This is a genomic window from Nocardiopsis sp. L17-MgMaSL7 (assembly GCF_003182025.1).
Lineage (GTDB): Bacteria > Actinomycetota > Actinomycetes > Streptosporangiales > Streptosporangiaceae > Nocardiopsis > Nocardiopsis prasina.
In genome coordinates this window covers 229,387-344,173 of record NZ_QGTF01000007.1, presented here as the reverse complement: position 1 = coordinate 344,173, position 114,787 = coordinate 229,387, and the positions used below count along the sequence as shown (strand labels likewise).

At 69.5% G+C, this 114,787-nt stretch carries 113 protein-coding genes, 4 tRNA genes and 2 pseudogenes (1 of these 119 cut by a window edge); 22 read left to right on the top strand and 97 right to left on the bottom strand.

Annotated elements, in window-relative coordinates; genetic code table 11:
• Positions 1-501 precede the first annotated feature (501 nt).
• Positions 502-2,637 carry an acyltransferase family protein gene (locus tag BDW27_RS15210; RefSeq protein ID WP_110049752.1) on the top strand — a complete coding sequence of 712 codons (2,136 nt, stop codon included), beginning with the start codon at positions 502-504 and terminating at the stop codon, positions 2,635-2,637.
• A 3-nt stretch (positions 2,638-2,640) separates the two neighbouring features.
• Here BDW27_RS15210 and BDW27_RS15205 read toward each other — a convergent pair whose 3' ends face one another.
• The 3 genes from BDW27_RS15205 to BDW27_RS15195 form a co-directional block, all read right to left on the bottom strand.
• On the bottom strand, positions 2,641-3,741 hold the full coding sequence (locus BDW27_RS15205) for a DUF6716 putative glycosyltransferase (RefSeq protein WP_110049750.1): 1,101 nt from the start codon (positions 3,739-3,741) through the stop codon (positions 2,641-2,643).
• 135 nt (positions 3,742-3,876) lie between these two features.
• On the bottom strand, positions 3,877-4,641 hold the full coding sequence (locus BDW27_RS15200; protein ID WP_110049749.1) for a crotonase/enoyl-CoA hydratase family protein: 765 nt from the start codon (positions 4,639-4,641) through the stop codon (positions 3,877-3,879).
• 9 nt (positions 4,642-4,650) lie between these two features.
• Positions 4,651-5,424 carry an SDR family NAD(P)-dependent oxidoreductase gene (locus BDW27_RS15195; protein WP_017542972.1) on the bottom strand — a complete coding sequence of 258 codons (774 nt, stop codon included), beginning with the start codon at positions 5,422-5,424 and terminating at the stop codon, positions 4,651-4,653.
• Positions 5,425-5,626: 202 nt separating this feature from the next.
• On the opposite strand from BDW27_RS15195, the pseudogene BDW27_RS15190 reads away from it, so the two are divergent.
• Positions 5,627-6,221: pseudogene (locus BDW27_RS15190) on the top strand (Uma2 family endonuclease).
• Between the two features lie 3 nt (positions 6,222-6,224).
• Here BDW27_RS15190 and BDW27_RS15185 read toward each other — a convergent pair.
• From BDW27_RS15185 to rplM, 4 genes are all read right to left on the bottom strand, one after another.
• Entirely contained in the window at positions 6,225-7,253 is a 1,029-nt protein-coding gene (locus BDW27_RS15185) for an ROK family glucokinase (protein WP_110049747.1), read from the bottom strand.
• Between the two features lie 157 nt (positions 7,254-7,410).
• Positions 7,411-8,748: a phosphoglucosamine mutase gene (glmM, locus tag BDW27_RS15180; protein WP_017542975.1), complete on the bottom strand. Its 1,338-nt coding sequence runs from the start codon at positions 8,746-8,748 to the stop codon at positions 7,411-7,413.
• Positions 8,749-8,911: 163 nt separating this feature from the next.
• Positions 8,912-9,421 carry a 30S ribosomal protein S9 gene (gene rpsI, locus BDW27_RS15175; protein WP_017542976.1) on the bottom strand — a complete coding sequence of 170 codons (510 nt, stop codon included), beginning with the start codon at positions 9,419-9,421 and terminating at the stop codon, positions 8,912-8,914.
• Between the two features lie 37 nt (positions 9,422-9,458).
• Positions 9,459-9,908: a 50S ribosomal protein L13 gene (gene rplM, locus BDW27_RS15170; protein ID WP_017542977.1), complete on the bottom strand. Its 450-nt coding sequence runs from the start codon at positions 9,906-9,908 to the stop codon at positions 9,459-9,461.
• 1,425 nt (positions 9,909-11,333) lie between these two features.
• Between rplM and BDW27_RS15165 the strand changes: the two genes are divergently transcribed.
• On the top strand, positions 11,334-12,269 hold the full coding sequence (locus BDW27_RS15165) for a hypothetical protein (RefSeq protein ID WP_370446512.1): 936 nt from the start codon (positions 11,334-11,336) through the stop codon (positions 12,267-12,269).
• 220 nt (positions 12,270-12,489) lie between these two features.
• On the opposite strand, the gene truA is transcribed toward BDW27_RS15165, so the two are convergent.
• The 41 genes from truA to rplJ all read right to left on the bottom strand — a co-directional run bounded on the left by truA (position 12,490) and on the right by rplJ (position 48,026).
• Positions 12,490-13,335, bottom strand: a complete 846-nt coding sequence (gene truA, locus BDW27_RS15160) for a tRNA pseudouridine(38-40) synthase TruA (protein ID WP_017542979.1) — start codon at positions 13,333-13,335, stop codon at positions 12,490-12,492.
• A gap of 165 nt (positions 13,336-13,500) precedes the next feature.
• A complete protein-coding gene (gene rplQ, locus BDW27_RS15155) occupies positions 13,501-13,965 on the bottom strand; it encodes a 50S ribosomal protein L17 (RefSeq protein WP_017542980.1) in 465 nt (154 codons plus the stop codon).
• Positions 13,966-14,030: 65 nt separating this feature from the next.
• On the bottom strand, positions 14,031-15,053 hold the full coding sequence (locus tag BDW27_RS15150) for a DNA-directed RNA polymerase subunit alpha (RefSeq protein ID WP_017542981.1): 1,023 nt from the start codon (positions 15,051-15,053) through the stop codon (positions 14,031-14,033).
• 181 nt (positions 15,054-15,234) lie between these two features.
• Positions 15,235-15,639, bottom strand: a complete 405-nt coding sequence (gene rpsK, locus BDW27_RS15145; RefSeq protein WP_017542982.1) for a 30S ribosomal protein S11 — start codon at positions 15,637-15,639, stop codon at positions 15,235-15,237.
• 69 nt (positions 15,640-15,708) lie between these two features.
• Positions 15,709-16,089 carry a 30S ribosomal protein S13 gene (gene rpsM / locus BDW27_RS15140; RefSeq protein WP_017542983.1) on the bottom strand — a complete coding sequence of 127 codons (381 nt, stop codon included), beginning with the start codon at positions 16,087-16,089 and terminating at the stop codon, positions 15,709-15,711.
• Between the two features lie 216 nt (positions 16,090-16,305).
• Positions 16,306-16,419, bottom strand: a complete 114-nt coding sequence (gene rpmJ, locus BDW27_RS15135; RefSeq protein ID WP_082206327.1) for a 50S ribosomal protein L36 — start codon at positions 16,417-16,419, stop codon at positions 16,306-16,308.
• Between the two features lie 54 nt (positions 16,420-16,473).
• Positions 16,474-16,695, bottom strand: a complete 222-nt coding sequence (gene infA, locus BDW27_RS15130) for a translation initiation factor IF-1 (protein WP_017578623.1) — start codon at positions 16,693-16,695, stop codon at positions 16,474-16,476.
• 285 nt (positions 16,696-16,980) lie between these two features.
• On the bottom strand, positions 16,981-17,424 hold the full coding sequence (locus BDW27_RS15125) for a DUF1707 domain-containing protein (RefSeq protein WP_110049745.1): 444 nt from the start codon (positions 17,422-17,424) through the stop codon (positions 16,981-16,983).
• An 88-nt stretch (positions 17,425-17,512) separates the two neighbouring features.
• Positions 17,513-18,337 carry a type I methionyl aminopeptidase gene (gene map, locus BDW27_RS15120; RefSeq protein WP_017542987.1) on the bottom strand — a complete coding sequence of 275 codons (825 nt, stop codon included), beginning with the start codon at positions 18,335-18,337 and terminating at the stop codon, positions 17,513-17,515.
• Positions 18,337-18,996, bottom strand: coding sequence for an adenylate kinase (locus BDW27_RS15115; protein ID WP_193374209.1), 660 nt, complete (start codon positions 18,994-18,996; stop codon positions 18,337-18,339). The genes map and BDW27_RS15115 overlap by 1 nt, the downstream gene beginning before the upstream one ends.
• A complete protein-coding gene (gene secY, locus BDW27_RS15110; RefSeq protein WP_017542989.1) occupies positions 18,997-20,310 on the bottom strand; it encodes a preprotein translocase subunit SecY in 1,314 nt (437 codons plus the stop codon).
• A 281-nt stretch (positions 20,311-20,591) separates the two neighbouring features.
• Positions 20,592-21,056, bottom strand: coding sequence for a 50S ribosomal protein L15 (gene rplO, locus BDW27_RS15105; RefSeq protein ID WP_017542990.1), 465 nt, complete (start codon positions 21,054-21,056; stop codon positions 20,592-20,594).
• Entirely contained in the window at positions 21,053-21,238 is a 186-nt protein-coding gene (rpmD, locus tag BDW27_RS15100) for a 50S ribosomal protein L30 (RefSeq protein ID WP_017542991.1), read from the bottom strand. The genes rplO and rpmD overlap by 4 nt, the downstream gene beginning before the upstream one ends.
• Positions 21,239-21,240: 2 nt before the next feature.
• Positions 21,241-21,843 carry a 30S ribosomal protein S5 gene (rpsE, locus tag BDW27_RS15095; RefSeq protein WP_017542992.1) on the bottom strand — a complete coding sequence of 201 codons (603 nt, stop codon included), beginning with the start codon at positions 21,841-21,843 and terminating at the stop codon, positions 21,241-21,243.
• Between the two features lie 51 nt (positions 21,844-21,894).
• Positions 21,895-22,275 carry a 50S ribosomal protein L18 gene (gene rplR, locus BDW27_RS15090; RefSeq protein WP_017542993.1) on the bottom strand — a complete coding sequence of 127 codons (381 nt, stop codon included), beginning with the start codon at positions 22,273-22,275 and terminating at the stop codon, positions 21,895-21,897.
• Between the two features lie 2 nt (positions 22,276-22,277).
• The gene (gene rplF / locus BDW27_RS15085) at positions 22,278-22,814 is read right to left on the bottom strand and encodes a 50S ribosomal protein L6 (RefSeq protein WP_017542994.1); all 537 of its coding nucleotides are present in this window, start codon (positions 22,812-22,814) and stop codon (positions 22,278-22,280) included.
• A gap of 17 nt (positions 22,815-22,831) precedes the next feature.
• On the bottom strand, positions 22,832-23,230 hold the full coding sequence (gene rpsH, locus BDW27_RS15080; protein ID WP_026119486.1) for a 30S ribosomal protein S8: 399 nt from the start codon (positions 23,228-23,230) through the stop codon (positions 22,832-22,834).
• 270 nt (positions 23,231-23,500) lie between these two features.
• Positions 23,501-23,686, bottom strand: a complete 186-nt coding sequence (locus BDW27_RS15075; protein WP_013156124.1) for a type Z 30S ribosomal protein S14 — start codon at positions 23,684-23,686, stop codon at positions 23,501-23,503.
• A gap of 13 nt (positions 23,687-23,699) precedes the next feature.
• On the bottom strand, positions 23,700-24,275 hold the full coding sequence (gene rplE / locus BDW27_RS15070; RefSeq protein ID WP_017542996.1) for a 50S ribosomal protein L5: 576 nt from the start codon (positions 24,273-24,275) through the stop codon (positions 23,700-23,702).
• Positions 24,275-24,580, bottom strand: a complete 306-nt coding sequence (gene rplX / locus BDW27_RS15065; protein WP_017542997.1) for a 50S ribosomal protein L24 — start codon at positions 24,578-24,580, stop codon at positions 24,275-24,277. The genes rplE and rplX overlap by 1 nt, the downstream gene beginning before the upstream one ends.
• Before the next feature lie 3 nt (positions 24,581-24,583).
• A complete protein-coding gene (gene rplN / locus BDW27_RS15060; RefSeq protein ID WP_013156121.1) occupies positions 24,584-24,952 on the bottom strand; it encodes a 50S ribosomal protein L14 in 369 nt (122 codons plus the stop codon).
• 104 nt (positions 24,953-25,056) lie between these two features.
• The gene (gene rpsQ, locus BDW27_RS15055) at positions 25,057-25,329 is read right to left on the bottom strand and encodes a 30S ribosomal protein S17 (protein WP_017542998.1); all 273 of its coding nucleotides are present in this window, start codon (positions 25,327-25,329) and stop codon (positions 25,057-25,059) included.
• Positions 25,326-25,580 carry a 50S ribosomal protein L29 gene (gene rpmC, locus BDW27_RS15050; RefSeq protein ID WP_017542999.1) on the bottom strand — a complete coding sequence of 85 codons (255 nt, stop codon included), beginning with the start codon at positions 25,578-25,580 and terminating at the stop codon, positions 25,326-25,328. The genes rpsQ and rpmC overlap by 4 nt, the downstream gene beginning before the upstream one ends.
• A complete protein-coding gene (gene rplP / locus BDW27_RS15045) occupies positions 25,580-25,996 on the bottom strand; it encodes a 50S ribosomal protein L16 (RefSeq protein WP_026128979.1) in 417 nt (138 codons plus the stop codon). The genes rpmC and rplP overlap by 1 nt, the downstream gene beginning before the upstream one ends.
• 3 nt (positions 25,997-25,999) lie before the next feature.
• Positions 26,000-26,788 carry a 30S ribosomal protein S3 gene (gene rpsC / locus BDW27_RS15040; RefSeq protein WP_017543001.1) on the bottom strand — a complete coding sequence of 263 codons (789 nt, stop codon included), beginning with the start codon at positions 26,786-26,788 and terminating at the stop codon, positions 26,000-26,002.
• A complete protein-coding gene (rplV, locus tag BDW27_RS15035) occupies positions 26,788-27,156 on the bottom strand; it encodes a 50S ribosomal protein L22 (RefSeq protein ID WP_017543002.1) in 369 nt (122 codons plus the stop codon). Before rplV ends, rpsC begins: the two co-directional genes overlap by 1 nt.
• 74 nt (positions 27,157-27,230) lie before the next feature.
• The gene (rpsS, locus tag BDW27_RS15030) at positions 27,231-27,509 is read right to left on the bottom strand and encodes a 30S ribosomal protein S19 (RefSeq protein WP_017543003.1); all 279 of its coding nucleotides are present in this window, start codon (positions 27,507-27,509) and stop codon (positions 27,231-27,233) included.
• Positions 27,510-27,521: 12 nt separating this feature from the next.
• Positions 27,522-28,361 carry a 50S ribosomal protein L2 gene (rplB, locus tag BDW27_RS15025; RefSeq protein ID WP_017543004.1) on the bottom strand — a complete coding sequence of 280 codons (840 nt, stop codon included), beginning with the start codon at positions 28,359-28,361 and terminating at the stop codon, positions 27,522-27,524.
• A gap of 58 nt (positions 28,362-28,419) precedes the next feature.
• On the bottom strand, positions 28,420-28,710 hold the full coding sequence (gene rplW / locus BDW27_RS15020) for a 50S ribosomal protein L23 (RefSeq protein ID WP_017543005.1): 291 nt from the start codon (positions 28,708-28,710) through the stop codon (positions 28,420-28,422).
• Complete coding sequence (gene rplD, locus BDW27_RS15015) at positions 28,707-29,378, bottom strand: 50S ribosomal protein L4 (protein WP_017543006.1); 672 nt, start codon at positions 29,376-29,378, stop codon at positions 28,707-28,709. Before rplD ends, rplW begins: the two co-directional genes overlap by 4 nt.
• A gap of 3 nt (positions 29,379-29,381) precedes the next feature.
• A complete protein-coding gene (gene rplC / locus BDW27_RS15010) occupies positions 29,382-30,032 on the bottom strand; it encodes a 50S ribosomal protein L3 (protein ID WP_017543007.1) in 651 nt (216 codons plus the stop codon).
• 12 nt (positions 30,033-30,044) lie between these two features.
• Complete coding sequence (gene rpsJ, locus BDW27_RS15005; RefSeq protein WP_013156110.1) at positions 30,045-30,353, bottom strand: 30S ribosomal protein S10; 309 nt, start codon at positions 30,351-30,353, stop codon at positions 30,045-30,047.
• Positions 30,354-30,610: 257 nt separating this feature from the next.
• Complete coding sequence (tuf, locus tag BDW27_RS15000) at positions 30,611-31,804, bottom strand: elongation factor Tu (RefSeq protein WP_049569164.1); 1,194 nt, start codon at positions 31,802-31,804, stop codon at positions 30,611-30,613.
• 82 nt (positions 31,805-31,886) lie between these two features.
• On the bottom strand, positions 31,887-33,998 hold the full coding sequence (gene fusA, locus BDW27_RS14995; RefSeq protein WP_110049743.1) for an elongation factor G: 2,112 nt from the start codon (positions 33,996-33,998) through the stop codon (positions 31,887-31,889).
• A 45-nt stretch (positions 33,999-34,043) separates the two neighbouring features.
• Complete coding sequence (gene rpsG, locus BDW27_RS14990; RefSeq protein WP_017543010.1) at positions 34,044-34,514, bottom strand: 30S ribosomal protein S7; 471 nt, start codon at positions 34,512-34,514, stop codon at positions 34,044-34,046.
• Positions 34,515-34,516: 2 nt separating this feature from the next.
• Entirely contained in the window at positions 34,517-34,888 is a 372-nt protein-coding gene (gene rpsL / locus BDW27_RS14985) for a 30S ribosomal protein S12 (protein WP_014912437.1), read from the bottom strand.
• Positions 34,889-35,350: 462 nt separating this feature from the next.
• Entirely contained in the window at positions 35,351-37,114 is a 1,764-nt protein-coding gene (locus BDW27_RS27110) for a hypothetical protein (RefSeq protein WP_146223266.1), read from the bottom strand.
• A 1,696-nt stretch (positions 37,115-38,810) separates the two neighbouring features.
• Entirely contained in the window at positions 38,811-42,689 is a 3,879-nt protein-coding gene (locus tag BDW27_RS14975; protein ID WP_017543014.1) for a DNA-directed RNA polymerase subunit beta', read from the bottom strand.
• Between the two features lie 34 nt (positions 42,690-42,723).
• Positions 42,724-46,191 (bottom strand): DNA-directed RNA polymerase subunit beta, encoded by a 3,468-nt coding sequence (gene rpoB, locus BDW27_RS14970; RefSeq protein ID WP_110049740.1) that lies wholly within the window; start codon positions 46,189-46,191, stop codon positions 42,724-42,726.
• 826 nt (positions 46,192-47,017) lie between these two features.
• Positions 47,018-47,401: a 50S ribosomal protein L7/L12 gene (rplL, locus tag BDW27_RS14965; RefSeq protein WP_110049738.1), complete on the bottom strand. Its 384-nt coding sequence runs from the start codon at positions 47,399-47,401 to the stop codon at positions 47,018-47,020.
• Positions 47,402-47,498: 97 nt separating this feature from the next.
• Positions 47,499-48,026, bottom strand: a complete 528-nt coding sequence (rplJ, locus tag BDW27_RS14960) for a 50S ribosomal protein L10 (protein ID WP_110049736.1) — start codon at positions 48,024-48,026, stop codon at positions 47,499-47,501.
• A gap of 376 nt (positions 48,027-48,402) precedes the next feature.
• Between rplJ and BDW27_RS14955 the strand changes: the two genes are divergently transcribed.
• Both BDW27_RS14955 and BDW27_RS14950 read left to right on the top strand, forming a co-directional pair.
• Complete coding sequence (locus BDW27_RS14955) at positions 48,403-49,161, top strand: hypothetical protein (RefSeq protein WP_110049735.1); 759 nt, start codon at positions 48,403-48,405, stop codon at positions 49,159-49,161.
• 114 nt (positions 49,162-49,275) lie between these two features.
• Positions 49,276-50,124 carry a hypothetical protein gene (locus BDW27_RS14950; protein ID WP_110049733.1) on the top strand — a complete coding sequence of 283 codons (849 nt, stop codon included), beginning with the start codon at positions 49,276-49,278 and terminating at the stop codon, positions 50,122-50,124.
• 109 nt (positions 50,125-50,233) lie between these two features.
• On the opposite strand, the gene rplA is transcribed toward BDW27_RS14950, so the two are convergent.
• From rplA to BDW27_RS14925, 5 genes are all read right to left on the bottom strand, one after another.
• Complete coding sequence (rplA, locus tag BDW27_RS14945) at positions 50,234-50,911, bottom strand: 50S ribosomal protein L1 (RefSeq protein ID WP_049569194.1); 678 nt, start codon at positions 50,909-50,911, stop codon at positions 50,234-50,236.
• An 86-nt stretch (positions 50,912-50,997) separates the two neighbouring features.
• Positions 50,998-51,426: a 50S ribosomal protein L11 gene (gene rplK, locus BDW27_RS14940; protein ID WP_049569197.1), complete on the bottom strand. Its 429-nt coding sequence runs from the start codon at positions 51,424-51,426 to the stop codon at positions 50,998-51,000.
• A 281-nt stretch (positions 51,427-51,707) separates the two neighbouring features.
• Positions 51,708-52,526 carry a transcription termination/antitermination protein NusG gene (gene nusG / locus BDW27_RS14935; protein ID WP_110049731.1) on the bottom strand — a complete coding sequence of 273 codons (819 nt, stop codon included), beginning with the start codon at positions 52,524-52,526 and terminating at the stop codon, positions 51,708-51,710.
• A 227-nt stretch (positions 52,527-52,753) separates the two neighbouring features.
• Positions 52,754-53,008 carry a preprotein translocase subunit SecE gene (gene secE, locus BDW27_RS14930; RefSeq protein WP_017543023.1) on the bottom strand — a complete coding sequence of 85 codons (255 nt, stop codon included), beginning with the start codon at positions 53,006-53,008 and terminating at the stop codon, positions 52,754-52,756.
• 101 nt (positions 53,009-53,109) lie between these two features.
• Positions 53,110-53,182, bottom strand: a tRNA-Trp gene (locus BDW27_RS14925).
• A gap of 178 nt (positions 53,183-53,360) precedes the next feature.
• Here BDW27_RS14925 and BDW27_RS14920 point away from each other — a divergent pair.
• Positions 53,361-54,569, top strand: a complete 1,209-nt coding sequence (locus tag BDW27_RS14920; protein ID WP_110049729.1) for a pyridoxal phosphate-dependent aminotransferase — start codon at positions 53,361-53,363, stop codon at positions 54,567-54,569.
• 119 nt (positions 54,570-54,688) lie between these two features.
• Complete coding sequence (locus BDW27_RS14915; protein ID WP_110049815.1) at positions 54,689-55,738, top strand: adenosine deaminase; 1,050 nt, start codon at positions 54,689-54,691, stop codon at positions 55,736-55,738.
• 29 nt (positions 55,739-55,767) lie between these two features.
• Here BDW27_RS14915 and BDW27_RS14910 read toward each other — a convergent pair whose 3' ends face one another.
• The 17 genes from BDW27_RS14910 to BDW27_RS14830 form a co-directional block, all read right to left on the bottom strand.
• Positions 55,768-56,361, bottom strand: a complete 594-nt coding sequence (locus tag BDW27_RS14910) for a TMEM165/GDT1 family protein (protein WP_017543026.1) — start codon at positions 56,359-56,361, stop codon at positions 55,768-55,770.
• 401 nt (positions 56,362-56,762) lie between these two features.
• The gene (locus tag BDW27_RS14905) at positions 56,763-57,839 is read right to left on the bottom strand and encodes a UDP-N-acetylmuramate dehydrogenase (protein WP_199560660.1); all 1,077 of its coding nucleotides are present in this window, start codon (positions 57,837-57,839) and stop codon (positions 56,763-56,765) included.
• 57 nt (positions 57,840-57,896) lie between these two features.
• Positions 57,897-58,325, bottom strand: coding sequence for a MaoC family dehydratase (locus BDW27_RS14900; protein WP_110049727.1), 429 nt, complete (start codon positions 58,323-58,325; stop codon positions 57,897-57,899).
• 15 nt (positions 58,326-58,340) lie between these two features.
• Positions 58,341-58,784 carry a MaoC family dehydratase N-terminal domain-containing protein gene (locus BDW27_RS14895; RefSeq protein WP_110049725.1) on the bottom strand — a complete coding sequence of 148 codons (444 nt, stop codon included), beginning with the start codon at positions 58,782-58,784 and terminating at the stop codon, positions 58,341-58,343.
• A gap of 158 nt (positions 58,785-58,942) precedes the next feature.
• Positions 58,943-59,107 carry a 50S ribosomal protein L33 gene (gene rpmG, locus BDW27_RS14890; RefSeq protein WP_026117477.1) on the bottom strand — a complete coding sequence of 55 codons (165 nt, stop codon included), beginning with the start codon at positions 59,105-59,107 and terminating at the stop codon, positions 58,943-58,945.
• 101 nt (positions 59,108-59,208) lie between these two features.
• A tRNA-Met gene (locus BDW27_RS14885) sits at positions 59,209-59,284 on the bottom strand.
• Positions 59,285-59,387: 103 nt separating this feature from the next.
• Positions 59,388-59,463: transfer RNA gene (locus tag BDW27_RS14880), tRNA-Thr, on the bottom strand.
• Positions 59,464-59,756: 293 nt separating this feature from the next.
• The gene (locus BDW27_RS14875; RefSeq protein WP_017543031.1) at positions 59,757-61,862 is read right to left on the bottom strand and encodes an AAA family ATPase; all 2,106 of its coding nucleotides are present in this window, start codon (positions 61,860-61,862) and stop codon (positions 59,757-59,759) included.
• A gap of 228 nt (positions 61,863-62,090) precedes the next feature.
• Entirely contained in the window at positions 62,091-66,791 is a 4,701-nt protein-coding gene (locus BDW27_RS14870) for an SbcC/MukB-like Walker B domain-containing protein (protein WP_110049723.1), read from the bottom strand.
• A complete protein-coding gene (locus tag BDW27_RS14865; RefSeq protein ID WP_110049721.1) occupies positions 66,745-68,121 on the bottom strand; it encodes a TIGR02678 family protein in 1,377 nt (458 codons plus the stop codon). The genes BDW27_RS14870 and BDW27_RS14865 overlap by 47 nt, the downstream gene beginning before the upstream one ends.
• Positions 68,121-68,993 carry a DUF2397 family protein gene (locus BDW27_RS14860; protein WP_110049719.1) on the bottom strand — a complete coding sequence of 291 codons (873 nt, stop codon included), beginning with the start codon at positions 68,991-68,993 and terminating at the stop codon, positions 68,121-68,123. The genes BDW27_RS14865 and BDW27_RS14860 overlap by 1 nt, the downstream gene beginning before the upstream one ends.
• Before the next feature lie 174 nt (positions 68,994-69,167).
• Complete coding sequence (locus BDW27_RS14855) at positions 69,168-69,713, bottom strand: hypothetical protein (protein WP_110049717.1); 546 nt, start codon at positions 69,711-69,713, stop codon at positions 69,168-69,170.
• Between the two features lie 139 nt (positions 69,714-69,852).
• The gene (locus tag BDW27_RS14850; protein WP_110049715.1) at positions 69,853-70,161 is read right to left on the bottom strand and encodes a hypothetical protein; all 309 of its coding nucleotides are present in this window, start codon (positions 70,159-70,161) and stop codon (positions 69,853-69,855) included.
• Positions 70,162-70,172: 11 nt separating this feature from the next.
• Positions 70,173-70,427 carry a hypothetical protein gene (locus tag BDW27_RS14845; RefSeq protein ID WP_017543036.1) on the bottom strand — a complete coding sequence of 85 codons (255 nt, stop codon included), beginning with the start codon at positions 70,425-70,427 and terminating at the stop codon, positions 70,173-70,175.
• Between the two features lie 12 nt (positions 70,428-70,439).
• The gene (locus BDW27_RS14840; RefSeq protein WP_017543037.1) at positions 70,440-70,688 is read right to left on the bottom strand and encodes a hypothetical protein; all 249 of its coding nucleotides are present in this window, start codon (positions 70,686-70,688) and stop codon (positions 70,440-70,442) included.
• A 56-nt stretch (positions 70,689-70,744) separates the two neighbouring features.
• Positions 70,745-70,990, bottom strand: a complete 246-nt coding sequence (locus tag BDW27_RS14835) for a hypothetical protein (RefSeq protein ID WP_017543038.1) — start codon at positions 70,988-70,990, stop codon at positions 70,745-70,747.
• A gap of 420 nt (positions 70,991-71,410) precedes the next feature.
• Positions 71,411-71,492 (bottom strand) — tRNA-Tyr (locus tag BDW27_RS14830).
• Positions 71,493-71,714: 222 nt separating this feature from the next.
• Between BDW27_RS14830 and BDW27_RS14825 the strand changes: the two genes are divergently transcribed.
• Entirely contained in the window at positions 71,715-72,212 is a 498-nt protein-coding gene (locus tag BDW27_RS14825) for a YajQ family cyclic di-GMP-binding protein (RefSeq protein WP_110049713.1), read from the top strand.
• Positions 72,213-72,273: 61 nt separating this feature from the next.
• Here BDW27_RS14825 and BDW27_RS14820 read toward each other — a convergent pair whose 3' ends face one another.
• The gene (locus BDW27_RS14820; protein WP_017543040.1) at positions 72,274-73,134 is read right to left on the bottom strand and encodes a M48 family metalloprotease; all 861 of its coding nucleotides are present in this window, start codon (positions 73,132-73,134) and stop codon (positions 72,274-72,276) included.
• Positions 73,135-73,628: 494 nt separating this feature from the next.
• Between BDW27_RS14820 and BDW27_RS14815 the strand changes: the two genes are divergently transcribed.
• The 6 genes from BDW27_RS14815 (at position 73,629) to BDW27_RS14790 (ending at position 78,893) form a co-directional block, all read left to right on the top strand.
• Entirely contained in the window at positions 73,629-75,479 is a 1,851-nt protein-coding gene (locus BDW27_RS14815) for a 2-oxoacid:acceptor oxidoreductase subunit alpha (RefSeq protein WP_110049711.1), read from the top strand.
• A gap of 64 nt (positions 75,480-75,543) precedes the next feature.
• Positions 75,544-76,530 carry a 2-oxoacid:ferredoxin oxidoreductase subunit beta gene (locus BDW27_RS14810; RefSeq protein ID WP_233515772.1) on the top strand — a complete coding sequence of 329 codons (987 nt, stop codon included), beginning with the start codon at positions 75,544-75,546 and terminating at the stop codon, positions 76,528-76,530.
• 107 nt (positions 76,531-76,637) lie between these two features.
• Entirely contained in the window at positions 76,638-77,300 is a 663-nt protein-coding gene (locus tag BDW27_RS14805) for an NAD(P)-binding oxidoreductase (RefSeq protein ID WP_110049707.1), read from the top strand.
• Between the two features lie 231 nt (positions 77,301-77,531).
• Positions 77,532-78,059 (top strand): hypothetical protein, encoded by a 528-nt coding sequence (locus BDW27_RS14800; protein WP_017543044.1) that lies wholly within the window; start codon positions 77,532-77,534, stop codon positions 78,057-78,059.
• Between the two features lie 328 nt (positions 78,060-78,387).
• Positions 78,388-78,600 carry a hypothetical protein gene (locus BDW27_RS14795; RefSeq protein ID WP_110049705.1) on the top strand — a complete coding sequence of 71 codons (213 nt, stop codon included), beginning with the start codon at positions 78,388-78,390 and terminating at the stop codon, positions 78,598-78,600.
• A 77-nt stretch (positions 78,601-78,677) separates the two neighbouring features.
• Positions 78,678-78,893: a hypothetical protein gene (locus tag BDW27_RS14790; RefSeq protein ID WP_110049703.1), complete on the top strand. Its 216-nt coding sequence runs from the start codon at positions 78,678-78,680 to the stop codon at positions 78,891-78,893.
• A gap of 67 nt (positions 78,894-78,960) precedes the next feature.
• Here the strand turns inward: BDW27_RS14790 and BDW27_RS14785 are convergent, their stop codons facing one another.
• The 4 genes from BDW27_RS14785 to BDW27_RS14770 form a co-directional block, all read right to left on the bottom strand.
• On the bottom strand, positions 78,961-79,497 hold the full coding sequence (locus BDW27_RS14785) for a GNAT family N-acetyltransferase (RefSeq protein ID WP_110049701.1): 537 nt from the start codon (positions 79,495-79,497) through the stop codon (positions 78,961-78,963).
• A 192-nt stretch (positions 79,498-79,689) separates the two neighbouring features.
• Positions 79,690-80,058, bottom strand: a complete 369-nt coding sequence (locus tag BDW27_RS14780; RefSeq protein WP_110049699.1) for a VOC family protein — start codon at positions 80,056-80,058, stop codon at positions 79,690-79,692.
• A 174-nt stretch (positions 80,059-80,232) separates the two neighbouring features.
• Complete coding sequence (locus BDW27_RS14775; protein ID WP_026128981.1) at positions 80,233-80,916, bottom strand: response regulator; 684 nt, start codon at positions 80,914-80,916, stop codon at positions 80,233-80,235.
• Positions 80,913-82,574 carry a sensor histidine kinase gene (locus tag BDW27_RS14770; protein WP_110049697.1) on the bottom strand — a complete coding sequence of 554 codons (1,662 nt, stop codon included), beginning with the start codon at positions 82,572-82,574 and terminating at the stop codon, positions 80,913-80,915. The genes BDW27_RS14775 and BDW27_RS14770 overlap by 4 nt, the downstream gene beginning before the upstream one ends.
• A 219-nt stretch (positions 82,575-82,793) precedes the next feature.
• Between BDW27_RS14770 and BDW27_RS14765 the strand changes: the two genes are divergently transcribed.
• The 4 genes from BDW27_RS14765 to BDW27_RS14750 all read left to right on the top strand — a co-directional run bounded on the left by BDW27_RS14765 (position 82,794) and on the right by BDW27_RS14750 (position 86,729).
• Positions 82,794-83,786, top strand: a complete 993-nt coding sequence (locus tag BDW27_RS14765) for a tripartite tricarboxylate transporter substrate binding protein (protein WP_110049695.1) — start codon at positions 82,794-82,796, stop codon at positions 83,784-83,786.
• Positions 83,783-84,415: a tripartite tricarboxylate transporter TctB family protein gene (locus tag BDW27_RS14760; RefSeq protein ID WP_199560658.1), complete on the top strand. Its 633-nt coding sequence runs from the start codon at positions 83,783-83,785 to the stop codon at positions 84,413-84,415. The genes BDW27_RS14765 and BDW27_RS14760 overlap by 4 nt, the downstream gene beginning before the upstream one ends.
• Positions 84,415-85,962: a tripartite tricarboxylate transporter permease gene (locus BDW27_RS14755; protein WP_110049693.1), complete on the top strand. Its 1,548-nt coding sequence runs from the start codon at positions 84,415-84,417 to the stop codon at positions 85,960-85,962. The genes BDW27_RS14760 and BDW27_RS14755 overlap by 1 nt, the downstream gene beginning before the upstream one ends.
• A 218-nt stretch (positions 85,963-86,180) precedes the next feature.
• On the top strand, positions 86,181-86,729 hold the full coding sequence (locus tag BDW27_RS14750) for a hypothetical protein (protein ID WP_017543055.1): 549 nt from the start codon (positions 86,181-86,183) through the stop codon (positions 86,727-86,729).
• A 36-nt stretch (positions 86,730-86,765) separates the two neighbouring features.
• Here BDW27_RS14750 and hppD read toward each other — a convergent pair whose 3' ends face one another.
• From hppD to msrA, 5 genes and pseudogenes are all read right to left on the bottom strand, one after another.
• Positions 86,766-87,812, bottom strand: a complete 1,047-nt coding sequence (hppD, locus tag BDW27_RS14745; protein ID WP_110049691.1) for a 4-hydroxyphenylpyruvate dioxygenase — start codon at positions 87,810-87,812, stop codon at positions 86,766-86,768.
• A gap of 219 nt (positions 87,813-88,031) precedes the next feature.
• A pseudogene (locus tag BDW27_RS14740) lies at positions 88,032-88,439 on the bottom strand (HNH endonuclease); the annotation flags it as partial.
• Positions 88,440-88,523: 84 nt separating this feature from the next.
• The gene (locus BDW27_RS14735; protein WP_199560657.1) at positions 88,524-89,543 is read right to left on the bottom strand and encodes an acyltransferase; all 1,020 of its coding nucleotides are present in this window, start codon (positions 89,541-89,543) and stop codon (positions 88,524-88,526) included.
• Positions 89,544-89,931: 388 nt separating this feature from the next.
• A complete protein-coding gene (locus BDW27_RS28020; RefSeq protein ID WP_255421489.1) occupies positions 89,932-90,237 on the bottom strand; it encodes a hypothetical protein in 306 nt (101 codons plus the stop codon).
• Between the two features lie 188 nt (positions 90,238-90,425).
• Positions 90,426-91,115: a peptide-methionine (S)-S-oxide reductase MsrA gene (msrA, locus tag BDW27_RS14725; protein WP_158543585.1), complete on the bottom strand. Its 690-nt coding sequence runs from the start codon at positions 91,113-91,115 to the stop codon at positions 90,426-90,428.
• Positions 91,116-91,226: 111 nt separating this feature from the next.
• Between msrA and rarD the strand changes: the two genes are divergently transcribed.
• From rarD to BDW27_RS14710, 3 genes are all read left to right on the top strand, one after another.
• Entirely contained in the window at positions 91,227-92,150 is a 924-nt protein-coding gene (rarD, locus tag BDW27_RS14720) for an EamA family transporter RarD (RefSeq protein ID WP_110049685.1), read from the top strand.
• Between the two features lie 118 nt (positions 92,151-92,268).
• Positions 92,269-93,132, top strand: coding sequence for a hypothetical protein (locus BDW27_RS14715; protein ID WP_110049683.1), 864 nt, complete (start codon positions 92,269-92,271; stop codon positions 93,130-93,132).
• A 195-nt stretch (positions 93,133-93,327) separates the two neighbouring features.
• On the top strand, positions 93,328-94,629 hold the full coding sequence (locus BDW27_RS14710; protein WP_110049681.1) for a hypothetical protein: 1,302 nt from the start codon (positions 93,328-93,330) through the stop codon (positions 94,627-94,629).
• Between the two features lie 263 nt (positions 94,630-94,892).
• On the opposite strand, the gene BDW27_RS14705 is transcribed toward BDW27_RS14710, so the two are convergent.
• From BDW27_RS14705 to BDW27_RS14625, 17 genes are all read right to left on the bottom strand, one after another.
• Positions 94,893-95,897: a polyprenyl synthetase family protein gene (locus tag BDW27_RS14705; protein WP_017543065.1), complete on the bottom strand. Its 1,005-nt coding sequence runs from the start codon at positions 95,895-95,897 to the stop codon at positions 94,893-94,895.
• Positions 95,898-96,037: 140 nt separating this feature from the next.
• Positions 96,038-97,699 (bottom strand): NADH-quinone oxidoreductase subunit NuoN, encoded by a 1,662-nt coding sequence (gene nuoN / locus BDW27_RS14700; protein WP_110049679.1) that lies wholly within the window; start codon positions 97,697-97,699, stop codon positions 96,038-96,040.
• Positions 97,696-99,339, bottom strand: a complete 1,644-nt coding sequence (locus BDW27_RS14695; protein ID WP_110049677.1) for an NADH-quinone oxidoreductase subunit M — start codon at positions 99,337-99,339, stop codon at positions 97,696-97,698. Before BDW27_RS14695 ends, nuoN begins: the two co-directional genes overlap by 4 nt.
• The gene (nuoL, locus tag BDW27_RS14690) at positions 99,340-101,286 is read right to left on the bottom strand and encodes an NADH-quinone oxidoreductase subunit L (RefSeq protein WP_110049675.1); all 1,947 of its coding nucleotides are present in this window, start codon (positions 101,284-101,286) and stop codon (positions 99,340-99,342) included. It abuts the gene before it with no gap.
• 14 nt (positions 101,287-101,300) lie between these two features.
• The gene (gene nuoK, locus BDW27_RS14685; RefSeq protein WP_017543069.1) at positions 101,301-101,600 is read right to left on the bottom strand and encodes an NADH-quinone oxidoreductase subunit NuoK; all 300 of its coding nucleotides are present in this window, start codon (positions 101,598-101,600) and stop codon (positions 101,301-101,303) included.
• The gene (locus BDW27_RS14680; RefSeq protein ID WP_199560656.1) at positions 101,588-102,550 is read right to left on the bottom strand and encodes an NADH-quinone oxidoreductase subunit J; all 963 of its coding nucleotides are present in this window, start codon (positions 102,548-102,550) and stop codon (positions 101,588-101,590) included. The genes nuoK and BDW27_RS14680 overlap by 13 nt, the downstream gene beginning before the upstream one ends.
• Positions 102,547-103,095, bottom strand: a complete 549-nt coding sequence (gene nuoI, locus BDW27_RS14675; protein ID WP_017543071.1) for an NADH-quinone oxidoreductase subunit NuoI — start codon at positions 103,093-103,095, stop codon at positions 102,547-102,549. The genes BDW27_RS14680 and nuoI overlap by 4 nt, the downstream gene beginning before the upstream one ends.
• The gene (gene nuoH, locus BDW27_RS14670) at positions 103,088-104,461 is read right to left on the bottom strand and encodes an NADH-quinone oxidoreductase subunit NuoH (protein WP_110049673.1); all 1,374 of its coding nucleotides are present in this window, start codon (positions 104,459-104,461) and stop codon (positions 103,088-103,090) included. Before nuoH ends, nuoI begins: the two co-directional genes overlap by 8 nt.
• On the bottom strand, positions 104,458-106,917 hold the full coding sequence (locus BDW27_RS14665; RefSeq protein WP_110049671.1) for an NADH-quinone oxidoreductase subunit G: 2,460 nt from the start codon (positions 106,915-106,917) through the stop codon (positions 104,458-104,460). The genes nuoH and BDW27_RS14665 overlap by 4 nt, the downstream gene beginning before the upstream one ends.
• Positions 106,914-108,236: an NADH-quinone oxidoreductase subunit NuoF gene (gene nuoF, locus BDW27_RS14660; protein WP_017543074.1), complete on the bottom strand. Its 1,323-nt coding sequence runs from the start codon at positions 108,234-108,236 to the stop codon at positions 106,914-106,916. Before nuoF ends, BDW27_RS14665 begins: the two co-directional genes overlap by 4 nt.
• Entirely contained in the window at positions 108,233-108,973 is a 741-nt protein-coding gene (gene nuoE / locus BDW27_RS14655) for an NADH-quinone oxidoreductase subunit NuoE (protein ID WP_110049669.1), read from the bottom strand. The genes nuoF and nuoE overlap by 4 nt, the downstream gene beginning before the upstream one ends.
• Positions 108,970-110,265 (bottom strand): NADH-quinone oxidoreductase subunit D, encoded by a 1,296-nt coding sequence (locus BDW27_RS14650; RefSeq protein WP_110049667.1) that lies wholly within the window; start codon positions 110,263-110,265, stop codon positions 108,970-108,972. Before BDW27_RS14650 ends, nuoE begins: the two co-directional genes overlap by 4 nt.
• Before the next feature lie 55 nt (positions 110,266-110,320).
• Entirely contained in the window at positions 110,321-111,061 is a 741-nt protein-coding gene (locus BDW27_RS14645) for an NADH-quinone oxidoreductase subunit C (RefSeq protein WP_110049665.1), read from the bottom strand.
• 1 nt (position 111,062) lies between these two features.
• Positions 111,063-111,608, bottom strand: a complete 546-nt coding sequence (locus BDW27_RS14640; RefSeq protein WP_017543078.1) for an NADH-quinone oxidoreductase subunit B family protein — start codon at positions 111,606-111,608, stop codon at positions 111,063-111,065.
• Between the two features lie 64 nt (positions 111,609-111,672).
• Positions 111,673-112,032, bottom strand: coding sequence for an NADH-quinone oxidoreductase subunit A (locus BDW27_RS14635; protein ID WP_017543079.1), 360 nt, complete (start codon positions 112,030-112,032; stop codon positions 111,673-111,675).
• Between the two features lie 158 nt (positions 112,033-112,190).
• On the bottom strand, positions 112,191-113,495 hold the full coding sequence (locus tag BDW27_RS14630; RefSeq protein ID WP_017543080.1) for a geranylgeranyl reductase family protein: 1,305 nt from the start codon (positions 113,493-113,495) through the stop codon (positions 112,191-112,193).
• Positions 113,496-113,914: 419 nt separating this feature from the next.
• Positions 113,915-114,625, bottom strand: a complete 711-nt coding sequence (locus BDW27_RS14625; protein WP_049574996.1) for a demethylmenaquinone methyltransferase — start codon at positions 114,623-114,625, stop codon at positions 113,915-113,917.
• A 161-nt stretch (positions 114,626-114,786) separates the two neighbouring features.
• Here BDW27_RS14625 and BDW27_RS14620 point away from each other — a divergent pair, with 161 nt between their 5' ends.
• Position 114,787, top strand: a 1-nt sliver of a protein-coding gene (locus tag BDW27_RS14620; protein WP_110049664.1) for a delta-60 repeat domain-containing protein. It continues 1,268 nt past the right edge of the window; a 1-nt sliver of its 1,269-nt coding sequence is all that appears in the window; the start codon is cut by the window's right edge — 1 of its three bases falls inside, at position 114,787; its stop codon lies beyond the right edge, outside the window.

The following is a 114,787-nucleotide window of genomic DNA, read 5'->3' as shown; positions in this document are numbered from 1 at the left end:
TGAAATCCTCACAACCGACCACAATCTTCCAGGAGGACGCCGGAAGAAGAGTCGTCGCTATCGCCCGGAAAGAGAATCCGGGGCACTCCACCGGAGACAGAAAGGACTGACCCAGCCGCCCCGAGACGCTGACGGAAGGTGGTCAGAATGCCGCCTGCCGGGGCGGTCCCGCGAACAGGATCCGTGAAGGAGGACACCGCCCTCCCGCTTCACCGGCGTGCGAACACCCGAACGTTGGCAACGGGACCGCCCGGGCCCCCGACATACGCCGCGAATGTGACACGGCGCACACGTTCTTCCTGTTCAGGGATACGCATTCACACAGATTTCATCTCGACTCGACAACAGGGCCCGTCCCTCACACGGGACACACCCCGGTGCTGCTGATACTGGACCGGCAGGGCTTCTCCCTCAGCCCCCACCGCACACCTGGTGCCCGTCGCACGAACCGAACGGCCCGGCTGACCCCTGCCCTCACCTCTTCGAGCCCGAGGCAGGCCCGTGTCCGTTTCCGCCCTGAACCGCGCCCCCGACCCCGTCACGCCCCACGTGACGCCCCGGAACCGCCGCCGACCCGACATCGAGGGGCTGCGCGCCGTCGCCGCCCTGCTGATCGCCGTCTACCACATCTGGTTCGGCACGGTCTCCGGCGGCGTCGACGTCTTCCTGCTGCTCACCGGCTTCCTCATCACGGGGTCGCTGGTCCGGGCGATGGAGCGCGACGGACGCGTCGACCTCGCCGCCTTCTGGACCAAGCTGGTCAAGCGGCTCTTCCCCGCGGGGGCGGTGGTGCTCGGCGCGGTCCTGCTGATGGCCCACGCGTACTTCCCGCGCTCCCAGTGGACCGCCGTCATCGACGACGTGTGGGCGGCGGCGCTCTACTACGGGAACTGGCACCTGGCCCTGGGGTCGGTCGACTACATGGCGGAGAACTCCGCTGCCAGCCCCGTCCAGCACTTCTGGTCCCTGGCCGTGCAGGGGCAGTTCTACCTGCTGTGGCCGGTGCTGATCGGTGTCGCCGGGCTGCTCGCCGTCCGGCTGGGCCGGACGGTCCGCCGGGGCGCCGCCGTGGCGGTGGGCGCGGTGTTCGCGCTCTCCTTCGCCTACTCGCTGTGGATCACCTCGACCGAACCGGTGTGGGCCTACTTCGACACCGGCGCGCGCCTGTGGGAGCTGGCCCTGGGCGGTCTGCTCGCGCTGTTCGTCCACCGGGTGGACCTGCCGGGCTGGGCCCGCGCCGCCGCCGGGTGGGCCGGGCTGGTCGCGCTGGTCCTGTGCGGGTTCGTGATCGGCGACTCCCTGCCCTATCCGGGCTACGCCTCCCTGTGGCCGACTCTCGCGGCGCTGCTCATCATCCTCGCGGGCGCGGGCCGGGCGGAGAACGGACGCCTGTCCGCGAACCGCCTCCTGTGCGCGCGCCCGCTGACCTGGCTGGGCGGACACGCCTACACCCTCTTCCTGTGGCACTGGCCGGTGCTCGTCCTGCACCTGGAGCTGACCGGGCAGGACCGCCCCACCCTCGGCGGCGGCTTCCTCGTACTGGGCGTCTCCTTCGCGGCGGCGCTGGCCACCAGCTGGCTGGTGGACGGCGGCGTGGTGCGGGCCACCCGGCGCCTGCGAACCCCGGTGTGGTCGCTCGCGGCGGGCATCCTGTTCGTCGTGCCCGTCCTGGTGGCGGGCTCCCTGTGGGGGCAGTCGATCGAACGCGACCGGCAGCTGCGCACGGAACTGAGCTCCAACCCGCTCGCCTACCCGGGCGCCGCCGTCCACCTCGACCAGGACCTGGCGCGGAACCTGCCCGCCCTGCCGATCTACCCGGACACGACCACGGTCGCCCGCGACACCATCAACCAGACCCGCGAGTGCAACGCGCTGATCAACCAGCCCGAGGTGGTGTCCTGCGAGTTCGGCGACGTGCGCTCCGACTACACGATCGCCCTGGTGGGCAGCTCCCACGTGCGGCACTGGTTCCAGGCCCTGGAGACCCTCGCCGACCAGCACGGATGGCGGTTGGTGACGATGACCAAGAACGCCTGCCAGTTCAGCGCGCACGAGCAGCGGTACCGCGGGGCGGAGTTCCCCGAGTGCACGCAGTGGAACGACAACGTCATGGCCGCCCTGGAGGACCTGGAGCCGGACACGGTCTTCACCCTGGGCTCACTGACCAGCGTGCGCACCGGGCCCGACGAACACGTCCCCGAGGGCTTCGTCGAGCGCTGGCGCCAGCTCGACGACCGGGGCGTGGACGTCGTCGCGGTCCGCGACACCCCCCGGTTCTCCTTCCGTGTCCCCGACTGCACCGACCGCAACCACCGTTCGGAGTGCTCGGAGCCCAGATCCAACTCCATGGCGGCGCAGGCCCCCTACGAGGAGCTCACCGACGTCCCGCCCAACACCCGGTTCCTGGACATGACCAACTACCTGTGCCAGGACGAGGTCTGCCACGGGGTGATCGGGAACCAGCTGGTGTACTACGACACCAACCACTTCTCCTACTCCTTCTCCCAGTCGCTGGCCATGGTCATGGAGCCCTACTTCCTGGCCGCGGCGGGCCGGGCGCCCGAGGCGGAGCTCACCCTCGCCGAGGCCGCCCTGCCGCTCCAGGAGGCGGCGCAGGAGCAGGGCAACCAGTCCTGAGGCTCAGCCGAGCTCACCCCGGAGCGAGCGCCCGTGCAGGACGCGCAGCCGGTCCACCCAGTCGTCGTCCTCGGACGGGTGGAAGTGGTTCTGCTCGCCCCACTCACGGCTGGGCCGCCGGAAGCGGGTGGCCCGCACGTCGGCCAGGGTGCCGAACAGTCCGCTGTCCTCGAACACCGCGTTGCCCTGCCCCGGACCCACCCCGAAGTCGGTGAGGACCAGGGTCGGCACCCGGTGCGCGAGGGCCTCGACCACCGGGCTCGAACCCACCGCCACCAGGCCGCGCGCCCGGTCCAGTTGGTCGGACAGCCGCCCCGAGCGGAAGACCAGCACGTGGTCCTCGGCCAGGTCGGCCCGGACCAACGAGCGCCAGGACTCCACGAACGGGTGGCGGTTCCCCGGCTCGTGGCCGAGGTGGACCACCACCTCCAGGTCGGGGCGGCTCTCGGCCAGCTCCGTCAGGGCGAGCAGGACGCTCCTGCGCCCCCGCTCGGTGTCCGGAGCCCCGGAGTGGGCCGCGTAGACGACCCGGTCGCGCCGGGTCCCCCGGTCCGCGTTGCCTCGGCCCAGAGGAAGGCTGCCCAGCCCCACCTCGCCGCGGACGCCGAGACGCTCGCCCAAGGCGGAGTACTCGGCGACCTCGCGACGGCTGTGCGCCACGAGCAGGTCGACCCTGGAGCGGTGCAGCCACTCGCCCTCGGCCGCGGGCAGTGACAGCGCGGGCAGCGCGGACACCACCACCGGCCGGTACCGGCGCAGCACGGACCTCAGGGAGCAGGACAGCGTCTCCACGAGCGGACCGGAACAGTTGAGCAGCACCACGCCCGGGCGGTGGCGCCGGACCAGCGAGCGGACCTGGCGCGCCGTGAGCACCGGCACGCGCAGACCGGCCTGGCGGCTGCCCTCGGTCGCGTCGCGGATACGGGCCGGGGAGGGGGTGCGGTCGGTGCGGGCCACCGCGAGCCCGACGGTGGTCCCGGCCCCGGAGAGCCGGTCGAGCATGGCCACGGTGAGTCCGACCCGCTCCGAGGTGTCGGCCACCGCCAGGATCGTGGGCGCCCCGACCCGGGTAGCGGGGCGGCTCCCAGTGGGAATGAGGGTCACGAAGCCTTCTCCTTGGCGTTCGGGATGGAGACCCCAGGCTACACACGGAGAGTGACCACTCCGGAACTCATGGTTCGGGGGACGCGGACGGCGGCCGCCCTCAGGGAACGGCCGCCGTCGCGGTTCCGGTGGGCGCTACTCGCCCTTCCAGACGGGGTCGCGCTTCTCCGCGAAGGCGATCGCCCCCTCCATGGCGTCCTGGCTGACGAACACGGGGCCCGCCAGCTCGTTCTGCCGCTCCCACATCTGGTCCGTGGACCAGTCGTCCGAGGCCTGGATGATCTCCTTGGAGACCCGCAGGGCCAGCGGACCGTTGGGGGTGATCCGGGCGGCCAGGGCTCGGGCGCCCTCCAGGGCGCCGCCGCTCTCGGTGACCTGGTTGACCAGGCCCAGCTCCGCCAAGCGCCCCGCGCCGACGAAGTCACCGGTCAGGGCGAACTCCATCGCGATGTTGCGCGGGATGCGGTGCTGGAGGCGCAGCAGGCCACCGGCTCCCGCGACCAGACCGCGCTTCACCTCGGGGATGCCGAACCTGGCGTCGTCCGCCGCCACGACCAGGTCGCAGGCGAGCACCGCCTCGAACCCGCCCGCCAGGGCGTACCCCTCGACCGCCGCGATCAGCGGCTTCCTCGGGCCGCGTTCGGCGAAGCCGCCGAACCCGCGCCCCTCGACCACGGGGACCTCGCCCTGCATGAAGGCCTTGAGGTCCATTCCGGCGCAGAAGGTGCCCCCGGCGCCGGTGATGATCGCGACGTTGACGTCCTTGCGGGCGTCCACGTCGTCGAGGGCCTCGGCGATGCGCGCCGCGACCGCCGCGTTCACGGCGTTCTTCGCCTTGGGACGGTTGATGGTGATGACGGCGACGCCGTCCTCAGCCGTGTAGAGAACCTCGTCGGACACGGTATCCTCCTACTTCGGGGGCATGCGCAGGGCGCCGTCGATCCGGACGACCTCGCCGTTGACGTAGCTGACCTCCAGCAGGGTCCGGGCGAGCTTGCCGAACTCCTTGGCGGTGCCCAGGCGCTTGGGGAAGGGCACCGGGGCGGCCAGACGCTGCTTGAACTCCTCCGAGCCCGGGCCGTCGCCGTAGATGGGCGTCTCCAGGATGCCGGGGGCGATGGTGTTGACGGTGACGCCGATCGCGGCGAGGTCGCGCGCGGCCGGGAGGGTCATGCCGATCACGCCACCCTTGGAGGAGGAGTAGGCGATCTGGCCGATCTGGCCCTCGATGCCCGCGAGGGAGGCGGTGTTGAGGATGGAGCCGCGCTCGCCGTCCTCGTTGACCGGCTCGGTCTTGGCGATCTCGGCGGCCGACAGCCGGAGCACGTTGAACGTGCCGATGAGGTTGACCTGGATGACCTTCTGGTAGCTGTCCAGGTCGTGGGGGTTGCCGCTGCGGTCCACCGTGCGGGTGGCCCAGCCGATCCCGGCGCAGGAGACCGCGACCCGGAAGGGCTTGCCGGTGTCGACCGCGGCCTGGACGGCGGCCTTGACCTGGTCCTCCTGGGAGACGTCGGTGGAGACGAAGACGCCACCGATCTCCTTGGCGACCGCCTCGCCGCGCTCGGCGTTGAGGTCGGCGACGACGACGGTGGCACCGGCGGAGGCGAGTTCCCTGGCGGTGGCCTCACCGAGGCCACTGGCGCCGCCCGAGACGAGGGCGGAGATTCCGTTGAGATCCATGGCCGCACTCTACAGAGAATGTGACCCGCGCACTAGAACCGGGTTCGGTTAATCGCGGGTAGCACCGTGACCAGCGCCGTTGGAACCCGCAAGAGCGGGTATCAGCAAGGCGTGTTCTTCTGTCGTCACTCAGCGCCACCTTCCTGTCATGCGAGGAACAGCGACACTAGAGTGGCCCCAGGAATCGACCCAGGAGGATTCGATGGCCGAGCCGCTCCCCGACTGGTTCCTCACCCCGCCCGGGGGCTGGACCGCTGATGACATGGACAAACTTCCTCCGGGGGTACCCCGGATGGAACTCATCGACGGAGCGCTCGTCCTGCTTCCCCCAGACCCGCTTTCACTCGCACGTCATGCGCCACCTGGCCAACGCTCTGGAGGAAGCGGCACCGAAGAACGTCGACATCCTTCTGGAGATGACCATGAAGCTGGGCAAGTACCAGCGCCCCGAGCCCGACATCCTCGTCTACGAGTTCGAGGAGGGGAAGGACGACCACCTCGACTGGTACCGGGCCACCCACGTCCCACCCGAGGACGTGCTCATCGCGATCGAGATCGTCTCCCCGGAGTCCCGGGAGCGGGACCGCACCACCAAACCGATGAAGTACGCGGCGGCCGGGATCCCGCACTTCTGGCGGATCGAGCAGGAGGACGAAGGGCCCGCCATCCACGTGTACGAGCTCGACGGAACCGCCGCGCCCCGCTACGTCCCGACCACCATCGCCCGGGAACGGCTCAAGCTGGACGTGCCCTTCCCGATCGACGTCGACGTGCGGGCGCTGGCTCCTCGGCGCTGACGCTCACCACCGGGCCCTGCCCAGGCGCGGCTGTCGGCGACGCCTCCTCCCCCTCGGCAGGGCTTCGCGCGCGAGATCGGCCGCGCCCACCAGCCCCGCCTCGTTGCCCAGGGCGGCGGCGACCACACGGGCCTCCGGCCGGTAGCCGCGACCGGTCAGACTCTTCGCGAACGCGCCGCGCGCCGGGTCCAGCAGCAGCTCCCCCGCCTCGGACACGCCCCCGCCGATCACGAACAGCTCCGGGTCGAAGGCGGCCGCCAGGTTGGCCAGCCCCACGCCGAGCCACCCGCCCGCCTCCTCCATGAGCTCACGGCAGGCGCGGTCCCCCTTCCGGGCCAGCTCGCTCACCAGCGGCCCGGTGATCAGCGCCGGGTCCCCGCCCACCGCCTGCCACAGCACCTCGGCCACCGGGGACTCCGACCTCACCAGCTCACGGGCCTCACGAGTGAGCGCGTTACCGCTCGCGTACTGCTCCCAGCAGCCCCGGTTCCCGCACTCACAGCGGTGCCCGCCCGGCACCACCGTCATGTGACCGAACTCCCCCGCCAACCCGTACCGCCCGCGTCTGAGCTGACCGCCCAGGACGATCGCCCCGCCGATCCCCGTCCCCAGGTTCACCACCACGACGTCGTCCACACCCCGCGCCGCCCCGGCCCGTACCTCGGCCCACGCCGAGGCGTTGGCGTCGTTCTCCACCACCACGGGCAGCCCCAGGCGCACCGACAGCGCGTCCCTGAGCGGCTCCTCACGCCACGACAGGTGAGGAGCGAACAGCACCCGGGAACGGCGCTCGTCGACGAACCCGGCGGCGCCCACGCCGACGGCCCGCACCCGGTACTCCCTGCGCAGCTCGGACACGACGGACACGATCGTGTCCTCCACCACAGTGGGGCTCTTGCTGCGCTCCGGGGTCTCCGTCCGCAGCCGTGCCAGCACCCTCCCGCCCGGAGTGACCACCCCGGCGGCGACCTTCGTACCGCCGATGTCCACACCGACGGTCAGGGAGTGCCCGTACCGTGCGTCCGTCATCATGCCCGCTCCACTCCACCGGCCGGGGACCGCACGGCCCCGGTCATCCGACCCTAGGGACCGGCCCGTCCGGGCCCGCCCCACCACACCGCACACACACGAAAACGCGCACCCGGGCCGTTGTGTGCCCGGATGCGCGCAGGGATCGTGGGAAGAGCCCCTACCCGAGAGCGGTGCGCACCACCCCGGCCAGGCGCTCGGCCACGGCCGCGGCCTGCTCCTGTTCGGGAGCCTCCACCATCACGCGGACCTTCGGCTCGGTCCCGCTCGGCCGGATGAGAACCCGGCCAGTCTCGCCCAGCTCGGCCTCGGCCTTGCGTACGGCGGCGGCCAGTTCCTCGGACTCGGCCGCCTTGGACCTGTCCACGTCCGGGACGTTGATGAGGATCTGCGGCAGACGCGTCATGACCTTGGCCAGCTCCGCCAGGCCCTGCCCGCGGTGTGCCATGGCGGCCAGCAGGTGCAGACCGGTCAGCAGACCGTCGCCGGTGGTGGCGTGGTCCAGCAGGATCACGTGGCCGGACTGCTCCCCGCCCAGCCCGAACCCGCCGCGCTTCATCTCCTCCAGCACGTAGCGGTCACCGACCGCGGTCTCCACCACGGCGACGCCCTCGCGCGCCATCGCCAGTTTCAGACCGAGGTTGGACATGACCGTCACCACGAGGGTGTCCTTCTCCAGGCGCCCGGCCTCCTTGGCCTCCGTGGCCAGGATCGCCAGGATCTGGTCGCCGTCCACCACGTTGCCCTCGGAGTCCACCGCCAGGCAGCGGTCGGCGTCGCCGTCGTTGGCGATACCCGCGTCAGCGCCGTGCAGCCGCACCGCCTCCTGGAGGGACCCCAGGCTGGTGGAACCGCACCCCTGGTTGATGTTGTGCCCGTCCGGCCGGTCACCGATCGCGATGACCTCCGCGCCCGCCCGGCGCAGCGCCTCGGGGGCGACCGTGCTGGCCGCGCCGTGGGCGCAGTCCATGACGACCTTGAGACCGTCCAGGCGGTGCGGCAGGGAGTCCAGGACGTGCTGGGTGTACCGCTCCGCACCGTCGTGGGACTCGGTGACGCGGCCGACCGCGTCACCCACGGCGGGGGTCGAGGGCACGCCGAGCATGCCCTCGATCTCCTCCTCCAGAGAGTCCTCAAGCTTCTGCCCGCCCCGGGCGAAGAACTTGATCCCGTTGTCCGGGGCCGGGTTGTGGCTCGCCGAGAGCATCACGCCGAAGTCGGCGCCCAGGGCACCGGTGAGGTACGCCACGGCCGGGGTGGGCAGCACACCGACCTTGACCACGTCCACGCCAGTGCTCGCCAGACCCGCGACGACCGCGGCCTCCAGGAACTCCCCGGACGCGCGTGGGTCGCGTCCGACCACGGCCAGCGGTCGACGGTCACCGTCGGTCGCGGCCAGGACCCTCGCCGCCGCGATGGACAGTTCCAAGGTGAGCGAAGCGGTCAGGTCTCGTCCCGCGAGACCGCGTACGCCGTCGGTTCCGAACAGCCGAGCCACAGGCGACAGCCCCTTTCGAAAGCGGCACCGGAGAGAGCCGGCGCCGGTGAAGTTCAGCGTGGCGGAGAAAGCCACCGGAAAAACCAAAAGCCCGTACGCCGTCCCCGACAGAGGGACGACGTACGGGCGAAAGCTCAGCCGCGCAGGAGTCGGCGCATGAGCATTAGCGCTTGGAGAACTGCGGAGCCTTGCGCGCCTTCTTGAGACCGGCCTTCTTCCGCTCGACCTCGCGGTCGTCACGGGTGAGGAAGCCGGCCTTCTTCAGGGTCGGACGGTTGTTCTCGGCGTCCAGCGTCGCCAGCGCACGGGCGATGCCGTGACGCAGGGCGCCGGCCTGGCCGCTGGTGCCGCCGCCGTCAAGACGGGCGAAGACGTCGTAGGCGCCGTCGAACCCGAGCGAGACGAACGGGTCCTTGACCGTCTGCTGGTGGACCTTGTCCGGGAAGTAGACATCAAGCGGCTTGCCGTTGATCTTCCACTCGCCCGAACCGGGGGCGATGCGAACGCGGGCGACGGCCTGCTTACGCCGACCGGTACCGGCGCTGGGGCCGGACGCGGTGGGAACGTAGGCGGCGGTCGTCTCGTCCGACTCGCTCGTGTACTCGGAGGGGAACTCCTCCGGGTTCTCGGCGATTTCCTGCTCGACGTCTTCGATGCCGGTGGGCTCGACCACGGTTATCCTCGTGCTTCCTGTAAAAGTCTGCGAACGCCTACGCGGGCTGCTCGATCTTCTTGATTTCGAACGGAACCGGCTGCTGGGCCTGGTGCGGGTGCTCCGCACCGGCGTACACCTTGAGCTTCTTGCCCATCTGACGACCGAGGGAGCCCTTGGGGAGCATGCCCTTGACGGCCTTCTCGATGGCGCGCTCGGGGTTCTTCTCCAGCAGGTCGGCGTACGCGATCGAACGCAGACCACCAGGGTAACCGGAGTGCCGGTAGGCCCGCTTCTGCTCCAGCTTCTTGCCGGTCAGGGCGACCTTCTCGGCGTTCACGACGATGACGAAGTCGCCGGTGTCGATGTGGGGCGCGTAGTAGGGCTTGTGCTTGCCCCGAAGCAGCGTGGCGACCTGGCTCGCCATACGCCCGAGCACGAGATCGGTAGCGTCGACAACGTGCCACTGACGCTGGACATCGTTTGGTTTGGGGCTGTATGTGCGCACGATCGTTCGCCTTCGCTCTTCCAGTCGGCTGCCCCATCCCGAACGGGATGGTGGACTCGTATTAAGGAACACCCCTACGGGTGCGGGGCCGAACAGCCCCCGCGGGTGCGGGGCTGTTACTTGGCCGGATGTCCCATGTCCAATCAGGACGACCCGGTCGTGAGTGCGCAGACGATGGTGCGTGGATCGGCACCCAGCTTCGGGAGTTTGGGGCCCACGGCAACTCAACGCACAACGACGAAATACCCTACCTGTCCACCCTAACGCAGGTCAAAGCGCGCGCAGAGCCGACCGATGGGATACGTCTGGCGGGAAAGCGCCGGGACGGGTTCACATCCGTGACCTCTCCGCCTTTTATTATGCCTGTCGCCGGGAGTGCTTCGTCCTGCCCTCGCCCGCGCGTTGGTTACGCTTGCACCGAAAGGCCGGTATCCGCCCGGTACCACGGGCGGTGCCCCGCACCTTGGAGACGCCCGTCACGATCGCCGAGCGTCCGCCTAACCGGTACGAAAGCCACGAGGCGGACACAGGCCACGGGCCACGGCGAGCCGCGACCCAGTCCCACTCCCAGAGCCTTCGGAGACTCCCATCAGCACCCATCCGAACCCGCCTCAGTACGGCCCAGACGGACGACCTCTCCAGCCGGAGGCAGGCGACGGTCGGGACCTGCTCGGGGCGCCCTCCCAGTCTGACGGCCAGCATTCCACATCCGGACCGCAGTGGCCGCACGGTTCGCCCGCCGCGGGCCCCTCCGGCCCACAGTTCCCGTCGTACGCCGGTCCGAGTGGCCCGCAGGCGCCGCCGCCCGCTCCGGGCCCTCCCCCGCACGGCCAGTTCCCCCAACCCCCGCAGGGCGGCACCGGCCAGCAGGGCGTTCCCGGAGCACACAGCGGCCCCCAACCCCCGCAGCACACCGGACCCAACGGTCCGCAGGCGCCGCCGCACCACGGCGGCCCGCAGCAGGGACGACCCCCGTTCGGAGGCCCGGCCGGACCCACCGGCGGCAACCCCGGAATGGGACATCTCACTCAGAGCGGCCCCAACGTGCCCCCGGGGGCGCCCCAGGGCGGCCCGCAGGGCCCCGGGCGTCCGGTCGCGGGACCGCAGGCGCCGGGCCAGCCCTACCCCGGCCAGCCCCTGCCTCCCGGCGCGCCACACCCCGGGCAGGGTGCCCCGGTGCCCCCGCACGCGCAGGGCCGTCCACCGCAGCCCCCGCCCGGACAGCATCCGGGCCACCACCCGGATCAGCCCGGACCTCGCCCGGGACACCCCGGCACGGGTCCCCAGGTTCCGCCTGGCGCGCCCCAGGCGATGCCCACCGGCGGCCAGCCGTCCATGCGCGGGCCCATCCCGCCCCCGCCGAACTCCCTTCCCCCCGGCGCCCACGGTGCTCCCGGCGGCCCCGGAGGCCCGGGTGCGCCCGGCATGCCGCCGCACGGCGCGCCCTCGGGCGGCAACCGTCCGCCCGCCTACCCCGCGCAGCAGCCCGAGCCGCCCAGGCCCGCCGAGGATCCGGTCTTCCCGGACGACGCCATGGGCGCCACCCAGAACCTGCGCGCGGTTCCCGCCGCCAGCCCCTCCGGCGCCAACCGCCCGCTCTACCGGGACGAGGTGCCCGAGGACGCCGGGGCCGACACCGCCCAGTTCGACGTCCAGAGCGTGCGGGACGACTACGACGAGTACGACGATTACGACGACTACGACGACCGGCCCGCGCGGAAGCGGCCCCGGACCCAGCTCGTCCTCATGGGAGCGGGTTTCGTGGCCCTCCTTGCGATCGCTGGCGGCGGCGCCTTCTACTTCGGCTCCGGCGGCTCCGGCGCCACCCCGGTCTCCGACGAGGGAGCCGACTCCGGGGCCCTCGCCGCGGACGGCCTCTTCCCCGAGGAGATCGAGGTCGAGGGCCAGGGCACGTTCAGCCGGGTCGCCGTCGACGACAGCGACGACTGCGCCGCGGGTACCCACGGCGACTACGGCCAGGTGCTCGCCGACAACGACTGCCGCCAACTGGTGCGCGCCTCGTACCTGAGCGAGGACCAGAACCACGCGGTCACGGTCGGGATCGCCGCCATGCCGAGCGACTCCGAGGCCGAGACCGCTCTGGGAGCCCAGGACCTGGTCGGCGCGGAGTGGTTCGCCGGGCTGCCCGGCGATGAGGGCACCCCCGCCGAACGCCTCGGCTACTCGGGCGGCCACGGCAGCAGCGGACAGTGGGGCCGCTACCTCCTCTTCTCCCTGTCCGCCAACAGCGACGGCAGCGACGAGGGCTCCGAGGACGGCGGCGACGCCACCGAGCTGCGCGACATCGGCGAGGGGTTCATCGAGACCGTGCACGGGGCACTCGCCGACGACCGCGCCTGACGGGGCCCGGACCCGCACACGAAGACGGCGCCACCCTGGTTGTCCACAGACAGTGGACCCCAGAGTGGCGCCGTCCGGCGTTTCCAGCTCTACTTGACGTATCGGGGGGGCTTGGCTCTGCGCCCGCACCCGCATGCCCGGAGACGGCCCCGGAAGCTGCGCAGGGACCCAGCCGGAGCCCTTCGCTCTCCGCCGCAGCGGCATGCCCGGAGACGAGCGTCTACTCCGCGTGCCCCTTGCAGGGCAGCTCGCGCACGCGACGGGTGAGGCTCGCCCTGCCCGCCAGTTCCTCGTCGGCCGGGTAGCGCACCTCCTCCAGGCTCAGCCCCTGCGGACCCACCACGTGCACCGAGGAGTCGCGTACGGCGGCGCCCAGGACCCGGCCCGGCCACTCCACCCCCCGGCGTCCGTCCCCCACCGCCAGGAGCGCCCCCACGAGGGCACGCACCATGTTGTGGCAGAAGGCGTCGGCCTGGATCGTCCCCGCGATCAGGTGCGGTTCCTCCCGCACCCACTCCAGGCGCAACAGCTCACGGATGGTCGTGGCCCCCTCGCGCTTCTTGCAGAAGGCCGCGAAGTCGTGCTCGCCGACCAACAGGGCGGCGGCCTCGTTCATCCGGTCCACGTCCACCGGGTGCCGGTGCCACAGCACATCCCGCCGCCGCAGCGGCTCCACACCGTAGGGGGCGTCGCTGATCCGGTACACGTAGCGGCGGAACAGGGGCGAGAAGCGCGCGTCGAACCCCGGCGGCGCCACCCGGACGGCGTTGACCCGCACGTCCCGCGGCAGCACACCGGCGAGCCTGCGCAGCACCCGCTCCCCCTCGCTCTCCCAGGTCGCGAGCGGCACATCCACCTGCGCCACCTGGCCACGCGCGTGCACACCGGCGTCCGTACGTCCGGCGCACGTCACCGAGGCAGACGGGAGCCTCAGCACCTTCGCCAGCGCGGACTCCAGCTCACCCTGCACGGTGCGCCGGGTCGGCTGGGTCGCCCACCCGGAGAAGTCGGTTCCGTCATAGGCGATGTCCAGTCGCAGCCGGACGGTCGTCTCGTTCTCGTCCATCCCCACCCCGCATCCCTGGCGCGCCCCTCCGGACGCGCCAGGGCCACCGGCACCGCCGAGACGGTCCTGCCGGTGACCCGTGAAAAGAAGAAGTGCCCGACCCCCGCGAGGGTCGGGCACTCGACGAGCCTGGCGCGCGGGCCCTGGGCCCGGCGCACGTCGGCCCTACTTGCTCTCGGAGCTCTCCTCGGTGGCCTCGGGGGCCTCCGTGGCGGTGTCCTCGGCCGTGGCGGTCTCCTCGGCGGGAGCGGCGGCCGGAGCGGCGGGCGCGTTCAGCGCCTCGACCAGCTCGATGATGGCCATCGGGGCGTTGTCGCCCTTACGCGGACCGATCTTGGTGATACGGGTGTAACCACCGGGGCGGTTCTCGAAGCGCGGGCCGATCTCGGTGAAGAGCTCGTGCACCACGGACTTGTCCGTGATCTTGGTCAGCACCTGACGACGGGCGTGCAGGTCGCCGCGCTTGCCGAGCGTGATGAGCTTCTCGGCGTACGGACGCAGGCGCTTGGCCTTGGCCTCCGTGGTGCGGATACGGCCGTGCTGGAACAGCGAGGTGGCGAGGTTCGCCAGGATGTGCCGCTCGTGAGCGGGCCCGGATCCCAGACGGGCGCCCTTAGTAGGCGTGGGCATGGTGTCGTTCTCCTAGTGATGCGGTCCACGGCCGCACTCGGCCGGGGACCTTTGGGCGACGAAGGTTAGTACTGCTCCGTCTCGACGAAGGACTCACCCTCGTCGTCCTCGGAGCCGTAGGAGTCGGCCGCGGTGCTGGGGTCGAATCCGGGCGGGGAGTCCTTCAGGGACAGGCCCATGTCGATGAGCTTCTGCTTGACCTCATCGATGGACTTGGCACCGAAGTTACGGATGTCCAACAGGTCCTGCTCGGAGCGGGCAACCAGCTCACCAACGCTGTGGATGCCCTCACGCTTGAGGCAGTTGTAGGACCGGACCGTGAGGTTGAGGTCCTCGATCGGCAGCGCCAGGTCCGCCGCGAGCGCGGCGTCCGTGGGCGACGGGCCCATGTCGATGCCCTCGGCGTCGACGTTGAGCTCACGCGCCAGACCGAACAGCTCGACCAGGGTCTTGCCCGCGCTGGCCACGGCGTCACGGGGACGGATGGCCGGCTTGGTCTCGATGTCGACGATCAGGCGGTCGAAGTCGGTGCGCTGCTCGACACGGGTGGCCTCGACCTTGTAGGTCACACGCAGCACCGGCGAGTAGATGGAGTCGATCGGGATCCGACCGATCTCCTGGCCCTGCTGCTTGTTCTGCGTCGCCGAGACGTAACCGCGGCCGCGCTCGACCGTCAGCTCCATCTCCAGCTTGCCCTTGCCGTTCAGCGTGGCGATGTGCAGGTCGGGGTTGTGCACCTCGACACCGGCCGGCGGAGCGATGTCCGCGGCGGTCACCACACCGGGGCCCTGCTTGCGCAGGTACATCAGCACCGGCTCGTCGTGCTCGGAGCTGACGACCAGACCCTTGAGGTTGAGGATCATCTCGGTGACGTCCTCCTTGACCCCGGGCACGGTGGTGAACTCGTGCTCGACGCCCTCGATGCGGATGCTGGTGACAGCCGCACCGGGGATGGAGGACAGCAGCGTACGACGGAGAGAGTTACCGATCGTGTAGCCGAAACCCGGCTCCAGCGGCTCGATGACAAACCTCGAACGCAGGTCCGAGACGACTTCCTCGGTGAGCGTGGGACGCTGTGCGATCAACATGGTCCGTGACTTCCCTTCCACATGGCCGCCCGCTATTTGACGGCCACCGGACGGACACCACCGGAGCGGTGATGTCCCCTGTTCGGATTCCTACCCGGTCCGCCCCGCTTACCCACAGGGGGCGGTGGCGGACCGCACCACGAGGTGCCCGCGCGGTAGGAGGCGCGGGCACCGGTGCCAATCAGACGCGGCGGCGCTTCGGCGGGCGGCAGCCGTTGTGCGGAACCGGGGTGACGTCCTGAATGGAGCCCACCTCGAGACCGGTCGCCTGAAGCGAACGGATGGCGGTCTCCCGGCCGGAACCCGGGCCCTTCACGAAGACGTCGACCTTGCGGACACCGTGCTCCTGGGCGCGGCGGGCAGCGGCCTCGGCGGCCATCTGCGCGGCGTAGGGGGTGGACTTACGCGACCCCTTGAAGCCGACCTGACCCGAGCTGGCCCAGGCGATCACCGCACCGGTGGGGTCGGTGATGCTCACGATCGTGTTGTTGAACGTGCTCTTGATGTGAGCGTGCCCGTGGGCAATGTTCTTCTTTTCCTTGCGGCGCACCTTGCGCGCGGCACCCTGACGGCCCTTAGGCGGCATGAGCGAAACTCCCAGAGATCATCGGTCCGTGTGTATCTTCTCGGACGCGGTTGACAGGTCCGAGGCGGACTACTTCTTGCCGGCCTTCTTCTTGCCGGCCACGGTCTTCTTCTTGCCCTTGCGGGTACGGGCGTTGGTCTGCGTGCGCTGACCGCGGACCGGAAGGCCACGACGGTGGCGAATGCCCTGGTAGCTACCGATCTCCATCTTGCGACGGATGTCGGCCTGGACCTCGCGACGCAGGTCACCCTCGACCTGGTAGTTGGCGTCGATCCACTCGCGCAGCTTGACCAGGTCCTCTTCGGACAGCTGGTAGACGCGGGTGTTCCCGTCGACACCGGTGTTCTTCAGGGTTTCGAGGGCGCGGGTACGGCCAACCCCGAAAACGTAAGTGAGAGCGATCTCCACCCGCTTGTCGCGGGGGAGGTCAACGCCGGCAATACGTGCCATGTGGGCGAGACTCCATCCATGCATATGCGGAGGTCTGACCCGTTCCATCCTCTCGTCGCCCAATCGACGAGGCCCCGGCCTCCGACCGGGGGTTCTCCCCCGCGCGTCCTCGACGGCGGGAGATCGGAACAGGTTTTCGTTGTTTCACGTGGCCGGCTGGGGTGGTACCCCACCGGGTCCTCGCTGTGCGGAAGCCGCGACGAGCGAACCGGGGTACTAGCCCTGGCGCTGCTTGTGGCGCGGGTCCGAGCAAATGACCATGATCCGACGGTTACGGCGGATCACGCGGCACTTCGCGCAGATCTTCTTCACGCTCGGCTTGACCTTCATGGTGACTCCGAACTCATCACATCACCAGTCTTGGGCCGTGCGGCCCCTGACGGGCTACTTGTAGCGGTAAACGATGCGCCCGCGCGTGAGGTCGTACGGGCTCAGCTCCACGACGACGCGGTCGTCGGGGAGAATACGGATGTAGTTCATCCGCATCTTGCCGCTGATGTGGGCAAGGACCGTGTGCTTGTTGTCGAGCTCTACCTTGAACATAGCGTTGGGTAGCGACTCGACAACGGAACCCTCGATCTCGATGGCGCCGTCTTTCTTCGCCATGTCCTCCACGCCTCGCTCATCAATTGGTTGATCATGACAACCCGACGCGACCCCAGTGGCCTCGCATGACACGAGAGCCCGGACGACCGGAGAAGTCCTGGTCGTCAGAGCCTGAACACACTGGAAGCTCGGGCCAACTGCGAGAGAGCGTACGTCGAGTGGAATGACGTGGCACAAAGAAGGCAGACTGACCCAACAGCCCGCGTATGGGCAGTGACAGTCTATCCCCTTCGGGCAAGTACTCCTAACCGGAGGGCACAGAACCCTACACGGTCGGCGGGCGTCCTAGTCGTCGCCCTGGCCGCGCTGGGCGGCGAGCACCCCGAAGGTCACGACGGACATCATGATCCCCCACGGGCCGAGGACCCACAGGAACCAAGGGTAGCTGGCCCCGGTCGTGAAGTAGAGGATCATCCAGATGAAGAAGCACAGGAGGTTGACGCCGCCGTAGAGGACCCACGGCACCATCAGCGCGGGGTCGCGCAACCGCAGGGGCGGGGCCGCGGCGTCGGCCAGCGGGGCCAGGCCGACGTCGGCGAGGTCACGCTCGGGCAGGTCCCGGGTCACCACGGCCAGTTCCTCCACGGTCCTGGACCGGTAGGCCTGGCTGAGGCGTTCGGTGAACTCCTCGTGGTCCAACCGGCCCTGCGCGAAGTGCTCCTGGAGGAGCCCCGCCACGCGGTCCCGCTCGGAGTCGGACGTTCGTATCGACGGCACCGGTTCCGACACTGCGTACCTCGCCTCTTCACCCGTGGGTGGTCGCCACCCCCGCCGCCTCCGGCCGTGGGCCGGAGGTAACCGGGGGGTGGGTCCGCCGTCACCAGGTCGGCTGGACGAACCCCATCTGGGTGATTTTATCGCGGTTCGACTCGCGTGCGGTCAGCACCATCGGGCCGTCCGCCGTGATCGCCACGGTGTGCTCGAAGTGGGCGGCGCGACCGCCGTCCCGCGTGACGACCGTCCAGCCGTCGTCCAACTCCACCACGTCGTGCTTGCCGAGCGTGGTCATCGGCTCGATCGCCAGGCACATGCCCTCGACCAGCTTCTGGCCACGGCCCTTCTTGCCGTAGTTGAGCACGTGCGGGTCCATGTGCATCTCGGTGCCGATGCCGTGGCCGCCGTACTCACGCACGTTGCCGTAGCCCCCGTTGGCCGAGATGTGGCCGCCGATCGCGAACCCGATGTCACCCAGGCGCCTGCCCGGGTGCATCTGCGCGATCCCCTGCCACATGGACTCCTCGCACACCTCCATCATCGCGAGGTCCTCGGGCCGGGCCTCCCCGACCGCGATGGTCACCGCGGAGTCGCCGTGCCAACCGTCGAGGATGGCACCGCAGTCGATGGAGATGATGTCGCCGTCCGCCAGGACGCGCTCGGTGCTCGGGATACCGTGCACGACCACCTCGTTCACCGAGGCGCAGATCGAACCGGGGAAGCCGTGGTAGCCCTTGAAGGAAGGGATGGCGCCGGCGTCCCGGATGACCTTCTCGGCCACCGCGTCGAGGTCGAGGGTGGACACCCCGGGCCGCACCGCGGCCCGGAGGGTGTCCAGGGCGCGGGCCACGACCTGGCCCGCCGCCCTCATCTTGGCGATCTGTTCCGGCGTCTTGATCTGCACGCCCGAGTCGGCTCTACGGGACATCAGCGGGCCGACCGCTTCTCCTCGATGGCGGCCTTGGCGCGGGCCGTCACCTCCGCCACGGGACCCGTGGCGGCGATGGTGGCCAGCAGGCCCTCACCGGAGTAGAACTCGACCAGCGGGGCGGTCTGCTCGCGGTAGACCTTCAGGCGGTGCCGGATGGTCTCCTCGCGGTCGTCCTCACGCTGGTAGAGCGCGGCGCCCTCGTTGTCGCACTTGCCCTCGGCCTTCGGGGCGTCGTACTCGACGTGGTACACGCGTCCGCACTCGGGGCAGGAACGACGACCCGAGAGGCGCTTGACGACCTCCTCCTCGTCGACCCGCAGCTCCAGGACGACGTCGAGGTCGGTGCCGAGGTCGCCGAGCATCCCCTTGAGGGTCTCGGCCTGGGGGACGTTGCGGGGGAACCCGTCCAGCAGGAAACCACCCGCCGCGTCGTCCTGGGCCAGCCGGTCCTTGACCATGGCGTTCGTGACCTCGTCGGGGACGAGGTCACCACGGTCCATGAACTCCTTGGCCTTCTTGCCGAGTTCGGTACCACCGCTGACGTTGGCCCGGAAGATGTCACCGGTGGACACCTTCGGGATCGACAGCTCTTCCGCGAGGATCTGGGCCTGGGTGCCCTTACCGGCCCCAGGCGGCCCCACCAATACTGCACGCATTTATCGCAGAAAACCTTCGTAGTTCCTCTGCTGGAGGTGACTCTCGATCTGCTTCACCGTGTCCAGCCCGACACCCACCATGATCAGGATGCTCGTCCCGCCGAAGGGGAAGTTCATGTCGGCACCGGTGGCGCCGAGAGCGACCATGGGCAGGAGAGCGATCACACCCAGGTACAGCGAACCGGGGGTCGTCAGACGAGTCAGGACGTAGTCCAGGTACTCGGCGGTCGGACGCCCCGGACGGATACCCGGGATGAACCCACCGTACTTCTTCATGTTGTCGGCGACTTCAGTGGGGTTGAACGTAATCGCCACGTAGAAGAACGCGAAGCCGACGATCATGACGAAGAAGGTCGCCATGTAGACGGGGTGAGTGCCCGTGAGGAAGTAGGTCTGGAAGAACTGGGCCACCGGATGGGTGGAGTCCTGTCCGATCAGACCGACGACCAGCTGGGGAAGGTACAGAAGGGAGGAGGCGAAGATCACGGGGATGATGCCCGCCTGGTTGACCTTCAGGGGGATGTAGGTCGAGCTGCCGCCGTACATGCGACGACCCACCATACGCTTCGCGTACTGCACCGGGATACGGCGCTGAGCCTGCTCCATGAACACCACGGCGGTGATCAGGGCCAGACCGGCGAGGCAGATGATGATGAAGATCCAGACCGACCGCTCCTCGTACAGACCCATGATCGAGGAGGGGAACATCGCGATGACCTGGGTGAAGATCAGCAGCGACATACCGTTGCCGACACCGCGCTCAGTGATCAGCTCGCCCATCCACATGATGATCGCGGTACCCGCCGTCATCACGAAGACGATCGTCACCATGGTGAGGATGTCCTGGTTGGGCATGTAGACCGACGGGTCGATCGAGTTCTGGAAGAGCGCGCCGGTGCGGGCCATGGCCACGATGGAGGTGGCCTGGAGCACGGCGAGCATGAGGGTCAGATAGCGGGTGTACTGCGTGATCTTGCTCTGTCCGGCCTGACCCTCCTTCTTGAGGGCCTCCAGACGGGGGATCACCACAGTGAGCAGGTTGATGATGATGCTCGCGGTGATGTACGGCATGACCCCGAGCGCGAACACCGCCAGTTGCAGCAGGGCGCCGCCGCTGAACAGGTTCACCAACGCGTAGACGCCGGACTGGTCCTGCGCGGTGATGAAGTCCATCTGGTCCCTGATCGCCGCCGAGTCGATGCCCGGTGCGGGAATCACCGAACCCAGCCGGAAGATCGTCAGGATGAACAGTGTGAACAGCAGTTTATTGCGCAGGTCGGGCGTGCGGAATGCACGAACGAACGCACCTAGCACGTCTCCTCCTGCGCGGCTTCGGCGGCGGAACGGGTTCCAGACATCGCGGCCGATCCTGAATCGTCGTAGAACGTCAGCGCCGGGCCTGTCGCCCGGTGCTCGGAAGTACTCACATTACGTCAAGCGGGGAACTCAAACAGATGGCACTGTAACAGTCATCACCTGACGCGAGGGGTCGGAGCGGGATAACGAACCCACTCCAACACGTGAGGGCGCCCGCCAACAGGACCTTTCTCGGTCCTGCTGGGCGGGCGCCCCCAGTACGCATCGTAGGGAAACCCCTACAGCTCGGTGACAGTGCCACCGGCGGCGGTGATCTTCTCCTTCGCGGAGCCGGAGAACGCGTTGGCGCTCACCTGCACGGCGACGGTGATCTCACCCGTACCCAGCACCTTGACGAGCTGGTTCTTGCGAACCGCACCCTTGGCGACCAGGCCCTCGACGGTGACCTCGCCACCCTCGGGGTAGAGCTCGCTCAGCTTGTCCAGGTTGACGACCTGGTAGGTCGTCTTGAACCGGGCGTTGCTGAAGCCCTTGAGCTTCGGGATCCGGCGGATGAGGGGCATCTGCCCACCCTCGAAGCCGGGACGAACGGTGTTACGAGCCTTGGTGCCCTTGGTACCGCGACCAGCGGTCTTACCCTTGGAAGCCTCGCCGCGACCCTTGCGGATCTTGGCCTTGTTGCTACCCGGGGCGGGACGCAGGTGGTGCAGCTTGAGCAGCTCGTCGGGGTTGTAGTCGCTCATTCTGCGACCTCCTCGACAGTGACGAGGTGCGAGACGATCGTGATCTGCCCGCGAACCTCAGGGCGGTCCTCACGGACGGTGGACTTACCGATCCGACCCAGGCCCAGCGACTGGAGAGCAGCGTGCTGCTTCACCTTGCCGCCGATCTTGGAGCGGGTCTGCGTGATCTTGATCTTGGCCATGATCAGGCTCCTGCCTTCGCCTCAGAGCGAGCGCGCAGCATGGCAGCCGGGGCCACATCCTCGATCGGCAGACCGCGGCGGGCCGCGATCTCCTCGGGCTGGTTGAGACCCTTGAGCGCCGCCACCGTGGCGTGCACGATGTTCAGCGGGTTGGACGAACCGAGCGACTTGCTCAGGACGTCGTGGATGCCAGCGCACTCCAGGACGGCGCGCACGGGACCACCGGCGATAACACCGGTACCCGGGGCGGCCGGACGGAGCAGGACGACGCCAGCGGCTTCCTCGCCCTGGACCCGGTGCACGATGGTGCCCTGGATGCGGGGGACGCGGAAGAAGTTCCTCTTCGCGGCCTCCACGCCCTTGGCGATCGCGGCCGGAACTTCCTTGGCCTTGCCGTAACCAACGCCCACCATGCCGTTGCCGTCACCGACGACGACGAGTGCGGTGAAGGAGAAGCGACGGCCGCCCTTGACGACCTTCGCGACCCGGTTGATGGTCACGACCTTCTCGATGTAGGAGACACCCTTGTCTGCGGCGCCGCCGCGGCGATCGTCACGGCGATCACGCCGCTCGCCACCGGCGCCGCGCCGCGGTGCTGCAGCCATCAGTGATTCCTCTTCTCGTGCTTGTTCTTGGCCAGTACAGAGGTCATGGAACTAGAACTCCAGCCCGCCCTCGCGCGCCGCGTCGGCGAGCTTGGCGATACGACCGGCGTACCGGTTACCACCGCGGTCGAAGACGACCTGGGTGATACCGGCGTCCTTCGCGCGCTGCGCGACGAGCTCACCGACCTTGACGGACTTGTCGGACTTCGTGCCCTCGGCACCCCGCACATCGGTCTCGACGCTGGAGGCGGCGACCAGGGTGTGACCCTTGGAGTCGTCGATCACCTGCGCGACGATGTGCTTGGAGGAGCGGAACACGGCCAGACGCGGACGCTCACTGGTGCCCACGACCTTCTTGCGGACCCGGAACTGCCGGCGCTTGCGCGAGGTGGTGGCCTTCGCGGTGCGCTTACGGCTCACGGTGATGCCCATGCCTACTTACCAGCCTTTCCGGCCTTGCGGCGGATGTGCTCACCCTTGTACCGCACGCCCTTGGCCTTGTACGGGTCAGGCTTGCGCAGACCGCGGATGTTCGCGGCGACCTGGCCCACCAGCTGCTTGTCGATGCCCTCGACGTGGAGGATGGTCGGCTTCTCCACGCGGAAGGTGATGCCCTCCGGGGGCTCGATGACCACCGGGTGGCTGAAGCCCAGCGAGAACTCCAGGTTGGAGCCGCGGGCCTGGACGCGGTAACCCACACCGTGGATCTCCAGCGTCTTGGCGTAGCCCTTGGAGACACCCTCGACGAGGTTGGCGACCAGCGCACGGGTCAGACCGTGCAGCGACCGGTTCTCCGGCTTGTCGTCAGGACGAGCGACCGTGACGATACCGTCCTCGAACGAGACGGTGATCGGCTCGGCGATCGTGTGCTTGAGTTCGCCCTTCGGCCCCTTGACAGTGACGTCTTGCCCGTTAATCGTGACTTCGACGCCCTTGGGGACCGAGAGCGGCAGTCGACCGATTCGCGACATGCTTCAGTCTCTCCCTATTACCAGACGTAAGCGAGGACTTCGCCGCCCACGCCACGCTTCTTGGCCTGCTTGTCAGTCATCAGGCCACCGGACGTCGAAATGATCGCCACACCGAGGCCACCCAGCACGCGCGGAAGGTTCTCCTTCTTCGCGTACACCCGGAGACCGGGCTTGGACACCCGGCGGATTCCCGCGATGGAACGCTCACGGGTGGGGCCGTACTTCAGGTCGAGGACGAGGCTCTGGCCCACGGGGGCCTCCTCGGTCCGCCAGCCCTGAATGAAGCCCTCCTGCTGGAGGATCTCGGCGATGTGCGCCTTGATCTTGGAATACGGCATCGTCACGGTGTCGTGGTACGCCGAGTTCGCGTTACGCAGACGCGTCAGCATGTCTGCGATCGGGTCGGTCATCGTCATGGCCGACTGGCCCTTCCTCACCGCGGTTTCCGAGTGCGGGCTTTCCCAGAGCCTGCCTCCCGTCGGGGTTACCCCCGGAGAGTGCACAAACGGACCTTCGGCGTGGTCGTGGGCACCGCGGTCCCTCCCGGGACTGCCGTGCCCTGTTGAATGGATGTTGCTGCACCGACGACCGCCAGGAGGCGGTCACGGTCACTGCTTCGAGCCACCAGTGAGGCGGCGTTTCGGGGGGCCGACCGCGCTAGTGCGCAGGGTCGGCCCCACCGGAAACTACCAGCTCGACTTGGTGATACCGGGCAGCTCGCCCCGGTGGGCCATCTCGCGGAAGCAGATACGGCACAGGCCGAACTTCCGGAAGACGGCGCGGGGGCGGCCGCACCGAGAGCATCGAGTATACGCACGAACGCCGAACTTCGGCTTCCGCTGCGACTTCGCGATCAGGGACTTCTTAGCCATCTGTGGTAACCCCTCAGGCTTCCTTGAACGGGAAACCGAGCCGCTTGAGCAGGCTGCGGCCTTGTTCGTCGGTGGTCGCCGTCGTGACAACCGTGATGTCCATCCCACGCTGGCGGTCGACCTTGTCCGGGTCGACCTCGTGGAACATGACCTGCTCGGTCAGACCGAACGTGTAGTTGCCGTTCCCGTCGAACTGCTTCGGGGAAAGGCCACGGAAGTCCCTGATCCGGGGCAGGGCCAGGGAGAGCAGCCGGTCGAGGAACTCCCACATCCGGTCGCCGCGCAGCGTGACGCTGGCGCCGATCGGCTGACCCTCGCGCAGCTTGAACTGCGCGATGGAGTTCTTGGCCCGGTTGATCTTCGGCTTCTGGCCGGTGATCGCCGTGATGTCGGCGATCGCGCCCTGGATCAGCTTCGCGTCCCGAGCCGCCTCGCCCACGCCCATGTTGACCACGATCTTCGTGAGACCGGGGATCTGCATGACGTTGGCGATGTCGAACTCGTCCTTGAGGCCCGCAGCGATCTCGTTGCGGTACTTCTCCTTGAGTCGCGGCATCGGAGGCGCGGTGATGTCGTTGGTAACCGTCATCAGATGTCCTTACCGGTGCGACGGGAGACCCGAACCTTGGTTCCGTCTTCCTCGAAGCGGTAGCCGACCCGAGTGGCCTTGCCGTCCACGGCGAGCGCAACATTGCTCACGTGGATGGGGGCCTCCTTGGTGACGACCTCGCCCTGCTGGCCGCCCGCCGGGTTGGCCTTCCTGTGCTTCTTGACCAGGTTGACGCCCTCGACGATGACACGGTCTTCCTTCGGCAGGGCCTTGACGACCTTGCCGGTGGCACCCTTGTCCTTGCCGGCGAGAACGATGACCTCGTCGCCAGATTTGATCTTCATCGCTTAGAGCACCTCCGGCGCCAGCGAAATGATGCGCATGTACTTCTTGTCACGCAGCTCACGGCCGACCGGGCCGAAGATGCGGGTGCCTCGCGGGTCCCCACCGTCCTTGATGAGCACGGCAGCGTTCTCATCGAAGCGGATGTAGGAGCCGTCGGGCCGGCGGCGCTCCTTGACGGTGCGCACGACAACGGCCTTGACGACGTCGCCCTTCTTGACTCCAGCGCCAGGCAGGGCGTCCTTCACCGTGGCGACGATCGTGTCGCCGATCCCGGCGTAGCGCCGACCCGAGCCACCGAGAACACGGATGGTAAGGATCTCCTTGGCACCCGTGTTGTCGGCGACCTTGAGTCGCGACTCCTGCTGAATCACGTCTGCTCCTGATGTGATGCGTGCGGTCCACTGCCGCACGGCTAGGTGGTCTCACCCCTCGCGTCGGCGGCCGACAACGCGTGCCGGCCGCCAACAGGCTGGGGTTACTTAGCCTTCTCCAGGATCTCCACGACGCGCCAACGCTTCGTCGCGGAGAGCGGCCGGGTCTCCATCATGCGGACCCGGTCGCCGACGCCAGCGGAGTTCGCCTCGTCGTGCGCCTTGTACTTGGTCGTCCGTCGGATGACCTTGCCGTACAGGGCGTGCTTGACGCGGTCCTCGACCTCGACAACGACGGTCTTGTCCATCTTGTCGCTGACGACGTAGCCCTCGCGCACCTTGCGGTAGTTGCGCGTCGCGGTCTGGTTCTCACTCATTCGGCTGCTTCCTTCGTCTCCTCAGCCGACTCACCAGACAGCGGGACGATGCCCAGCTCGTGCTCGCGCAGGACCGTGTAGATCCTGGCGATCTCGCGCTTGACAGTGCGCAGACGGCTGTGGTTGTCGAGCTGGCCGGTGGCGGCCTGGAAGCGGAGGTTGAAGAGCTCTTCCTTGGCTTCCTTGAGCTTCGTGACCAGGTCCTCGACGGACTGGTCGCGCAGCTCGTGGGCAGTCACGGACTTCGCCACTACTCCCACACCTCCCGCTTAACAAACTTGCACTTCATCGGGAGCTTGTGCATCGCACGGCGCAGGGCCTCCTTGGCCACGGCCTCGGGCACGCCCGACAGCTCGAACATCACGCGACCCGGCTTGACCGGCGCGACCCACCACTCGGGCGAACCCTTACCGGAGCCCATGCGGACCTCGGCGGGCTTCTTCGTCAGCGGACGGTCCGGGAAGATGTTGATCCACACCTTGCCGCCACGCTTGATGTGACGCGTCATGGCGATACGAGCGGACTCGATCTGACGGTTCGTCACGTAAGCCGACTCCAGGGCCTGGATGCCGAACTCACCGAAGGTGATCGTCGTCCCGCCCTTGGCCTTGCCGCGAAGGTCCGGGTGGTGCTGCTTCCGGTACTTCACCTTGCGAGGAATAAGCATCGGTCAGCTCCCCTCGGTCTTCGGGGCCTCGGCCGAAGCACCAGCCTTGGCGTCAGTGTTCGGGGCGCCAGCGGCACCGCCACGACGGCGACGCTGCGGACGCTCGCGGCGCTGACCGCCACCGGCGGTGCGCTGCGCCGCCTGAGCGGCCTCGCGCTCGGCGCGGGTCACAGGGGCGTCGCCCTTGTAGATCCACACCTTGACGCCGATGCGACCGAACGTCGTACGGGCCTCGAAGAAGCCGTAGTCGATGTCGGCGCGCAGCGTGTGCAGCGGGACGCGACCCTCGCGGTAGAACTCCGAGCGGGACATCTCAGCCCCACCCAGGCGGCCACCGCACTGGATACGAATGCCCTTGGCGCCACTCTTCATGGCGCTCTGCATGGCCTTGCGCATCGCGCGGCGGAAAGCCACGCGGCTGCTCAGCTGCTCAGCGACGCCCTGGGCGACGAGCTGCGCGTCGATCTCGGGGTTCTTGACCTCGAAGACGTTCAGCTGCACCTGCTTGCCGGTGAGCTTCTCAAGGTCCGTACGGATCCGGTCGGCCTCGACGCCGCGGCGGCCGATGACGATGCCCGGCCGGGCGGTGTAGACGTCCACGCGGACACGGTCACGGGTGCGCTCGATCTCCACCTTGGAGATGCCCGCGCGCTCCATGCCACGGGTCAGCATCCGACGGATCGCGACGTCTTCCTTGACGTAGTCCTTGTAGGACTTGTCGGCGTACCAGCGGCTCTTGAAGTCGGTGGTGATGCCGAGGCGGAACCCGTGCGGGTTTACCTTCTGCCCCACTATCGGGTCCTTTCCTTGGTCTTGGACGAGGCGCCCGCGCCCTCAGCGACGACCACGGTGATGTGGCTCGTGCGCTTGGTGACTCGGAAAGCCCGGCCGAAGCCTCGGGGACGAATGCGCTTCAGGGTCGGACCCTCGTCCACCCAGACGCGCTCGACCACCAGGGACTCACGGTCCAGCTTGTCGTTGTGCTCAGCGTTGGCGATGGCGCTTGCCAGCACCTTGCCAACGGGCTCGCTCGCCGACTGGGGCGCGAACCGGAGCACCGCCTGTGCCTCGTCAGCGGGCAACCCGCGAATAAGGTCCGCCACCCGGCGAGCCTTTCGGGGCGTAACGCGGACGAACCGCGCCTGTGCCCTCGTTCCCATCGCTTTTCCCTCGCTCACGGAAATTCCTTCCCCACTCACCGTGGAGAAAATGGTTCTTACAACTGCTGCAACCGCTAGCGGCGGCTGCGGCGGTCGTCCTTGACGTGGCTACGGAAAGTACGCGTGGGAGCGAACTCACCGAGCTTGTGGCCGACCATCGACTCCGACACGAACACCGGAACGTGCTTGCGGCCGTCGTGGACGGCGATCGTGTGACCGATCATCTCCGGGACGATCATGGATCGCCGGGACCACGTCTTGATGACGTTCTTGGTCCCCTTCTCGTTCTGAACTTCCACCTTCTTGATGAGGTGGTCGTCGACGAAGGGACCCTTCTTAAGGCTACGTGGCATCAGACGTGCTCCTTACCGCTTCTTCTTACCGCTACGCCGACGCCGCACGATCAGCTTGTCGCTGGCCTTGTTCTTGGCCCTGGTCCGGCCTTCCTTCTTGCCCCAGGGGCTGACCGGGTGACGACCACCGGAGGTCTTGCCCTCACCACCACCGTGCGGGTGGTCGACCGGGTTCATGACCACACCGCGGACGGTCGGGCGCTTGCCCTTCCACCGCGAGCGGCCGGCCTTGCCCCAGTTGATGTTGGACTGCTCGGCGTTGCCGACCTGACCAACCGTGGCGCGGCAGGAGATCTCGACCATGCGCATCTCGCCGGAGGGCATACGCAGCGTGGCGTAACGGCCCTCCTTGGCGAGGAGCTGGATCTGCGACCCCGCGGAACGACCCAGCTTGGCACCGCCACCGGGCTTCAGCTCGACCGCGTGCACGAACGTACCCGTGGGGATGTTGCGCAGCGGGAGGCAGTTGCCCGGCTTGATGTCGGACTGGGGGCCGTTCTCGATCTTGTCGCCCTGCTTGAGGCCGGCGGGCGCCAGAATGTAGCGCTTCTCACCGTCCACGTAGTGGAGCAGAGCGATCCGAGCGGTGCGGTTGGGGTCGTACTCGATGTGAGCGACCTTGGCCGGCACGCCGTCCTTGTCGTGACGACGGAAGTCGATCACGCGGTAGGCGCGCTTGTGGCCACCACCCTGGTGACGAGCGGTGATCCGGCCGTGGCCGTTACGACCGCCCTTGGAGTGAAGCGGACGGACCAGGGACTTCTCCGGCTCCGAACGCGTGATCTCGACGAAGTCGCTCACGCTGGAGCCGCGACGACCCGGCGTCGTCGGCTTGTACTTACGAATGCCCATCTTCTTCGCGCATTCCTTTACGTGTTGCTTGACATGTAGCGGTCAGACCCGGGAAAGGTCAGACACCGAAGATGTCGATCCGCTGGCCGTCGGCCACGCTGACGATCGCGCGCTTGGTGTCGGGACGCTTCCCGAAACCGAAACGGGTCCGCTTGCGCTTACCCTTCCGGTTGATCGTGTTCACGTTCGTGACCTTCACTTCGAAGATCTTCTCGATCGCGATCTTGATCTGGGTCTTGTTGGCGTCCGGGCGAACGATGAACGTGTACTTGTTCTCGTCCATGAGCCCGTAGCTCTTCTCGGAGATCACCGGCTCGACGATGATGTCCCGGTGGTCGGCGATCCTCACTGGTCGTCCTCCTCGGACTCAGCGGCCTTCGAGGCACCGGCCGCGTGGGCCAGGAACTCGGCGTAGCCCGCCTCAGTGAAGACCACGTCGTCCGCGTAGAGGACGTCGTAGGTGTTCACCTGGTCCGCGTCGAGGATGTGGACCTCTTCGAGGTTGCGCAGGGCGCGCCGGTTGTGCTCGTCCTCGCGGGCCAGGACGACGAGAACCTTGTCGGACTCGGTGACCTGGCGCAGCGCCTTCAGAGCGGTCTGCGTGAACTTGTTCTCCGCGCCCTCACCGACGAACTCGGTGACGACGTGGATACGGCCGTGGTTGGCCCGGTCCGAGAGGGCACCGCGCAGGGCGGCGGCCTTCATCTTCTTCGGGGTCCGCTGGCTGTAGTCACGCGGCTGGGGACCGTGAACGGTGCCACCACCGGTGTACTGCGGGGCGCGGATCGAGCCCTGACGGGCGCGACCGGTTCCCTTCTGGCGGTAGGGCTTCTTGCCACCGCCGCGGACCTCGCCGCGGGTCTTGGTGGCGTGGGTGCCCTGCCGACCGGCAGCCAGCTGGCCGTTCACGACCTGGTGGATCAGCGGAATGCTGACCTGCTGGGCGAAGACGGACTCGGGGAGCTCGACGCTGCCCTTGGAGCCGCCCTCAGGGTTCTTGACCTCGATCTGGGCCATGGCTTACTTGTCCCCCTTCACAGCGGTGCGGACGAGCACCAGACCGCCGTTGGGACCCGGGACAGCACCCTTGACCAGGATGAGGCCCTTCTCCGCGTCCACTGAGTGAACGGTCAGGTTCTGGACGGTCTTGCGCACGTTGCCCATGCGCCCGGCCATCCGCATGCCCTTGAAAACGCGGCCGGGAGTGGCGCAGCCGCCGATGGAGCCGGGAGAGCGGTGCTTACGCTGGGTGCCGTGCGAGGCGGAGAGACCACGGAAACCGTGGCGCTTCATCACACCGGCGAAACCCTTGCCCTTGCTCTTGCCCGTGACGTCGACCTTCTGGCCGATCTCGAACGCCGCGGCGTCGACCTCCTGGCCGAGCGTGTACTCGGAGGCGTCGGTCGTACGCACCTCGACGTAGTGACGGCGCGGGGTCAGGTCGTTCGCACGCAGGTAGTCGCCCAGGGGCTTGTTGACCTTGCGCGGGTTGATCTGCCCGTAGCCGAGCTGGATGGCGGAGTAGCCATCGGTGTCGGGGGTCCGGATGCGGCTCACGACGCACGGACCGGCCTTCAGGACGGTCACGGGCACCATCTTGCCCGCGTCGTCGAAGACCTGGGTCATGCCGAGCTTTTCGCCCAGAACTCCCTTGATCTGCTTGGTGGCCATGTCTGTGCGTCCTTAAAGCTTGATCTCGATGTCAACGCCAGCCGGGAGGTCGAGTCGCATGAGCGAGTCGACCGTCTTCGGCGTGGGGTCGATGATGTCGATCAGCCGCTTGTGGGTGCGCATCTCGAAGTGCTCGCGCGAGTCCTTGTACTTGTGCGGCGATCGGATGACGCAGTAAACGTTCTTCTCCGTCGGCAGCGGCACCGGGCCCGCGACCTGTGCGCCAGTTCGCGTCACAGTCTCAACGATCTTGCGCGCCGAGCTGTCGATGACCTCGTGGTCATAGGCCTTTAGCCGAATGCGGATCTTCTGTCCCGCCATGTGGCCTGTTCGTCCTTCGCTTCAGTGTCCGTAACGGTGAGCTGTCCGGTCACAGACGCCCAGGCCCGTCGGCGAATCCGCCGGCGTGTTGGCCGTGAGCCCCTATTCCCTTGAGAAACCGCAACAGGGCTTGCCCCTGCGGTGCGTCACCGTCACAGAGCCCGATGACGTCTTGTCAGTGTGGCGGGCGGGCCGCCGTGAAGCGGCCCACCCACCACGTTGGGGCGGCTCCGGAAGGGGCCACCCCAACGTGTGTGCTACTTGAGGATCTTCGTGACGCGACCCGCGCCCACGGTCCGGCCACCCTCACGGATGGCGAACTTGAGGCCCTCTTCCATCGCGACCGGCTGGATCAGGTTGACGGTCATCTCGGTGTTGTCACCGGGCATGACCATCTCCGTGCCCTCCGGCAGCGTCACGACGCCGGTGACGTCAGTGGTGCGGAAGTAGAACTGCGGGCGGTAGTTGTTGAAGAACGGCGTGTGGCGGCCACCCTCGTCCTTGGACAGGATGACAACCTGGCCCTCGAACTCGGTGTGCGGGGTGGTCGTGCCGGGCTTGATCACGACCTGGCCGCGCTCGACGTCCTCGCGCTTGATGCCGCGCAGGAGCAGACCGACGTTGTCGCCAGCCTGACCGTTGTCGAGCAGCTTGCGGAACATCTCAACACCGGTGACGGTGGTGGTCTGCTTGTCTTCCTTGATGCCGACGATGTCAACGGTCTCGTTGACGTTGACGACGCCGCGCTCGATACGACCGGTGACGACGGTGCCGCGACCGGTGATCGAGAAGACGTCCTCGATCGGCATGAGGAAGGGCTTCTCGGTGTCACGCTCGGGCTCGGGAATGAAGCTGTCCACGGTGCCCATGAGCTCCAGGACGGCCTTGCCCCACTCCGCGTCGCCCTCGAGGGCCTTGAGAGCCGAGACCTTGGTGACGGGGATGTCGTCGCCGGGGAACTCGTACTCGCTGAGGAGCTCACGGACCTCGAGCTCGACGAGCTCGAAGATCTCCTCGTCGTCCACCATGTCGGCCTTGTTCAGGGCGACGACGATGGCGGGGACGCCGACCTGGCGGGCCAGGAGGACGTGCTCCTTGGTCTGCGGCATCGGGCCGTCGGTGGCGGCCACGACCAGGATCGCGCCGTCCATCTGCGCGGCACCCGTGATCATGTTCTTCACGTAGTCCGCGTGACCGGGGCAGTCGACGTGGGCGTAGTGACGCGCCTCGGTCTGGTACTCGACGTGAGCGACGGAGATGGTGATACCGCGCTCGCGCTCCTCAGGAGCGTTGTCGATGTCCTCGAACGGGGTGAACGGGTTCAGCGCCGGGTACGCGTCGTGCAGCACCTTGGTGATGGCCGCGGTCAGCGTGGTCTTGCCGTGGTCAATGTGACCGATGGTGCCGATGTTGACGTGCGGCTTAGTCCGCTCGAACTTTTCCTTCGCCACTGGAAGTCTCCTAGACGTACAGATCTATCGACTGTGGTCCAACCCCGCGGTCGCGGGGTACAGCCGGGTTGCTTGCTCGCGACTACTCGCCGCGAACCTTCGCCACAATTTCTTGGGCGACAGCGGACGGAACCTCCGCGTAGGAGTCGAACACCATCGAGTAGTTGGCTCGACCCTGGGTACGGCTGCGCAGGTCACCCACGTAGCCGAACATTTCCGAAAGGGGCACCTGGGCCTTGACGATCCGGACACCGGAACGCTCGTCCATGGACTGAATCTGTCCACGGCGGGAGTTCAGGTCGCCGATGACGTCACCCATGTACTCCTCAGGAGTGGTGACCTCGACGGCCATGACCGGCTCGAGCAGCGTCGGCTTCGCGAGCTTGACGGCCTCCTTGAAGGCCATCGAACCAGCGGTCTTGAACGCCATCTCGGAGGAGTCGACGTCGTGGTACTGGCCGTCCTGCAGCGTCACCTTGATGCCGACGAGCGGGTAGTGCGCGAGCACACCCAGCTCAGCGGCCTCCTGGCAACCAGCGTCAACCGACGGGATGTACTCCCGCGGGATGCGGCCACCGGTGACGGAGTTGACGAACTCGTACCCGGACGCGTCGCCCTCTTCGGCCACGAGCGGCTCGAGGTCGATCTTGACCTTGGCGAACTGGCCCGACCCACCGGTCTGCTTCTTGTGGGTGTAGACGTGGCCTTCGACCTTCTTGCGAATGGTCTCTCGGTAGGCCACCTGGGGCTTACCGATGTTCGCCTCGACCTTGAACTCGTCGCGCATGCGGTTGACCAGCACCTCAAGGTGCAGCTCGCCCATGCCGGAGATCACGGTCTGACCGGTCTGCTCGTCCGAGGCCACCTGGAAGGAGGGGTCCTCGTCCGCCAGACGCTGGATCGCGATGCCCAGCTTCTCCTGGTCGCTCTTGGTCTTCGGCTCGATGGCCACCTCGATGACCGGAGCCGGGAAGGTCATGGACTCCAGCACGATCGGAGCGGCCTGGTCGCAGAGCGTCTCGCCGGTCGTGGTGTCCTTCAGACCCATGACCGCGACGATGTCGCCCGCACCGGCGGCCGGGATCTCCTCGCGCTTGTTGGAGTGCATGCGGTAGATCTTGCCGATGCGCTCCTTCCGGCCCTTCAGGCTGTTGAGAACCTGAGTACCGGTGGTGAGGACACCCGAGTAGATGCGCAGGTACGTAAGCCGACCCAGGTGGGGGTCACTCATGATCTTGAAGACCAGAGCGGACATCGGCTCGTCGACGCTCGGCTTGCGCTGGAGCTTCGTCTCCTCGGTCTCGTCCTTGGGGTCGTGGCCCTCAATGGCGTCCACGTCCAGGGGCGAGGGGAGGTAGGCGGTGACCGCGTCGAGCAGGGGCTGGACGCCCTTGTTCTTGAAAGCGGTACCGCAGACGATCGGGATCGCGGTGCCGGCGATGGTGGCGCGACGGATCGCGGGAACCAACTGCTCCTCGGTGGGCTCCTGGCCCTCGAGGTACAGCTCCATGATCTCGTCGTCGGCCTCGGCCAGCGTCTCGATGAACTGGTCGCGAGCCTCGCGGGCAGCGTCCACGTGAGTGTCGGGGATGTCGACGGTGTCGTACATCTCGCCGAGCGCGGCCTCGTCGTTCCAGACGTAGGCCTTCATCTTCACGAGGTCGATGACGCCCTTGAAGTCGCTCTCGGCACCGATGTTCAGCTGGATCGGCATGGCGTTCGCGCCGAGGCGCTCACGGAACATGTCGACACAACGCTGGAACTCGGCGCCGATCTTGTCCATCTTGTTGACGAAACAGATCCGGGGGACCTTGTAACGGTCGGCCTGACGCCAGACCTGCTCCGACTGGGGCTCCACGCCTTCCTTGGCGTCGAACACCGCGACGGCACCGTCGAGCACACGCAGCGACCGCTCGACCTCGACCGTGAAGTCGACGTGGCCGGGCGTGTCGATGATGTTGATGGTGTGGTCGTCCCAGTGGGTGGTGGTAGCAGCCGAGGTAATGGTGATACCCCGCTCCTGCTCCTCCTTCATCCAGTCCATCGTGGCGGCGCCATCGTGGACCTCGCCCACCTTGTGGGTCACACCGGTGTAGTAGAGGATCCGCTCGGTGGTCGTCGTCTTGCCCGCGTCGATGTGGGCCATGATGCCAATGTTGCGGACCTTGGCCAGGTCAAGCAAAGTCTTAGCCATGAGGCTCGTCTTCCCTAGGTCTCAAGGAATCGATTCGCCGCGGGGTTACCAGCGGTAGTGGGCGAAGGCCTTGTTCGACTCGGCCATCTTGTGCGTGTCCTCACGCTTCTTGACAGCCGCGCCCAGACCGTTGCTGGCGTCAACCAGCTCGTTCATCAGACGCTCAGTCATGGTCTTCTCACGACGCTGACGCGAGTAGGAGACCAGCCAGCGCAGGGCCAGCGTGGTGGACCGGGAGGCGCGAACCTCGACCGGCACCTGGTAGGTCGCGCCACCGACGCGGCGGCTGCGGACCTCCAGCGCGGGCTTGACGTTGTCCAGGGCTCGCTTGAGAACGACGAGCGGGTCCTGACCGGACTTCTCCCGGGCACCCTCGAGGGCGTCGTACACGACGGCCTGAGCGATGGAGCGCTTGCCGTCGAGGAGCACCTTGTTGATCAGTGCGGTGACGAGCGGCGAGCCGTAGACCGGGTCGGTGATGAGCTGGCGCTTCGGCGCCGGGCCCTTGCGCGGCATGCTTACTTCTCCTTCTTGGCGCCGTAGTGGCTACGGGCCTGCTTGCGGCCTCGGACACCCTGGGTGTCGAGCGAACCGCGGACAATTCGGTAGCGAACGCCCGGCAGGTCCTTCACACGACCGCCACGAACCAGCACGATGCTGTGCTCCTGGAGGTTGTGACCAATGCCGGGGATGTAGGCCGTGACCTCGATGCCGCTGCTCAGCTTGACGCGAGCGACCTTACGCAGAGCGGAGTTCGGCTTCTTCGGCGTAGTGGTGTAGACACGCGTGCACACACCACGACGCTGCGGACTCCCCTTCAGCGCCGGGGTCTTGTTCTTTGCGACCTTGTCCTGTCGGCCCTTGCGGACCAGCTGCTGGATGGTGGGCACCGCGTCTCCGTCTTCCTCGTGACCTACGCCGGTTCTCGTAGCCGATATCGCTATTGACCTGCTGAATTCCCCGAACCTCCCCGACCCCCGTGGTCGGGCGTGTCGCCCTCGTTCCCACGCATGGCGAACGGATGCACACCCGGTCGGAGACCGATTCACAGGAGGGGGTTCACCTGCGCCGCGCGCCCTGTGTCCATCCTGTGGAGAACTGGGGCGCCGCACACGCACGTGTGACCCGTCGACTCACGGGCACAATCACACAGGCTACCGCTAACCGAACATGCGGTCAAAACGGTGTGCGACATGGCGAGACAAGCGGAACCGGATCTCGCGTAGCCGTGGGTCTCCACCAGTCTACGTGCTCCCCGGCGCGCTTCGCCCAGGGTTTCCCGTCAAAGGGCCGACAACGAGGACGGCCGCCTTCCGGAGGACTCGATTGTCCCCCGGAAAGCGGCCGGGTTTCTACAGAACGAACCAGATCGCGACGGAGATCACCGTCACGAGGATGCCGATGACCGCGAAGACGGTGCCCGTGGTGATCAGGCCCAGCCCGTCGAGGGTCCCGCGCGACTCCCGGATCGCCCGCTTGGCCTTGGGGCCGGTGACGAACAGCGCCAGGATCGCGGTGATCACACCGAGGCCCGGGATCACCGAGGCCAGACCCAGCCACAGGGTGACGTTCGCACCGGGTTCGGTGTCGGCCAGGAAGTCGATGCTGTCGTAGCCGGGGTAGTCGCCGTCGTCCCGGGCCTCGTCGAAGCCCGGGAAGTCCTCGGCGATCTTGTCCCGGCGCCGCTTGGCGGGCTTGGGCCGCTCCGGCATCCCGTAGTCGGCCGGGGTGAAGTCGTCCTCGTAGTCCGTCTCCACCTCCCCGCGGTCCCGGTCGTCCTCGTCCGAAGGATCGTCCTCGTAACGGTCCTCGGGACCGTCGCGACCAAGGGACGGGTCCTCGTCGAAGGAGGGCGCGCTGAACATCTGGGTGGCGCCCTCACCGCCGCGCCAGGAGTCGTCGCCCTCCTCGTCGCGGTCCAGCTCGGGGTCGTCCTCGTGGTCCTTCGTCCTGGCGCGCGACTGCATGTCCGCGATGGCGGCCAGCGGATCCTCGGAACTCGGGACGGCGGCGGACAGCGTGCCGGTGTCCGGCTCGTCGTCCTCCCCCCAGTCCCCGTACTCGTCCCGGGGCGTTTCCCTGCGGCGCCGCTCGGCGTCCCTGACCACGTCGGGCAGACGCGGGTCGTCGCGGTCGAAGGCCCAGGTGTTGCCGGTGCCGCCTGCGGGCGGCGAGAGCTCGTCGTCGTACCGGTCGGTGGGCCGAGCCCCCTCCGCGGGACGCGGGGACAGCTCGTCGTCGTACCGGTCACCGCTGTATGAGGGGTTCCGGGTCTGGTCGGACCACGGCCGCTCGGCCTGTTCCGTCCACGGCTCCGTGGTGCCCGAGGCCTTCCACGTGTCCCCGGTGTCCTCACTGGGGCTCCAGCTGTCCAGCCCGCCGGTGCCGCGCCACTCGCTCGACTGTTCCCGGTCCGACTTCCAGAGTTCCTCGCCGGGGCGCGTCTGGCGCCAGGTGTCCTGGAGGGGGTCGGAGCCCTGGGAGGCCCACGCGTCCGAAGCCGAGCCAGGGCCGGAAACCGTCGGGAACGGCGCGTCCCCGTCCAGCGAGGAGTCCGGGGTCCGCGAGGACCACGAGTCCGACGCGGAGCCGGGACCCGAGACCGACGGGAACGGCGCGTCCCCGTCCAGCGGGGAATCCGAGTCCCACGACCCCTCACCGGAGCCGGAGGGCCGGGGACCCCAAGAGGACGAACCGGAAGCCGGAGCCTCGGAGTCCCACGAGTCCCCGGAGTCCGATGAGGACCACGGGGCCCGATCAGACTCAAGCGAATCGGAACCACGCGAGGGAGCGGAGTCCAGCGGAGACCACGAGTCCGAACCGGAGAGTGAACCCTGCGAACCCCACGAATCACCGACGGAATCGGAGTCCTGGGCGGAACCAGGTGCGGACTCCTGTGGCAGCCACGCGTCCGGACCGAGGGCCGCACCACGTGAGCCACCCGAGGAACCGGGGTCCAGCGGAGACCACGGAGCTGCATCAGCGTCACGCGGTTCGGAATCACCCGAGGCCCACGAGTCACCGGACTGACCGGAGTCGAGAGAAGCACCCGGGGTGTACCCGGCAGCCGAGGACTCGGAGTCCCAGGAACCCCGGGACGGCCACGCGTCGCTCACGGCATCCGACTCCCGCGAGGCAGCGGAGTCCCACGAATCATCGGAGGGACCGGAGTCCGGGGAGGACCACGGGGCAGCGTCGGTGTCGTACGGGTCGGAACCACGCGAGGCAGCGGAGTCCCGCGAAGACCAGGAGTCCCCGACAGAACCGGAGTCCTCAGAAGCACCCGAGGGCGCGAAGTCCGAGGACACAAGCGAATCGGAGTCCCCGGAACCCCACGAATCACCGGACGAACCGGAGTCGCGAGAAGCACCGCTAGCCGAAGACGCGGAGTCCCAGGAACCCCGGGACGACAGCGCTTCGGAATCCGAACCCCACAGTTCACCGGCGGAACCGGAGTCCTGAGCGGGACCGCGGACGGCCCCGGGTGCCGACTCCTGCGGCGACCACGCGTCCTGCCCCAGGGCCGCACCGCGTGAGTCACCGGAGGGACCGGAGTCCGGGGAGCGCCACGGGGCAGCGTCGGTGTCGTACGGGTCGGAACCAAGCGAGGCAGCGGAGTCCCGCGAAGACCAGGAATCGCCAACAGAACCGGAGTCCTCAGGAGCACCCGAGGGCGCGAAGTCCGAGGACACAAGCGAATCGGAATCCCCGGAACCCCACGAATCACCGGACGAGCCGGAGTCGAGCTCGGAGCCCCAGGAACCCTGGGACGGCCGCGCGTCGAAGTCCGAACCCCACAGTTCACCGGCGGAACCGGAGTCCGGGGAGGACCACGGGGCAGCGTCGGTGTCGTGCGGGTCGGAACCAAGCGAGGCAGCGGAGTCCCGCGAAGACCAGGAGTCGCCAACGGAACCAGAGCCCTCGGGAGCACCGGAGGCAACCCCGGAGGGAGCCTCGGAATCCCTGGAACCAGGGGTCGAGGCCAGGGGCATCCATGCGTCCCGTGCGGAATCGGATCCCAGCGGAGAGCCGGAGTCCCGCGAATCCCACGAGTCGCTGGAGGAACCTGGGTCGCGAGGAGCGCCCGGAGTGTGCCCGGCAGTCGAGGACTCCGAGCCCCCGGACTCCCACCCGTGGCCGGAGAGGGACTCCTGCGGGTTCCACGGGTCCTGGGCGGAGGCGGGCTCCCCCGTCGCGGGAGCGGTGCGCTCACCGGCGGGAGCGGGCCCCTCCCACGAGCCGCGGGAGTTGGCCCAGCTGTCGTCCTCAGGGGGTAGCGGCACCTCGGCGCTGGCCGCGATGCCCGGGTACCCGGGCTCGCGGACGGCGAGGGGGTCCTCCCCCGGGAAACGGGTCACCGGCTCGTAGGCCGACGTGCCCGCACCCGGGTACGAGATACCGGGCGCCGAGGGCGGACCGCCCAGAGCGTCCGGGTAGGGCTCGACCATCGCCGGACGCGAGGCGCTCAACCCCGCGTAGCCGCCGCTGTCGGGGAAGACCGCGCCCTCCGCGCTCCCCTCCCCCGGGTTCGCGGCCGCGTCCTCCTCCAGGGGGTCCTGGTACTCCGACTGTGTGCGGTAGCGGTTCTCGCTGGGCTTGAACCAGGAGTCCCCGTCCGCATCGGACGCACGGTTGCCCGGCGTCCCGCCCCCGTTATCAGTCACTTGCCTGCTCTCCCGACAGCGCCGAAGCGCCCTCTCCCCGTCCGCACCGCAGTGTACGAACCGACAACGACGAAACGGCGGCGGGGCCACCCCCGGTGATGGGGGTGGCTGACCACCGCCGTCAGCTCAACCAACGTTCAGGTTGGACCTACCGGTTGTACGGACCGAAGTCGTACTCCTCCAGCGGAACGGCCTCGCCCGAACCCTGACCGAAGGTGTACTCGCTGGGCTCCTCGTAACCGGAGACCGAGTACATCGAGGCCTTGGCCTCCTCGGTCGGCTCCACCCGGATGTTGCGGTACTGCGGAATACCAGTACCGGCCGGGATGAGCTTACCGATGATGACGTTCTCCTTGAGGCCCAGCAGCGGGTCGCTCTTACCGTGGATCGCGTTCTCGGTCAGCACGCGGGTGGTCTCCTGGAAGGAGGCCGCCGACAGCCAGGACTCCGTGGCCAGAGAGGCCTTGGTGATACCCAGCAGCACCGGACGTCCGGCGGCGGGCTGGCCGCCCTCGGACACGACGCGTCGGTTGATCCGCTCGAACTTCGGCCGCTCGACCATCTCACCGGGCAGGAGCTCGGTGTCACCGGACTCCAGGATGTTCACCCGCTTGAGCATCTGGCGGACGATGATCTCGATGTGCTTGTCGTGGATGGACACACCCTGCGACTTGTACACCTCCTGGACCTCCGACACGAGGTGCTGCTGCACCGCGCGCGGGCCCTGGATACGAAGAACCTCGTGCGGGTTGATCGCACCCTGGATGAGCTGCTGGCCGACCTTGACGTGGTCGCCGTCGCTCACCAGGAGCTGCGCACGCATCGGGACCGGGTAGGCGATCTCGTCCGTGCCGTCGTCGGGGATGACGACGATCTTGCGGCTCTTCTCGGTGTCGTCGACCCTGATCCGGCCCTCCATCTCGGAGATCGGGGCCACACCCTTGGGGACGCGGGCCTCGAAGAGCTCCTGGACACGGGGCAGACCGTGGGTGATGTCCTGACCGGCCGAACCACCCATGTGGAAGGTACGCATGGTCAGCTGGGTACCGGGCTCACCGATGGACTGGGCCGCGATGATACCGATCGCCTCACCGACGTCCACCGGCTTGCCGGTCGCCATGGAGCGGCCGTAGCAGGTGGTGCAGACACCGATCTTCGCCTCACAGGTCAGCGACGAGCGGATGCGCACGCGGGTGACCCCGGCGGCGACCAGCTTGTCGATGTTCTGCTCGGAGGTGTCGGACAGCGCCGGAAGGACGAGGTTGCCCTCGGGGTCCAGCGTGTCCTCGGCGATGGTCCGACCGAAACCGGTGTTCTCGACGTTGTGCTTGCGCACGACGACGCCGGCGGCGTTCTTCTCACCGATCTCGTGCCACAGCGAACGGTCCGTGCCGCAGTCGATCTCGCGGACGATGACGTCCTGCGCGACGTCCACCAGACGACGGGTCAGGTAACCCGAGTCGGCGGTACGCAGGGCGGTGTCCGCCAGACCCTTGCGCTGACCGTGCGTGGAGATGAAGTACTCCAGCACGGACAGGCCCTCACGGTAGGAGGACTTGATCGGACGCGGGATGGTCTCACCCTTGGTGTTGGAGACCAGACCACGGATACCGGCGATCTGGCGCACCTGCATCGGGTTACCACGCGCACCGGACTGGACCATCATCCACACCGGGTTGTCGGCGGGGAAGTTGTCCTCCATGTCCTTGGCGACCTCGGCCGTGGCCTGGGTCCACACCTCGGTGAGCTCCTGACGGCGCTCGTCGTCGGTGATCAGACCGCGGTCGTACTCGCGCTGGATCTTGTCGGCCTTGCGCTCGTACCCGCCGAGGATCTCGGCCTTGCGCGGAGGCGCGACGACGTCCTCGATGCCGATGGTCAGACCGGACCGGGTGGCCCAGCGGTAACCGGCGTCCTTCAGGGCGTCCAGGGTCGTGGCGACCTGGACCTTGGGGTAGTTCTCGGCGAGGTCGTTGACCAGCACCGAGACCTGCTTCTTGCCCACCTGGAAGTTGACGTACGGGTAGTCCACCGGGGTGGCCTCGTTGAAGAGGTACCGGCCCAGCGTGGTCTCCAGGACGTAGACGTCGCCCTGCTCCCAGCCCTCCGGCGGCGTCCAGTCCTTGGGCGCGGGAGCGCCGTCGGCGATACGCAGCCGGATCTTGGCCTGGAGGTCCAGGTCGCCCAGGTCGTAGGCCATGATGGCCTCGGCCGGGGAACGGAAGGCACGACCCTCGCCCGCGGCACCCGCGCGCTCGGTCGTCAGGTAGAACAGGCCGATGATCATGTCCTGGGTGGGCATGGTCACGGGCTTGCCGTCGGACGGCTTGAGGATGTTGTTGGTGGCGAGCATCAGCAGCCGCGCCTCGGCCTGGGCCTCGGCGGACAGCGGCAGGTGCACGGCCATCTGGTCACCGTCGAAGTCCGCGTTGAACGCGGTGCACACGAGCGGGTGGATCTGGATGGCCTTGCCCTCGACCAGCTGCGGCTCGAAGGCCTGGATGCCCAGGCGGTGCAGCGTCGGAGCACGGTTCAGCAGCACCGGGTGCTCGGTGATGACCTCTTCGAGGACGTCCCACACGACGGGGCGGGACCGCTCCACCATGCGCTTGGCGCTCTTGATGTTCTGCGCGTGGTTCAGGTCCACCAGGCGCTTCATCACGAACGGCTTGAAGAGCTCCAGGGCCATCTGCTTGGGCAGACCACACTGGTGCAGCTTCAGCTGCGGGCCGACGACGATGACCGAACGGCCGGAGTAGTCGACGCGCTTGCCGAGCAGGTTCTGACGGAAGCGACCCTGCTTGCCCTTGAGCATGTCGGACAGCGACTTGAGCGGACGGTTACCGGGACCGGTGACCGGGCGACCACGGCGGCCGTTGTCGAACAGCGCGTCGACGGCCTCCTGGAGCATCCGCTTCTCGTTGTTGACGATGATCTCGGGCGCGCCCAGGTCCAGCAGCCGCTTGAGGCGGTTGTTCCGGTTGATGACGCGGCGGTACAGGTCGTTGAGGTCGGAGGTCGCGAAGCGGCCACCGTCCAGCTGCACCATCGGACGCAGGTCCGGCGGGATCACCGGGATGCAGTCCAGCACCATGCCCATGGGGCTGTTGGTGGTGTTGAGGAACGCCGAGACGACCTTGAGCCGCTTCAGGGCGCGGGCCTTCTTCTGGCCCTTGCCGGTGCGGATGGTCTCCCGGAGCTTCTCCGCCTCCTCGTCCAGCTCGAAGTTGGACAGGCGGTCCTGGATGGCCTGGGCGCCCATGCCGCCACGGAAGTACTTCCCGAAACGGTCGCGCATCTCGCGGTAGAGCATCTCGTCGCCCTCGAGGTCCTGGACCTTGAGGTTCTTGAAACGGCTCCACACCTCGTCGAGGCGGTCGATCTCGCGCTGGGCGCGGTCGCGCAGCTGGCGCATCTCACGCTCGGCGCCCTCGCGCACCTTGCGGCGCGCGTCGCCCTTGGCACCCTGCTCCTCGAGCTCGGCCAGGTCGGCCTCGAGCTTGCGGTGGCGCTCCTCGATGGTGGAGTCGCGACGCTGCTCCAGGTGCTGCTTCTCGACCGAGATCCGGGCTTCCAGCGACTGGAGGTCGCGCTCACGGGCCTCGGTGTCCACCCACGTGACCATGTAGGCGGCGAAGTAGATGATCTTCTCGAGATCCTTCGGCGCCAGGTCCAGCAGGTAGCCCAGGCGGGAGGGCACGCCCTTGAAGTACCAGATGTGCGTGACGGGAGCGGCCAGCTCGATGTGGCCCATCCGCTCACGGCGCACCTTGGCACGGGTCACCTCGACGCCGCAGCGCTCACAGATGATGCCCTTGAAGCGGACGCGCTTGTACTTGCCGCAGTAGCACTCCCAGTCCCGGGTCGGACCGAAGATCTTCTCGCAGAAGAGTCCGTCCTTCTCGGGCTTGAGGGTGCGGTAGTTGATGGTTTCGGGCTTCTTGACCTCGCCGTGCGACCACTGGCGAATGTCATCAGCGGTGGCGAGGCCAATCCGCAGCTCGTCGAAGAAGTTGACGTCGAGCACTTAATTCGTCCCCTGCTCTCGAATCCCGCGGAAGTTAGACCTCTTCGACACTGCTCGGCTCTCGCCTGCCCAGGTCGATTCCCAGTTCTTCCGCGGCGCGGAAGACGTCCTCGTCACTGTCCCGCATCTCGATGGACATACCGTCACTGGACAGCACCTCCACGTTCAGACAGAGCGACTGCATCTCCTTGATGAGCACCTTGAAGGACTCAGGGATGCCCGGCTCGGGGATGTTCTCGCCCTTGACGATGGCCTCGTAGACCTTGACTCGACCCACCACGTCGTCGGACTTGATGGTGAGCAGCTCCTGGAGGGCGTAGGCGGCACCGTAGGCCTCCAGCGCCCAGACCTCCATCTCGCCGAACCGCTGGCCGCCGAACTGCGCCTTACCACCCAGCGGCTGCTGCGTGATCATGGAGTACGGGCCGGTGGAACGGGCGTGGATCTTGTCGTCCACGAGGTGGTGGAGCTTCAGGATGTACTTGTAGCCGACGGAGATCGGCTCGGCGAAGGGCTCACCGGTGCGGCCGTCGAACAGGCGGGCCTTGCCGTCCTCGTTGATGAGGCGGTTGCCGTCCTTGTTCGGGCGGACCGACTGGATGAGGCCGCTGAGCTCGTCACCGTGCAGGCCGTCGAAGACCGGCGTGGCCACGCGCGAGTTCGGGTCGACCTCGGCCGCTCCGATCGCGTGCAGCGACTTCTGCCACTCCTCCTCGACCCCCTCGACCAACCAGCCGTTCTTGGCCAGCCAGCCCAGGTGGACCTCCAGTACCTGACCGACGTTCATTCGGCCGGGGACGCCCAGCGGGTTGAGGATGATGTCGACGGGGGTGCCGTCCTCCAGGAAGGGCATGTCCTCCTGGGGCAGGATCTTCGAGATGACGCCCTTGTTGCCGTGACGACCGGCGAGCTTGTCACCGTCGGTGATCTTGCGCTTCTGGGCCACGTAGACGCGGACCATCTCGTTGACGCCGGGGGCGAGCTCGTCGCCCTCGTCGCGGCTGAACACGCGAACGCCGATGACCTTGCCGGTCTCGCCGTGCGGCACCTTCAGGGAGGTGTCGCGGACCTCGCGGGCCTTCTCACCGAAGATGGCGCGCAGCAGGCGCTCCTCCGGGGTCAGCTCGGTCTCACCCTTGGGCGTGACCTTGCCGACGAGGATGTCGCCGTCGACGACCTCGGCGCCGATGCGGATGATGCCCCGGTCGTCGAGGTCGGCGAGGACCTCCTCGCTGACGTTGGGGATCTCGCGGGTGATCTCCTCCGGGCCGAGCTTGGTGTCACGGGCGTCAACCTCGTGCTCCTCGATGTGGATCGAGGAGAGGACGTCGTCCTGCACCAGACGCTGGCTGAGGATGATCGCGTCCTCGTAGTTGTGCCCCTCCCAGGACATGTACGCCACGAGGAGGTTCTTGCCCAGCGACATCTCGCCCTGGTCCGTGGACGGACCGTCGGCGAGGACCTGCTTGACCTCGATGCGCTGACCCTCGTGCACGATGGGGCGCTGGTTGAAGCAGGTTCCCTGGTTGGAGCGCTGGAACTTGCCCATGCGGTACGTCTTGCGCGTGCCGTCGTCAGCCATCACGGTGACGTAGTCGGCGGTGACGTCCTCGACCACACCGGCCTTCTCGGCGATGATGACCTCGCCGGCGTCGGTGGCGGCGCGGTACTCCATGCCGGTGCCGACGAAGGGCGACTCGGCGCGCAGCAGCGGCACGGCCTGGCGCTGCATGTTGGAGCCCATGAGCGCGCGGTTGGCGTCGTCGTGCTCCAGGAACGGGATCATGGCGGTGGCGACCGACACCATCTGGCGCGGCGACACGTCCATGTAGTCGACCTCGTCGGTGCTGACCTGCTCGAACTCCCCGCCCTTACGGCGGACGAGCACGCCGGCCTCGGCGAAGCTCCCGTCCGGGTTCATCGGGGTGTTCGCCTGCGCGATGACGTAGAGGTCCTCTTCGTCAGCGGTCAGGTAGTCGACCTGGTCGGAGACCTTGCCGCCGATGATCTTCCGGTACGGGGTCTCGACGAACCCGAAGGAGTTCACCCGGCCGTAGGCGGCGAGCGAGCCGATCAGACCGATGTTCGGGCCCTCAGGCGTCTCGATCGGGCACATGCGGCCGTAGTGCGAGGGGTGCACGTCACGGACCTCGAAGCCCGCGCGCTCACGGGACAGACCGCCCGGACCCAGCGCCGAGAGACGGCGCTTGTGGGTCAGACCCGCGAGCGGGTTGGTCTGGTCCATGAACTGGGACAGCTGCGAGGTGCCGAAGAACTCCTTGATGGAGGCGACGACGGGACGGATGTTGATCAGGGTCTGCGGCGTGATCGCCTCGACGTCCTGGGTGGTCATCCGCTCGCGGACGACGCGCTCCATACGGGCCAGGCCCAGACGGACCTGGTTCTGGATGAGCTCGCCGACGGTGCGCAGGCGACGGTTGCCGAAGTGGTCGATGTCGTCGGTCTCGACCGGACGGAGGCCGAGGACGGTCTCCTTCTCGACCTCACCGGCGTGCAGGCGCACGAGGTAGTCGATGGTCGCGACGATGTCCTCTTCGGTGAGGGTGCCCTGCGTGAAGTCGGTGTCGAGGCCGAGCTTCTTGTTGATCTTGTACCGGCCGACCTTGGCGAGGTCGTAGCGCTTGGGGTTGAAGTACAGGTTCTCCAGCAGCGCCTGGGCCGACTCCTTCGTGGGCGGCTCTCCCGGACGCAGCTTGCGGTAGATGTCCAGCAGCGCGTCGTCGGTACCGGCGGTGGGGTCCTTCTCCAGGGTGTTGCGGATCGACTCGTACTGGCCGAAACGCTCCAGGATCTGGTCCGTGGTCCAGCCCAGCGCCTTGAGCAGGACGGTGACGCCCTGCTTGCGCTTACGGTCGATGCGGACGCCGACGAAGTCGCGCTTGTCGACCTCGAACTCGAGCCAGGCGCCGCGGGACGGGATGACCTTGCAGCCGAAGAGGTCCTTGTCCGAGGTCTTGTCGACGGACTTGTCGAAGTACACGCCCGGGGAGCGGACCAGCTGGGACACGACAACGCGCTCGGTGCCGTTGATGATGAAGGTGCCCTTGACGGTCATGAGCGGGAAGTCGCCCATGAACACCGTCTGGCTCTTGATCTCACCGGTGTCGTTGTTGATGAACTCCGCCGTGACGAACATCGGGGCGGAGTACGTCATGTCCTTGTCCTTGCACTCCTCCTCGGAGTACTTGGGCGGCTCGAACCGATGGTCACGGAACGAAAGAGACATCGTGCCCGAGAAGTCCTCGATCGGGCTGATCTCCTCGAAGATCTCTTCGAGACCGGACTGCTCCGGAACGTCCTTGCGGCCGGCGTTGCGGGCCGTCTCGACCCGGGTCTTCCACGTGTCGTTGCCCAGCAGCCAGTCGAACGACTCGGTCTGCAGGGCCAGAAGGTTCGGAACCTCGAGGGGTTCCTGGATACGGGCGAAAGAAACGCGGTGCGGACCAAGGGCGTTAGCGGAGGCGTTGCGCGAGGCTGCCAACAGGGGTCCTTCCGAAGGCTTGTGGCGGTTGAAGCGCGCACGCCAGACGATCCGTCACGAGAGGGACCGCCGCAACGCGGTTGAGACGGTCACATCGAGCGGGGACGGGCCTTCCGGATTCCAGAAAAATGGGATGGCGGAAGCCGTACACCGACACAGGGATCACCAAAGGGCAGCGCAAAAGAGCAGTGTAGCCGAACACCACACCGCTGTCCACTCACGGTCCACAGCGCCACTCACGACACCGGCAGGATCACCCCTGGAGGGCGATCCGTCAAGCCCGGCGTGCGGCCACCAGCACCCCCGTGAGGGACCGGTGGTCCCGGGACGGACCCGGTCGACGACACCAACGCCACCGCGCACATCCCCGGGGGAAGGCCCTGGACCATCAGGGTGAAACAGCGCGCCTGCCCTGGCCCCACGGGGGATGTGAGCCAACGGACACCCGGAAGGATTCCCCCGCCCCAGGCGGGTAAACACTCTCTCCGGAGCCCGTCAGGATTCCCGGGACGGGAGATTATCGCGTCCCGGGGACAGTTCGCACACGGGAACTCGGGGTCCACGTCCGCGAACCGCCCCAGCTTCGCACATCACCCAGCTCACGACGGTTCAGACACGGCGTCGTTCACGACATACGGGACGTTGGCCCGCCACCCCCCGGGGACCTTCGGCCCCCGAACCCTGTCCGGAACCTCCCGGTTCCCGGAGGACCGAATCCCGGCGGATCCCCGGAGGCGCCCCCGGACACGAGAAAGCGGCCGCCCCTCCCCGTAGGGAGGAACGGCCGCTTCACGCAGACCAGCGGGCGACTGGCGCCCGCGGAGGACTACTTGAGGGTGACGGTGGCGCCAGCGCCCTCAAGGGCGGCCTTGGCCTTCTCCGCGGCCTCCTTGTTCACGCCCTCGAGGAGCGCCTTCGGGGCGTTGTCGACGAGGTCCTTGGCCTCCTTGAGACCCAGGCTCGTGAGGCCGCGGACCTCCTTGATGACCTGGATCTTCTTGTCGCCAGCACCCTCGAGGATGACGTCGAACTCGTCCTTCTCCTCCTCGGCGGCCGGGGCGGCACCGGCGGGGCCGGCGGCGACGACGGCGGCCGGGGCGGCGGCGGTGACGTCGAACTTCTCCTCGAACAGCTTCACGAACTCGGAGACCTCGAGGAGGGTCATGCCCTCGAACGCGGCAAGCAGTTCCTCGTTGCTGAGCTTCGCCATGATGCGATCTCTCTTTCTCTAACGACACGGGCGCCCATCGGCGCATCGTGCGAGCCAGTGGCCGGGCCCGGTGGGCACCCGCCGTGGTTCATGGAAATTAAGCGGCTTCCTCGGCACGCTTGTCCGCCAGGGCCTGCGCGAGACGCGCGGTCTTGAGCGGAAGCGCCTGGAAGACGGCGGCGGCCTGGCCCTGCTTGGCCTTGAGCGCACCGGCCAGCTTCGAGAGGAGAACCTCTCGGGACTCCAGATCGGCCAGCTTGGTGACGTCCTCGGCGCTCATCGACTTACCGTCGATGATGCCGCCCTTGATCACCAGAGGCGTGTTCGTCTTCGCGAAGTCACGCAGACCCTTCGCGGCCTCGACGACGTCCCCGTGGACGAAGGCGATGGCGGACGGGCCCTCGAGCAGATCGGTGATCTGCTCGTCGACGCCGGCCTCCTTGACCGCGATCTTGGTCAGCGTGTTCTTGACGATGCGAAAACGCGCTGTCTGACCGAGGCTGCGGCGCAGTTCAGTGATCTGCGCGACAGTGAGCCCCCGGTATTCGGTCAGCACGGCGCCGTTAGACTCACGGAACTCGTCCGTGAGTTCGGCGACCGCGGCTGCCTTGTCCGGCCTCGCCATGGGACTCCTTCCAACAGTGAACGCTGGTTGATTCCCAAGGGCTCCATGATCGGCGTCAGCACGAGAAAAAGCCCCGAGCGCGAGGCGCACGGGGCACGACCGCGTTCTCAGTACGTGGCTGGCACGTTCCGGAACGGGAAAGCTCTGGTGACACCTGCGCGGGCGCCCATCAATGGGTCCTTGGGTCACCCGAGCGGGTGACGACCAGCGGTCTTCGGCAAGTACCAATGCTAGCCGACGACCGGAGTGCTCGGGTAGTCGAGCGGGCCCGGATCGGGTGATCACCGACACGTGCCGCGCTCCCCTCCTCCACCGGAGGCCGGGATGACACCATGGGACGCCCGAGCCCCCCCGCTCCGAAGGAGTCCCCTCCGCTGTGGAATCCCCCCGTTCCGCCCTGGCCCTGGCCTGCGCCCTCTCCGTCGCCCTGTCCGGATGCGCGCTCTTCCCCTCCGCCGACCGGCCCTGGTACGAGGAGGCCGACACCGAGGCACTGCTCGCAGCCCTGGCCGAAGCGGCCTCGGACGCCGACAACTACACCCTCGAACTCGGCTTCGGCCCCGGACCCGCGGGCGGGACGGGGACGCTGCTGACCTACGAGGTGTCGGACTCCCCTGCCGCCGTGCGGGCCACGCTGAGTGCCCCCGAGGGCGGCCCCGAACTGGTGGTGGTCTACCCGGAGGAGGGGCAGGCCCTGCTGCTCGACTCCGAGAACCTGCTCGGCGCGCCCACCGAGTGGGTCCGGGGCGACTCCCTCCTGCCCTCGCCCTCCCCGGCCGAGGTTCTCGACCTCGGCTCCCTGGGCAATCTGGTCGGCCTGCTGTCCGCGATGCGGGGGGCCGACCCCGGCACCTCGGAGAACATCGGGGAGACCGGCACGCTCCCCCTTCACGGGTTCCTGCCCGCGTTGGCGGAGGGTTCCGGCCCCGAGGAGCGGGCCGCCTTCGCGCCCCTGCTCGGCGAGGACGTGTCGGGACGGCTGGACGTCTCCGTCTGGGTGGACGCCGAGGGCTTCCCCGTCCGCATGGAGTCCGCCGGACCCACCTCCTCGCTGTGGCTGGAGTTCTCCGAGCGGGGCGACACGGCCTTCCATGTCCCCAACGGCGACGAGGTGAGTGAGCCCGTGCGGAACTGACACCCGCCCCATGGGAACCGGAAGGGGTGGAATGTCCGTCTGAGGTGCGAACATGGAACTCACTTGGGCGCACCCCCTCTCTGACGCGCCCTCTCAGAGAAAGCACACGTACGCGTGAAGACCCGTAAGCCCGCCGCGATCGCCGCCGGCTCCCTCTCCCTCCTCCTCGCCCTCACCGCCTGCGGTAACGAGGAGCCCGCCGCCGAAGGCACCGCCGACGCCGACGAGGCCTCCTCCGGCTCCGCCCTGGAGGAACTGCTGGGCAACATGGGTTCCAGCACCCAGGAACTCACCAACTACACCCTCGACATGGAGGTGCAGACCCTCGACCCCACGGCCGAGGGCGACGTCACCGTCACCTTCAACTACCAGGTGACCGACGACCCCGCGGCGATCCTCGCCACCGTGGACATGCCCTTCCTCGGCGAGACGATGTTCGAGCTGATGTCCATGGCCGGAGGGGTCCCCGACGGCGTCACCGCTGAGGACCTGGGCGCCTCCACCGTCCTGCTCACGGAGGACGGCGACACCCTCATCGCCGACCCCCACGGCGTCTACGGTGCCGGGACCCCGTGGTTCCGCGGGGAGGTCGACGAGAACGCCGACCCGACCGAGAGCTTCGACGTCGAGGCGCTCCCCGACCTGGCCGGCGCCTTCTCCGACCTGGAGGACGTCACCGAGGTCGGCACCGAGGAGATCGACGGCGTCGAGACCACCGTGGTCGAGGGCACGATGTCCACGGGCGACATCTCCGAGCTGAGCGCGGAGGAGCGCGGCGCCGTGGAGAAGCTGTTCAGCGGCGGCCTGGAGAGCGCCATGGACGCCAAGCTCTGGCTGGACGCCGACGGCTTCCCGATGCGCATCGAGTTCTCCGACGACGAGTCCGACGTCTGGATGGAGTTCTCCGCTATCGGCTCGACCTCCTTCGACATGCCCTCCGAGGACGAGATCGGCACCGTGTAACACCCCCGCACACGCGAAACGGCCCCCGCACTCCCTGAGGAGGGCGGGGGCCGTTCGTGTGTCACACGGGGCCGGGGCGGACGCGAACGCGCGCCCCGCAAGGAAGGCCCTAGGCGTCGAGCGGGATGCTCGGGCCCATCGTGGTGGTGACCACGGCCTTCTTGATGTAGCGGCCCTTGGCGGCGGACGGCTTGAGGCGGTTGACCTCGTCGATCGCGGCCTGGTAGTTCTCCAGCAGCTTGGGCTCGTCGAACGAGACCTTGCCGATGATGAAGTGCAGGTTCCCGTGGCGGTCCACGCGGAACTCGATCTTGCCGCCCTTGATCTCGGTCACGGCCTTGGCCACGTCCGGGGTGACGGTACCCGTCTTCGGGTTGGGCATGAGGCCACGCGGACCGAGCACGCGGCCCAGGCGGCCGACCTTGCCCATGAGGTCCGGGGTGGCCACGACGGAGTCGAAGTCGAGGAAGCCGTTCTGGACCTTCTCGACCAGCTCGTCGTCGCCGACGATGTCGGCGCCAGCGGCACGAGCCTGCTCGGCACGCTCACCGGTCGCGAAGACCAGGACCCGAGCGGTCTTGCCGGTGCCGTTCGGCAGGTTCACGGTGCCGCGGACCATCTGGTCGGCCTTGCGCGGGTCGACGCCCAGGCGCAGGGCGACCTCGACGGTCGCGTCGAACTTGACGTTGGTGGTCTCCTTGGCCAGCTTCAGAGCCTCGGCGGGGCTGTAGAGCCGGTCGCGGTCCACCAGGTTCGTGGCTTTGCGGTGGTTCTTGCTGCGCTTCACGCTGTTCTCCTACGGGAACGTGTGGTCCTAGGGCCAGCGCTGGCCCTGCCACGGTGGTTCTTGCCGTCGAGCAACCCCGAGGGGAGCTACTTGACCTCGATGCCCATCGAGCGGGCGGTGCCGGCGACGATCTTGGACGCGGCCTCGATGTCGTCGGTGTTGAGGTCGGGCAGCTTGGTCTGCGCGATCTCACGGACCTGGTCGGCGGTGATCGAACCGGCGGTGCTGCGACCCGGGTCGGTGGCGGCCTTGTCCAGCCCGGCGGCCTTCAGGATCAGCCGAGGCGCCGGGGGCGTCTTGGTGATGAAGGTGAAGGAGCGGTCCTCGTAGATGGAGATCTCGACGGGGATGACGCTGCCGCGCTGGGCTTCCGTAGCAGCGTTGTACTGCTTGCAGAAGTCCATGATGTTGACGCCATGCGGACCGAGAGCGGTACCGACGGGCGGCGCCGGGGTCGCCTGACCAGCGGGGAGCTGCACCTTGACGAGTGCGGCAAGTTTCTTCTTCGGAGGCATATCGGGTCCTTTGCCTGATCTGCGTTGTGTGCCGATCCCTGCCTCCCCCACGGCGCCACGGGCCACGGGGACCGCGGTGGAACCGCTGCCGAAGGAGGCTGTCCGTGCCAGGGGCACGGGGTCACGGCCCGTCGGGACCGGACGGACCGGAGCGCGTTCCGCCAGGGTTCGCACCCGGGTGGGACAGCGCGACAGTGGGTCCGCCCCGCGAGGGACGGACCCACCAAGTCTACGTCGCCCGGACAGTGGTCCGGGCGGGTTGTGGGAAAGGCCCCACGGGGTCAGATCTTGGCGACCTGGTTGAACGAGAGCTCGACCGGGGTCTCGCGACCGAAGATCGACACCAGCACCTTGAGCTTCTGGGTGTCGGCGTTGATCTCGCTGACCGTGGCGGGCAGGGTCGCGAACGGACCCTCCATGACGGTGACGGACTCGCCGACCTCGTACGCCACGTCCGAGCGGGAGTCGGAGCCACCGCCGCCGGACCTGGCCTGCTGGGCCTGCTCCGGCTCCTCCTCCGGCTCGGGCGCCAGGAGCTTGGCCACCTCGGTGAGGCTGAGCGGGGCGGGCTTGTTGGACAGGCCCACGAAGCCGGTGACGCCGGGGGTGTTGCGGATGGCGGACCAGGACTCGTCGGTCAGGTCCATGCGGACGAGGACGTAACCGGGCAGGACCTTCTCGGTGACCTGCTGGCGCTTGCCGCTCTTGACCTCGGTGACCTCGTGCTCGGGCACCTCGACCTGGAAGATGTACTCCTCCATGTTGAGGGACTGGGTACGGCTCTCGACGTTGGCCTTGACCCGCTTCTCGTAACCCGCGTAGGTGTGCACGACATACCAGTCGCCGGGCAGGAGGACGAGCTCGTTGCGGAACTCCTCGACGGGGTCGAGACGGGGCAGCTCGGGCTCCGCGTCGGCCTCTTCGACCTCTTCGGCGTCCTCGGTGCTCTCGTCGGCCTCTTCGGTCAGCTCGGGGCTGTCGGCGTCGGCCGGCTCGACCGCTTCCTCGGACAGCTCGCCCGCCAGGCCGGTCTCTTCCGCCGACGACTGATCCGGCTCCTCTTCGGGGAAGTCGTCAGAGGTCAGTGGGGACTCGGACACGGCTGCTCTTTCTCTCGTCGGATTCGCTAGTGCGCACGACGCACGCCGAAAACCGGCCGTGCGTCGAACCCAGTCCTGCCAGCTTACGGTCTCTCCGGGCGAAGCGGGACCAACGCGCGGACGAGCGTGACCGGACGAGGTCCGGTCGGAAGGAACCGGGTGAGGGTGGACACGGCCACCGTCGAGGGCGCCCGAGAAGGGGCGCCGAGCGGGGCTGAACGTCGGAGCTAGGCTCCGGCGGGACGGCCGAAGGTGCCGTAGAGCCAGGTCACGGCCTCACCGAAGGCGAAGTCCATGAGGGAGACGTAGGCGAGGACGATCACGACGAACACCATCACGACGATGGTGTAGGTGACCAGTTCCTTGCGCGTGGGCCAACGGACCTTGCGGAGTTCTCCGACGACCTGCTTGGTGAACGTCACCGGACCGGTACGACGCTTCGGCTCCTTGTCGGGCTTCGCGTCGGCGTCAGTCTGAGTCACCTGGGGTCCTTAGGGTCGCGGGTTGCTTCGTATCCCCGTAGTTCCGTCGCCCTCGCGGCCGGGGCGGCGACGATGCGTCACCCCGACCACGCGCGGACTTGCAGGGCAGGAGGGACTCGAACCCCCAACCGCCGGTTTTGGAGACCGGTGCTCTGCCAATTGAGCCACTGCCCTTAGCGGAAACTGCGTTCCCCACCATAGCCGGTCCGGAGTGCTGTCGCACACCCTTGTGGATGTTGCGCCCGCACGGCGACCGGCCGACGCCGACGATTGTATGCCCTCACCGCGGCTCCGGACAAACCGGTTCGGTGCCCGCCCGGTGCGGCGAAGTGGCACGTGACACGATGGGGACATGACTGAGCGACCCCGTGTCTCCGCACGTATCAGCGCCATCTCCGAGTCCGCCACCCTCGCCGTGGACGCCAGGGCCAAGGCCATGAAGGCGGAGGGACGACCCGTCATCGGCTTCGGCGCGGGCGAGCCGGACTTCCCGACCCCGGACTACGTCGTGGAGGCGGCCGTGGCCGCCGCGCGCGACCCCCGCTTCCACCGCTACACGCCCGCCGCCGGACTGCCCGAGCTGCGCGCGGCGATCGCGGAGAAGACGCGGCGCGACTCCGGCTACGAGGTGGAGCCCGCCCAGGTCCTGGTGACCAACGGCGGCAAGCAGGCCATCTACGAGGCCTTCGCCGCCATGCTGGACCCGGGCGACGAGGTCATCGTCATCGCCCCGTACTGGACCACCTACCCGGAGTCGGTCCGGCTCGCCGGGGGCGTGCCGGTCTTCGTCGTCACCGACGAGAGCACCGGGTACATGGCCGGTGTCGAGCAGTTGGAGGCCGCGCGCACCGAGCGCACCAAGGTGCTGGTCTTCGTCTCGCCGTCGAACCCGACCGGAGCCGTCTACCCGCGCGAGCAGGTGCGGGCCGTCGGCCGCTGGGCGCACGAGCACGGCCTGTGGGTGCTGACCGACGAGATCTACGAACACCTCGTGTACGGCGACGCCGAGTTCTCCTCGCTGCCCGTCGAGGTGCCCGAGATCGCCGACCGCACGGTCGTCGTCAACGGTGTCGCCAAGACGTACGCGATGACCGGCTGGCGCGTGGGGTGGATCATCGGCCCGAAGGACCTCGTGAAGGCCGCGGGCAACCTCCAGTCGCACGCCACCTCCAACGTCGCGAACGTTTCCCAGGCCGCCGCGCTGGCAGCCGTCTCCGGAGACCTGACGGCCGTCGAGGAGATGCGCGAGGCCTTCGACCGCCGCCGCCGGACCATCGTGCGCATGCTCAACGAGATCGACGGCGTGGTGTGTCCCGTGCCCGAGGGGGCGTTCTACGTCTACCCGTCCGTCAGGGGGGTCCTCGGGAGGAGCATCCGCGGCCGGACGCCGAGCACCTCCGCCGAACTGGCCGAGGTCATCCTGGAGGAGGCCGAGGTCGCCGTGGTGCCCGGCGAGGCCTTCGGGACACCGGGCTACCTGCGCCTGTCCTACGCGCTGGGCGACGAGGACCTGGTGGAGGGCGTCAGCCGCATGCAGAAACTGCTGGGCGAGGCGGAGTAGCCCCCACCGGCACCGACGACGGACGACGCGCCCCTGGCTCCGGCCTGGGGCGCGTTCGCGTCGTGTGCTGTTGGCCATTCCTGGCACGCTTGGTGCCCTTCATGCGGCAGGCTTGGTTCATGGAGACACCGACCACCGCTCGCCGACTGGATCGGCTGCCCAAGGCCCACCTGCACCTGCACTTCACCGGCTCGATGCGCCACGACACGTTGGTGGAACTGGCTGAGGAGCGCGGGGTGCACCTGCCCCAGGCCCTGGTGAAGGAGTGGCCTCCCAAGCTCAGGGCCACGGACGAACGCGGCTGGTTCCGCTTCCAACGCCTCTACGACATCGCCCGCTCCGTGCTGCGCAGGCCCGAGGACATCCACCGCCTGCTCCTGGAGGCCGCCGAGGACGAGCGGGAGGCCGGTTCGGGGTGGCTGGAGATCCAGGTCGACCCCAGCGGGTACTCCTCGCTCTTCGACGGGCTGACCGCGACGCTGGAACTGATCCTGGACGCCGCCCGCGTGGCGGAGCGCGAGACGGGTGTGGCGATCGGCCTGATGGTGGCCGCCAACCGGACCCGGCACCCCCTGGACGCCCGGGCCCTGGCCCGCCTCGCCGCCCAGTACTCGGGCCGCGGCGTGGTGTCGTTCGGGCTGAACAACGACGAGCGCCGCGGCCGGGCGCGGGAGTTCGAGGCGGCCTTCCGGATCGCCAAGCGCGCCGGGCTGCTCTCCACGCCCCACGGCGGGGAGCTCAACGGCCCGCGCAGCGTCCGGGAGTGCCTGGACGAGTTGAACGCGGACCGGATCGGTCACGGGGTGCGCGCCGTGGAGGACCCCTACCTGCTGGAGCGCATCGCCACCCAGGAGGTGACCCTGGAGGTCTGCCCGACCTCCAACGTGGGCCTCGGGGTCTTCGACCAGCTCGACCGCGTCCCGCTGCGCAGGCTCTACCAGGCCGGTGCGCCCATCGCCCTGGGAACCGACGACCCCCTGCTGTTCGGGCCGCGCCTGGTGGAGCAGTACCGGATCGCCCGTGAGGTGTTCGGGTTCACCGACGCCGAGCTGGCCGACCTCGCGCGGATGTCGATCCGGGGCGCCGGGGCACCCGACTCCCTGAAGAAGCAGCTGCTCTCCGGGGTGGACGACTGGCTGGCCGGCGAACCGGAGCCGTTGGGCGGCTGAACGGGCGTGGGAGACCCCACCCCGTGTGCTCAGGCCAGGAGCATCCAGGCGCCCTGGCCGAGCATGGCCGCCCCCGCGACGAAGAACAGCACGGAGGCGCCGACCTGGATGGCCCTCTCGGGCAGCTTCTTGCCGAGGACCGCGCCGATCGCGATGGCGATGGCGTCTGCCGCGACCATGCCGACGGTGGAGCCGATCCACACGGGGAGCCAGTGGTACTGGGTTCCCACGGTGATGGTGGCGAGCATGGTCTTGTCACCGAGCTCCGCCACGAGGAAGACCACGAACACGGTCACGAACCCGGAGCGGATGCGGCGGGAGGCGGCCCGCTCCTCGTCCTTGTCGGTCATCTCGTCGCCGCGCAGGGTCCACAGTCCGAAGACCAGGAACGCGAACCCGGCCGCGAGGGTGAGCCAGTCGGTGGGGATGGCCGTGCCGAGGACCTCCGCGATGAACACGCTTCCCAGGTGCACCACGGCGGTGGCGACGGTGATCCCGAGGATGACGGTGAGGGCGCGGTAACGGGTCGCCAGGGACATCGCGACCAACTGGGTCTTGTCGCCCATTTCGGCGATGAAGATGGCACCCGTGCTCACACCGAGGCCGATCAGAAAAGCTGACATGGTTCTCCTGCTGTCCGTGATGGGCAGAAGGAGGCGGAGAACGCCCCTTCAACCCGGTCGTTTCCTACCGGGTCAAAGGTCTCGTCCGCCCGCTGTACTGGGCTCACACGGCCGGGACGTCAACGTCCAGTGTGTCGACCGCGCACATTGGGGACTACTCCCCTTCGACACCCAAGACATTACCAGAACCATTGTTGATGGCAATTTATTGATCTGGCGAATTGAATTCTCAGGTTGGCCTGATAAAGGAGTTAGAGGCGCCTAACTTATTTCTTGGGCGTCTTGTCGCCGCCGCGGTCGCCGCGCTGGCGAGGAGGAGGGTGACGGACGGTGCCCCGCGCCAGGCGTCCGCGGGCGGAGCCGGGAGGGCCCCGGGGCCCGTACTGCTGGTGCCGCCCGGATCAGAGGCTGACCCCGAGCAGCACCGGCTCGTTGACCAGGCGCACCCCGAAGGCCGCCTCGACCCCGGCCCGCACCTCGCGGGCCAGGTCCAGGAGGTCGGCCGTGGTGGCGCCGCCGGGGTTGGTGAGGGCCAGGGTGTGCTTGCCGGAGATCCGTGCGGGACCGTCGCCGTAGCCTTTGGTGAACCCGGCGCGGTCGATCAGCCAGGCGGCGGAGAGCTTCACGTTGCCCGCGTCGTCGGGGTGCCCCGGGATCTCGGTGTCGGCCCCCAGGCGCGCGCCGGCCCGCTCGCGGAAGGCCGCGTACTCCTCGGCTGACAGGACCGGGTTGGTGAAGAACGAGCCCGCGCTGCGGGTGTCGGGGTCGGCGGGGTCCAGGACCATGCCCTTGCCCGCGCGCAGCCCGAGGACCACCTCGCGCGCCCGGACCAGGGGCACCCGCTCCCCCGCGTCCACGCCCATGGCGCGGGCCACCTCGGCGTAACGGACGGGGCGGCTCAGCGGCCCCCGGCGCAGCTCGAAGACGACCTCGCACACCACGTACCGGTCGTGGCCCTTGAAGGCGCTGTCGCGGTAGGTGAAGCCGCAGTCGGCGTTGGACAGCGTGACCAGCTCACCGGTGGTGCGGTCCAGGACCAGCACCTCGTGGACGGTCTGGCTGACGTCCTGGCCGTAGGCGCCCACGTTCTGAATGGGGGTGGACCCCACCCGGCCGGGGATTCCGGAGAGGAACTCGACGCCGTTGAGGCCCTCGGCGACGGTCCGCTCCACCAGCGGGTCCCACTCCACACCCGCGTCCGCCCTCAGCAGGACGATCTCCTCGCCGGTCTCCGGGTCGGTACCGGCCTCGGTCGTGGTGACGCCCTGGGAGGCGACCAGGACCACGGTGCCGGGGAACCCGTCGTCGGCGACGACCAGGTTGCTGCCGCCGCCGAGCACGAGCACGCGCTCACCCGTGCGGTCGGCCTCGGTGACCAAGCCGACGAGCTCGTCGGTGGAACTGGCGGTCCGGAAGGCCTTGGCGGGGCCGCCCAGGCCGAGGGTGGTGTGGTCGGCGAGCATCGTGGACACGGGCATACCTCTTGCGGAGAGAACGAACGCGGGCGCGGATGGGGACGGTCGTGGCCCTGTGGGCTACGGGGCCAGGCGGACCACGGCGGTGGTCTTGGCCAGGACCTTGGCGCCGCCGGAGCGGGCGGTGAGCAGAACGGTGACGGTGCCGTCGTCGTTCTTGGCCTTCACCTTGCCGCCGACGGTGATCTCGGCGCCCTGGTCGTCGTCCGGGACCACCACGGGCGCGGAGAAGCGCACCGCGTAGTCGACGACGCTGCCGGGGTCCCCGGTCCAGTCGGTGACGACCCGGCCCGCCTCGGCCATGGTGAACATGCCGTGCGCGATCACGTCGGGCAGGCCGACCGACTTCGCGAACCGCTCGTTCCAGTGGATCGGGTTGAAGTCACCCGAGGCGCCCGCGTAGCGGACCAGGTCCAGACGGCGGACCGGGAAGGCCCGCTCGGGGATCTCGGTCCCGACCTCGACGTCGGCGTGCTTGATCCTGTTCACTGTCTTCCCCGCTTCCTAGGAACCCCGGACGACGAGCATCATGCCCGCCGTCACCACGTGCTCGCCGTCGGCCGCCTCGGCCACCGTCTCCATGGTGATGAGCTCGTTGCCGCCCAGCGCCTTGATGTCGGTGATGCGGGTGACCGTGCTCAGGACGTCGCCCGCCTGGAGCGGGCGGCTGTAGCGGAAGCTCTGGTCGCCGTGGACGACCCGGGAGAAGTCCACCCCGAGGTACGGGTCGGCCAGGGCCAGGGCGGACCCGGCCATGCCCAGGATGACGGGGAAGGTGGGCGGGGCGATGACGTCGGCGTACCCGAGGGCCTTGGCGGAGGCCCTGTCGAGGTAGACGGGGTTGAGGTCGTTGATCGCCTCGGCGAACTCGCGGATCTTGCCGCGCGTCACCTCGTAGGCCTCGGGGGCGGGGTACTCCCGGCCGAGGTAGTCAGGGTTGATCGCCACGCTCTGTCTCTCCTGTGCGCTGTGCGGTCACGGTGCGGGGGCACTGCGCCCGCCGATCCGTGCCGGCCATAACAAAAGCCCGGTGAGCGAAGTGCTCACCGGGCTGGAGTCTACGAGAAGCCGACCGCTCCCTGCCGGGGACGACGGACCTGGAGAACCTAGCGGGTCTCGCGGTGGTCGTTGTGCTTGCGGCAGTTCGGGCAGAACTTCTTGATCGTCAGACGGTCGGGGGTGTTCCGACGGTTCTTGCGCGTGATGTAGTTCCGGTGATTGCACTCCTGGCAGGCCAGGGTGATCTTCGGCCTCACGTCTGTGGCAGCCACTTCGGAGTGCCTTTCTCGCTGGAGACATTACCTGGGCGCAGTTGAACACTGCTGGAGACCCACGACGACCCCTGAGTACTGCGCCTCAGGGGTCAGCGGGTTGGTAGCGGGGGCCGGACTTGAACCGACGACACAGCGATTATGAGCCGCTTGCTCTACCGACTGAGCTACCCCGCCCCGATCAGAACGGAAGGACATCCTAATCGCGGATGTCCCTCTGTCAAGGCCGGTGAAGTTCCACCGGCCACCCACCTGAGTGGACCGGAACCTCGTCAAGTGGTGGAGCCCCTTTACGGAATCGAACCGTAGACCTTCTCCTTACCATGGAGACGCTCTGCCGACTGAGCTAAAGGGGCGCGCTGTGGGACTTTCTCTCGTCCGCCCCGGGGGCGTACCCCCTTGCGCTGAACATGACTATACAGGGATCCGGGGGTGGTCTGCCAAATCGAGCACCGGGCACCCCCGCGGGGGTCCGCCGCAGGACCCGCCCACCCCCTCCCCCGCACCAGTCGCGGAACACGGAAACCCCTGCTCAACAGGGGTCCTGGGGCTCCGAAAGCACCCTCCGCGCAGCCTCGGAAGGAGCCCGAAAAAGGGCCCGGTGTGACGCCGTGCACCCCGGTCCGGGGCATGCGGGGCGGGCAGGCCCTCAGGAGCCGCCCTCGGCAAGCCAGACGTTGGACATCGCGTCGCGGTTGATCGTGCGGATGTCGGCGGGCAGCCCCAGCCTGCGCAGGGCGTCGGACAGCCGGGTGTCGTGGGTGAACACGATGAGCTGCCGGTGCCGTCCCACCTCGGCCAGGACCGCCGCGAGCCCCTCCACGGTCTCGGTGTCCATCGCCTGGACCGGGTCGTCCAGCAGGAGGAAGCCGAAGGGGTTGCCGTCCACCAGCGCGCGCGGCAGGCAGATGGACAGCGCCAGCGCCTGGAACTCGCCCTGACTGAGCAGCCCGGGCGCGCTGGTCTGGTCGTCGACGCCGTCCACGGAGACGTCCACCTCCACCCTCCGGCGGGCGCCCCGGCCGATCAGCCGCATGCCCTGGAGGTCGATGTGGCGTTCCTGGCGCAGCCGGAACCAGACCTGTTCGGCCTGGGAGGCCACCGGCCCCAGCCGCTCCGCGCGCACTCCGCGCGCGTGCTCGGCCAACCAGTTGAGGGCCGTCTCGGCCACCGCCAGGGTCTCGCTCGCCGCCACGGAGTCCTGGGCGTCGTCCAGCCAGCCGGAGAGGCGTTCGGCGAGGTCGGCCCATCCGTTCGTGGGGTCCTCCAGCCGTTCGGAGGCGTCCCGGCGGGCACTGACCGCCGCCGCGCGGAGTCTGCGGCCCACGGACTCGATGTGCTCGGCCAGCTCCCCGAGGTCCTCGATGTCGGAGCCGGACTCCCAGAGCGCCCACACCTGGCCGAGCTCGCTCTCCGGCGGAAGCCAGGTCGGCACCGGGGAGAGCAGGAACCGGGCCTGGTCGCGCGCGGCGGAGGCGCGGTCGTAGGCCGCCGAGGCCGTGGCGGCCTGGGGCCGGAGCGCACGGAGCTGCGCGTTGGCGCGGCGTACCCAGTCGGCGCCGAGCGCGCCGGTGGTCGAGCAGGTGGGGCAGGTGGTCTCGGTGGGGTGGCGCTTGTGGTGTTCCAGCGCCTGTTCGAGGAGTTGGACCACTCCGTGCGCGTGGTCGCCCTTGCTGCCCGCCGCCATGGCCAGTTCCATGGCGGCCCCGCGCAGTTCGTTGACGACGTCGGCGATGAGTGTGCGCTCGGGAACGGCCAGGCGGCGCAGCCGGCGCAGGACCACGTGCAGGGCGGGATCGCTGGGGCCGTCGTCGGAGGCGACCCGGCGCAGGGCCTCCAGGTCCATGGAGGGGGCGGAGAGGACTCCCACCGCCTGGACGGCGCGGGGGTCGTTGGAGGCGCCCAGCACCTCCAGGAGGGGCCGCAGCTCGCGGGAGGGCCGGTCACGGCGCCGGACCAGGCCGTCGCAGACCTTGGCCAGGCGGCGTTCGGCCTCGGCGAGCCCGGTGAGCCCGAGCAGGGCGGTGAGGGTGTCGTACAGTTCCGCCGCCCGGCCGGTGACCGTGCGGCCGAGTTCGTCGTAGGACAGGAAGGGGCGGTAGCGGACGAGGTTCTCGCCCCAGTCGAGGGTGCGCAGGGGGGAGACGTCGCCGTTCGGGTGCACGACCTCGCCGCGCGCGGAGCGGACGCTCTCCCCGGTCCAGCGGCGGCTGATCCGGGTGGGCCCGGGGTCCCCGGCGATGTGGATGTCCACGGTCGCCTCGGTGCGCTCGTCGTAGTGGAGGTTGCGCCAGCCGTCGCGCCAGCCGGTGGGCATGGCGTCCCAGCGCGGGTTGCGCCCGGTCAGGGCGGCCTCGGCGGCCTCCGCGAAGCTCGACTTCCCCGACCCGTTGCGGCCGACGATGACGGTGAGGCCGGGGCTCGGGGAGAAGGTGAGGTCGGCCGGGCGGCCGATGCCGCGGAACCCCTGGACGCGGATGCCGGTCAGGTAGGCCCGTCGCACCCGTCCGGGCGGGGCCTCGGGGGTCCCCGCGGGGACGATCCCCGGGATGTGCTCGCCCCTCAGGAGCGCCTCAAGCGCCTCCTCACCCCACAGGGCGGCGCCGACCCAGGTGCGGACCTCCTCGGACAGCCCCGAGCGCGCCAGAGCGTCGAGGAGTGCCTTGGTAGTGGGGTCCTCGGTCTGGGGTGCGGCCGCGTGGCCGTCCCGTCCTGTGCGTGTGTCCGCCTCGGGTCCCCGAGTCACCTTCGCCACCCCGCTCCGTTCTCGAACCTGCACCAGCAGAGTAGGACAGGACGGGAGGAAGCGCGCTGGTGATACGCGCGCCGGTCGGCACCCGTGACCCGTTCCACCCACGCCGGACCTCGGGGTTCCCGAGGACCGGAGGTGACCCAGGCCACTGTGGCACGGTCGGCGGGCGCGCGTCGGCGTGTTCGCCGAACCCGCTTCCGGCGGAGGACGGCGTCCGCCGGGACCGCCGGGTCACACACCGACGAGCCGCCTCCTGCTGCCGTCCCAGGTGAAGTGCAGGGTGGCGATCCCCGGGACGTTGGGGTCCCGCAGGCACTCGTAGATGTTGAGGCTCGGCACGCTCGCGAAGCAGCCCCAGACGCGTTCGGACGTGAGCACGAAGTCCAGGTCGAGTTCGACCAGCAGGCCGAGCAGGCGTCCGTGCGTGGGTTCGTCGACCTTGGCGAAGGCGTCGTCCAGCAGGATCAGGCGCGGCGCCCACGGTGCGCGGGCGGCCAGGGCGTCGAACTGGGCGGCGGCCGCGGCGAACAGCACGAGGTAGGCGACCACGCGCTGTTCGCCCTGGCTGAGGGCGGTGCGGTGGCCCAGGCGGCGCTCGTCCCCGGCGGAGTCGGTGACGTAGACGGTGAAGGTGAACCAGGATCGGTAGTCGAGCGCGGCCCGCAGCTGGGCGCCGCCGGTGGCGGTGGGGTCCAGGCGGCGGATGGCCTCGATGCAGCGGCGCAGGGCGTCGCGCAGGCGGGTGGTCTGGACCCGGGTGCGCTCGTTCGCGGGGGTGGCCAGGAGCGGGACGACCGCCTCGACGTCAGCGCCCGCGTCGGGCGCCAGGCTCCAGTCCAGGCGCACGCCGAGCCCTGCGGACGTGGTGACGTCCTTGAGGACGTCGTTCATGGTCGCGATGAGGGCGCGGGCCTCGTCGATCTGGCGGGAGAGGTGTCCGGCGAGCTCGCCCAGCAGGTGGCGTTCGAAGGCCTCCTCCTCGGCGACGGCCACGGTCTCCTCGGCCCTCACGACCGCCTCGGCGACGCGTTCGGCGTAGGAGGTGACGTCGTGGGCGCCGTCCTCGTCGTGGACCGTGAGGCGTTTCACCCCGCGCGGCTCGCTGAGCTCGGTGCGGGTCTGGGCCCAGCCCACCGAGGTGAGGAGGCGGTGCAGCTCCTCGCGGCTGCCGAGGATGGCGCTGTCGTCGACCTCGGCGACGCCGTCCTGGGCGGCGAGGCCGTCCTCCAGCTGCGCGGTGAAGGAGGCCAGGAGGGCCAGGCGCTCGTCCGGTCCGGTGGTCTCGGCTTCGGGGTCGCCGATGACCGCCGCCAGGTAGCGGGCCAGCGGCGCGTCGTCCCCGGCGCAGTCCTCAAGCCCGGCCGCGCGGAGCAGCACGGAGTCGGGGACGGTGTCCTCGGTACCGGTGACGGAGCGGCTGTCGGGGTCGCCGATGGTGGTGACGGAGGAGACCAGGGCCTCCCCCACAGCCAGGGCGCGGCGGACCTGTTCGGCGCGCTCGGTCGTGGCGACGTCGAGGCGGGCCTCGGCGCTGACGCGTTCGTCACGGGCGCGCTGGGCGTCGCGTTCGAGTTCGGGGAGGCGTTCGGCGGCCTCCTTGGCGCGTTCCTGGACCTGGGCCCGGGCGGCGTCGATCTGCTCCGAGGCCACGCCCCGGGCGCGATCGCCGAGCTCGAACTGGCGGCGCACGGTGATCATGTCGTCGATCGCGGCGGCGCGGGCGTCCTCGGCGAGGACGCGGGCGGCCCGGGTGCGGGACCACGCGGCGACGTGGCGTTCGTGGTCGGCCAGCTCCCAGGCGAGGACGTCGAGGTCGCGCAGGGCCGAGGCGATCAGGACCCGCAGGTGGTCCAGGGCGCGCAGGGCGCTGTCGAGTTCGGCCCGGACGGTGGGCAGGTACTGGTCCCGGGCCGCCTCGGTCAGGCGGGTGCGGATGCCGAGGAGTTCGGCCCGGGCGGACTCCTCGGCCGTCCGCGCGGTGTCGTGGGCGCGGCGGGCGGCGGCCACGTCGGCCCGGGCGACGTCGAGGGTGGTCCAGGCGCGGATGAGCGGGGCGGCCTCGGGGAGGTCGCGGGAGACCGCGAGCAGTTCGGTGTAGGAGTGCTCCACCGCCCAGCGGCGCTCCCCGGCCTCGGCGAGGAGGGCCTCGGCGATGGCCATGCGCCGGTCGGTGTTGGCGGACTGGCGGTCGCGGGCGCGCTTGCGCGCGGCCTCGCCGATGAACTCGGGTTCGCCCTTGTAGTGGGCTCCGGAGGCCACGCCCAGCCGCCAGCCGCCGGAGAGCGACATGGAGCTGACGGTGGTCACGGCGCTGTCGCGGCGGTGCTTGGGCTCGGTGTCCTCGGCGCTGCCCGGGGTCTCGGAGTGCAGGGCGATGGAGGAGAGCAGGGCGCGGAGGTTGTCGACGTTCATGCCCCGGTCGGGGAAGGCGACGGGGACGAGGACGTCCAGCAGGGTGCGGCCCTTGGCGGGACGGGCCGGGGTGACCATGAGGTCGCGCGTGGTGGGGTCGTAGAGGGTGCCGTCCGCGCGGATCCACCCGGAGAGCAGTCCGCTGGCCTCCAGGGCGGCCTCCAGTCCGGCCTGTTCGCGCTGGGTGAGGCCGTCCGCGAAGTCCACGGCCAGGTGGAAGGGGACGCCGTCGCCGTTGGGGCGCGGGTAGGTGGCCCAGGCGGGTCGCTCGGGGGCGCTGTCGGTGTTGCGGGCGCGGCGGGCGGCGAGTTCGGCGAGTTCGTCGGAGAGCTGGCCCTCCTCGTTGACGGCGACGTCGCGGCGGGCGCGCAGTTCCTCCAGGAGGGGGTCCACGGCGGTGTGGGCGAGGCGGGCGACCGTGGCCGGGACCTGGGGGTCCAGCACGCGCAGGGAGTCGGTGATGGGCAGTTCGACGCTGCCCTCCAGCTCGTGGATGGCCTCGCCGAGGGCGTGGGCGTGACTGGAATCGCGCAGCCGGGCCGCCCAGGCTCGCACGCCGTCGGCGTAGGAGGTGCTCTCGGCGCGCAGGGCGGTGATGGCCTCCTGCTCGCGGGTGTGGGTGTGCTCCAGGACGGACTCGGCGCTCTCGGCCTCGCTGGTCAGGGCGACCAGGCGGCGGTCGGCGGCGGCCTCGGCGGTGGTGAGTCCGGTCAGCCGGGTGGCGAGGTCGGTGCGGTCCGCGGCGGCGTCGGCGCAGGAGGTGAGGCGGTCGTGCAGGCGGCCGAGGTGGTCGCGCAGGTCAGCGAGGTCGACGCCCTCGACGGGTGCGCGCTCCACGGCCTGTTCGAGGCCTTGGAGGTCGACCCGGGTGGTGCTCTCCCGGGGGGCGTGCACGGAGGTGTGGGCGTCGGGGACCTGGCCGAGCGCCTGGGTGTCGAGCCCGGCGGCGGTGGCCGCGCGCGCGGCCTCCAGGTGGGTCTGGCGCAGGACCTCCAGGGCCCGCTCGATGGTGGTGGTGTCCTCACCGAGGCGCTCCACCGCGTGGGTCTCGGTGGTGGCGGCGTGCTCGGCGGCGGCCCAGGCGGCCTCGGCCGCGCGGATGTAGGCGCCGACCGCCGCGTCGTAGGCGCGGCGCTCGTTCGTGGTGGCGGTGGCGGCGCCGTTCTGGGCGGCGGCGAGGGTGCCGTCGTCGGCGTCGGCGGTGTCGCGGGTACGGCGGGCCTGGTCGCGTGCCTCGGCGATCTGGCTCTCCGCGGTGATGAGCTCGTCCAGCTCGGAGCGAAGGCGGTCGGTCTCCTCGGTGCGGCGGGTGCAGGCGTCGAGCTGTTCGCGGACCTCAGCCGAGCGGGCGCGCAGGGTGTGCAGGAGGTAACCGTGGTAGTCGGTGAGGAAGGAGGCCACTCCGGCCCCGGCCTCGGTGAGGCCGTTCTTCTCGCTCCGGGCCTGTTCGAGGTCGGCGATGTTGCGGGCGACCTCGTCCAGGACGGACTCGTCCATGGGCGGGAGGGCCTCGGACAGGACGCCGACCAGCTCTCCGGCCTCCAGGCGGTCGCCGATGGTGGGGCGGCGCAGGCGGTAGAGCAGGTGGATGAGGTTGCGGTAGCGGACGGAGTCGTCGATCCCGAACAGGTCGCGCATCACGCGGGCGCGGTAGGGGACGGCGCTGGTGAAGCAGTTGTCCGCGCCGATCTCCGAGCGCAGCCGGTCCACGGGCTTGGGGCGGCCGTCGGTGACCAGGTCGAGGTCGTGCCCCACCCGGCGGTCGGTCACGAAGAACACGCAGCGCGGGTCGGCGTCGCCGACGGCCATGACGGCCGCGCCGAGGGTGATGTGCCGGGGCGGGGCTCCGGGGGCGTCCGCGTCACCGGTGTCCGCCGGGGCCTCGGAGTCGGTGGCCGGGTCCGCTGCGTTCGCCGGGTCCGCCAGGGGGTCGGCGGCGGGAGCCGGGGCGAGGGCGGCAAGCAGCGCGGAGGCGGTGGTGGGACCGGCCGGGGCGGGCCCGGCGGAGCCGCGCGAGGAGGCGGCCGCGTCCAGGCCCCGGTCGCCGCGCGCGGTGGTGAACTCGACCCACAGGTAGCCCAGTCGGGTGGCGGGCCCTGAGCTGGCGTCGGTGTCGCCGCGGGAGGGGTCGGTACCGTCAGCGGAGGCGGTCCCCCCGTTGTCGGACACGGGTTCGGCGGGGCCGCCGAGCAGGTCGGGGCCGGTGCCCTCCTCGACCGGCCCGCGCGCCGCGCGGGGGTCGTCGGCCATCAGCCAGCGCAGGCTGGTGCGGTTGGTGCCGGTGGTGTCCAGACGCCGGACGTCGCCGTCCAGCAGGAAGGGCAGCAGCATCTCCAGGGCCTTGGACTTGCCCGCGCCGTTGCGGCCGCGCAGCAGCAGCCGCCCCTCGGCGAAGTCCAGGACGTGGTCGTCGTACTGCCACACGTTCCTGATGCCCGCGCGTTCCAGGCGGTAACGGGGGGTGTCGGCAGGATCAGCCGGAGCCGTCCCGGGGGCCTGGATCGTCTCCTGTGTCACCACTGGTCGCGCTCACCTTCTCGTTCGCCACCGCTTGCAGCACGGACGTCACCCGGTCGAGGTCGTCTCGGGGGTCGGTCTGGGGATCGGGTTCGTCCTGACCGGAACCACGCGGTTGCGCGGGGAGTGTCCGGCTGTCTTCGTCATTGTCCTGGATCATCGGGACGCGCTCGTCCACGTCGGCGCCGAACCGGGCCGCCGCGGCGGTGAGCGCCCACTGTCCGGGGCCTCCCGTGAGCAGGCCGAGGGCGGCGAGGAGCTCCAGCGCGAGGGCCGACAGCCGTTCCGGGTCGGGAATCTCGGGTCCGGCGGTGCGCGCCCACTCGGCGCGGACCGGGGCGTCGGCGCCGCCGAAGGCGTCCAGCGCGGTACGTAGTTCCAGGTCGGGAACGGGGACGGAGGTGGCGGGGCGGCCGGGGTGCAGGCGGCCGGAGAGGTGACGGACCAGGGACAGGGCGGTGCGGCCCACCGGGTCGTCGGAGGGGAAGCGCTGGGCGGCGTCGGTCTCGTCCGGCATGACGAGCGCCACACCCTCGGCGCGGATCTCCGTGTCGCAGCCGAGGAGGTTGCCCAGGGCGGCGGCGGCCCGCCACTGGTGGGCGGCGAGGCGGTCGCGCTGGCGGTCGGGAAGGTGTTCGCGGTAGACCACGGCGGTCTCGGCGAGCAGGCGGCGCAGGGCGACCTCGCCCGCCTGGTCGCCCTCCGGGTCCGGGTCGGCCGCGTCGGCGAGGAAGGAGTCCGGGTCGTCCCCCGCCCGGGGCAGGTGGGCGGTGACCGCGCGCAGGGCGCCGGTGTCCGGGGTGAGTTCGACGTCGACCACGGGGTCCGCCTGGTGGGCGCGGACGGTTCCGGCGGTCTCGGTGAGCGCTCCGAGGCCGACCAGGTGGTGCAGGGCCGCGCAGAAGGCGCGGCGTTCGCCGAGTCCGCGTCCGGGGTCGGCGTCGATCCCGGCCTCCCGGGCGGCGGCGCGGACCCCCGCCGTGAGGGACCGCGCGGTGGTGGGTCCGGTCTGTTCGACCAGGACCGCGAGCGCCAGCGCCAGGTAGGTGTGGGTGCGCGGGGTGAAACGGGCTCCGGTGGCGCGTTCGGCGGGGCGGACGACCTCGTCGACGAGCCCCCGCTTGACCAGGCGGGCGTGTTCGTCGGCCACGGTCAGGCGGTAGCCGAGGACCCGCTGGAAGCGCTGGACGAGCCACTCGGCGTGGGAGCGCACGAGGGAGAACTCGGCCGGGTGCGTACGCCGGGTGAGCAGGGGCCGCGCCATGAGGGCGCGGGCGGCGGCCTGTCGCTCACCGATGAGGGCGGCGTCCTCGGTGTGCGCGCTGGTCTCCATCACTCCCACCTTCCGGTCCGGTGCGTGTCCGTGACGATGCCGATGGGACCGGTGGTCTCCACGTCGGGGTCCGAGGGGTCGGCGGCGGCCTGGGGCGCGGGGCCTGGGGCCGGGGGTTCCGAGTCGGCGGCGGCCGGGGGTTCGGGATCAGCGTCGGCCGGCGGTTCCGGGTCGGTGTCGGGCGCGGCAGCCTCAGCAGGGGCGTTCGGGCGCTCCCCGGGCGGCGTGACCACGGCGTGCTGTTCGTAGGAGGTGACGCACAGGCTCAGACCCTCCAGCGTCAGGTCGCCGCCCTCACCGCGGATGGTGAGCTCCGCCCCGGGTGAGGCGTGGACGTGCAGTCGCAGTCCGAACTCCAGGTCCCCGGCGGAGGTGGGGCGGCGGGAGGCGTCGCCGGAGCCGAGCGCGGCCGTGAGGAGCTCCATGAGGACCTCCATGCCCGCGCCGGACAGGTCCAGCCGGGCGCGGTCGGCGGTGGGTGCGGTGAGCAGGGAACGGATCTGCTCCGCACCGGCACGGCGCCAGTGTGCGGAGGACTCGGCCGCGTCGCGCAGGCGGGCCTGCTGGGCCCGGTGGTCGCGCACGGGTTCGGGCGGGCGGGTTCCGGGGTGTTCGGTGACGGTGCTGCGGTCGGCTTCGGCGTGCCACCAGCTGGTGGTGGCCGCGACGGTGTCGTCGACGCGCCCCTCCAGGTGGCATGCGGGGTGCAGGGCGAAGGCCGCCGTGGCCAGTGCCTCGGCGCGATCCGGTTCGGCGCCCTCGAACCAGGCGGCCAGGCGCAGCAGTGCGGCGCGGCCGTGCCGTGGCACCGGTCGGTCACCGGTGCCCTGTCCTTCGTCCGCGCGGTCGTCCGCCCACTGGTTGAGTCCCACAACTCAGCAGACTAGAGACCTCCGGGGCTCGCCACGCCCGGTTCGGCCACCCCGGACCCCGGTGAACACCACCTCGCGCCCGATCTGACCAGCGAGTTCGAGAGTTTTCTCGACTTTGGGAGGATTCGGGGAAGCGAGGGCGGAGTCGAAGCTCACGTTCGCTCCGCCCCGGTCTCAGTCCTCGGCGGGGCCGGGAAGGGTGAGCCGTCCGCCGTCGGCCTCGTCCAGCGCGTCCCGCTGCGCCTGTGGCATGTCGTCGTCGTACTCGGTGACCGTGTAGGTGGAGAAGTACCAGATCCCGTCCACCTCCACGGGGTCGCCGAGTTCCAGCTCCACGTCGTAGGGGTCGTTCTGGCAGCCCTGGTCCATGCACCAGGTGCCCAGGATCTCGCCCTCACCTCGTGCGCGGGTGTGGTCCCACTCGTCCCACTCCATGTCGGAGAAAGTCGTGGACCCCGTGGCGACGTAGGTCTGCGGGCGCTGGTCGTCGAAGCCCTCCTCGTCGCCGTGCAGGTTGAGGACCTGGACCTCCCCCTCGGCGGCCGGACCGTCCCCTGACTCCGGGGAGCCGTCCGTTCCCGGGGCGTCGTCCTGCGCGGTGGGGTCGTCCTGTGCGGTGGGGCGGTCGTCCTCGGGTTCCTCCGACTGGCCGCAGGCCGGGACCGTCAGCACCAGGGCGGTTCCGAACAACAGGGCGCGGGCCAAGAGTGCGGGCTTCAACCGGCCTCCTAGGTTCGATGGGATCGCGACCATCCTCGTCGCGGGAAGCGGCAAGGCCCCCCGGCACACGCCGGGGGGCCTCGAACCCGCTCTGTTCCGTCACCGGAGCCCTGGGGCTCCGTCGACCACGCTCAGGTGGTCAGTAGCCGTAGCCGTGGTCGCCCTCGGCACGGTCGTGGTCACCCTTGTCAGCACTGTCGTGACTGATGTTGGTGCTCGCCGGGCCGTTGACGCAGTCGCCAGCGGTCTGCGGCGACAGGATCGGCACGTTGGCGCCGACCAGGCCGACAGCCAGCTCGGTGTTGCACAGCTGAATCGGAACCAACTGGAGGTTCTGATTGAACTGCTGGTCGCCACCGTGCGAACCGGCGGACGCCGGGGCGGCCGCGAGCATCGCGCCGAGCGCGACACCGGCGATCGCCGTGGCGGCGGTGAACCTGCGCAGCATGTGCGGTTCCCCTAGTCGATGTTGGTGCTGATCGGGCCGTTGACGCAGTCGCCCGTGGTCTGCGGCGACAGGATCGGCACGTTGACGCCAGCCAGGAGACCGACAGCCAGCTCGGTGTTGCACAGCTGGACCGGGATGGCCTGGAGGTTCTGGTTGTACTGCTGGTCGCCACCGTGGGAACCGTGGGAGGCGGACACGGGAGCAGCCGCGAGGATGGCGCCGAGAGCGACACCGGCGATGGCGGTGGCAGCGGTGAACTTACGCATTGTGGGGTTCTCCTAGTCGATGTTGGTGCTGATCGGGCCGTTGACGCAGTCGCCCGTGGTCTGCGGCGACAGGATCGGCACGTTGACGCCGACCAGGCCGACGGCGGCGCTGGTGTTGCACAGCTGAACCGGAACCAGCTGGAGGTTCTGGTTGTACTGCTGGTCGCCACCGTGCGAGCCAGCGGAGGCCGGGGTGGCGGCCAGGACGGCGGAGAAAGCAGCACCAGCGACGAGGCCGGCAATGCCGAGCTTACGCAGCATTGAATTACCCTTCGAAGAAGTTTGAGATATGGTCTCGGTCGAACCGATTGCCGGAACTAGCTGATGTTGGTGCCGATGGGGCCGTTCACGCAGTCGCCCGTGGTCTGCGGCGACAGGATCGGCACGGTGACGGCAACCAGGCCAACGCTGCCCGTCAGGTTGCAGGACTGGATCGGGACGAGCTGCAGGTTCTGGTTGAACTGCTGGTCACCACCGTGCGAGGCGTGAGCGGGAGCGCCCATGAGGAGCGCGCCCATCGCGGCACCAGCGACCAGGCCAGCAGCGGTCAGCTTCTTGATCATGTTTCCCCCGAGAATTCAAGCGAGGCATTGACAGAAAAAGACGCAGGCGCTTTTGCACCTGTGTCGCGGTGGACTGATGCAATCATCATCCGCCCCCCGATTTTTGTCAACGCCGAAACTCCACCAGCCAATTGTCCAGATTGCCGGTTGAATTCCTTTTGCCCTTGAAAACAAAAGGGATGATGCGGTGATTTATCGGCCCGACTCGACCCCACCGAAACGATCAAAGATCACACAGAGTGACCGAAGCGCACTCGGAGCGTGACCATCTCGCAACCGCCCGAATCATCTGACCGCCCGTGAGTACCCACCCACGTGGTGTCACGGGAGTGAAGAGACCACCCCGGTCCACCGCGGGTCGGCCCCGGACACGACGAAGCCCCCGGCACCTGTTGGTGCCGGGGGCTTCGGTACTCCCTGTGGCGGGTGAAGGATTCGAACCTTCGAAGGCTAAGCCGACGGATTTACAGTCCGCTCCCATTGGCCGCTCGGGCAACCCGCCTGGGCTGCTGCGACGCTTGGCGTCGCCGCGCAGGAACGACAATAGCGGATGATGGGCCCGAACCTGAAATCGATTCCCGCGCGCGCCTCCGCCGGGCTCGTCAGGCGGGGGCGGGCGCGGCGCGGCTAAGCTCTGAACCGGCCCGGACCGGGCCGGACGAGACGCACACGGGCGCCCCACGGCGCACCGTGACCCATGAGACGTAGCGGGGTGTGAGAGTACGTGGCCGCCGAATCCAGTTTCGACGTGGTGTCCAAGCTCGACCGTCAGGAGGTCGACAACGCGCTGAACCAGGCGGGCAAGGAGCTGTCCCAGAGGTTCGACTTCAAGGGCACGGGGACCACCATCGCCTGGCAGGGCGAGGACGGCATCGAGATCAAGAGCGGCTCCGAGGAGCGCGCCCTGGCCGCCCTGGACGTCTTCAAGGAGAAGCTGGTCAAGCGCAAGCTCTCCTTGAAGATCCTGGACTCGGCCGAGGAGGCCAAGCCCTCCGGCAAGGAGTACCGCCTGCCGATCAGCCTCAAGGAGGGCATCTCCTCCGAGGACGCCAAGAAGATCTCCAAGCTCATCCGGGACGAGGGCCCCAAGGGTGTCAAGGCCCAGATCCAGGGCGAGGAGCTGCGGGTGAGCTCCAAGAAGAAGGACGATCTCCAGAACGTCATGAACCTCATCAAGGACAAGGACTTCGACCTGGCGCTCCAGTTCGTGAACTACCGCTAGGCATCCGACGAACGGCCGCCCGCCCCGACAGGGGAGGGCGGCCGTCGCGTCGTGTGGGGCCTCAGCGCATGTCCCACTTGCGGCGCAGCTCGCGGAGACGGCGCACCCGCTCCTCCACCGGCGGGTGTGCGGCGAACAGGCGGCCCACCCCTCCGGGGAAGGGGTTGGTGGTCATCAGGTGCGAGGCCGCCAGCAGGGCGCGCTCCTTGGGCAGCGGGTACGCGCGGTTCCCGGACTCCAGCTTGGTCAGCGCGTCGGCCAGCCCCAGGGGGTCACCGGTGATCTCCGCCGCCCGCTCGTCGGCCCGGAACTCCCGGGCCCGGCCCACCCCGAAGTAGACGACCATCGCCGCCAGCGGGGCCAGGACCACCATCATCAGGCCGCCGAGCAGGTTGGGCAGGTCCGTCTCCTCGGAGTCCCCCAGCGGGATCAGGAACGAGACCGCCGTCAGTGCGGTGATGAGCGCGGTGAGGGTCGCCGCCACCGAGCTGATCAGGGTGTCGTGCGCGCGGATGTGCGCCAGTTCGTGGGCGAGCACGCCGCGCAGTTCGCGTTCGTTGAGGGCGCGCAGCAGGCCCGTGGTGCAGCACAGGGCTGCGCGGCGGGGGCTGCTGCCGGTGGCGAAGGCGTTGGGCGAGCGCACCGGGGAGAGGTAGAGGCGGGGCATGGGCTGCCGAGCGGCCGTCGCCAGTTCCCGCACCATCCGGTAGAGCTCGGGGCGCTCGATCTCGCTGACCGGGCGGGCGCGCATCGCGCGCAGCGCGAGGGAGTTTCCGAAGAGGTAGACCAGGATCCCCGCGCAGGCCACCAGCGCCACCGAGACCTGGATCCCCTTCTCCGCTCCGCACAGCCAGCCGACCACGACGGCGAGCACCGAGGCGCCGACGAACAGGCCCACCGCGCGGATCGCGTTGACGTGCACGCGCCCTCCTTCCGCTGTTCGCCGCTGCCCGGCTGTGGATGCGTACATGGTGACAAACGTGCGGGTCCGCGTCTTGCGTTCCCCATGTGACCAGCTGTCGGTCACATCCCGCTTCCAGCCCGGATTCGGAGGGGTTGTGACAATGGCCACCCGCCCCGCCCCGGGGTCGGGACGACGACCTATAGTGCCAACGTGGCCCTTGTCACTCCGAACACCACGGGGACGGGACGGCGCTCCAGCGGGGCGGGCGTCCCCTTCGAGGTGAGCGGGGGGCCGTGCCGTCGGAGGCGGGAAGCCGAGGTCGGCCCGGCCGCGGTCCGAGACCGCCGAAACACCACCCGGGGTTGGCGCACCCAGGGCGTGTGGGGGCCACGCCGTCCTCCTGCCCCCGATCCAGGCACCCGGCACGTGACGGTGAGGTTCGGCCGGGGGTAGACACCACAGCGCCGCCGCCCGTCACGACCGGCGGCTGACCAAGGAGGTCTTCGATCTCAGTGGCCAAACAGATCGAGCAGCTCGACCGGGTCATCATCCGGTTCGCCGGGGACTCCGGCGACGGGATGCAGTTGACCGGTGACCGTTTCACCCAGGAGACAGCGTCGTTCGGCAACGACCTCTCGACCCTGCCGAACTTCCCCGCCGAGATCCGTGCCCCCGCCGGGACCCTCCCCGGGGTGTCCAGCTTCCAGCTCCACTTCGCCGACCACGACATCATGACGCCGGGCGACGCACCGGACGTGCTGGTGGCAATGAACCCCGCCGCGTTGAAGGCCAACCTCGGTGACCTGCCCCGGGGCGCGACCGTCATCGTCAACACCGACGAGTTCACCAAGCGCAGCCTGGCCAGGGTCGGCTACGCGGTCGACCCCCTCACCGACGGGAGCCTGGACGGGTTCCACGTGAGCGCGGTGGGCCTCACCTCGATGACGGTGGCCGCCCTGGAGGGGTCCGGGCTGTCCAAGAAGGACGCCCAGCGCGCGAAGAACATGTTCGCGCTGGGGCTGCTGTCGTGGATGTACAACCGCCCCACAGAGGGCACGACCTCGTTCCTGAAGTCGAAGTTCGCCAGCAAGCCGGACATCCTCGCCGCCAACCTCACGGCGTTCCAGGCCGGGTGGAACTTCGGGGAGACCACGGAGGACTTCGCGGTCTCCTACGAGGTCAAGCCCGCGAAGCTCCCCCCGGGCACCTACCGCAACATCACCGGGAACCTGGCCACCGCCTACGGGCTGATCGCCGGGTCGCGGCGGTCCGGTCTGCCCCTGTTCCTGGGGTCGTACCCCATCACCCCCGCCTCCGACATCCTGCACGAGCTCTCCAGGCACAAGCGGTTCGGCGTGCGCACGTTCCAGGCGGAGGACGAGATCGCCGGCGTCGGCGCGGCGATCGGCGCGTCGTTCGGCGGCTCGCTCGGGGTCACGACCACCTCCGGCCCCGGCATGGTGCTGAAGCAGGAGGCCGTGGGGCTGGCCGTGATGACCGAGCTCCCGCTGGTGGTCGTGGACGTGCAGCGGGCCGGTCCGAGCACCGGTATGCCCACCAAGACCGAGCAGACCGACCTGCTCATGGCGCTGTACGGCCGCAACGGGGAGTCCCCCGTGCCAGTGGTGGCGCCCTCCTCCCCCGCCGACTGCTTCGACGCGGCGCTGGAGGCGGTCCGCCTGGCCGTGCGGTACCGGACTCCGGTGGTGATGCTCTCCGACGGCTACCTCGCCAACGGTTCGGAGCCCTGGCGCCTGCCCGAGGTGTCGGAGCTGCCGGTGATCGACCCCGGCTTCGCCACGCGGCCCAACGGGCCGGACGGCGAGTTCCTGCCGTACCTGCGCGACGAGGAGACACTGGCCCGCCCGTGGGCGGTGCCGGGCACGGCGGGCCTGGAACACCGGATCGGCGGGATCGAGAAGCACGCCCGGACCGGGGACATCTCGTACACGCCCGACAACCACGACCTCATGGTCCGCACCCGCCAGGCCAAGGTGGACGCCATCGCCCGGGACATCCCGGAGCTGGAGGTCTCCGACCCCACGGACGACGCGGACGTGCTCGTGCTGGGCTGGGGCGGCACCTACGGGTCGATCACCGCCGCCGTGCGCCGGATCCGGCGTTCGGGGGGCCGGGTCGCACAGGCGCACCTGCGCCACCTCAACCCCTTCCCGGCCAACCTCGGCGACGTGCTGCGGAGCTACGACCGGGTCGTGGTCCCGGAGATCAACCTGGGCCAGCTGTCGCTGCTGCTGCGCGGCCGGTTCCTGGTGGACGTCATCGGTTACAACAAGGTCCGCGGGCTGCCCTTCAAGGCGGAGGAGCTCGCGGACGTGCTGCGGGAGGTCATCGACCGTGACTGAGAACTCGAACGGGACGCCCCCGGCCGGGCTGCGGCTGGTGCCCAGGACCGACACCGAGTACCGGATGAAGGACTTCAAGTCCGACCAGGAGGTGCGCTGGTGCCCGGGGTGCGGCGACTACGCGGTCCTCGCCGCCTTCCAGTCGTTCCTGCCGCAGCTGGGCGTACCCCGCGAGAACATCGTGATGGTGTCCGGGATCGGCTGCTCCTCGCGCTTCCCGTACTACCTGAGCACCTACGGCGTGCACTCGATCCACGGGCGCGCCCCGGCGATCGCGACGGGGCTGGCGGCGAGCCGCCCGGACCTGTCGGTGTGGGTGGTCACGGGTGACGGCGACGGTCTGTCCATCGGCGGCAACCACCTGATCCACGCGCTGCGCCGCAACGTGAACATCAACATCCTGCTGTTCAACAACCGCATCTACGGGCTGACCAAGGGCCAGTACTCCCCCACCTCCGAGGCCGGGAAGATCACGAAGTCCTCGCCGGTGGGATCGCTGGACCAGCCGTTCAACCCGGTGTCGCTGGCGCTGGGCGCCGAGGCGAGCTTCGTCGCCCGGACCGTCGACTCCGACCGCAAGCACCTGACCTCGGTGCTGCGCGCGGCGGCGGACCACCCCGGAGCGTCGTTCGTGGAGATCTACCAGAACTGTCCGATCTTCAACGACGACGCCTTCGAGCCGCTGAAGGACCCGGCCGCCCGGGACCTGCGGCTGCTGCGCATGGAGCACGGCGAGCCGCTGCGGCTGGGACCGGACCGCGGCGTGGTGGCGGACGGGTTCGGCGGCCTGGAGGTCGTGGACGTGGACTCGGTCAGCGAGGACCGGCTGATCCGGCACGACGCGCACCGCCCGGACCCGGGGTACGCGTTCGCCCTGTCCAGACTGGACCAGCCCGCCTTCGAGCACGTGCCGGTCGGGGTGTTCCGGGACGTGCGGCGGCCGGTCTACGACGAGCTGCTCAACGAACAGGTGGAGGACGCCCGGGCCGAGCACGGCGACGGCGAGCTGGGCGCGCTGCTGGCCAGCGGGGACACCTGGACGGTGGACTGACCCCACCCCGATGGGGGCGTATTCCCCCGGGCGGCGTCGGGAAGTTCACCGCCGCCGCCCGGGGTCTCCTCCCGGTGTGCCCGTGGCGCAGGCAATACGCTTCCCCCATGCGTATCGTCATCGCCGGTGGACACGGGAAGATCGCACTGCGGCTGGCCAGGCTTCTGGCCGCCCGCGGTGACCAGCCCGTCGCCCTCATCCGCAACCCCGACCACACCCAGGACGTCGTCGACGCCGGGGCCGAGCCGGTCCTCGTCGACCTGGAGGAAGCCAGCGTCACCGAGCTGGCCGAGAAGATCATGGACGCCGACGGCGTGGTGTTCGCCGCCGGAGCCGGACCGGGCAGCGGCGCCGACCGCAAGTCCACGGTGGACCACAAGGCGGCCTCGCTGACCGCGAACGCCGCGGCCCTGGCGGGGGTGCGCCGCCTGGTGCAGGTCTCCGCGATCAACGTGGACCAGCCGGTGCCGGAGGGCACCGACGAGGTGTGGGCCGCGTACGTGGCGGCCAAGAAGGCGGCCGACGACGACCTGCGTGAACACGACCTCGACCTGGACTGGACCATCCTGCGTCCCGGTCGGCTGACCGACGAGGCCGGAACGGGTCAGGTGGACCTGGGTGAGCCCGTGGACCGCGACTCCGTGACGCGCGACGACGTGGCCGCCGTGATCGTGGCCCTCCTGGACGAACCGGGGACCGCCAAGAGGGTTCTCAACCTGGTGAACGGTCGGACGCCGGTCGCCGACGCGGTCCGCGCCGCCGCCGGCTAGCCACCCGGGTCCTCCGGACCCCGTGGGTCGGGGTCCGGAGCTGGCGGTTTCCGCCGCCACCTCGGCGGTTCCCGTCGTCGGCGGCGGTTCCGGCCTTCTGTGGCCAGATGCCCTCATAGAAGGCATGATGGAAGCGGAGCCCGGCGGAATCCCGTCACGGTGGACGCGGACGACCGGGAACGACCCCCGACGGGTGAAGCAGCTCCGCAGAGCAGATGGGTACGGTTATTCATGAGCGTCACGCAGGTCGTGAGGGACAGCACTGTCGTCGAGCACGCCAAGGTCGCCGCGCAGCAGAAGCGGCGGATGTTCATCATCCAGCTCGAGGTCAACGCCTACGACGAGGCGTCCAGCAAGCTGCGGCCGGGGCTGACCCGCATCCTCGAGGGCATCGAGGAGGCCGGGTGGCGGCTGGAGCTGATCACCCCCAGCGAGACCGGTGAGTCCGCCGCCGCGCGCCTGTTCATCTTCCGTCCCGACACCGACGCCAAGGGCTCCGGGCAGGCCGAGACCGCGCAGCCCCAGCAGCAGACGCCGCAGGACCAGTCCGGTCAGCAGCAGCCCTACCAGCACCACCCCACGGGCGCCCAGCAGCCGGACCCCTACGCCGGTTACGGCCAGGGCTACGGTCAGCAGCACCAGCAGTACCCCGGTTACGACCCCCAGCAGTACCCGGGTTACGGGCAGCAGCCCGGATACGGCCAGCAGCCCGGCTATGGGCAGCAGTACCCGGGTTACGGACAGCAGCAGGGCTGGTAGCCGACCCCGCTCCCGAACAGCAGGGCCCGCACGGTGTGAACCGTGCGGGCCCTTCTTCGTGTCCGCGTTCGCACCCCCACGGCGGGTCATGTCGGACAGAAGTGGTTCCGATGCATTTGCCAGAAGTCTGATCCAGCCATGCTTTCGGTTGTGTAACGCGCCCGGCCCGCAAGGCGTGACATGTCCGCCATGTCAGGTGCGAAGCCGAAGAAAGTCCTGAGAAACTCTGGGTTCCCGGCGAAAATCACTTCGAGCATGCGCCCAGCTACGCTAAGTTAATTACGGCGGCCGCAGCCAACGTGTTTTGCACTTCCGAAAGGTATCCACCATGTCCCGTATTGCCAAGGTTTCCGGATTCGTCCTCGCCACCGGCCTCGCCTTCGGAGCCCTGACCGGGACCGCCGCGGCCGACAACAACGCCCACATCCAGAACATCACGATCCCGATCTGCCTCGACGTCATCAAGGCCTCCGGCTTCAGCGCCAGCGGCTGCAACGTCGTCGACTGGAACTCCACCTCGGGCATCTCCGTCCACGACTAGGCCCCCAGCCGTCGCGCGACACCCCTGCCAGACCTGCCAGATCCACCTGAGAAACACCAACCGAAAGGGATTCAACAATGAAGCGCATCACCGCCGTCTCCGGTCTCATCCTCGCCACCGGCCTCGCCCTGGGCGCCATGACCGGCACCGCCGCCGCCGACAACAACGCCCACATCCAGAACATCACCGTGCCGATCTGCGCCGACGTCATCTCCTTCGCGGGCTTCAGCTCCGAGGGCTGCAACGTCGTCCACAACAACATCACCTCCGGCGTCGCCGCCTTCGACTGGTAGTCCAGGCTCCGGGCGCAGGAACGACGCGGGGCACGGTGATCACTCACCGTGCCCCGCGTTTCGCGTGTCAGCCCCCGCAGACGCCCTCGGCCACGCCCTCGACGGGGTCCGTGACCAGCCGGGCGTGGGACCCGGTGTCGTAGCGGGTGGTCCCGTAGCGGAGCTTGGCCCGCTCGATCCCCTCCGGCCGGAACCCCGCCCGACGGGCCGCCACGCACGAACCCGGGTTGTTCACCCGGTGGCCCGTTTCGACACGGAACAGGCCCAGCTCAGCGAAGGCGAACTCGGCCACCAGTCGGGCACCGGCCGAGGCCACGCCCCGGCCCTGCTCGGCCGGGTGCGTCCAGTACGACACCCAGCCGAGCCCGTGCGTACGGCTGGTGACCGAGACCTGCGCGTGCCCCAGCACCCGGTCGGTCCCGTCGACCACCGCGAACCCGTGGACCTCCTGCTCCGCGGCCAGGACCGCCCTGCGCGCGACCCACTCCAGGGCCTCGTCCCGCGTCCGCGGCACCTCGGTCTCCTGGCGGGACAGTTCGTCCCAGCGGAAGGCCTCCAGCAGCCGGTCGGCGTCGCCCCGGTTCCACTCACGTAGGCGGTACAACCGCAACCCCTCTCACCAACGGTTCGGATCGCGCCAACCTAGAACCACCGCCCGGCCGAGGCAAGCACTTTTAGCCCCTCGTCGACTCCGCGCCCCGTGCCCGGCCGCACCGGCGCGGCCTGGTCCCACCCTCCGAACCCCTGCCCGTGGGGGCCGCTCCGGGGGTGCGCTGGTGGAGCACGTCCCGGCGGATCAGATCGGGACGTGGCTGACAGCTTCCACGTTGTTGCCGTCCGGGTCGCGGACGAAGGCGCCGTAGTAGTGCTCGTGGTACTCGGGCCAGAGCCCGGGTTCGTGCAGCACCTCGGCACCGGCCCCGACCGCCGCCGCGAAGAAGGAGTCGACCGCCGCCCGGTCCGGTGCGAGGAAGGCGATGTGCGACTCCCTCGCCGGTCCCTCGCTCTCGCTGGGGGAGATCCAGAACTGGGGGTGCTCGGTGCCGTAGCCGATCACCGGCCCGAACTGGAGCATGCGCCCGTGGCCCAGAGCGGCGAGGACGGCGTCGTAGAAGGCGGCGCTGGCTTCGGGATCAGCGACCTGGATACCGAGGTGATCGAGCATGCCCCGAGTGTGACACGCACCACCGACATCTCCGAGGAGGCCGGGGCCCGGGTCACCGGGCTCTTCGAGACCGAACTCCGCTTCCTGTCAGGCCCGTTCCGTACTGGCTCACCGCGAACGGGCCCTGGCTGGGGAACACCGGTGGCAGGCCGGAGAGGCCTGACGTGCCCGGGGTCAGGCGACCCAGCGGTAGAGGTGCTCGGGGCGACCGGCCGACCCGTAGCGCATGCGGAGTTCGGCTCGGCCGTCGGCGCACAGGTGCTCCAGGTAGCGGCGCGCCGTGACCCGGGAGACCCCGGAGCGTTCGGCGACGTCCGAGGCGGAGACCTCACCCTCCGCCTCGCGCAGCACGCCCGCCACCAGGTCGACGGTGGCGGAGGTCAGGCCCTTGGGCAGGGAGCGGGCGGCGGGCGGGCGCAGCAGTCCGAACAACCGGTCCACGTCCTGCTGCGTGGCCTGCCGCTCCCCCTCCATCTGGCGGCGCGCCACCGCGTAGCGTTCGAGCTGGTCGCGCAGGGCGCTGAGCGGGAACGGCTTGAGCAGGTAGTGCACCGCCCCGCCGTGCAGCGCCGCGCGGACCTGGGCGATGTCGCGAACGGCGGTGATCATCAGGAAGTCCGGCTGCGGAGCGTCCTGGGCGGCGGCCGAACGCAGGGTGTGCATCACCGATATGCCCGAGGCGTCCGGCAGGTGGAGGTCGAGCAGGACGAGGTCGGGCCGGTGGCCGCGCACCTGGGCCAGGGCCGCGGCCGCCGTGTGCGCCACCCCGACCACGGTGAACTCGGGCACGGACTCCACCAGCTCCTGGTGGTTGCGGGCCACCCGGACGTCGTCGTCGACGACCAGCACGCGGATCACCGGGCCACCGCCGCCGTGACCACCGGCAGGCAGACGGTGAACACCGCGCCCTCCTCGGCGTCGGGTGCCTCCATCTCGATGCTTCCCCCTCTGCTCTCACACACCTGTTTGACCAGCGCCAACCCCAGGCCGCGGGTGCCTCCGTCGCGGGAGGCCTTGGTGGTGAACCCGTATCGGAAGATCTCCTCCGCCAGCTCGTCGGACACCCCCTGCCCGGAGTCGGTCACCCGGATCTCCAGGAGGTCGTGCGGCAGCCCGGTGTCGGCCACCGTGTGCAGGCGCACCATCAGTTCCACCCAGCCGTTCGGGGTGACCGCGTCCAGGGCATTGTCCACCAGGTTGCCCAGGGTCAGGAGCGCGTCCGAGCGCAGGTCGCCCTTGAGAGAGACCGGGACGCTGGTCATCGGGGAGAGCCGCAGGTCCACACCGAGCTCCGAGGCCTGCGCGGACTTGGCCAGTGTGAGCGCCGCCAGCGCGGGGTCGCGGACGTGTTCGGCCACGCCGCTGGAGGTGCGGGTGTGGGTGGCGGCGAGGTCGGCCAGGTAGGCCCTGGCCTCGTCGTGGGCGCCCAGCTCCAGCATCCCTGCCACGGTGTGCACCCGGTTGGCGAACTCGTGGGTCTGGGCGCGCAGCCCCCTGGTGACGGTCCGCGCCCCGTCCAGCTCGCCGGTGAGCCGGTCCACCTCGGTGCGGTCCCGGAGGGTGACCACGGCCCCGGCCTCCTCTCCCCGGATGCGCACCGGCATCCGGTTGGCGACCAGCACGCGGTCACCGGACAGCAGGATCAGGTCGTCCCCGGGGTCCGCGCCGGAGACGATGTCGCGGGCCCGTTCGGACAGGCCGAGCTCGTCGAGGCGGCTTCCCTCCACTCCCTTGGGCAGTCCGAGCATGGTGCGGGCGGGCGGGTTGACGAGCAGGATCCGATCATCGCGGTCCACCGCGAGCACTCCCTCGCGCACGGCGTACAGCAGGGCCTCCCGGCTCTCCAGCAGCGCCGTGATGTCGGCCGGCTCCAAGCCGTGGGTCTTGGCGCGGACCTGCCGGGACAGCACCCACGAACCGCCCACGCCCAGGACCAGCACGAGCGCGGTGGCGGCGAGGATGACCGGGATCGAGGCGCGCGCGTCGGTGGTGGCGCTGGAGTCCAGGATGCCCAGGGACACGTATCCCACGATCTCCCCCTGGGCGTCGCCGCCGTTCACCGAGCCCCCGCCGGAGAACACGGGGATCTTCGCGCGCACCGTGCGGCCCTGGGTTCCGTCCTGCACGCCCGTCCACTCCGTGCCGCGTACGACGGGGCCGGGCGGGGTGGACACGGTCTCCCCTATCCGGCTCTTGTCCGGGTGGGTGTGCCGGGTCCCGTCGGGCGAGGCGATGACCAGGTAGTCCGCGCCGGTGGCGGAGGAGATGCGGTCGGCCAGCGGGTCGAGGTCCTCGGAGGGGTCGACCGCCTGGAGGCCCTCGACGACCTCGGGCAGGACCGCGACCGAACGGGCCACGGTGAGCACCCGTTCGGCGTACTGCCGGTCGGTCTCGCGGTCGAGGTGGATCGCCCAGAGGGAGCCGATGACCGCGAGGGCCACCGCCAGAAGACAGACATATCCAATGAAAAGGGACCCGGTGAGCGTGAGGCGACCGGGTGCGGGATGTGGGTTCATGAGCACTCCAGTGGCCGGGTGGGATCTCCCGGCCGGTGAACGCGCAGGTCGGCGTCGCGCGGTCAGCTTCGCAGACACGCTTCACGAACAATACGACCAATATGACTCCAGTTTTAACAAAGGCCTCACATGGGCGTGCCCACGGTCACACTGTGGTCTGGATCTCCCCTGCGTCCGCGCACCGGGAGACGTGCACGGACACTCAGGAAGGAGAGGACGATGCGCGATCGTGGCGTGCCGCTCCGCGTGGCAGGAGGGCTCTGTGCCCTGCTCCTCGTCGGGACGGCACTGTACGACGTACGTCAGAGCGCCGCGTCCGGCGACGGGGCCCAGGAGAAGGTGCTGCTCATCGCACCCGCCGGCCCCGGCGGCGGCTGGGACACGCTGGCCCGTGAGATGCAGAACGGCCTGCGTGAGGAGGACCTGCGGTTCAACGTCGAGGTCCGCAACGCCGAGGGCGCGGGTGGCACCATCGGGCTGGCCCAGACCGTGGGCCGCGACGGCCAGGACAACGTGCTGACCATGACCGGACTGGGCATGGTGGGCGCGGTGGAGACCACCGGGTCGCTCTACACGATGGAGGACGCGACCCCCATCGCCCAGCTGGCGTCGGAGTACCTCGCGATCGTCGTTCCCAAGGACTCCCCCTACGAGACCATCGACGACCTCGCCGAGGACTGGAACGAGAAGTCCGGGACCCTGCCCGTGGCGGGCGGCTCCATGGGCGGCGTCGACCAGATCTTCGCCGCGCAGGTCGCCCAGTCCATGGGGATCTCGCCCGGCGACATCAACTACCTCCCGTACTCCGGTGGCGGCGAGACCCTGACCTCGCTGCTCTCCGGCACGTCGAAGGTCGGGTTCGGCACCCTGGGCGACTTCAGCGACCAGATCGAGGACGACGGCCCGCTGCGCGCGCTCGCCGTCTCCTCCCCCGAACGCCTGGACGGCGTGGACATCCCGACCATGATCGAGCTCGGCTACGACCTCGAGATGTCGAACTGGCGCGGGGTGATCGCTCCTCCCGGCCTCTCCGAGGAGGAGGCCGACGGGCTGGAGGCGCTGGTGCGTGAGCTGCTGGCCACCGAGTCGTGGGCGGACACGCTGGAGCGCAACCGGTGGACCGACACCTACCAGGGCCGCGCCGAGTTCGAGGAGTTCCTCGACGAGGAGGTCGCCCTGACCCAGGAGACCGTGAAGGAGCTGGGACTGTGACGTCCGACGACACCCGCGTCAGCGCCGGGGCGGCCGAGACCGCCGGTACGGGCGGGACCGACGAGGCCCCGACGGTCGAGGCCGCCGAGGACCACCGGGCCGACGTGGACCAGACGACCGGGACCGACGAGGCCGAGTCGCCCGACCCGGAGACCTCCGTCTGGCGCGGCCCGACCGCGTGGGTGATCCCCGCGCTGGTCGCGGTCCTGGGCGCCGTGGCCCTGTGGGGCGGCCTCACCATCGAGGCGCCGCCCAACGCCACGCGGCCCGGCCCGGGTGCCTTCCCCGGCACCGTGGGCGTGCTGCTGCTGGTCACCGCCGTGTGCATGACCGTGGTCAACCTCCGGAACCGGAACACGGGCGACGGCGCCACCACCCTGGGCTGGTTCGAGAGCCGCCCGGTCCTGCTGGTGGTGGCGGGTCTGGTGGTGCACGTGGCACTGCTGGAGTTCGTGGGCTGGCTGCTCGCCGGTGCCCTGCTGTTCTGGATCGTGGCCTACGCCTTCGGCGCCCGCGCCTACCTGCGTGACGCGATCGTGGCGCTGTCGATGTCCGCGGCGGTCCAGGTCGGCTTCTCGCTCGGCCTCGGGCTCAGCCTGCCGGGCGGCTTCCTGGAGATGGTGCTCTGATGGACACTCTGATCAACCTCGCGGACGGGTTGGCCGCGGCGCTGACCCCCCAAAACCTCATGTGGGCCTTCCTCGGTGTGCTGCTCGGCACCGCCGTGGGCATCCTGCCGGGCATGGGTTCGGCCATGGCCGTGGCCCTGCTGCTGCCCGTCACCTTCCGCCTCGACCCCACCAGCGCGCTCATCCTGTTCGCCGGTGTGTACTACGGCGGCATGTTCGGTGGTGCCACCACATCGATCCTGCTCAACACCCCGGGCCAGGCGTCATCGATCGCCACCACCTACGAGGGCCACAAGATGGCGCTCAAGGGGCGGGCCGCCCAGGCACTGGGCACGGCTGTGATCGGCTCGTTCGTGGCGAGCGTCATCGGCACGCTGGTCGTGGCGCTGTTCGCCCCGGTGATGGTGGCGTTCGCGCTCAACTTCGGTCCCGGCGAGTACTTCGCGCTGACGGTCTTCTCGTTCGTCGCGGTGGCCGCGGTCGTGTCCGGCTCGGTGGTACGCGGCATCGCCTCGCTGCTCATCGGTCTGGCCATCGGCTTCGTGGGTATCGACGGGCAGAGCGGCGCCGCCCGGTTCGACTTCGGTTCGTCCAGCATGCTGGACGGGATCGACATCGTGATCGTCACCGTGGGCCTGCTCGCCCTCGGCGAGGTGCTCTACATCGCGGCGCGCGGGAAGTCCGCGCCGAACTTCGCGGCGATCCGCACCGGCCGTCCGTGGCTGGGCCGCAAGGACCTGCGCCGCTCCTGGAAGCCGTGGCTGCGCGGCACCGCGATGGGCAGTGCCTTCGGGCCGATCCCCGGCAGCGGCGCCGAGATCCCGACCTTCCTGTCCCTGGGCCTGGAGCGCAAGCTCGCCAAGCGCCGTGAGCGCCGGACCGGGGAGAAGAGCGAGTTCGGCCAGGGCGCGATCGAGGGTGTGGCCGGCCCGGAGTCGGCCAACAACTCCAGCGCGGCGGGCACGATGGTCCCGCTGCTGGGGCTGGGTCTGCCGACGTCGGCGACGGCGGCGATCATGCTGGCCGCGTTCCAGCAGTACGGACTCCAGCCGGGTCCGGTGCTGTTCGAGCGCAACGCCGACCTGGTGTGGACCCTGCTGGCCTCGCTGCTGATCGGCAGCGTGCTGCTGCTGGTGATCAACCTGCCGTTCGCACCGCTGTGGGCGAAGCTGCTGAAGCTGCCCAAGCCGTACCTGTACGCGGGTATCACGCTGTTCTCGGTGCTGGCGGTGTACGCCATCAACACCTCGGTGACGCACCTGGTGATGCTGCTGGCCATCGCCCTGCTGGGCCTGGGGATGCGGACCTTCGGGGTCCCCGTCGCCCCCGCGCTGATCGGCGTGGTGCTGGGTCCGATCGCGGAGACCGAGTTCCGCCGCGCGCTGGCCGCCTCCTCGGGCGACCCGTCGATCCTGGTCGGCAGCGGTATCTCGATCGGGCTGTACGTCCTGGTCCTGATCGCGGCCCTGGTGCCGCTGATCTCCCTGGTGCGCCGCCGGAGCGCGGCCCGCAGGGCCGAGGCCAGGGAGACCGCGGACCGGGCCTGACCTCCTCTCGGGCCTGCCCCTCCCGTTCCCCAACGGCCCCCGGACATCCGTCCTCCGGGGGCCGTTCCCGTGTCCGGGAGGGGGCTGGCCCCCCAGACGTGGCCACTCGCGGACAACCCGGAGCAGGAGCGCCCTCACGGAGCGCTGTCCCCGGCTATCCTCGGGGAGCTCCAAAGCCACCGCCCCTTGGCCCGGGCCCGAGAGGAAGACTCCCCCCTTTGCCCTCATCCCGTCGACGCGGCCGGAGCCTGCTCAGCCCGAGCGGCTTCGCGTTCGTCGTCCTGTGCTTCTTCCTTCCCTTCGTCACCCTGTCCTGCGAGAGCGGCATGGGGGACCTGTACGTCACCTACACCGGCCTCGACCTGGCTCTGGACCGCGCCCCGACCGTCGAGGGCAGCGCCGCCTCCCTGGCATCGCCGGAGGCGTTCCGAGCAGGGGCGATGACGCTGCTCCTGGTCTCGCTCGTGCTGTCCGGGGTCGGGTTCCTGGTCACCCTGCTGGTGGGCCACCGCCCCACCCAGATGCTGCTGGGCCTGGTCTTCGCCGTCCTCGCGCTCGGCGCCCTGACCACCGACCTCTCACTGCTCTACCAGGAGCACAACGGCGGCCCCCGGTCCGACGCCCTGGGGTTGGCCACCACGCAGAGCTCCATCGGTGTCGGGCTCTGGGCCACCTTCGGGCTGCTGGCCTTCCTCGTGCTGTTCCACCTGTTCGGGTTCGTCGGATCCCTGCGTGAGCGCGGCGTCCGACCCTCGCCGGGGGCATAGGCAACGGAGCCCCGACCGAGGCCGGGGCTCCGTTCCTCAGTCCTCGCGTCCCTGCTCCACCGCCTCGTACAGGGCGCGGATGTTGCCGCTGCCGAAGGTGGTGGCGCCCAGACGTTCGATCACCTCGAAGAACACCGTGTTCCTGGGGTGCGTGGAACGGGCGAAGATCTGGAAGAGCTGGCCGTCGTGGTCCTCGTCCACGAGGATGTCCAGCTCGCGCAGCTCGTCCACGGAGTGCCTGCGCAGGTCCAGCCGCTCGCCCAGCAGCCGGTAGTAGGCGTCGGGAGTGGCCAGGAACGCCACCCCGCGTTCCTGGAGCCGTCCCACCGTGGTCACCGCGTCGGCCGTGCTCAGCGCGATGTGCTGCACCCCGGGGCCACCGTGGTCACGCACGAAGTCGTCGATGTGGCCCGGGTCGAGGTCCTGGTCCGGTTCGATCAGGGTGAGGGTGGCGTCTCCCCCTGCGGAGCGGACGATGCGGGAGACCATCGCCTGCGAACCGACGACGATGCGCTCCTCGAAGATCAGCTCGAAGCCCAGGACACTCCGGTAGTACTCGACCGTCGGGTCGAGCCGCCCGGGTTCCAGACACACCGCCAGGTGGTCGACAGTGAGCAGTCCGAGGTCGGCCGCGCCGCCCCCGACCACCGGAGACAGACCGGGCAGGCGGCGGACGTCGGTGCCGGGCGGGCGTTCGACGAAGGTGTGTGTCACGTCCCCGAACCCGCCGACGGTGGCCGTGACCACGCCGTCCCGTTCGGTGGGGGCGGCCACCGACTCCGCGCCCCGGGAGACCGCGAGGTCGTGGGCGGCCCGGGCGTCCTCGGCGGTGAGGGCGATGTCGGCGACCCCGTCCCCGTGCGCGCGGACGTAGTCGGCCACGGGGTGGTCGTCGGTGAGCGCCTGGGTGAACACCATCCTGATGTCACCGGTGCCCACCATGGTGGACCGCTCAGTGCCGTTCTGGACGCTCTCGGCCAGGGTGCCCATCCCGTACCCGTCGCGCATGCGCAGGGCGGCCTTCTCGGCGTCCGCCGTGTGGATTCTGAGGTGGTCGACCGTCAACCCGTGCAGGGCCGTCATGGACTCTCCCCCTGGAAGTCAGGTGATCCGCGCGCTGGACGCGCCACGGGAGTCCCGAGACTATGCAGCACCCCTCCACCGGGAAAGGCACCGTGAGTACCCGTATAGCTACCCATGGCAATGGTTCACGGTCACCAGGCCACGCCTGTTGTCGGAGTGACACAAGGGGTTACCAAAGTTGCTGGGCGAACCGGGTGTCCGGGTGGCCCGATCGCGGACTCACACGGCGGGCACCCGTTCGCGCGCGGGTCCTCGGAAGACCTGGTGCGTGTGCCACTCCAGGTGGTCGGCGGACACGGTGGGCAGACAGCGCTGCGGACCGAGCACCCGTGCCCCGGCCAGGGAGAGCACCACTCTCTCGGCCGCGGGGGAACGGCTGGCGAACCGGGTGGAGACCGTCACCGTACGGTCCGCGGACGCGCCGAGCACACCCTTGTCGAAGAGCAGGTGGTGGATGGAGCACAGGCACAGCCCGTTGGTGAGGTCGTCCGGACCGTCGAAGGCCCACCAGCGGACGTGCGCCGCCTCCAGACCCACCGAGGCGCCGTCGATCAGTCCTTCGTAGCCGCAGAAGGCGCACCGGTACTCGTAGGCGGTCAGCACCAGGGAGCGGAATCCCGGGTCCCGCCCCTGGGCGGCCTCCCCGAGATGTCACCGGGCCGTCTCTCGCCGCACCGACGAGGCTCGCGTCGGGCATCCGGGAGGGAGGAACTAGACCGTGGCGCGCAGGAGCGGGATCCGCTGGGCGACGGCCACCAGCACGAGGCTGATCAGCGTGGTGGCGACGGCGTACCCGGCGGCTGTGGTGAGCCCGACCAGCCCGTCGGGGGTCCCCCCGAGGTCCCGCAGCGTGTACAGCACCATGACGTGCACGAGGTAGACGCCGAAGCTCAGCGCGGACAGCACGGCGATCGCCCGGTTCACACGGTGCTCGGCACCCAACTCCGCCAGCCGGGTGCCCCAGGCGCGCAGCAGCAGGAAGGCGCCGACCGACGCGACGATCATGGTCGGGGACAGGAAGTCGTAGACGTACTCGGCGCCCGTCCCCCACTCGCCGACGGACGCGGCGGCGGCCCAGGCGCCCAGGACGGTCCCGGTGGTGCCCAGCACGAACGCCACCGAACCGTGGAGGGCGTCGCGCGGCCCGGGCCCCCGGTCCGTCAGCAGCCAACCCAGCAGGTAGTAGCCGAGGAACGGCAGGAACCTGGTCGCGGCGGTGACCCCGCCGACCCCGTCGACCAGGGCCGACACCTGGTCGACGACACCGATGGAAAGGGCCGCGCCGGCGAACCACCACAGACCCGTGCGCGAGGTGTGCGCCACCACGGTGCGGAGGAACGGCGTGAACACGTAGAGCCCGGCGATGACGTACAGGAAGTACAGGTGGATCGACGGCGACCCCGAGGCCGCCTGCGCCAGGGAGTCGGGGAACCCGAGGCCGTCACGCCAGAACTGCCACAGCAGGTAGGCGCCGGTCCACACGAGCAGCGGCACGCCGATACGGGCCCACCGTTTGCGGTAGAACCCCCGGACGTCCTCGTCGCGGGGGCGCAGCAGCAGCGCGCCGCTCATCATCACGAACACCGGCACGCACCAGCGCAGCGCCGCGTCCACCACGTGCGCCGCCCACCAGGTGGGGCCACCGAGGTCGGTGTAGGTCGTGCTCACGAACGGCGAATAGGCGTGCACCAGCACGACGGCCGCCATGGCGGCCACACGCGCGAAACCCATCCACGCGGTCTTGGAGACCGCCGGTGCGGCGGGTCCCTGCGGAGACGGGGCTACGGCGTTCTGGGGGGCATCATCGACTCGCACACCTTCACCGATATCTGTTCGTTACCTGAAACGCAAGTCAGGATTCCGTTACCCGGGGTAAGTGATCCAGCCTTTTCCGTGGTCAGCGCCCTCTCCGGGCGCCCACAGGAAGACGGAGAAGTTCACCGGCCACACGCCATGAAGGGCGCACGGGCGGGTCGGAGCATCCTGACAGACACACGCGGGGGCGGCAACAGGGCGAGGATCACCGCCGCCCGCTCCTCGATCAGGCGGGGATCGCGGCCCACAGGAGCACGAACAGGACGGTGTGCGCCGAAGTCGACGATCGGGACGGGATCGCGAGTCAGCTTTTCGAGGTCATTTCCTGGATGCCGATGGCGGACAGGAGATCGACCTTGTTCCTGGCGTCCGCGTGGCGCGGGGTGTCCACCACGAGGCGGAGGTTCGTGCCCTGGGTGGTGAGCACATCGGAGTCGAAGGCGATGTCCCCCACCTCCGGATGCGCGACGACCTTGTGAGCGCCCTGGTGATCGCCCACCGACCGGAGCACCCAGAGTTCACGGAACCGGTGACTGCGGTTATGTCGGGGTCCTTCGGGTACCGGCTCGCCGTCGCGCGCCGGCGACCAGTGACTCCTCGAACGCGGCACGCTCCACGGGGACGCCGCGACCAGCCCCGGCCCCGGCAGACCTGGACCGACCCCGGGGAGTTGGACTGAGAAATCCAGTTCCCACTCCCGGGGGTCGGTTCGCAGAAGCCGGGAACCTCTGCTTTTCGGCTGCTGGTCGAGCCGTCGTCCGAGCGTTCGCGGGGATACTCGCAGGTGCTCGGGCCGTGCTACTCGGCCGAGCGCGCAGAGTCCGCGTCACCCGAGCTCACAACCCCGATCGGGCAGCTGGCACCGGTGCCGCCGATACCGCAGTAGCCGTTGGGGTTCTTCGCGTCGGACAGGTACTGCTGGTGGTAGTCCTCGGCGAAGTAGAAGGCCCTCAGCGGAGCGATCTCCGTGGTGATCGGGCCGAAGCCCGAACGGGTGAGGACCGGCTGGAAGGCGTCGCGGGTGGCCTCGGCCGCCTCGCGCTGGGCCTCCGAGTGGTGGTAGATCGCCGACCGGTACTGCGAGCCGACGTCGTTGCCCTGGCGCATGCCCTGGGTGGGGTCGTGGCCCTCCCAGAACACCTTGAGGAGCTCCGTGTAGGTGATCCGTGCCGGATCGAAGACCACCCGGACCATTTCGGTGTGGCCGGTCAGTCCGGAGCACACCTCCTCGTAGGTGGGGTTGGGCGTGTAGCCGCCCGCGTAGCCCACGGCGGTGGTGATGATCCCGTGCTCCGCCCCCAGCCTCCAGAAGGTGCGCTCCGCGCCCCAGAAGCAGCCCATCGCCACGTCGGCGACCTCGCTGCCCTCCGGATAGGGCGGGGTGAGCCGGGTGCCCAGCACCGTGTGGCCGAAGGGCACCGGCATCGCGGTGTCCCGGCCGGGAAGGGCCTGGGCGGGGTCGACCATGGTCGTCTTTCTGCCGAACATGTCTCCAGGCTATCCGGCCCGTCCAGGCGTTCCCGGGGGCGTGGGCGAAGGTTGTCCACAGGCTGGGACGAACAGGAGACAGTTGAGCGGATTCGTCCTACCATTGCGGTTGTGTCGGAAACCAACCGCGGTGTCGTCCTCGGGGCGACCGCCTTCCTCCTGTGGGGCTTCGCGGCCCTCTACTGGCCCTTTCTCTCCGATTCCGAACCCGCCGAGGTCCTCGCCCACCGCATGGTGTGGGCGCTCCTCGCGATGTGCGTGTTCCTGCTGCTGGCCCGGCGTGGCTGGTCCTGGCTTCCCCAGGTGCTGCGCAACCCCAGGCAGCTCCTGCTGGTCGGGGCGGCCGCGGTGCTCATCTCGGTGAACTGGTGGGGGTTCATCTACTCGGTCTCCACCACCCAGACCCTCCAGGCCTCGCTGGCGTACTTCATCAACCCGCTGATGACGGTCTGCCTCGGTGTGGTCTTCTTCGCCGAACGCCTGCGTGCCGCCCAGTGGGTCGCGGTGGGCCTCGGAGTGGTCGCGGTCGTGGTGATGACCGTCGCCTACGGTTCCACCCCCTGGCTCTCACTGCTGATGGCCGCGACGTTCGCCGCCTACGGGGCGGTGAAGAAGTACGTGAGCCTGGACGGGATGCAGAGCCTGACCGTCGAGACCCTGGTGATGTTCCTGCCCGCGCTGGGGTTCGTGGTCTATCTGGAGGCCACCGGGGCGGGCACCACCCTGTCGGTCTCGCCCGGGCACACCGCGCTGCTGGTGGGCGGCGGGTTCGTGACCGCGCTGCCCCTGTTGTTGTTCGGGGTGGCGGCGCGCAAGGTGCCGCTGAGCGTGATCGGCATGCTCCAGTTCATCGCCCCGACCATGATGTTCGTGATCGGCTGGCTGGTCCAGGGTGAGGAGATGCCGCTGAGCCGGTGGGGCGGCTTCGTGTTCGTCTGGCTGGCGGTGTGCGTGTTCGCCTTCGACCAGGTACGCAGCTCACGTGCCCGGTCCGCGGCGCGTCGCGAGGCGGCCCTCGCCGAATCAAGACCCTGACCTGGAGTTCCCGGTTTCGGTCATTCAAAACTACTCTCGGTGACACTGTGCTAACGTCAGGTCGTGGGCGTCGGGCTCTGCCCCGCCCCGACCTGGTCACACGTCTCGGAGGGTCCCCTTGATTCCTCGCACCAGCCGAACCGGCACGCTCCGTGCCGCCTCGGCCGCGTGCGCGGCGGTGCCCTCCGCGATCGGCCTCCCACTCCTGTTGGGCGCCTTCCTCGCCGTGCTGTGGTTGCTCTGTGCCGCACCGGCCCAGGCGGACTCCGCCTCGTTGGGCTCCGGCGCCCTGGGGGCCCCGGTCTCCGAGACCGCCACCGCCACCGGCGAGGCCCTCGGACTGGGCGAGGCCCCGGCCCTGGACTCGGTCGTACCCGAGAAGGTCACCGAACCGGTGACCACCACGCTCGGCACCGTGCACCAGCGTCTGGAGAAGCGCACGGTCGAAACCGCCGAGGCCGCCGTCAGCCTGCCCGAGCCCGCCGTGGCCGAGGTGCGCGGCTTCGTCGCGGAGATCGACCGCACCCGCGAGGAGACGGTCGAGCGCGGCCTGGGCCAGAGCCTGCCGATCACCGAGTCCCGGGCGTCCCGCGCCTCCGACTCGGACGAGGACGAGGAGACCGGCGCGGACCGGGCCGCCGAGGAGGACGAGGGCTCCGAGCCCGCCGAGTGGTCGGAGGGTCACGGTGTTCACGTGCTCCCCTCGGTCACCGCTCACCACGCCTCCACCGCCCCGAGCAGCGCGACGCCCGACTCCGAGCAGGAGGACGACGACCGCGCCACGGAACACCAGCGCGTACAGCCCGCCACCGGGTCCCCCGCGCCCACCGCCAACGGACCGGCGCCCGCGCCCTCCGTCGCCGGATACCTCACGGCCGCGCCGCTTCCCGCGCCCGCCGCCGACGCCGTGCGCCTGGCCGCGCACCGGCTGCACACCGTGCCCGCCGACCCGGCAGACGACCTCACGGTCTCGCCGGACTAGCGAACGGTCCCGCCCCGGGCGCACGACGCGCCCCCGGACCGTTCCCAGCACGTACTTCCTGGGAGCTGACCTGAGTCCCGTGCCCTCGTTCACGTGATTCACGTCAGCCGGTGGTCCGCCCCGGCTCCCCACGACCGCCGTCCACGGCGTCGCGGTCGTCCTGTTCATCCAGAGCTTCACCAGGGAAGGAAAACCATGACGCACACCAAGCGCTTCTCCGCCCGAGCAGTACTCCTCGTCACGGGCACCGCGGGCTTCGTGGCTCTCGGCGCCGGTGTGGCCGGAGCCGAGGCCCTGGCCACCCCGATGCAGGAGCTCTCGCCCGTCGTCGAGCGCGCCCTCGTCGAGGGCGTGGCCCCGACCATGCACGTGCTGGCCCCCGAGGGCGTCACCCCGATCGCGGACCGTGCGCTGAGCGAGCTCCAGGAGACCGCGAACGCCGAGAAGCCCGCCCCCGATCTGGGCGCCATCCTGCCCGACTCCCCGCTGTCCGAGACCGTCACCAAGGCGCAGGACGCCACCGGCCTGGACGGCGACCCGCACGACACCGTCGGGCACACGGTGGGCCGGAACGTGGAGTCCGCCGCCCAGGACGCCGGGACCGTCGTGGAGGACACCGCCCGCGGGGCGGGCGCGTCCGCCGAGTCCACCGCCTCCGAGGTGCTGCCCCACACGGTCCAGGCCGCCGCCGACCTGCGCGACGAGATGCTGGTCCTGCCCGAGCTGGACACCACCCGGCTGCCGAGCCTGGAGGACCGCCGCCTGCCCGAGCTGAGCGAGGCGCCCTCCCTGAGCGAGGTCACCGACCTGGGCGGCGTCACCGACCTCACCGGCGACAACGCCCTGGTGCTGAACGACCTCAACCCGGTCAGCGCCCTGTCCGAGCCCAAGCCCACGCCCGTCCACACGAGCGCCGCCGTCCCGTCCGAGGGCGCCGACCTCACCGCGCCCAACATGTGGGACCTGGCGGCCGCCTTCGGCCTGGAGACCCCGAAGCAGATCCAGGACGTCGTCGAGGCCACCGAGCTGACCGCCGACAACTACGTGAACCTCGGCGAGGAGGAGGTTCTGGGCATGGTGGGCAACCGCGCCTGGGAGGGCCGCGACCTCACCACCGTTCCGCAGAGCTCCCCGCAGACCCCGGGCGCCGAGGCCCCGGCCTTCGAGACCCCCAAGGTCACGGACCTGACCGACGCCCTGCTGACCGGTGCGTCCGACCTCGGCTCCGCGGACCTGAGCTCCGCCGAGCCGGTCTCGCTCCAGGGCCCGCTGGCCGACGCCCAGCTGCCCCAGGTCGCCGAGGGCATCGACACCACCACCGCCGAGGACCTGGTCAACGGCCTGAGCCGGGGCACGGACCTGCTCAACGACCTGGACACCAGCGACCTCGTCTCCATCGAGGGCGGCACCGCCGAGCAGGAGACCCCCGAGGGCATGGTCCAGCACCCCACCTTCATGGACCTGCCGGGCTCCGAGGCCCTCCCCCTCGTGCGCTGACCCCTTCCGGTCCCACTTCGCGGCGCCGCCCCACGCACCGGGGCGGCGCCGCCGTCGTTTCCGGCCGGGAACCCCGGCACCGGACGTGCGCCGCGAGCGTGGTCTCGGCCCGCTCGCGTGCCCGGCTGGGGCTCCGGACACGGAGGGAGTGTCCGAGCGCCCCTCCGCCGTCCTCTGACGACTCCCGAAGGGCCACACACGCGCGGGCCCCGCCTGGAACCGGGGTTCCGGACGGGGCCCGCACGTGTGTCGGGGCGGGTGGATCAGCCGGAGCGCTCCACCACGTAGTCGCACAGGGCCAGGAAGGCGTCCCGCGCCGGGATGTCGGGCAGGGTCGTCAGTTCGTTGCGGGCCCTGTCGGCCCAGCCGCGCAGCGTGGCGTCGGCCTCGGCCATGGCCGGGTGCGGACGCAGCAGCCCGAGGGCCTCCTCGGCCTCCGTGTCGTCCAGCGGACGCCCCAGCAGCGACTTCAGCCGCTCGTCGGCGGGGTCCACCGAGCGCATCGCGTAGAACATGGGCAGCGTCAGCACGCCCTCGCGCAGGTCCGTGCCGGGCACCTTGCCGGAGTCGGCGCTCTCGCTGGCCACGTCAAGGATGTCGTCGGCCAGCTGGAAGGCCATGCCCAGCGCGTCGCAGGCGCGGGTGAGGGTGCTCACCGTCTCCGGGTCGACCTTGCCGAACATGCCGCCGAACTCCGCCGAGGAGGCGATCAGCGACGCCGTCTTGTCGTCGATGACGTTGAGGTAGTGGTCGAGCGGATCGATCCCGTCGCGCGGCCCGGAGGTCTCCAGGATCTGCCCCTGGACCAGTCGCGCGAAGGTCTCGGCCTGGAGCCGGACCGCTTCGGTGCCGAGGTCGGCGAGCATCGTCGAGGCCTTGGCGAACACGTAGTCGCCGGTGAGGATGGCGATGGTGTTTCCCCAGCGCTGGTTGGCGCTGGGCTCGCCGCGGCGCAGCTCCGCCTCGTCCATGACGTCGTCGTGGTAGAGGGTGGCCACGTGGGTCAGCTCGACCACGGCCGCCGCCGGGATGAGGTCGGGGACCCGCGGATCCCCGAAGTGCGCCGCGAGCAGCACCAGCATGGCGCGGAAGCGCTTGCCTCCGGCGGCCAGCAGGTGGGAGGCGGCCTCGGTCAGCATGGGGTCGCTCGACCGCACCGACTCCCTCAGCAGCTCCTCGACCTTCTCCAGGTCGTCCTGGATCTCCCGGGCGAGGGTCGGGTCGACTCTCGGCAGAGCGAGAAAACCGCTCGGGACAGCACCGCTCACCGTAAGGCTCCACCTGTTGAACGGGCGTGCTGGCGGCCCCCTCGGGAGGGGACCGCCACACGCTCAGCACATGAACATGATCCGACTTGCCACGGTATCCGACCCGGAATGAAGGTCCAAAGCCACACCCGGGTCGACGGTCACTCGCCGGTGGGTACCTCCGTGACCTGGTCGACCATGACCGCAGCAGGTTCCTGACCCGGCTCACCGGACGGCAGAAGGGTGTCCAGGAAGGCCCCCGGGAGGATCCCGAGCGCCAGGGTCGCCGCCACACCCACCGTGATCACGCTGCCGGTGAGCATCCCGGCACGGGCCACCGTCGGGCCCTCGCCCTCGGAATCCCGGAAGAACATCACAACGATGATCCGCACGTAGAAGTACGCGGTGACGGCGCTGCTGAGCACACCGACGACGACCAGCGGGGTCGCGCCCGCCGCCACAGCAGCCTCGAACACCGCGAACTTCCCGATGAACCCGCTGGTGAGCGGGATACCGGCGAAGGCCAGCAGGAACAGAGACAGCGCCAGGGCCAGGCCCGGGGACCGTCGCCCCAGACCCGCCCACTTGTCGAGGTCACCGAGCTCCTGCCCGCCGTCCCTGGTGCGCACCAGGGTGACGACGGCGAAGGCGCCCAGCGTGGTGAACCCGTAGGCGGCCAGGTAGAACATGGCGCCCGCGAGGCCCTCGACGCTGCCCGCGACCACGGCGGTGAGGATGAACCCGGCGTGCACCACCGAGGAGTAGGCCAGCAGCCGCTTGACGTCGCGCTGGGTGACCGCCACGACCGCGGCGACGACCATCGTCAGGATGGCCACCGTCCACAGCATCGGCTCCCAGAGCGCCACCGAGGTGCCGAACGGCACGAAGAACACCCGCAGCAGGGCACCGAAGGCGGCGACCAGCGTGCAGGAGGCCATCAGCGCGGTGATCGGGGTCGGGGCGCCCTGGTAGACGTCGGGCTTCCAGTTGTGGAAGGGAACGGCGCCGACCTTGAACAGCAGGCCGATCGCGACCAGGCCCACGCCCATGAGCAGCAGCGGCTCGCCGTTGCCGTCCTGGAAGATCTCGGCCCCGCCGGACTCCACGGCCTGGCGGATCACGCCGAAGTTCACCGAACCGGCGTAGCCGTAGACCATGGCGATCCCGAACAGGAAGAACGCCGAGGAGAACGCGCCCAGCAGGAAGTACTTGACCGCGGCCTCCTGCGAGAACAGGCGGCGCCTGCGGGCCAGCCCGCACAGCAGGTACAGCGGGAGGCTCATGACCTCCAGGGCGATGAACATGACCAGGAAGTCGTTCGAGGCCGGGAACATCAGCATGCCCAGCACCGCGAACAGCACCAGCGGGTAGACCTCGGTGTGCTGCGAGCCCGCGAGGATGTGCGTGCGCTCCTCCTCGCTGCCCGGAACCGTGGCGGCCTGGGCGGAGAACGCGTCCCTGCCGTCCCGCCTCTCGGCGATCAGCATGAGGCTGATCAGGGCCAGCACCGTGATGGTGCCCTGGAAGAACAGCACCGTGCGGTCCACGGCCAGCACGCCGTTGGCGATGGTCGTGCCCTCGCCGACCGCCTCCACCTGGAGGACCAGCAGGAGGAAGGCGCCCAGCAGCGCGACCGCCGTCAGGACGATCTGCGCGGTGCGGCGGGAGCCCTTGGGCCAGAAGGCCTCCAGGAGCACGCCCAGCACACCGGCGCCGAAGAGCACCAGGAACGGTGCCAGCAGCCACCAGTCCAGGACCGGCGGAGCCTCGGTGACTCCGTGGAGCGCCGGGGGCGCCCCGTCCGCGAGATTGAGGGGGATCACTCCTCGTCTCCTTCCGCGTCGCCGTCCGCGACCGCCACCTCGGTGTCGGCCTCGGCCTCCACGGTGCGTTCGACGGCGGGGTTGATCACGTTGAGCAGGGGCTGCGGGTAGACGCCGAACGCGATGATCAGGGCGATCAGCGGGGCGACCGCCCAGGTCTCACGCCCGGACAGGTCCGGCAGCTTGGCCAGCTTCTCCGGGGTGGGGCCGGTCATCGTGCGCTGGTACATCCACAGGATGTAGAGCGCGGCGAGGACCACGCCGAGCGCGGCGACGATCGCCGGGACCGGGCTGAAGGCGTAGACGCCGACGAACACCAGGAACTCGCTGACGAAGGGGGCCAGGCCCGGCAGCGCCAGACCGGCCAGACCCGCGATCAGGAAGACCCCGGCGAGTTTGGGGGCGACCTTCTGGACGCCCCCGAAGTCCTCGATGCGGGCGCTGCCCCGTCGGGCGACGAGGAAGCCCACGATCAGGAAGAGCGCGCCGGTGGCGAACCCGTGGTTGACCATGTAGAGGGCGGCCCCGGCCTGGGCCTGCTGGGTCAGGGCGAAGATGCCCAGGGTGATGAAGCCGAAGTGGGACACCGAGGTGTAGGCGACCAGGCGCATCATGTCGCTCTGGCCGATCGCGAGGATCGCACCGTAGAAGATGCTCACCAGGCTCAGCGCCACCACGGGCCACACGAACCACGAGACCGCGGCGGGGAACATCTCCAGGCAGTACCGGAGCATCCCGTAGGTGCCGACCTTGTCCAGTACGCCCACCAGCAGGACGGCCGTACCGGGGCTGGACGACCCGGCCGCGCTGGGCAGCCAGGTGTGCACGGGCCACATCGGGGCCTTGATCGCGAAGGCGATGAAGAACCCGAGGAAGAGCCAGCGCGCGGTGGCCGGGTCGACGGCCGCGAGGGCGCCGCCCGGATCGGTCAGCTCGGTCCACAGGAAGGTGCCGCCGATGACGTACACGCCGATCACCGCGACCAGCATGATGAGGCCGCCGGCGAGGCTGTACAGCAGGAACTTCATCGCGGCCTTGGCGCGGTCCGCGCCGCGCCCGTAGCGCCCGATCATGAAGTAGACCGGGATGAGCATGGCCTCGAAGAACACGTAGAACAGGAAGACGTCGGTGGCGGCGAAGACACCGATCATCATCGCCTCGAGCGCGAGGATGAGCGCGAAGTAGCCGCGCCCGCCGTCGTCACGGTCGTCGTGTTCCCGCCAGGCGGCCAGCACCACGAGCGGCACGAGCACCACGGACATCAGGATCAGCACGAGGGCGATGCCGTCGACGCCGACCGCGAAGTGGACCCCGAAGTAGGGGATCCACGGGTGGACCTGCTCGAACTGGAGGCCGCCCGCCCCCGAGGTGTCGAAGTTCAGGGCCATGGCCACGACCAGCAGCAGGGTCGCGACGGAGAAGCCCAGGGCCAGGCGCTTGGCGAGCTCGGCTGAGGCCGCCCCGCCGGTGGCGGGACGGGCCTTGGTGGCCGTGGCCGTGCCGGAGCCGGACTCGGCGCTGGCCGCGACCGAGGCCGAGGCACCGTCCGAGGCCGCCGGGGCCTTGACGCGCGGCAGCGCCCAGATGACGGCCGCGCCGATCGCGGGGAGCGCGATCGCGAGAGTGAGCCAGGGGATCATTTAGAACCTCACAACCAGCGTCGCGGCGACGATCACGGCGCCGATGAGCATGGTGAGCGCGTAGGTGCGGGCGAACCCCGTCTGTGTCCTGCCGAGTCCGGTGGAGGAGTCGCCGACCCCGGCACCGAGCCCGTTGACCGCGCCGTCGATGACCTTGTCCTCGATGACGACCAGCGCCTTGGTGAGCACCTGGCCGGGTCGCATGAACAGGCCCTCGTTGATCTCGTTGCCGTACAGCTCGTTGCGGGCCGTGTTGGTGACGAGGTTGCCCTTGGGCGCGGTGCGCGCCACGGGCTTGCGCAGGTACATGAACCAGGCCAGGGCGACACCCAGGACCAGCACGACCAGGGCGGCGATGCCGTAGGGCGCGGTGAAGGCGTGGCCCACGGTGAAGTGGTGCGGCTCGGCGCCGATGGCCGGGGCGAGGAAGCCCGCGAACCGGTCGCCGAAGACCAGGAAGGCGCCGAGGGCGACCGACCCGATCGACAGCACCACCATGGGGGCGGTCATGCTCACCGGCGACTCGTGCGGGTGCACGCCGTCGTCCCAGCGCTTCTTCCCGAGGAAGGTCATGAAGACCATCCGCGACATGTAGAAGGCGGTGAGCGCGGCGCCCACGATGATCGCGGTGCCGAAGACCGCCCCGGCGGTCCCGCCGATACCGAAGGCGGCGGAGATGATGCTCTCCTTGGTCCACCAGCCGGACAGGAACGGGACACCGATGATGGCGAGGTAGCCGAGGCCGAAGGTGGCGAAGGTGATCGGCATCTTCGACGCCAGGCCTCCGTACCTGCGCATGTCGACGTCGTCGTTCATGCCGTGCATGACCGAACCGGCGCCCAGGAACAGCCCGGCCTTGAAGAAGCCGTGCGTGATCAGGTGGGCGATGGCGGCGACGTAGCCGACCGGGCCGAGCCCGGCGGCCAGCACCATCATGCCGATCTGGCTCATGGTGGAACCGGCCAGGGACTTCTTGATGTCGTCCTTGGCGGAGGCGATCAGGCCGCCCGCGAGCATGGTGGCGGCGCCGACCGTCATGACGACCGTCTGCGCCACCGGAGCGCCCTCGAAGATCGGTCCGGCGCGCACGATCAGGTACACACCGGCGGTGACCATGGTGGCGGCGTGGATGAGCGCCGAGACCGGGGTCGGGCCCTCCATGGCGTCCAGCAACCACGCCTGGAGCGGGAGCTGCGCGGACTTGCCGCAGGCGCCCAGGAGCAGCAGGAGGCCGATGGCCAGGAGGATGCCGTCGCTGGCACCGGGGACGGCCGCGAAGACGTCGCTGAAGCTCACCGCGCCGAGCACGGTGAACATGATCATGATCGCCACGAGCAGGCCGATGTCGCCGACCCGGTTGATCAGGAACGCCTTCTTGGCGGCCGTGGCCGCCGTGGGCTTGTACTGCCAGAACCCGATGAGCAGGTAGGACGCGAGGCCCACACCCTCCCAGCCGAGGAAGAGCAGCACGAAGTTGTCCGCGAGGACCAGTACGAGCATGGCCGCGACGAACAGGTTGAGGTAGGCGAAGAACCGCCGCCTGCCCGGGTCCTCGGCCATGTAGCCGAGGGAGTAGACGTGGATGAGCGAGCCCACGAAGGTGATCAGCAGGACGAAGCTGATCGAGAGCGGGTCCACCAGGAGGTTGATCCGGGCGGAGAAGTCACCCGACGCGAACCACTCGTAGACGGGGACGGAGACGCTCCGCTCGGCCGCGCCCCGGCCGAGGAGGTCGAACAGGGCGAGGACCGCCCAGACGAAGGAGCCGATCGGCAGGGCGGTGGCCAGCAGCGGCCCCCACCCGTTGGTGCGCCGCCCGCCCAGCAGCAGGATCGCCGCGCCCACGAGTGGCAGGGCGATCAGGAGCCAGGCGTTCGACAGCACCGCGCTGTCGGCCGTGGTCGCCACCACGGGTTCGGCGGCGAGGTACGCGTGATGTTGTGTCACTGCCACGTCGCCTTCTAGTGCTTGAGCAGGTTCGCGTCATCGAGCGACGCGGACCTGCGGGTTCGGAAGATCTGCATGATGATCGCGAGGCCCACGACCACCTCGGCGGCGGCCACGACCATCACGAAGAAGGCGACGACCTGCCCCTCGATGTCACCGTGCATCCGGGCGAACGCGACGAACGCCAGGTTGCAGGCGTTGAGCATGAGCTCCACGCACATGAAGACGATGATCGCGTTGCGTCGGACGAGGACGCCGACCGCGCCGATGGTGAACAGAAGCGCCGCGAGGACGATGTAGTTCATCGGGTCCACGAGGACTCGACCTCCTGTCCGTTTCCGTTGCCGTTCTCTTCGCCGTCGGTGGTGGCGGCCGGGCCGCTCTCACCGTCGTCGGCGGGTCCGTCCTCACGGTCGGCGGTGAGCCCGCCCTCCTTGGAGCCGGCCGAGTCCGACGCGCCTCCGGGGAGCGCGGACCGCCCGGTCTGGACCTCCATCGGCACCCCCGACTGGTACTCGGGGTCGCGGGCGGCCAGGACGGGGTTGAGCGAGAGCTTCGAGACCGAGCCGTCGGGCAGCAGCGCGGGCATGTCGATCGCGTTGTGCCGGGCGTAGGTGCCGGGCCCGGGCAGCGGGGTCGGGTGGTCGCCCCTGATGCGGTCCTCGGAGATCTCCCGCTGGGTGCGGCGCCTGCCCGTGCGGGCGGTGTGCGCGAGCACCATGGCGCCGAGCACCGAGGTGACGAGCAGCGCGGCGGTGGCCTCGAAGGCCACCACGTAGCGCAGCAGGAGTTCGCTGGCGATCCACGGGATGGTGCCGCCGACCGGGGTGGCCGCGGCGGCGATCCCGGCCGGGTCGCCCACGACGATCCGGGTGATCCCGGTGGTCAGGGCGCCGACGAAGCAGATCGCCACGATCGCGGTCATGAGCCGCTGTCCGCGCAGGGTCTCCACGAGGGAGTCCGCGGAGCTGACGCCCACGAGCATCAGGACGAACAGGAACAGCATCAGGACGGCGCCGGTGTAGACGACGATCTGGACGACCATCAGGAACGGCGCCTCGTTGATGCCGTAGAAGATCGCCAGGCCGACCATGGACAGCGCCATCGACATGGCCGAGTGCACGGCCTTGCGGGAGAAGACCACGCCCAGGGCACCGAGCACGACGATCGTGCCCAGGACCCAGAAGACCGCGGCCTCACCGGAGCCGATGGGCGCCGCCGCGGCGAGGTGCTGTGCGGGGGAGGCGGGGGTGAGCGGGATCAACGGACCGCCCCCGTGTTCTCCGGCCGGTCCTGGGTCCCGTGCTCACCGCGCCCGGTGGCGTAGTAGTCGAGGTCGCTGTCGCCGAGGCGCATCGGGTGGGGCGGCTGCTCCATGCCCTCGCGCAGCGGGGCGAGCAGCTGCTCCTTGGTCCAGATCAGGCTCTGCCTGTTGTCGTCGGCCAGCTCGTACTCGTTGGTCATGGTGAGCGCCCGGGTGGGGCAGGCCTCCACGCACAGACCGCACAGGATGCACCGCAGGTAGTTGATCTGGTAGACGCGCCCGTACCGCTCACCGGGCGAGTACCGGTCGTCGTCGGTGTTGTCTCCCGCCTCCACGTAGATGGCGTCGGCCGGGCAGGCCCAGGCGCAGAGTTCGCACCCGATGCACTTCTCCAGGCCGTCGGCCCACCGGTTCAGCTGGTGCCTACCGTGGAAGCGCGGCGCCGTGGGGCGCTTGACCTCCGGGTACTCGACGGTGGGCACCTTCTTGAACATCGTGTGGAAGGTGACACCGAAACCCTTGACGGGGTTGAGCCACTCAAGCACCGGTAACCTCCCCCTTCTTCTGGTTGCGTTCGGCGGTGGCGGCCGAGGCCGTCCGCGACGGTTCGGCGAGCACGCTGCTGCCGTAGTGGGCGGCGGTGCTCGGGGGCACCGGGAACCCGCCGAAGGAGGGTTCCTTGTGGGCGCGGCGCGCGTTCTCGGCGCGCTGGCGGGCCTCCTCCGCGCGCTCGCGGCGCACGAAGCGGACCCAGGCGGCGATGGCCGCGACGGTGGCGACGGTGAAGGCCGCGACCACACCCGCGATGACCAGCGGGTGCGCCTCGTCGAGGACGAGCATGCGGACGACGGCCACACCGGTGATCCACACGAGCTGGATCGGGATGAGGACCTTCCAGCCGAGCTTCATGAGCTGGTCGTACCGGACGCGCGGGAGGCTGCCCCGGGCCCAGATGAACAGGAACATGACGGCGACGAACTTGAGCAGCCACCACAGGGCGGGCCACCAGCCCTCGTTGGCGCCCGGGAGGATCGCGGTGACCCCGGGCGGGGCGTACCAGCCGCCGAGGAAGAGCGTCACGGACACGGCCGCGACGGTGCACATGTTCACGTACTCCGCGAGGAAGAACATCGTGAACTTCATCGACCCGTACTCGGTCATGAAGCCGCCGACGATCTCGCCCTCGCCCTCCGCCAGGTCGAACGGGAGCCGGTTGGTCTCGCCGACCATCGTGACGAGGTAGATGAGGAAGGAGGGCAGGAGCAGCACCGCGAACCACAGGTTCTCCTGGGCTGCGACGATGCCGGAGGTGGTGAGCGTGCCCGCCATGATGAAGACCGCGACGAAGGACAGGCCCATCGCGATCTCGTAGCTGATCACCTGCGCGGAGGCACGCAGGCCGCCGAGCAGGGCGTACGGCGACTGGGAGGCCCAGCCGCCGAGCACGAACCCGTAGACGCCGAGCGCCGCGGTCGCCAGGACCAGCAGCGCCGCGATCGGCAGGTCGGTGAGCTGGAGCGGGGTCATGACCCCGAACAAGTTCACCTCGGGCCCGATCGGGATGACCGAGAAGGCGAGGAACGCGGGGATCGCCGCGATCATCGGCGCCGCGATGTAGACGAACCGGTCCACCCCGCGCGGGATCAGGTCCTCCTTGAGGGAGAGCTTGATGCCGTCGAACAGGGACTGGAGGAGCCCGAAGGGACCCATCCGGTTGGGTCCGTGGCGCTGCTGCATCCGACCCATGACCTTGCGGTCGGCCATGATCATCATGAGCACGCAGATCATCAGGAAGACGAAGATCGCGAGCGCCTTGATGGTGGTGATCCACCACGGGTCGTTCCCGAAGGCGCTCAGGGTGCTCTCCGAGGCCAGTACGGCCGCGCGCGGATCGAGAGCGGCGGGGGTCACTGCTGCCTCCCGTTGGTGGTGGGCGCGGCCAGGATGACCGTCTGCCCGGCGGTGCCGCCCAGGTCACGGCGGATGTCGCAGCCGTGGGCGTTGGCCGGGAGCCAGACGACCCGGTCGGCGATGTCGGTGACGACCACGGGGACGGTCACCGAACCCCGCTCCCCCGTGACACGGAGCGAACCGCCGTCGGGGACCCCGACCTCGTCGGCCGTGGCCTTGGACAGGTAGGCGCGCGGCTGGCGGGCGGTCCCGGCGAGGTAGGGCTCGCCGTCCTCCATCCGGCCGGTGCCCAGGAGCTGCCGCCACGTGGACAGCAGGGCCTGGCCCGGGGCGGGGGCGGGCAGCTCGGCAGGTCGGACGGAGGGTCCGGCGGGCCGGTCACCCACCCACATGCCCAGCTCCAGGAGTTCGTCGTAGGCGCTGGCGGCGTCCGGCAGGCCCAGGTGGACGTCCATCTCGTTGGCGATCGCGGACAGCACCCGCAGGTCGGAGAGGGCGCCGGGCACCTTGAGCGCGTCACCGAAGGGCCGGTGGCGGCCCTCCCAGTTGACGAAGGTCCCGGACTTCTCCGCGACGGCGGCCACCGGCAGCACCACGTCGGCGCGGTCGGTGGCGTCGCTGGCGCGCAGTTCGAGGCTGACCACGAACGGCACCCTCGCCAGGGCCTCGCGGGCGGCGTCCGGGTCGGGGAGGTCGTCCAGCTCGACCCCGGCGATGACCAGCGCGTCCAGCTCACCGGACGCGGCCGCCGCGATGATGGCGTCGGTGTCGCGGCCGGGGGTCCCGGGCAGCGAGCCGACGTTCCACACGCGGGCCACCTCGGCGCGGGCCGAGTCGTCGGCGACCGGTCGGCCCCCGGGCAGCAGGCCCGGAAGCGCTCCGGCGTCGATCGCGCCCCGCTCACCGGCGCGACGCGGCACCCAGGCGAGCCGGGCTCCGGTGCGTTCGGCCAGCGCGGCGACGGCGGTCAGGGCGCCGGGGACGGCGGCGAGCCGCTCGCCGACCAGGATGACGGAGCCCTCCTGGCCGATCGCCTCGACCACCTCGGGGTGGTCGGCGTCCAGGGCGTTGAGGACGCGGGCCTCGTCGCCGGGGACGCTCCGGACCAGGGTGCCGGAGGTCTTGGTGAGACCGAGGCTGGCGTGGGAGGCGATCGAGTAGACCTTCAGCCCCCGCTTGCGGGACCCCTTGCGCAGGCGCAGGAAGGTGGAGGGCGACTCGTCCTCCGGCTCGAACCCGGCCAGCAGGACGGCGGGCGCCTTCTCCAGGGCGGTGAAGTCCACCCCCACCGGGGTCCCCGCCACGTGGGCGGCGAGGAAGGCGGACTCCTCGGCGGAGTGTTCGCGGGCGCGGGCGTCCACGTCGTTGGTGCCCAGGGCCACGCGCGCGAACTTGGCGTAGGCGTAGGCGTCCTCGTAGGTCAGGCGACCGCCGACCAGCACCCCCACGTTGCCGCGCGCCGCGCCCAGCCCCTGTGCGGCGAGGCTGATCGCCTCGGGCCACGAGGCGAACTCCAGGGCCCGGGAGTCCTCGTCGCGGACCAGGGGGCGGGAGAGGCGGTCGGACCGGGTGGCGTAGGTGAACGCCCACCGGCCCTTGTCGCAGTTCCACTCCTCGTTGACCTGCGGGTCGTCCCCGGCCAGCCGCCGGGTGACCTTGCCCCGGCGGTGGTCGGTGCGCTGGGCGCAGCCGCCCGCGCAGTGCTCGCACACGCTCGGCGTGGAGACCAGGTCGAAGGGGCGGGACCGGAACCGGTAGGCCGATCCGGTGAGCGCGCCCACCGGGCAGATCTGCACGGTGTTGCCGGAGAAGTAGGAGTCGAAGGCCTCCCCCTCGGCGATGCCGACCTGCTCCTGGGCGCCGCGCTCCATCAGCTCGATGAGCGGGTCGCCGGCGATCTGCGCCGCGAAGCGGGTGCAGCGGGCGCACTGGATGCAGCGTTCCCGGTCCAGCAGCACCCCGGTGGACAGCGCGATCGGCTTGGGGAAGGTCCGCTTGACGTCGACGAACTCGCTCTCCCCCTGGCCCGTGGACATCGCCTGGTTCTGGAGGGGGCACTCGCCGCCCTTGTCACAGACCGGGCAGTCCAGCGGGTGGTTGATCAGGAGGAACTCCATGATCCCGCGCTGGGCCCGCTCCGCCACCTCGGAGGTGAGGTGGGTGTTGACCACCATCCCCTCCATGACGGTGATGGTGCAGGAGGCCTGCGGCTTGGGCATCCCGCGCCCGTTGCCCATGTCGGGGATCTCCACCAGGCACTGGCGGCAGGCCCCGACCGGGTCGAGCAGCGGGTGGTCGCAGAACCGGGGGATCTGGATGCCGAGCAGCTCGGCGGCCCGGATCAGCAGGGTGCCCTTCGGAACCCTGATCTGGAAACCGTCGATGGTGACGGTGATCAGGTCCTCCGGGGGCGGGGCGGGCGAGGACCCGCCTGAGGTGTTGGAGGTGACGGTCACCGGTTCCCTCCCTCTTCCGTGGTCGGCCGGTCCGCCCAGAGGGTGGACCTGGAGTGGTCGAAGGGGCAGCCGCCCTTCTCGAAGTGGTCGACGTACTCCTGGCGGAAGTGCTTGATCGACGACATGACGGGGCTGGTGGCTCCGTCGCCCAGCGCGCAGAAGGAGCGGCCGAGCAGGTTGTCGCAGATCTGGAGCAGCTTGTCGATGTCGGCCTCGGTGCCCTCGCCCCGCTCCAGGCGGTCCAGGACCTGGACCATCCAGAAGTTGCCCTCGCGGCAGGGCGTGCACTTGCCGCAGGACTCGTGGGCGTAGAAGGCGATCCAGCGGCCGACGGCGCGGACCACGCAGGTGGTCTCGTCGAAGATCTGGAGGGCACGGGTGCCGAGCATGGACCCGGCGGCGCCCACCGACTCGAAGTCGAGCGGGGTGTCCAGGTGCTCCTCGGTGAAGATCGGCGTGGAGGAGCCGCCCGGCGTCCAGAACTTGAGCCGGTGTCCCTCGCGGACGCCGCCCGCCATGTCCAGGAGTTCGCGCAGGGTGATCCCGAGCGGGGCCTCGTACTGGCCGGGGTTGGTGACGTGCCCGGACAGGGAGAAGAAGCCGAACCCGGCGGACTTCTCGGTGCCCATGGACGTGAACCACTCGGCGCCGTTGGCGACGATCCCGGGGACGCTGGCGATGGACTCGACGTTGTTCACCACGGTGGGCGAGGCGTAGAGCCCGGCCACTGCGGGGAACGGCGGCTTGAGGCGGGGCTGGCCCCGGTAGCCCTCCAGGGAGTCCAGGAGGGCGGTCTCCTCACCGCAGATGTAGGCGCCCGCCCCGGCGTGCACGACGACGTCGAGGTCGAATCCGCTGCCGAGGATGTCCTTGCCGAGCAGCCCGGCGGCGTAGGCGTCGGCCACCGCCTGGCGCAGGCGGCGGATGACGTGGACGACCTCGCCGCGCACGTAGATGAAGGCCTGGTTGGACTTGATCGCGTACGAGGCGATCGCCACCCCCTCCACCAGCACGTGGGGGTTGGCGAGCATGAGCGGGATGTCCTTGCAAGTGCCCGGCTCGGACTCGTCCGCGTTGACGACGAGGTAGCGCGGGTTGGGGTTGTCCTTGGGCAGGAACCCCCACTTCATCCCGGTGGGGAAGCCCGCGCCGCCGCGGCCGCGCAGGCCCGACTGCTTGACGAGGTCCACGATGGAGTCGGGCTCCATGGTCAGCGACTTCCGCAGCGCCTCGTAGCCGCCGGTGGCCCGGTAGCCGTCGATCGTGAAGGAGTCGGGCCGGTCCCAGTTCTGGGACAGGATCGGGGTCAGGGTGGTCACTTGGCGCCCTCCTCACCCTGGTCGGGGCGGGTGGGGAGGTTGTTCGGGTCGGGCGCGGTCCAGCCGTTGCGCTCCGCGATCCGGAGACCGGCCAGTGACGGGCCGGCCGCCTGCACGCCCTCGCCCGCGCGGCCGTCGTCGAACCCGGCGAGCACGCGCGAGGCCTGCTTCCAGGTGCACAGGCTGGCGGGGCCCCGCGTGGGGGCCACGTCCTTGCCCAGACGCAGGTCGTCCACCAGCTGCTTGGCGGTGGCCGGGGTCTGGTTGTCGAAGAACTCCCAGTTGACCATCACGACCGGCGCGAAGTCGCAGGCCGCGTTGCACTCGACGTGCTCCAGGGTGACCTTCCCGTCCCCGGTGGTCCCCGCGTTGGCCACGTCCAGGTGCTCCTTGAGGGCGGAGAAGATCTCGTCGCCGCCCATCACCGCGCACAGGGTGTTGGTGCACACGCCCACCTGGTAGTCGCCGCCGGGTTCGCGGCGGTACATGGTGTAGAACGTGGCGACCGCCCTGACCTCGGCGAGCGTGATGTCCAGCTGGTCGGCGCAGAACCGCATGCCCTCCGCGCTGACGTGGCCCTCCTCGGCCTGCACCAGGTGCAGGAGCGGGAGCAGCGACGAACGCGGCTTCGGGTAACGGCTGATGATCTCCTTGGCGTCCTGCTCCAGACGCGCCACGACCTCGTCGGTGAAGACCCCGGGGGTCTCCACGGGTGTGTTCTCGTTGGTCTCGCTCACCGGTCCACGCCTCCCATCACCGGGTCGATACTGGCCACGGCCGCGATGACGTCCGCCACCGTCCCGCCCTCGCACATGGCGGCGACGGCCTGGAGGTGGGTGAAGGACGGGTCGCGGAAGTGCACGCGGTAGGGGCGGGTGCCCCCGTCGCTGACCGCGTGGCAGCCGAGCTCGCCCTTGGCGCTCTCCACCGCCGCGTAGGCCTGGCCCGCGGGGACCCGGAAGCCCTCGGTGACCAGCTTGAAGTGGTGGATCAGCGCCTCCATCGAGCCGCTCATGATGTGCGCGATGTGGTCCGGCGAGTTGCCCATGCCGTCCGGGCCGAGCGCCAGCTTGGCGGGCCAGCCGATCTTGGCGTCCTCGATCATCACCGGGCCGGGCTGGAGCTTGTCCAGGCACTGCTCGACGATCTTGAGGCTCTCCTCCATCTCGGCGATGCGCACCCGGTAGCGGGCGTACACGTCACCGCCGTCGGAGACCGGGACGTCGAACTCGTAGTCCTCGTAGCCGCAGTAGGGCTTGGCCTTGCGCAGGTCCCAGGCCAGGCCCGAGGCGCGCACGAGCGGCCCGGTGATGCCGAGCGCCATGCAACCGGGCAGGTTGAGGTACGCGACGTCCTTGGTACGGGCCAGGTAGACGGGGTTCTCGTCCAGGAGCTTGCGCATGGTCCCGATGCGCTCGGGCATCTCCTTGAGCAGCTCACGGATCTTGCCCACGGCGCCGGGCGGCAGGTCCTGCGCCACCCCGCCGGGCCGGATGTAGGCGTGGTTCATCCTCAGGCCCGTGACGAGCTCGAAGATGTCCAGGATCATCTCGCGCTCACGGAAGCCGTTGGTCATCACCGTGGTGGCGCCCAGCTCCATGCCGAACGTCGCCATGGCCACGAAGTGCGAGGCCATCCGGTTGAGCTCCATGAGCATCACGCGGATGACGCTGGCGCGCTCGGGCACGCGGTCGGTGATGTCGAGCAGCTTCTCGACCGCCAGGCTGTACGCCGTCTCGTTGAAGAGCGGCGTGAGGTAGTCCATGCGGGTCACGAACGTGGTGCCCTGCGTCCACGTCCGGTACTCCATGTTCTTCTCGATGCCGGTGTGCAGGTAGCCGATGCCCACGCGGGCCTCGGTACAGGTCTCGCCGTCGAGCGTGAGGATCAGGCGGAGCACGCCGTGGGTGGACGGGTGCTGGGGGCCCATGTTGACGACCAGGCGTTCGGCGCTGGTGCCCTGGGCCTTCTCGATGACGTCGTCCCAGTCCCCACCGGAGGCGTCGATGTAGTCCTCGGTGACGGTCATGCCGTGCCTCCCTTCTGGAGGGGCCTTCGTGTGGCTGGTGTGGTGGCCGCGCGGTTCACGTGTAGGACCGCCGCTCGTCCGGCGGGGGCACCGTGGCGCCCCGGTACTCGACCGGGATGCCGCCCAGCGGGTAGTCCTTGCGCTGGGGGTGGCCGTGCCAGTCGTCGGGCATCTGGATGCGGGTCAGTGACGGGTGGCCGTCGAAGACGATCCCGAAGAAGTCCCAGGCCTCGCGCTCGTGCCAGTCGTTGGTCGGGTAGGCCGACACGATCGAGGGGATGTGCGGGTCAGCGTCGGGGCAGGTGGTCTCGACCCGGATCACGCTGTTGTGGGTGATCGACCGGAAGTGGTAGACCGCGTGCAGCTCGCGTCCGGCGTCCTCCAGGTAGTGGACCCCGACCACGCCCGTGCACAGCTCGTACCGGAGCGCGGGGTCGTCGCGCAGGACGCGGACCAGCTCCAGCAGGGCCTCTCGGCGCACGTGGAAGGTGATCTCACCGCGGTCGACCTCCACCCGCTCGACCTCGGCCTCCCGGCCGATCGCGGTGAGGGCCGCCTCCAGGTCGTCGGCGACCCGGTCGAAGTCGGCGGTGCGCGGGTCGTCGGGGTCCGTGAAGGGGCGCTGGCTCTGGGCGGGAGCGCTCCCCCGCACCTGGAGGCCACCGAAACCGGAGGTGTCACCCGTGGTCTGGGCGCCGAACATGCCGGTGCGCCTGACCGGTGCGGCCAAGCGCTCGCGACCGAGCTGGTCGGGGAGGTTCTCCGCCGCCTCGTCGCGCTCGTTCTCGTTGCTCATGTCAGTCCTTGGTCACCAGGGGCAGCGAACGGCGGAGCAGGCGCTCCTCGGTCTCGGTGATCTCCTGCTCGCGGTGGGCACCGAGCTTGGTGTTCTGCACCTTGTCGTGGAGCTTGAGCACGGCGTCCAGGAACATCTCCGGCCTGGGCGGACAGCCCGGCAGGTAGATGTCGACGGGGACGATGTGGTCCACGCCCTGGACGATCGCGTAGTTGTTGAACATGCCGCCGCTGGAGGCGCAGACGCCCATCGCGATGACCCACTTGGGCTCGGGCATCTGGTCGTAGATCTGGCGCAGGACCGGGGCCATCTTCTGGCTGACCCGTCCGGCCACGACCATGAGGTCGGCCTGGCGCGGGGTGGCGCCGAACTTCTCCATGCCGAACCGGGCGAGGTCGTAGTGGGGGCCGCCGACCGCCATCATCTCGATGGCGCAGCAGGCCAGACCGAACGTGGCGGGCCACATGGACGACTTGCGGGCCAGGCCGACGACCTGTTCGACCGTGGTGAGCGCGACTCCGGCTGGCAGTTTCTCTTCGATACCCATCAGCTGCGGACCTCCTCGGGGGTGGGCGGCTGGGTGTGTTCGGGGGCGTGGGGGGTCAGCTGGATCAGTCCCATTCGAGGCCTCCGCGGCGCCACTCGTAGGCGTAGGCGATGGAGACGTTCACGAGGAAGAGGATGATCGCGATGACGCCGAACCAGCCGAGGGCGTCGAAGTGCACGGCCCACGGGATGAGGAAGATGATCTCGATGTCGAAGACGATGAACATCATCGCCGTCATGTAGTACTTGACGGTGAAGCGGCCACCGCCCGCGGGCTGGGGGGTGGGTTCGATTCCGCACTCGTACGCCTGCATCTTGGCCCGGTTGTACCGCTTGGGTCCCATGACCGCACCGGCGACCATCGACAGGACGACGAAAGCGGCGCCGATCCCACCGAGCACGAATATCGGTGTGTACAGCTCCACGGCTCACCCTCCTCCACTGAATGGCTGGTCGGAGCGCGCGACCGGCTGACTTGTGAACGTTTTCACGTGCTTCTCTCGGCTCTTCCCGAAATGTCTTGTGGTGTGGCCGGACCACGCGGAAGCGGCGGTCCGGCCGTGCGTGTGCGCGCCCTCGCCCGCTAGGCGGCGGGCGCCATCCTCGACAGGCCGTTGATGACCCGGTCCATGGCGTCGCCCTTGCTCGGCTCCGTGAGGTTGGCGAGCATCTTCAGCACGAACTTCATGAGCGTGCGCTGACGCAGTCCGTACTTGGTCGCGTACTTCATGAACTCGGGCTGGCCGATGACCTTCACGAAGTAGCGGCCCAGCGTGTAGTAGCCGCCGTAGGTGTCGGCGAGGACCTCCGGGTACCGCAGCAGGGCGCGCTCACGCGTCTGCTGGGTGGGACGGCCGTGCGCCTGCACGATCACGTCGGCGGCGATCTGCCCGGCCTCCATGGCGTAGGCGATGCCCTCACCGTTGAAGGGGTTGACCATGCCGCCCGCGTCGCCGACCAGCAGCAGGCCGCGCGCGTAGTGCGGGACCCGGTTGAAGCCCATCGGCAGCGCGGCGCCGAGGATCTTGCCCTTCTGGTTCTCCTCGGTGAAGCCCCACTCCTCGGGCATGGACTCGGTCCACCGGCGCAGGAGCTTGCGGTAGTCCACGTCCTGGAAGGCGGACGTGGAGTTGAGGATGCCGAGGCCGACGTTGCTGGTGCCGTCGCCGACACCGAAGACCCACCCGTAGCCGGGCAGGAGGACGTCCTTGTCTCCGCTGCGGTCCCACAGCTCCAGCCAGGACTCCAGGTAGTCGTCCTCGTGCCGGGGGCTCTCGAAGTAGGTGCGCACGGCCACGCCCAGGGGCCGGTCGTCGCGCTTGCGGATGCCCATGGCGACGGAGAGCCGGGAGGAGTTGCCGTCGGCGGCCACGACCAGCGGCGCCCGGAAGGTCACGGGTTCGCGGTCGGCGTTCTTGGCGTGCACTCCGACGATCCGGTTGCTGCGCTCGTCCATGAGCGGGCCGGTGACGTTGGTGCGCTCCAGGAGCTTGGCACCGGCGGACACGGCCCGGTTGACCAGGATCTGGTCGAAGTCGAGGCGCGTGCGCACGAGGCCGAAGCCCGGATAGGAACCGAGGTCGGGCCAGGGCAGTTCGAGACGCACGCCGGCCCCGACGATGCGCAGGCCGTGGTTCTTGATCCACCCCTCGTCCTCGAAGGTGATCCCCATGGAGGTGAGCTGTTTCACCGCCCTCGGGGTGAGGCCGTCGCCGCAGACCTTCTCCCTGGGGAAGGAGGTCTTCTCCAGGAGCAGGACGTCAAGCCCGGCCTGGGCCAGGTAGTAGGCGGTGGTGGAGCCAGAAGGGCCAGCGCCGACGACGATGACGTCGGCGTCGTACTCGATCCGTTCCCGGCCTCTGGGAGAGGAGGTGGCTGTCTCGCTCACGGATGTGTCCTCGACTACTCGCGCGGTACACCGTGGCGGGTCAGTGCGGGTTCGACCCGCTCACGGGGGGTGCTATGGGTTGTTTGGGGACTTCCGACATATCCGACATGGGTCTTGTGTCATAAGCCTCGTGGCCTTGTGAAGCACTTCACAAGCCACTTTTCCGCAGTCTAGACCCTCACGAGCCAGGAGGCGACCCCCGGGGGGCATTCTTCGGAAAATCGGATATTGAGCCCACAAGCCTCCACACACCCACCAAAGCCGTCACAAACAGTCAAAAGCGCAGCTAGCACTACCTGCTCAACAACAAGCGACCCATGAGTAACAGAAAAACCCCAAGGAACAGATCATTCCTTGGGGTTTGCGTACTTTTTAAGTTAGAAGCGAAGACTTTCGCCTTGTGAGTGCTATGTCTGTTTTTACTTCTCGCGGAAGCCGCGGTGCAGGGCCACCGTGCCCAGCGTCAGGTTGCGCCACGCGACCCGCGACCACCCGGCGCCCTGGAGGTACTTCGACAGCTCCGCCTGGTCGGGCCAGGCCATGATCGACTCCGACAGGTAGTCGTAGGCCTCGGAGCGGCCGGAGAAGGCCCCGGCGATCTTCGGCAGCGCCGCCATCAGGTAGGTCGAGTACAGCTTGTCCACGAACTCCACCGGGATGTGGCTGAACTCGCAGATGACCAACCGGCCGCCGACCCTGGTCACCCGACGCAGCTCCCGCAGCGCCTGGTCCACGTCGGCGACGTTGCGCAGACCGAAGGAGATCGTCACCGCGTCGAAGGTCTCGTCGGCGAAGGGCAGCGAGAGCGCGTCCCCGGCCACGAAGGTCACCCCCGCTCGCGAGGCGCCGCCCCGGCGCCGGGCCCCGTTCTGGAGCATCCCCAGCGAGAAGTCACAGGCGATCACGCGGGCGCCCTTCTTGATGAAGGACTCCGAGGAGGTTCCGGTACCCGCGGCCAGGTCCAGCACCAGTTCGCCGCTGTGGGCGTCGACCGCGTCGACCACCGCGCGTCGCCAGACGCGGTCCTGGCCGAGCGAGATGACGTCGTTGACGAGGTCGTAGTTCTCTGCGATGCCGTCGAACATCGCGGCGACGTCCTGGGGCTTCTTGTCGAGCTTCGCGCGGGTCATGGCACCAGCCTAAGGGTGGCCGGACAGCGCGGAGGACCGGGCCGCACAGGAGCCCGGAAGGGCACTGACCAGGCAGACGGTCGATTACTTGACGTAGTCAAACGCATACTCCGTGCAATGATGTGGTGACCGAAACCACCACCGCGCGCCCGAGGAGTCCCG

Bases quoted from the DNA above. Each gene is read 5' to 3' on its own strand.
- BDW27_RS15195 (WP_017542972.1), bottom strand. From the start codon at position 5,424: ATGGATCTCAACGGAATCTCCGCCCTCGTCTCGGGCGGCGCCAGTGGC.
- BDW27_RS15185 (WP_110049747.1), bottom strand. From the start codon at position 7,253: ATGATGACGGACGCACGGTACGGGCACTCCCTGACCGTCGGTGTGGAC.
- BDW27_RS15165 (WP_370446512.1), top strand. From the start codon at position 11,334: ATGCCGCCGCACGGCGCGCCCTCGGGCGGCAACCGTCCGCCCGCCTAC.
- truA (WP_017542979.1), bottom strand. From the start codon at position 13,335: ATGGACGAGAACGAGACGACCGTCCGGCTGCGACTGGACATCGCCTAT.
- rplQ (WP_017542980.1), bottom strand. From the start codon at position 13,965: ATGCCCACGCCTACTAAGGGCGCCCGTCTGGGATCCGGGCCCGCTCAC.
- BDW27_RS15150 (WP_017542981.1), bottom strand. From the start codon at position 15,053: ATGTTGATCGCACAGCGTCCCACGCTCACCGAGGAAGTCGTCTCGGAC.
- rpsK (WP_017542982.1), bottom strand. From the start codon at position 15,639: ATGCCGCCTAAGGGCCGTCAGGGTGCCGCGCGCAAGGTGCGCCGCAAG.
- rpsM (WP_017542983.1), bottom strand. From the start codon at position 16,089: ATGGCACGTATTGCCGGCGTTGACCTCCCCCGCGACAAGCGGGTGGAG.
- rpmJ (WP_082206327.1), bottom strand. From the start codon at position 16,419: ATGAAGGTCAAGCCGAGCGTGAAGAAGATCTGCGCGAAGTGCCGCGTG.
- infA (WP_017578623.1), bottom strand. From the start codon at position 16,695: ATGGCGAAGAAAGACGGCGCCATCGAGATCGAGGGTTCCGTTGTCGAG.
- map (WP_017542987.1), bottom strand. From the start codon at position 18,337: ATGTCCCGTAGAGCCGACTCGGGCGTGCAGATCAAGACGCCGGAACAG.
- BDW27_RS15115 (WP_193374209.1), bottom strand. From the start codon at position 18,996: ATGCGTGCAGTATTGGTGGGGCCGCCTGGGGCCGGTAAGGGCACCCAG.
- rplO (WP_017542990.1), bottom strand. From the start codon at position 21,056: ATGAGCGACTACAACCCCGACGAGCTGCTCAAGCTGCACCACCTGCGT.
- rpmD (WP_017542991.1), bottom strand. From the start codon at position 21,238: ATGGCCAAGATCAAGATCACGCAGACCCGCTCCAAGATCGGCGGCAAG.
- rpsE (WP_017542992.1), bottom strand. From the start codon at position 21,843: ATGGCTGCAGCACCGCGGCGCGGCGCCGGTGGCGAGCGGCGTGATCGC.
- rplR (WP_017542993.1), bottom strand. From the start codon at position 22,275: ATGGGCATCACCGTGAGCCGTAAGCGCACCGCGAAGGCCACCACCTCG.
- rplF (WP_017542994.1), bottom strand. From the start codon at position 22,814: ATGTCGCGAATCGGTCGACTGCCGCTCTCGGTCCCCAAGGGCGTCGAA.
- rpsH (WP_026119486.1), bottom strand. From the start codon at position 23,230: ATGACGATGACCGACCCGATCGCAGACATGCTGACGCGTCTGCGTAAC.
- BDW27_RS15075 (WP_013156124.1), bottom strand. From the start codon at position 23,686: ATGGCTAAGAAGTCCCTGATCGCGAAGTCGCAGCGGAAGCCGAAGTTC.
- rplE (WP_017542996.1), bottom strand. From the start codon at position 24,275: ATGACGGTTACCAACGACATCACCGCGCCTCCGATGCCGCGACTCAAG.
- rplX (WP_017542997.1), bottom strand. From the start codon at position 24,580: ATGAAGATCAAATCTGGCGACGAGGTCATCGTTCTCGCCGGCAAGGAC.
- rpsQ (WP_017542998.1), bottom strand. From the start codon at position 25,329: ATGAGTGAGAACCAGACCGCGACGCGCAACTACCGCAAGGTGCGCGAG.
- rplP (WP_026128979.1), bottom strand. From the start codon at position 25,996: ATGCTTATTCCTCGCAAGGTGAAGTACCGGAAGCAGCACCACCCGGAC.
- rplV (WP_017543002.1), bottom strand. From the start codon at position 27,156: ATGGGAACGAGGGCACAGGCGCGGTTCGTCCGCGTTACGCCCCGAAAG.
- rpsS (WP_017543003.1), bottom strand. From the start codon at position 27,509: ATGCCACGTAGCCTTAAGAAGGGTCCCTTCGTCGACGACCACCTCATC.
- rplB (WP_017543004.1), bottom strand. From the start codon at position 28,361: ATGGGCATTCGTAAGTACAAGCCGACGACGCCGGGTCGTCGCGGCTCC.
- rplD (WP_017543006.1), bottom strand. From the start codon at position 29,378: ATGGCCCAGATCGAGGTCAAGAACCCTGAGGGCGGCTCCAAGGGCAGC.
- rplC (WP_017543007.1), bottom strand. From the start codon at position 30,032: ATGGCCACCAAGCAGATCAAGGGAGTTCTGGGCGAAAAGCTCGGCATG.
- rpsJ (WP_013156110.1), bottom strand. From the start codon at position 30,353: ATGGCGGGACAGAAGATCCGCATTCGGCTAAAGGCCTATGACCACGAG.
- fusA (WP_110049743.1), bottom strand. From the start codon at position 33,998: ATGGCTAAGACTTTGCTTGACCTGGCCAAGGTCCGCAACATTGGCATC.
- rpsG (WP_017543010.1), bottom strand. From the start codon at position 34,514: ATGCCGCGCAAGGGCCCGGCGCCGAAGCGCCAGCTCATCACCGACCCG.
- rplL (WP_110049738.1), bottom strand. From the start codon at position 47,401: ATGGCGAAGCTCAGCAACGAGGAACTGCTTGCCGCGTTCGAGGGCATG.
- rplJ (WP_110049736.1), bottom strand. From the start codon at position 48,026: ATGGCGAGGCCGGACAAGGCAGCCGCGGTCGCCGAACTCACGGACGAG.
- rplK (WP_049569197.1), bottom strand. From the start codon at position 51,426: ATGCCTCCGAAGAAGAAACTTGCCGCACTCGTCAAGGTGCAGCTCCCC.
- BDW27_RS14920 (WP_110049729.1), top strand. From the start codon at position 53,361: ATGACTGAGCGACCCCGTGTCTCCGCACGTATCAGCGCCATCTCCGAG.
- BDW27_RS14915 (WP_110049815.1), top strand. From the start codon at position 54,689: ATGGAGACACCGACCACCGCTCGCCGACTGGATCGGCTGCCCAAGGCC.
- BDW27_RS14910 (WP_017543026.1), bottom strand. From the start codon at position 56,361: ATGTCAGCTTTTCTGATCGGCCTCGGTGTGAGCACGGGTGCCATCTTC.
- BDW27_RS14905 (WP_199560660.1), bottom strand. From the start codon at position 57,839: ATGCCCGTGTCCACGATGCTCGCCGACCACACCACCCTCGGCCTGGGC.
- BDW27_RS14865 (WP_110049721.1), bottom strand. From the start codon at position 68,121: ATGGAGACCAGCGCGCACACCGAGGACGCCGCCCTCATCGGTGAGCGA.
- BDW27_RS14850 (WP_110049715.1), bottom strand. From the start codon at position 70,161: ATGCTGCGCAGGTTCACCGCCGCCACGGCGATCGCCGGTGTCGCGCTC.
- BDW27_RS14845 (WP_017543036.1), bottom strand. From the start codon at position 70,427: ATGCGTAAGTTCACCGCTGCCACCGCCATCGCCGGTGTCGCTCTCGGC.
- BDW27_RS14840 (WP_017543037.1), bottom strand. From the start codon at position 70,688: ATGCTGCGTAAGCTCGGCATTGCCGGCCTCGTCGCTGGTGCTGCTTTC.
- BDW27_RS14835 (WP_017543038.1), bottom strand. From the start codon at position 70,990: ATGATCAAGAAGCTGACCGCTGCTGGCCTGGTCGCTGGTGCCGCGATG.
- BDW27_RS14810 (WP_233515772.1), top strand. From the start codon at position 75,544: ATGAAGGACTTCAAGTCCGACCAGGAGGTGCGCTGGTGCCCGGGGTGC.
- BDW27_RS14805 (WP_110049707.1), top strand. From the start codon at position 76,638: ATGCGTATCGTCATCGCCGGTGGACACGGGAAGATCGCACTGCGGCTG.
- BDW27_RS14800 (WP_017543044.1), top strand. From the start codon at position 77,532: ATGAGCGTCACGCAGGTCGTGAGGGACAGCACTGTCGTCGAGCACGCC.
- BDW27_RS14795 (WP_110049705.1), top strand. From the start codon at position 78,388: ATGTCCCGTATTGCCAAGGTTTCCGGATTCGTCCTCGCCACCGGCCTC.
- BDW27_RS14790 (WP_110049703.1), top strand. From the start codon at position 78,678: ATGAAGCGCATCACCGCCGTCTCCGGTCTCATCCTCGCCACCGGCCTC.
- BDW27_RS14780 (WP_110049699.1), bottom strand. From the start codon at position 80,058: ATGCTCGATCACCTCGGTATCCAGGTCGCTGATCCCGAAGCCAGCGCC.
- BDW27_RS14770 (WP_110049697.1), bottom strand. From the start codon at position 82,574: ATGAACCCACATCCCGCACCCGGTCGCCTCACGCTCACCGGGTCCCTT.
- BDW27_RS14765 (WP_110049695.1), top strand. From the start codon at position 82,794: ATGCGCGATCGTGGCGTGCCGCTCCGCGTGGCAGGAGGGCTCTGTGCC.
- BDW27_RS14755 (WP_110049693.1), top strand. From the start codon at position 84,415: ATGGACACTCTGATCAACCTCGCGGACGGGTTGGCCGCGGCGCTGACC.
- hppD (WP_110049691.1), bottom strand. From the start codon at position 87,812: ATGACGGCCCTGCACGGGTTGACGGTCGACCACCTCAGAATCCACACG.
- BDW27_RS14735 (WP_199560657.1), bottom strand. From the start codon at position 89,543: ATGGGTTTCGCGCGTGTGGCCGCCATGGCGGCCGTCGTGCTGGTGCAC.
- msrA (WP_158543585.1), bottom strand. From the start codon at position 91,115: ATGTTCGGCAGAAAGACGACCATGGTCGACCCCGCCCAGGCCCTTCCC.
- BDW27_RS14710 (WP_110049681.1), top strand. From the start codon at position 93,328: ATGACGCACACCAAGCGCTTCTCCGCCCGAGCAGTACTCCTCGTCACG.
- BDW27_RS14695 (WP_110049677.1), bottom strand. From the start codon at position 99,339: ATGATCCCCTGGCTCACTCTCGCGATCGCGCTCCCCGCGATCGGCGCG.
- BDW27_RS14650 (WP_110049667.1), bottom strand. From the start codon at position 110,265: ATGACCGTCACCGAGGACTACATCGACGCCTCCGGTGGGGACTGGGAC.
- BDW27_RS14645 (WP_110049665.1), bottom strand. From the start codon at position 111,061: ATGAGCAACGAGAACGAGCGCGACGAGGCGGCGGAGAACCTCCCCGAC.
- BDW27_RS14640 (WP_017543078.1), bottom strand. From the start codon at position 111,608: ATGGGTATCGAAGAGAAACTGCCAGCCGGAGTCGCGCTCACCACGGTC.
- BDW27_RS14625 (WP_049574996.1), bottom strand. From the start codon at position 114,625: ATGACCCGCGCGAAGCTCGACAAGAAGCCCCAGGACGTCGCCGCGATG.